At 71.5% G+C, this 108,141-nt stretch carries 95 protein-coding genes, 1 tRNA gene and 3 pseudogenes; 52 read left to right on the plus strand and 47 right to left on the minus strand.

Annotated features, from left to right (window positions below; genetic code table 11):
- From ACXJMZ_RS18560 to ACXJMZ_RS18575, 4 genes are all read left to right on the plus strand, one after another.
- The coding region (locus ACXJMZ_RS18560; protein WP_457031170.1) for a DEAD/DEAH box helicase at nucleotides 1-3,003 on the plus strand (3,003 nt) is incomplete at its 5' end.
- Nucleotides 3,003-3,200 carry a hypothetical protein gene (locus tag ACXJMZ_RS18565; protein WP_457031171.1) on the plus strand — a complete coding sequence of 66 codons (198 nt, stop codon included), beginning with the start codon at nucleotides 3,003-3,005 and terminating at the stop codon, nucleotides 3,198-3,200. The genes ACXJMZ_RS18560 and ACXJMZ_RS18565, both read left to right, overlap by 1 nt.
- Before the next feature lie 169 nt (nucleotides 3,201-3,369).
- The gene (locus ACXJMZ_RS18570) at nucleotides 3,370-4,137 is read left to right on the plus strand and encodes a putative protein N(5)-glutamine methyltransferase (RefSeq protein WP_457031172.1); all 768 of its coding nucleotides are present in this window, start codon (nucleotides 3,370-3,372) and stop codon (nucleotides 4,135-4,137) included.
- Between the two features lie 96 nt (nucleotides 4,138-4,233).
- Nucleotides 4,234-4,932, plus strand: coding sequence for a hypothetical protein (locus ACXJMZ_RS18575; protein WP_457031173.1), 699 nt, complete (start codon nucleotides 4,234-4,236; stop codon nucleotides 4,930-4,932).
- A gap of 11 nt (nucleotides 4,933-4,943) precedes the next feature.
- On the opposite strand, the gene ACXJMZ_RS18580 is transcribed toward ACXJMZ_RS18575, so the two are convergent.
- On the minus strand, nucleotides 4,944-5,768 hold the full coding sequence (locus ACXJMZ_RS18580; RefSeq protein WP_457031174.1) for an alpha/beta fold hydrolase: 825 nt from the start codon (nucleotides 5,766-5,768) through the stop codon (nucleotides 4,944-4,946).
- 98 nt (nucleotides 5,769-5,866) lie between these two features.
- Between ACXJMZ_RS18580 and ACXJMZ_RS18585 the strand changes: the two genes are divergently transcribed.
- On the plus strand, nucleotides 5,867-6,325 hold the full coding sequence (locus tag ACXJMZ_RS18585; protein ID WP_457031175.1) for a MarR family winged helix-turn-helix transcriptional regulator: 459 nt from the start codon (nucleotides 5,867-5,869) through the stop codon (nucleotides 6,323-6,325).
- A 33-nt stretch (nucleotides 6,326-6,358) separates the two neighbouring features.
- Here ACXJMZ_RS18585 and ACXJMZ_RS18590 read toward each other — a convergent pair whose 3' ends face one another.
- Nucleotides 6,359-7,282 carry an RNA polymerase sigma-70 factor gene (locus tag ACXJMZ_RS18590; protein ID WP_457031176.1) on the minus strand — a complete coding sequence of 308 codons (924 nt, stop codon included), beginning with the start codon at nucleotides 7,280-7,282 and terminating at the stop codon, nucleotides 6,359-6,361.
- Nucleotides 7,283-7,406: 124 nt separating this feature from the next.
- Nucleotides 7,407-7,880 carry a carboxymuconolactone decarboxylase family protein gene (locus ACXJMZ_RS18595; protein ID WP_457031177.1) on the minus strand — a complete coding sequence of 158 codons (474 nt, stop codon included), beginning with the start codon at nucleotides 7,878-7,880 and terminating at the stop codon, nucleotides 7,407-7,409.
- A 121-nt stretch (nucleotides 7,881-8,001) separates the two neighbouring features.
- On the opposite strand from ACXJMZ_RS18595, the gene ACXJMZ_RS18600 reads away from it, so the two are divergent.
- From ACXJMZ_RS18600 to ACXJMZ_RS18615, 4 genes are all read left to right on the plus strand, one after another.
- Nucleotides 8,002-8,511, plus strand: a complete 510-nt coding sequence (locus ACXJMZ_RS18600) for a mycothiol transferase (RefSeq protein ID WP_457031178.1) — start codon at nucleotides 8,002-8,004, stop codon at nucleotides 8,509-8,511.
- Between the two features lie 70 nt (nucleotides 8,512-8,581).
- Nucleotides 8,582-8,989, plus strand: a complete 408-nt coding sequence (locus ACXJMZ_RS18605; protein WP_457031179.1) for a helix-turn-helix domain-containing protein — start codon at nucleotides 8,582-8,584, stop codon at nucleotides 8,987-8,989.
- Between the two features lie 14 nt (nucleotides 8,990-9,003).
- Entirely contained in the window at nucleotides 9,004-9,558 is a 555-nt protein-coding gene (locus ACXJMZ_RS18610; protein WP_457031180.1) for a hypothetical protein, read from the plus strand.
- Between the two features lie 147 nt (nucleotides 9,559-9,705).
- Nucleotides 9,706-10,035: a DUF2516 family protein gene (locus tag ACXJMZ_RS18615; RefSeq protein WP_457031246.1), complete on the plus strand. Its 330-nt coding sequence runs from the start codon at nucleotides 9,706-9,708 to the stop codon at nucleotides 10,033-10,035.
- Here the strand turns inward: ACXJMZ_RS18615 and ACXJMZ_RS18620 are convergent.
- Nucleotides 9,942-11,348: a PP2C family protein-serine/threonine phosphatase gene (locus tag ACXJMZ_RS18620; RefSeq protein ID WP_457031181.1), complete on the minus strand. Its 1,407-nt coding sequence runs from the start codon at nucleotides 11,346-11,348 to the stop codon at nucleotides 9,942-9,944. The genes ACXJMZ_RS18615 and ACXJMZ_RS18620 overlap by 94 nt on opposite strands.
- A gap of 229 nt (nucleotides 11,349-11,577) precedes the next feature.
- On the opposite strand from ACXJMZ_RS18620, the gene ACXJMZ_RS18625 reads away from it, so the two are divergent.
- Nucleotides 11,578-12,120: an O-acetyl-ADP-ribose deacetylase gene (locus ACXJMZ_RS18625; RefSeq protein ID WP_457031182.1), complete on the plus strand. Its 543-nt coding sequence runs from the start codon at nucleotides 11,578-11,580 to the stop codon at nucleotides 12,118-12,120.
- 173 nt (nucleotides 12,121-12,293) lie between these two features.
- Here ACXJMZ_RS18625 and ACXJMZ_RS18630 read toward each other — a convergent pair whose 3' ends face one another.
- Nucleotides 12,294-13,124, minus strand: coding sequence for a class I SAM-dependent methyltransferase (locus ACXJMZ_RS18630; RefSeq protein WP_457031183.1), 831 nt, complete (start codon nucleotides 13,122-13,124; stop codon nucleotides 12,294-12,296).
- Between the two features lie 143 nt (nucleotides 13,125-13,267).
- On the opposite strand from ACXJMZ_RS18630, the gene mshA reads away from it, so the two are divergent.
- Together mshA and ACXJMZ_RS18640 are read left to right on the plus strand one after the other, a co-directional pair.
- The gene (gene mshA / locus ACXJMZ_RS18635; protein WP_457031184.1) at nucleotides 13,268-14,626 is read left to right on the plus strand and encodes a D-inositol-3-phosphate glycosyltransferase; all 1,359 of its coding nucleotides are present in this window, start codon (nucleotides 13,268-13,270) and stop codon (nucleotides 14,624-14,626) included.
- Nucleotides 14,627-14,709: 83 nt separating this feature from the next.
- Nucleotides 14,710-15,237 (plus strand): YbjN domain-containing protein, encoded by a 528-nt coding sequence (locus tag ACXJMZ_RS18640; RefSeq protein WP_457031185.1) that lies wholly within the window; start codon nucleotides 14,710-14,712, stop codon nucleotides 15,235-15,237.
- A gap of 3 nt (nucleotides 15,238-15,240) precedes the next feature.
- On the opposite strand, the gene ACXJMZ_RS18645 is transcribed toward ACXJMZ_RS18640, so the two are convergent.
- Nucleotides 15,241-16,488 carry an MDR family MFS transporter gene (locus ACXJMZ_RS18645; protein WP_457031186.1) on the minus strand — a complete coding sequence of 416 codons (1,248 nt, stop codon included), beginning with the start codon at nucleotides 16,486-16,488 and terminating at the stop codon, nucleotides 15,241-15,243.
- A 157-nt stretch (nucleotides 16,489-16,645) separates the two neighbouring features.
- On the opposite strand from ACXJMZ_RS18645, the gene ACXJMZ_RS18650 reads away from it, so the two are divergent.
- The 3 genes from ACXJMZ_RS18650 to ACXJMZ_RS18660 all read left to right on the plus strand — a co-directional run bounded on the left by ACXJMZ_RS18650 (nucleotide 16,646) and on the right by ACXJMZ_RS18660 (nucleotide 18,867).
- A complete protein-coding gene (locus tag ACXJMZ_RS18650) occupies nucleotides 16,646-17,404 on the plus strand; it encodes a phosphoglyceromutase (RefSeq protein WP_457031187.1) in 759 nt (252 codons plus the stop codon).
- A 47-nt stretch (nucleotides 17,405-17,451) separates the two neighbouring features.
- On the plus strand, nucleotides 17,452-18,060 hold the full coding sequence (locus ACXJMZ_RS18655; protein WP_457031188.1) for a TOPRIM nucleotidyl transferase/hydrolase domain-containing protein: 609 nt from the start codon (nucleotides 17,452-17,454) through the stop codon (nucleotides 18,058-18,060).
- A gap of 219 nt (nucleotides 18,061-18,279) precedes the next feature.
- Nucleotides 18,280-18,867: a lytic polysaccharide monooxygenase auxiliary activity family 9 protein gene (locus tag ACXJMZ_RS18660; RefSeq protein ID WP_457031189.1), complete on the plus strand. Its 588-nt coding sequence runs from the start codon at nucleotides 18,280-18,282 to the stop codon at nucleotides 18,865-18,867.
- Nucleotides 18,868-18,954: 87 nt separating this feature from the next.
- Here the strand turns inward: ACXJMZ_RS18660 and ACXJMZ_RS18665 are convergent, their stop codons facing one another.
- Both ACXJMZ_RS18665 and phoU read right to left on the minus strand, forming a co-directional pair.
- Nucleotides 18,955-19,134, minus strand: coding sequence for a hypothetical protein (locus tag ACXJMZ_RS18665; RefSeq protein ID WP_057231852.1), 180 nt, complete (start codon nucleotides 19,132-19,134; stop codon nucleotides 18,955-18,957).
- Between the two features lie 182 nt (nucleotides 19,135-19,316).
- Nucleotides 19,317-19,991, minus strand: coding sequence for a phosphate signaling complex protein PhoU (phoU, locus tag ACXJMZ_RS18670; protein WP_184917955.1), 675 nt, complete (start codon nucleotides 19,989-19,991; stop codon nucleotides 19,317-19,319).
- Between the two features lie 280 nt (nucleotides 19,992-20,271).
- On the opposite strand from phoU, the gene ACXJMZ_RS18675 reads away from it, so the two are divergent.
- Nucleotides 20,272-21,537 carry a sensor histidine kinase gene (locus ACXJMZ_RS18675; RefSeq protein ID WP_457031190.1) on the plus strand — a complete coding sequence of 422 codons (1,266 nt, stop codon included), beginning with the start codon at nucleotides 20,272-20,274 and terminating at the stop codon, nucleotides 21,535-21,537.
- On the plus strand, nucleotides 21,534-22,229 hold the full coding sequence (locus ACXJMZ_RS18680) for a response regulator transcription factor (protein ID WP_057231846.1): 696 nt from the start codon (nucleotides 21,534-21,536) through the stop codon (nucleotides 22,227-22,229). The genes ACXJMZ_RS18675 and ACXJMZ_RS18680 overlap by 4 nt, the downstream gene beginning before the upstream one ends.
- Before the next feature lie 58 nt (nucleotides 22,230-22,287).
- Here the strand turns inward: ACXJMZ_RS18680 and ACXJMZ_RS18685 are convergent, their stop codons facing one another.
- The gene (locus tag ACXJMZ_RS18685; RefSeq protein ID WP_457031191.1) at nucleotides 22,288-22,950 is read right to left on the minus strand and encodes a DUF461 domain-containing protein; all 663 of its coding nucleotides are present in this window, start codon (nucleotides 22,948-22,950) and stop codon (nucleotides 22,288-22,290) included.
- A 372-nt stretch (nucleotides 22,951-23,322) separates the two neighbouring features.
- Between ACXJMZ_RS18685 and ACXJMZ_RS18690 the strand changes: the two genes are divergently transcribed.
- The 6 genes from ACXJMZ_RS18690 (at nucleotide 23,323) to ACXJMZ_RS18715 (ending at nucleotide 29,590) form a co-directional block, all read left to right on the plus strand.
- The gene (locus ACXJMZ_RS18690; protein ID WP_030244332.1) at nucleotides 23,323-23,805 is read left to right on the plus strand and encodes a CarD family transcriptional regulator; all 483 of its coding nucleotides are present in this window, start codon (nucleotides 23,323-23,325) and stop codon (nucleotides 23,803-23,805) included.
- A 218-nt stretch (nucleotides 23,806-24,023) separates the two neighbouring features.
- Complete coding sequence (gene ispD / locus ACXJMZ_RS18695) at nucleotides 24,024-24,797, plus strand: 2-C-methyl-D-erythritol 4-phosphate cytidylyltransferase (protein WP_457031192.1); 774 nt, start codon at nucleotides 24,024-24,026, stop codon at nucleotides 24,795-24,797.
- Nucleotides 24,787-25,278 (plus strand): 2-C-methyl-D-erythritol 2,4-cyclodiphosphate synthase, encoded by a 492-nt coding sequence (ispF, locus tag ACXJMZ_RS18700; protein ID WP_457031193.1) that lies wholly within the window; start codon nucleotides 24,787-24,789, stop codon nucleotides 25,276-25,278. The genes ispD and ispF overlap by 11 nt, the downstream gene beginning before the upstream one ends.
- Before the next feature lie 114 nt (nucleotides 25,279-25,392).
- Complete coding sequence (cysS, locus tag ACXJMZ_RS18705; RefSeq protein ID WP_457031194.1) at nucleotides 25,393-26,787, plus strand: cysteine--tRNA ligase; 1,395 nt, start codon at nucleotides 25,393-25,395, stop codon at nucleotides 26,785-26,787.
- Nucleotides 26,788-26,906: 119 nt separating this feature from the next.
- Nucleotides 26,907-27,902, plus strand: coding sequence for a 23S rRNA (guanosine(2251)-2'-O)-methyltransferase RlmB (rlmB, locus tag ACXJMZ_RS18710; RefSeq protein ID WP_457031195.1), 996 nt, complete (start codon nucleotides 26,907-26,909; stop codon nucleotides 27,900-27,902).
- A gap of 182 nt (nucleotides 27,903-28,084) precedes the next feature.
- The gene (locus ACXJMZ_RS18715; RefSeq protein WP_457031196.1) at nucleotides 28,085-29,590 is read left to right on the plus strand and encodes a DoxX family protein; all 1,506 of its coding nucleotides are present in this window, start codon (nucleotides 28,085-28,087) and stop codon (nucleotides 29,588-29,590) included.
- Between the two features lie 44 nt (nucleotides 29,591-29,634).
- Here ACXJMZ_RS18715 and ACXJMZ_RS18720 read toward each other — a convergent pair.
- From ACXJMZ_RS18720 to ACXJMZ_RS18730, 3 genes and pseudogenes are all read right to left on the minus strand, one after another.
- A pseudogene (locus tag ACXJMZ_RS18720) lies at nucleotides 29,635-30,330 on the minus strand (nucleotidyltransferase family protein); the annotation flags it as partial.
- Between the two features lie 71 nt (nucleotides 30,331-30,401).
- Nucleotides 30,402-30,839 carry a hypothetical protein gene (locus ACXJMZ_RS18725; protein ID WP_457031197.1) on the minus strand — a complete coding sequence of 146 codons (438 nt, stop codon included), beginning with the start codon at nucleotides 30,837-30,839 and terminating at the stop codon, nucleotides 30,402-30,404.
- Between the two features lie 194 nt (nucleotides 30,840-31,033).
- Nucleotides 31,034-32,125 (minus strand): ABC transporter ATP-binding protein, encoded by a 1,092-nt coding sequence (locus tag ACXJMZ_RS18730; RefSeq protein WP_457031198.1) that lies wholly within the window; start codon nucleotides 32,123-32,125, stop codon nucleotides 31,034-31,036.
- Between the two features lie 281 nt (nucleotides 32,126-32,406).
- Between ACXJMZ_RS18730 and ACXJMZ_RS18735 the strand changes: the two genes are divergently transcribed.
- Nucleotides 32,407-32,480, plus strand: a tRNA-Thr gene (locus tag ACXJMZ_RS18735).
- A 109-nt stretch (nucleotides 32,481-32,589) separates the two neighbouring features.
- On the opposite strand, the gene ACXJMZ_RS18740 is transcribed toward ACXJMZ_RS18735, so the two are convergent.
- Both ACXJMZ_RS18740 and ACXJMZ_RS18745 read right to left on the minus strand, forming a co-directional pair.
- Nucleotides 32,590-33,474, minus strand: a complete 885-nt coding sequence (locus ACXJMZ_RS18740) for a hypothetical protein (RefSeq protein ID WP_457031199.1) — start codon at nucleotides 33,472-33,474, stop codon at nucleotides 32,590-32,592.
- Between the two features lie 210 nt (nucleotides 33,475-33,684).
- Nucleotides 33,685-35,358, minus strand: a complete 1,674-nt coding sequence (locus ACXJMZ_RS18745; RefSeq protein ID WP_457031200.1) for a pyridoxal-dependent decarboxylase — start codon at nucleotides 35,356-35,358, stop codon at nucleotides 33,685-33,687.
- A 112-nt stretch (nucleotides 35,359-35,470) separates the two neighbouring features.
- On the opposite strand from ACXJMZ_RS18745, the gene ACXJMZ_RS18750 reads away from it, so the two are divergent.
- Nucleotides 35,471-35,962, plus strand: coding sequence for an Lrp/AsnC family transcriptional regulator (locus ACXJMZ_RS18750; protein WP_235502494.1), 492 nt, complete (start codon nucleotides 35,471-35,473; stop codon nucleotides 35,960-35,962).
- A gap of 17 nt (nucleotides 35,963-35,979) precedes the next feature.
- Here the strand turns inward: ACXJMZ_RS18750 and ACXJMZ_RS18755 are convergent, their stop codons facing one another.
- The gene (locus ACXJMZ_RS18755; RefSeq protein WP_457031201.1) at nucleotides 35,980-36,759 is read right to left on the minus strand and encodes a hypothetical protein; all 780 of its coding nucleotides are present in this window, start codon (nucleotides 36,757-36,759) and stop codon (nucleotides 35,980-35,982) included.
- The gene (locus ACXJMZ_RS18760) at nucleotides 36,756-37,265 is read right to left on the minus strand and encodes a SigE family RNA polymerase sigma factor (protein WP_457031202.1); all 510 of its coding nucleotides are present in this window, start codon (nucleotides 37,263-37,265) and stop codon (nucleotides 36,756-36,758) included. The genes ACXJMZ_RS18755 and ACXJMZ_RS18760 overlap by 4 nt, the downstream gene beginning before the upstream one ends.
- A 181-nt stretch (nucleotides 37,266-37,446) precedes the next feature.
- On the opposite strand from ACXJMZ_RS18760, the gene ACXJMZ_RS18765 reads away from it, so the two are divergent.
- The 6 genes and pseudogenes from ACXJMZ_RS18765 to ACXJMZ_RS18790 all read left to right on the plus strand — a co-directional run bounded on the left by ACXJMZ_RS18765 (nucleotide 37,447) and on the right by ACXJMZ_RS18790 (nucleotide 47,735).
- A complete protein-coding gene (locus tag ACXJMZ_RS18765) occupies nucleotides 37,447-38,808 on the plus strand; it encodes an extracellular solute-binding protein (RefSeq protein WP_457031203.1) in 1,362 nt (453 codons plus the stop codon).
- A 34-nt stretch (nucleotides 38,809-38,842) separates the two neighbouring features.
- Nucleotides 38,843-39,763: a carbohydrate ABC transporter permease gene (locus tag ACXJMZ_RS18770; RefSeq protein WP_457031247.1), complete on the plus strand. Its 921-nt coding sequence runs from the start codon at nucleotides 38,843-38,845 to the stop codon at nucleotides 39,761-39,763.
- A gap of 3 nt (nucleotides 39,764-39,766) precedes the next feature.
- Nucleotides 39,767-40,651 (plus strand): carbohydrate ABC transporter permease, encoded by an 885-nt coding sequence (locus ACXJMZ_RS18775; protein ID WP_457031204.1) that lies wholly within the window; start codon nucleotides 39,767-39,769, stop codon nucleotides 40,649-40,651.
- Nucleotides 40,652-40,708: 57 nt separating this feature from the next.
- Nucleotides 40,709-42,258 (plus strand): annotated as a pseudogene (locus tag ACXJMZ_RS18780) (glycoside hydrolase family 13 protein).
- Nucleotides 42,259-42,426: 168 nt separating this feature from the next.
- Nucleotides 42,427-46,644, plus strand: coding sequence for a galactose-binding domain-containing protein (locus ACXJMZ_RS18785; protein ID WP_457031248.1), 4,218 nt, complete (start codon nucleotides 42,427-42,429; stop codon nucleotides 46,642-46,644).
- A gap of 77 nt (nucleotides 46,645-46,721) precedes the next feature.
- On the plus strand, nucleotides 46,722-47,735 hold the full coding sequence (locus ACXJMZ_RS18790) for a LacI family DNA-binding transcriptional regulator (protein ID WP_057231812.1): 1,014 nt from the start codon (nucleotides 46,722-46,724) through the stop codon (nucleotides 47,733-47,735).
- A gap of 60 nt (nucleotides 47,736-47,795) precedes the next feature.
- Here the strand turns inward: ACXJMZ_RS18790 and ACXJMZ_RS18795 are convergent, their stop codons facing one another.
- From ACXJMZ_RS18795 to ACXJMZ_RS18815, 5 genes and pseudogenes are all read right to left on the minus strand, one after another.
- Nucleotides 47,796-48,260, minus strand: a complete 465-nt coding sequence (locus ACXJMZ_RS18795) for a discoidin domain-containing protein (RefSeq protein WP_457031249.1) — start codon at nucleotides 48,258-48,260, stop codon at nucleotides 47,796-47,798.
- Nucleotides 48,252-50,627, minus strand: a pseudogene (locus ACXJMZ_RS18800) (discoidin domain-containing protein); the annotation flags it as partial. The pseudogene ACXJMZ_RS18800 and the gene ACXJMZ_RS18795, both read right to left, overlap by 9 nt.
- 190 nt (nucleotides 50,628-50,817) lie before the next feature.
- A complete protein-coding gene (locus ACXJMZ_RS18805) occupies nucleotides 50,818-51,936 on the minus strand; it encodes a carboxylate-amine ligase (protein WP_457031205.1) in 1,119 nt (372 codons plus the stop codon).
- 104 nt (nucleotides 51,937-52,040) lie between these two features.
- Complete coding sequence (locus ACXJMZ_RS18810) at nucleotides 52,041-52,232, minus strand: DUF6126 family protein (protein ID WP_457031206.1); 192 nt, start codon at nucleotides 52,230-52,232, stop codon at nucleotides 52,041-52,043.
- Between the two features lie 30 nt (nucleotides 52,233-52,262).
- Nucleotides 52,263-52,796: a DUF6197 family protein gene (locus tag ACXJMZ_RS18815; protein ID WP_457031207.1), complete on the minus strand. Its 534-nt coding sequence runs from the start codon at nucleotides 52,794-52,796 to the stop codon at nucleotides 52,263-52,265.
- A 116-nt stretch (nucleotides 52,797-52,912) separates the two neighbouring features.
- Between ACXJMZ_RS18815 and ACXJMZ_RS18820 the strand changes: the two genes are divergently transcribed.
- Nucleotides 52,913-53,470: a methylated-DNA--[protein]-cysteine S-methyltransferase gene (locus ACXJMZ_RS18820; protein WP_457031208.1), complete on the plus strand. Its 558-nt coding sequence runs from the start codon at nucleotides 52,913-52,915 to the stop codon at nucleotides 53,468-53,470.
- A gap of 39 nt (nucleotides 53,471-53,509) precedes the next feature.
- Here ACXJMZ_RS18820 and ACXJMZ_RS18825 read toward each other — a convergent pair whose 3' ends face one another.
- Entirely contained in the window at nucleotides 53,510-54,628 is a 1,119-nt protein-coding gene (locus tag ACXJMZ_RS18825) for an ATP-grasp domain-containing protein (protein ID WP_457031209.1), read from the minus strand.
- Nucleotides 54,629-55,057: 429 nt separating this feature from the next.
- Between ACXJMZ_RS18825 and ACXJMZ_RS18830 the strand changes: the two genes are divergently transcribed.
- Together ACXJMZ_RS18830 and ACXJMZ_RS18835 are read left to right on the plus strand one after the other, a co-directional pair.
- Entirely contained in the window at nucleotides 55,058-56,491 is a 1,434-nt protein-coding gene (locus ACXJMZ_RS18830; protein ID WP_457031210.1) for a family 2B encapsulin nanocompartment shell protein, read from the plus strand.
- Between the two features lie 71 nt (nucleotides 56,492-56,562).
- Entirely contained in the window at nucleotides 56,563-57,615 is a 1,053-nt protein-coding gene (locus tag ACXJMZ_RS18835; protein ID WP_457031211.1) for a family 2 encapsulin nanocompartment cargo protein polyprenyl transferase, read from the plus strand.
- A gap of 54 nt (nucleotides 57,616-57,669) precedes the next feature.
- Here ACXJMZ_RS18835 and ACXJMZ_RS18840 read toward each other — a convergent pair whose 3' ends face one another.
- Nucleotides 57,670-58,689, minus strand: coding sequence for an NAD-dependent epimerase/dehydratase family protein (locus tag ACXJMZ_RS18840; RefSeq protein WP_457031212.1), 1,020 nt, complete (start codon nucleotides 58,687-58,689; stop codon nucleotides 57,670-57,672).
- Nucleotides 58,690-58,858: 169 nt separating this feature from the next.
- On the opposite strand from ACXJMZ_RS18840, the gene ACXJMZ_RS18845 reads away from it, so the two are divergent.
- The 4 genes from ACXJMZ_RS18845 (at nucleotide 58,859) to ACXJMZ_RS18860 (ending at nucleotide 63,470) form a co-directional block, all read left to right on the plus strand.
- The gene (locus ACXJMZ_RS18845) at nucleotides 58,859-60,214 is read left to right on the plus strand and encodes a DUF1254 domain-containing protein (protein ID WP_457031213.1); all 1,356 of its coding nucleotides are present in this window, start codon (nucleotides 58,859-58,861) and stop codon (nucleotides 60,212-60,214) included.
- On the plus strand, nucleotides 60,211-61,545 hold the full coding sequence (locus ACXJMZ_RS18850; protein ID WP_457031214.1) for a DUF1254 domain-containing protein: 1,335 nt from the start codon (nucleotides 60,211-60,213) through the stop codon (nucleotides 61,543-61,545). Before ACXJMZ_RS18845 ends, ACXJMZ_RS18850 begins: the two co-directional genes overlap by 4 nt.
- A 109-nt stretch (nucleotides 61,546-61,654) precedes the next feature.
- Nucleotides 61,655-62,194: a SigE family RNA polymerase sigma factor gene (locus ACXJMZ_RS18855; protein ID WP_457031215.1), complete on the plus strand. Its 540-nt coding sequence runs from the start codon at nucleotides 61,655-61,657 to the stop codon at nucleotides 62,192-62,194.
- Nucleotides 62,195-62,258: 64 nt separating this feature from the next.
- A complete protein-coding gene (locus tag ACXJMZ_RS18860; protein ID WP_457031216.1) occupies nucleotides 62,259-63,470 on the plus strand; it encodes a hypothetical protein in 1,212 nt (403 codons plus the stop codon).
- A gap of 5 nt (nucleotides 63,471-63,475) precedes the next feature.
- Here ACXJMZ_RS18860 and ACXJMZ_RS18865 read toward each other — a convergent pair whose 3' ends face one another.
- Nucleotides 63,476-65,083 (minus strand): BACON domain-containing protein, encoded by a 1,608-nt coding sequence (locus tag ACXJMZ_RS18865; protein ID WP_457031217.1) that lies wholly within the window; start codon nucleotides 65,081-65,083, stop codon nucleotides 63,476-63,478.
- A 170-nt stretch (nucleotides 65,084-65,253) separates the two neighbouring features.
- Here ACXJMZ_RS18865 and radA point away from each other — a divergent pair, with 170 nt between their 5' ends.
- Complete coding sequence (gene radA / locus ACXJMZ_RS18870) at nucleotides 65,254-66,765, plus strand: DNA repair protein RadA (protein ID WP_457031218.1); 1,512 nt, start codon at nucleotides 65,254-65,256, stop codon at nucleotides 66,763-66,765.
- A 169-nt stretch (nucleotides 66,766-66,934) separates the two neighbouring features.
- Nucleotides 66,935-67,993 (plus strand): DNA integrity scanning diadenylate cyclase DisA, encoded by a 1,059-nt coding sequence (gene disA / locus ACXJMZ_RS18875; RefSeq protein WP_457031250.1) that lies wholly within the window; start codon nucleotides 66,935-66,937, stop codon nucleotides 67,991-67,993.
- A 41-nt stretch (nucleotides 67,994-68,034) separates the two neighbouring features.
- On the opposite strand, the gene ACXJMZ_RS18880 is transcribed toward disA, so the two are convergent.
- Complete coding sequence (locus tag ACXJMZ_RS18880) at nucleotides 68,035-68,652, minus strand: helix-turn-helix domain-containing protein (RefSeq protein ID WP_457031219.1); 618 nt, start codon at nucleotides 68,650-68,652, stop codon at nucleotides 68,035-68,037.
- Nucleotides 68,653-68,772: 120 nt separating this feature from the next.
- Here ACXJMZ_RS18880 and ACXJMZ_RS18885 point away from each other — a divergent pair, with 120 nt between their 5' ends.
- Nucleotides 68,773-70,050, plus strand: a complete 1,278-nt coding sequence (locus ACXJMZ_RS18885; protein WP_457031220.1) for an MFS transporter — start codon at nucleotides 68,773-68,775, stop codon at nucleotides 70,048-70,050.
- A gap of 28 nt (nucleotides 70,051-70,078) precedes the next feature.
- Here ACXJMZ_RS18885 and ACXJMZ_RS18890 read toward each other — a convergent pair whose 3' ends face one another.
- On the minus strand, nucleotides 70,079-70,930 hold the full coding sequence (locus ACXJMZ_RS18890; RefSeq protein WP_457031221.1) for a hypothetical protein: 852 nt from the start codon (nucleotides 70,928-70,930) through the stop codon (nucleotides 70,079-70,081).
- A 290-nt stretch (nucleotides 70,931-71,220) separates the two neighbouring features.
- Between ACXJMZ_RS18890 and ACXJMZ_RS18895 the strand changes: the two genes are divergently transcribed.
- Nucleotides 71,221-72,114, plus strand: coding sequence for an A/G-specific adenine glycosylase (locus ACXJMZ_RS18895; protein WP_457031222.1), 894 nt, complete (start codon nucleotides 71,221-71,223; stop codon nucleotides 72,112-72,114).
- Nucleotides 72,115-72,181: 67 nt separating this feature from the next.
- On the opposite strand, the gene ACXJMZ_RS18900 is transcribed toward ACXJMZ_RS18895, so the two are convergent.
- Nucleotides 72,182-73,753, minus strand: coding sequence for an MDR family MFS transporter (locus ACXJMZ_RS18900; RefSeq protein ID WP_457031223.1), 1,572 nt, complete (start codon nucleotides 73,751-73,753; stop codon nucleotides 72,182-72,184).
- 207 nt (nucleotides 73,754-73,960) lie between these two features.
- On the opposite strand from ACXJMZ_RS18900, the gene ACXJMZ_RS18905 reads away from it, so the two are divergent.
- Entirely contained in the window at nucleotides 73,961-74,572 is a 612-nt protein-coding gene (locus tag ACXJMZ_RS18905) for a TetR/AcrR family transcriptional regulator (RefSeq protein ID WP_457031224.1), read from the plus strand.
- A gap of 55 nt (nucleotides 74,573-74,627) precedes the next feature.
- Here ACXJMZ_RS18905 and ACXJMZ_RS18910 read toward each other — a convergent pair whose 3' ends face one another.
- Together ACXJMZ_RS18910 and ACXJMZ_RS18915 are read right to left on the minus strand one after the other, a co-directional pair.
- Nucleotides 74,628-75,089, minus strand: coding sequence for a hypothetical protein (locus ACXJMZ_RS18910; RefSeq protein ID WP_457031225.1), 462 nt, complete (start codon nucleotides 75,087-75,089; stop codon nucleotides 74,628-74,630).
- Nucleotides 75,090-75,234: 145 nt separating this feature from the next.
- Nucleotides 75,235-76,023 carry a M23 family metallopeptidase gene (locus ACXJMZ_RS18915; RefSeq protein ID WP_457031226.1) on the minus strand — a complete coding sequence of 263 codons (789 nt, stop codon included), beginning with the start codon at nucleotides 76,021-76,023 and terminating at the stop codon, nucleotides 75,235-75,237.
- Nucleotides 76,024-76,458: 435 nt separating this feature from the next.
- Here ACXJMZ_RS18915 and ACXJMZ_RS18920 point away from each other — a divergent pair, with 435 nt between their 5' ends.
- The 4 genes from ACXJMZ_RS18920 to ACXJMZ_RS18935 are packed head-to-tail and all read left to right on the plus strand — an operon-like array spanning nucleotide 76,459 to nucleotide 82,516.
- The gene (locus ACXJMZ_RS18920; protein WP_457031227.1) at nucleotides 76,459-78,009 is read left to right on the plus strand and encodes an aldehyde dehydrogenase family protein; all 1,551 of its coding nucleotides are present in this window, start codon (nucleotides 76,459-76,461) and stop codon (nucleotides 78,007-78,009) included.
- 40 nt (nucleotides 78,010-78,049) lie between these two features.
- The gene (locus ACXJMZ_RS18925; protein ID WP_457031228.1) at nucleotides 78,050-79,165 is read left to right on the plus strand and encodes a threonine aldolase family protein; all 1,116 of its coding nucleotides are present in this window, start codon (nucleotides 78,050-78,052) and stop codon (nucleotides 79,163-79,165) included.
- Between the two features lie 52 nt (nucleotides 79,166-79,217).
- Nucleotides 79,218-79,526, plus strand: coding sequence for a trypco2 family protein (locus ACXJMZ_RS18930; RefSeq protein ID WP_457031229.1), 309 nt, complete (start codon nucleotides 79,218-79,220; stop codon nucleotides 79,524-79,526).
- Nucleotides 79,527-79,540: 14 nt separating this feature from the next.
- Nucleotides 79,541-82,516 carry an NACHT domain-containing protein gene (locus ACXJMZ_RS18935; RefSeq protein ID WP_457031230.1) on the plus strand — a complete coding sequence of 992 codons (2,976 nt, stop codon included), beginning with the start codon at nucleotides 79,541-79,543 and terminating at the stop codon, nucleotides 82,514-82,516.
- A gap of 74 nt (nucleotides 82,517-82,590) precedes the next feature.
- Here the strand turns inward: ACXJMZ_RS18935 and ACXJMZ_RS18940 are convergent, their stop codons facing one another.
- Nucleotides 82,591-84,876 carry an immune inhibitor A domain-containing protein gene (locus ACXJMZ_RS18940; RefSeq protein WP_457031251.1) on the minus strand — a complete coding sequence of 762 codons (2,286 nt, stop codon included), beginning with the start codon at nucleotides 84,874-84,876 and terminating at the stop codon, nucleotides 82,591-82,593.
- A 427-nt stretch (nucleotides 84,877-85,303) separates the two neighbouring features.
- On the minus strand, nucleotides 85,304-87,820 hold the full coding sequence (locus tag ACXJMZ_RS18945; protein ID WP_457031231.1) for an ATP-dependent Clp protease ATP-binding subunit: 2,517 nt from the start codon (nucleotides 87,818-87,820) through the stop codon (nucleotides 85,304-85,306).
- Nucleotides 87,821-88,271: 451 nt separating this feature from the next.
- Here ACXJMZ_RS18945 and ACXJMZ_RS18950 point away from each other — a divergent pair, with 451 nt between their 5' ends.
- On the plus strand, nucleotides 88,272-88,745 hold the full coding sequence (locus tag ACXJMZ_RS18950; protein ID WP_457031232.1) for a hypothetical protein: 474 nt from the start codon (nucleotides 88,272-88,274) through the stop codon (nucleotides 88,743-88,745).
- Between the two features lie 7 nt (nucleotides 88,746-88,752).
- On the opposite strand, the gene ACXJMZ_RS18955 is transcribed toward ACXJMZ_RS18950, so the two are convergent.
- From ACXJMZ_RS18955 to ACXJMZ_RS19025, 15 genes are all read right to left on the minus strand, one after another.
- Complete coding sequence (locus ACXJMZ_RS18955) at nucleotides 88,753-89,103, minus strand: histone-like nucleoid-structuring protein Lsr2 (protein WP_457031233.1); 351 nt, start codon at nucleotides 89,101-89,103, stop codon at nucleotides 88,753-88,755.
- Between the two features lie 114 nt (nucleotides 89,104-89,217).
- Nucleotides 89,218-89,745, minus strand: coding sequence for an amino-acid N-acetyltransferase (locus ACXJMZ_RS18960; RefSeq protein WP_403040972.1), 528 nt, complete (start codon nucleotides 89,743-89,745; stop codon nucleotides 89,218-89,220).
- Between the two features lie 18 nt (nucleotides 89,746-89,763).
- On the minus strand, nucleotides 89,764-90,168 hold the full coding sequence (locus ACXJMZ_RS18965; protein ID WP_057231720.1) for a BlaI/MecI/CopY family transcriptional regulator: 405 nt from the start codon (nucleotides 90,166-90,168) through the stop codon (nucleotides 89,764-89,766).
- Between the two features lie 102 nt (nucleotides 90,169-90,270).
- Entirely contained in the window at nucleotides 90,271-90,420 is a 150-nt protein-coding gene (locus ACXJMZ_RS18970; RefSeq protein WP_403040970.1) for a hypothetical protein, read from the minus strand.
- A 4-nt stretch (nucleotides 90,421-90,424) separates the two neighbouring features.
- The gene (gene lysX / locus ACXJMZ_RS18975; RefSeq protein ID WP_457031234.1) at nucleotides 90,425-91,984 is read right to left on the minus strand and encodes a bifunctional lysylphosphatidylglycerol synthetase/lysine--tRNA ligase LysX; all 1,560 of its coding nucleotides are present in this window, start codon (nucleotides 91,982-91,984) and stop codon (nucleotides 90,425-90,427) included.
- A complete protein-coding gene (locus ACXJMZ_RS18980) occupies nucleotides 91,981-93,717 on the minus strand; it encodes a hypothetical protein (RefSeq protein WP_457031235.1) in 1,737 nt (578 codons plus the stop codon). The genes lysX and ACXJMZ_RS18980 overlap by 4 nt, the downstream gene beginning before the upstream one ends.
- A gap of 188 nt (nucleotides 93,718-93,905) precedes the next feature.
- Nucleotides 93,906-94,598 carry a hypothetical protein gene (locus ACXJMZ_RS18985; protein ID WP_082598297.1) on the minus strand — a complete coding sequence of 231 codons (693 nt, stop codon included), beginning with the start codon at nucleotides 94,596-94,598 and terminating at the stop codon, nucleotides 93,906-93,908.
- A 167-nt stretch (nucleotides 94,599-94,765) separates the two neighbouring features.
- Nucleotides 94,766-95,560 carry a type III pantothenate kinase gene (locus ACXJMZ_RS18990; protein ID WP_403040966.1) on the minus strand — a complete coding sequence of 265 codons (795 nt, stop codon included), beginning with the start codon at nucleotides 95,558-95,560 and terminating at the stop codon, nucleotides 94,766-94,768.
- A 24-nt stretch (nucleotides 95,561-95,584) separates the two neighbouring features.
- Entirely contained in the window at nucleotides 95,585-96,559 is a 975-nt protein-coding gene (gene nadC, locus ACXJMZ_RS18995; RefSeq protein WP_457031236.1) for a carboxylating nicotinate-nucleotide diphosphorylase, read from the minus strand.
- 63 nt (nucleotides 96,560-96,622) lie between these two features.
- On the minus strand, nucleotides 96,623-98,305 hold the full coding sequence (locus tag ACXJMZ_RS19000; protein ID WP_457031237.1) for an L-aspartate oxidase: 1,683 nt from the start codon (nucleotides 98,303-98,305) through the stop codon (nucleotides 96,623-96,625).
- A gap of 13 nt (nucleotides 98,306-98,318) precedes the next feature.
- Nucleotides 98,319-98,768, minus strand: coding sequence for an aspartate 1-decarboxylase (gene panD, locus ACXJMZ_RS19005; protein ID WP_057231713.1), 450 nt, complete (start codon nucleotides 98,766-98,768; stop codon nucleotides 98,319-98,321).
- A 55-nt stretch (nucleotides 98,769-98,823) separates the two neighbouring features.
- Nucleotides 98,824-99,723 carry a pantoate--beta-alanine ligase gene (gene panC, locus ACXJMZ_RS19010; RefSeq protein WP_457031238.1) on the minus strand — a complete coding sequence of 300 codons (900 nt, stop codon included), beginning with the start codon at nucleotides 99,721-99,723 and terminating at the stop codon, nucleotides 98,824-98,826.
- Nucleotides 99,723-100,670, minus strand: coding sequence for a Rossmann-like and DUF2520 domain-containing protein (locus tag ACXJMZ_RS19015; protein WP_457031239.1), 948 nt, complete (start codon nucleotides 100,668-100,670; stop codon nucleotides 99,723-99,725). The genes panC and ACXJMZ_RS19015 overlap by 1 nt, the downstream gene beginning before the upstream one ends.
- 84 nt (nucleotides 100,671-100,754) lie before the next feature.
- A complete protein-coding gene (locus ACXJMZ_RS19020; protein WP_457031240.1) occupies nucleotides 100,755-101,444 on the minus strand; it encodes a response regulator in 690 nt (229 codons plus the stop codon).
- A 10-nt stretch (nucleotides 101,445-101,454) separates the two neighbouring features.
- Nucleotides 101,455-102,651 carry a sensor histidine kinase gene (locus ACXJMZ_RS19025; RefSeq protein WP_457031241.1) on the minus strand — a complete coding sequence of 399 codons (1,197 nt, stop codon included), beginning with the start codon at nucleotides 102,649-102,651 and terminating at the stop codon, nucleotides 101,455-101,457.
- Between the two features lie 105 nt (nucleotides 102,652-102,756).
- On the opposite strand from ACXJMZ_RS19025, the gene ACXJMZ_RS19030 reads away from it, so the two are divergent.
- Nucleotides 102,757-103,758, plus strand: coding sequence for an SAM-dependent methyltransferase (locus ACXJMZ_RS19030; RefSeq protein WP_457031242.1), 1,002 nt, complete (start codon nucleotides 102,757-102,759; stop codon nucleotides 103,756-103,758).
- Nucleotides 103,755-104,918: an NADH-quinone oxidoreductase subunit D gene (locus ACXJMZ_RS19035; protein ID WP_457031243.1), complete on the plus strand. Its 1,164-nt coding sequence runs from the start codon at nucleotides 103,755-103,757 to the stop codon at nucleotides 104,916-104,918. The genes ACXJMZ_RS19030 and ACXJMZ_RS19035 overlap by 4 nt, the downstream gene beginning before the upstream one ends.
- A gap of 1 nt (nucleotide 104,919) precedes the next feature.
- Here ACXJMZ_RS19035 and ACXJMZ_RS19040 read toward each other — a convergent pair whose 3' ends face one another.
- Nucleotides 104,920-105,702, minus strand: a complete 783-nt coding sequence (locus ACXJMZ_RS19040; RefSeq protein WP_369824199.1) for a hypothetical protein — start codon at nucleotides 105,700-105,702, stop codon at nucleotides 104,920-104,922.
- Between the two features lie 230 nt (nucleotides 105,703-105,932).
- Here ACXJMZ_RS19040 and ACXJMZ_RS19045 point away from each other — a divergent pair, with 230 nt between their 5' ends.
- Both ACXJMZ_RS19045 and ACXJMZ_RS19050 read left to right on the plus strand, forming a co-directional pair.
- Nucleotides 105,933-106,280 carry a hypothetical protein gene (locus ACXJMZ_RS19045; protein ID WP_457031244.1) on the plus strand — a complete coding sequence of 116 codons (348 nt, stop codon included), beginning with the start codon at nucleotides 105,933-105,935 and terminating at the stop codon, nucleotides 106,278-106,280.
- Between the two features lie 91 nt (nucleotides 106,281-106,371).
- Nucleotides 106,372-108,141: WXG100-like domain-containing protein (locus ACXJMZ_RS19050; protein ID WP_457031245.1), on the plus strand; the 1,770-nt coding region annotated here is incomplete at its 3' end.

A 108,141-nucleotide genomic window follows, 5' to 3' on the forward strand; every position in this document is an offset into this window, starting at 1 on the left:
CGCCTGCACCGCCCGGCCACCGCGCCGGTGGCCGCCACCGCGCACCCGTTCGCGGCTCCGGCCGCCGAGGTGGCCCGGCTGCTCGCCGCCCTCGGCCCCGGCCCCGGCTGGCTCGCCGAACAGGCCCCCGAACGGTGGAGCACCCTGCGGCTGCCCAGCCTGAGCGGCGCCCCCMCCCCCTCCCCGCAGCTGCCGATCGGCGCCACCGGCCGGGGCGTCTCGCTGACCGCCTGGCGGGTGCCGGTGCTGCTCTTCCCGCAGCCCGAGGCGGCCCAGCTGCTCGGCGAGCTATTCGACCCGTACTGGTCCGGCGCCAGCCTCGAACTCCCGGGCGTCGAGGGGTCGGTGGAGCTCGCGTACGGTGCCTCGCTGCGCTGGCTGACGGCTGTCCACGACCTCGCCTGGCGACTGGCGGGCCGAGGCAGGGCGCTGCCGGTGGTGCGCGAGCGGGACGGCGCCCCGTACGCCCACTGGCAGCCGGCCCCGGAGCGGGCCGACCGGCGGGAGGCGGACGCGCTGGTCCGGGGCTGCCCGCCGGCCGTGCTGGCGGAGGGCCGGACCGTCGCGGCGGAGCTGGTCGCCGAACTGCTCGACCGCTTCGTCGACCACGAGATCAGGACCGCGCTGGACGAGGCGGCGGTGCCCGCTGCCGACGGTGCGTCAGCCGCCTGGTGGGCCGCGCTGCACCGTGCCGACGGGCGGTTCGAGGCGCCCGCTGACGAAATCGCCGAGCTGCGCGAACAGTTGGCGGTCTGGCTGGCGGGCTCGCCCCCGGCGGACAGCCCGGTCCGGCTCTGCTTCCGGCTCTCCGAACCGCTCGGGCCCGCCGACGACAGCCCCGAAGGGCGGCCGTCCGACGACGACTGGCAGCTCGACTTCCTGATCCAGGTGGTCGAGCAGCCCTCGCTGCTGATCCCGGCCGCCGAACTCCTGGACGGCGGACCGGCGTTCGCCGCCCTGGCCCGACAGCTCGCCGACCCGGTGGAGAGCTACCTGGCCGAACTGGACCGGGCCGCCCTCCGCCGGCCCGAACTGCGCCCTGGCCGCCGTCCGACCGGTCTGAAACTCGATCGGGCGGGGGCACTCGACTTCCTGCGCCACGCCGCACCCGCGCTCACCGAGGCGGGCTTCGGCGTCCTGCTGCCCGCCTGGTGGCAGCGCAGGCCCGCCCTCGGCCTCGCCCTGACCGCCACCAGGACCGCACCGCCCGGCACGGTGGAGCGGGCCGCCCAGGTCGACCGGGACGCCGTGGTGGACTTCCGCTGGCAGGCGGCGATCGGTGAAGTCAGGCTCACCCAGCAGGAGTTGACCGACCTCGGGGCCGCCCAGCAGGGCCTGGTCCGGCTGCGCGGCCGCTGGGTCGAGGTGGATGCCGGGCAGATCGCCGCCGCCGTCGGCTTCCTGGCTCGGCACGGCTCCGGCTCGCTGCCGACCGCCGAGCTGCTCCGGCTCGCCCTCGACCCGGCGGCCACCGTCGCCGGCCTCCCGGTCACCGAGGTCACCGCCACCGGACCGCTCGGCGAACTGCTGGCAGGCCGGACCCAGGACACCGCTGCCCCCGCCCTGCCGCCGGACTTCGGCGCCACCCTCCGCCCGTACCAGGAACGGGGGTTGGCCTGGCTGCACGCGCTCGCCCGGCTGGGCCTGGGCGGCGTGCTGGCCGACGACATGGGCCTCGGCAAGACCGTCCAGACGCTGGCCCTGTTGGCCGCCGAGCAGCACGCGGGCACCGCGACCGGCCCCACCCTGCTGGTCTGCCCGATGTCACTGGTCGGCAACTGGCAGCGCGAGGCGGCCCGGTTCGCACCGATGCTCCGGGTGCACGTCCACCACGGCAGCGAGCGCGGCTCGTCGATTCCCGCCGCCGACCTGGTGATCACCACGTACGGGGTGCTCCAGCGGGACGCCCGGGAGCTGGCCGGGACCAGCTGGCGGCGGGTGGTCGCGGACGAGGCGCAGTACGTCAAGAACTCCGCCACCGCCCAGTCCAGGGCGCTGCGTTCGCTGCCGGTGACGGTGCACCGGATCGCACTCACCGGCACGCCGGTGGAGAACCGGCTGTCCGAGCTGCACGCCCTGCTGGACTTCGCGAATCCGGGCCTGTTCGGCAGCACGGAGTCGTTCCGGGAGCGGTTCGCCGTGCCGGTCGAGCAGCACGGCAGCGCGGATGTCGGTTCCCAACTGCGGCGGCTCAGCGGCCCGTTCGTGCTCCGGCGACTGAAGACCGACCCGCTGATCGCCGCCGAACTGCCCGCGAAGCAGGAGATCACCGTCTGGTGCAACCTCACCGCCGAACAGGCCGGCCTCTACCAGGCGGTGGTCGCCGACGTGCTGCACCGGGAGCAGGGCATCCGGGGCGTCGAGCGCAAGGCCACCGTGCTGGCCGCGATCGGCAAGCTCAAGCAGGTCTGCAACCACCCGGCCCAACTGCTGCACGACCGCTCGCCGTTGGGGGACCGCTCGGGCAAGGTCGCCCGGCTGGAGGAGCTGCTCACCGAGGCGCTGGCCGAGGGTGACCGGGTGCTGGTCTTCACCCAGTACGCCGAGTTCGGCCGGCTGCTCCAGCCGCACCTGGCCGAGCGGCTCGGCGAGGAGGTGCTCTACCTGCACGGCGGCGTCCCCAAGCACCGGCGGGAGGAGCTGGTGGCGCGCTTCCAGACCCCCGGCGGCCCCCGGGTCTTCCTGCTCTCGCTCCGGGCCGGCGGCACCGGGCTCAACCTCACCGCCGCCAACCAGGTCATCCACCTGGACCGCTGGTGGAATCCGGCGGTCGAGGACCAGGCCACCGACCGGGCCTTCCGGATCGGCCAGCGTCGCGACGTCCAGGTCCGCCGCCTGGTCTGCGTGGGCACCGTCGAGGAGCGGATCGCCGACCTGATCGAGGCCAAACGCGCCCTGGCGGAGGCCGCCGTCTCCACCGAGGAGCAGTGGCTCACCGGCCTGGACCCCAGCACCCTGCGGGAGTTGGTCACCCTCTCCGCCGACGCGATCGGAACCGACTGATGGAACCCGACCCGCTCGCCCGCTTCTGGGACGGCGAGTTCACCCTGCACGCCGCCCCGCCCGCCCCGGCCCCGGTCGAGGGCTTCCCGACCGAGGGCCTCGGCCCGGCCGGCATCCGGATCGGCGGCCGGGACCTGGGCGTCCTGCTGGCCGAGACCTACCGCTGGCTGTCCGAGCAGGACGGGAGCAGCGCCTGACACCGGCTCAGCCCTGTGCTTGGTAGGGTGCGGTCTCGGCAGTACACGACTCGACCCCGGAGGTGACACCCATGACCGCTCGACCCGTACGGGTGCTCTCCTCCGTCGCCCCGCCGCACTGACCGGCAGGCCACGAGGGCGCCCTTCGTCCGCTCGAAAGGCCGCTGTCATGTCGTACGCCACCATCGTCACCACCCTCCGCGCCGCCGGCTGCGTCTTCGCCGAGGACGAGGCGGACCTCCTGCTCGCCACCGCCACCACCCCCCAGCAGCTCGCCGCCATGGTCGACCGCAGGGTGGAGGGCCACCCGCTCGAACACGTCCTCGGCTGGGCCGAGTTCTGCGGCCTGAAGCTCGCCGTCACGGCCGGGGTCTTCGTGCCGCGCCGACGCACCGAGTTCCTGGCCGTCACGGCCGCCGCCCTGCTCCGCCCGGACGGCGTCGCCCTCGACCTCTGCTGCGGCGCGGGCGCCGTGGCCGCCGTGCTGGCCGCCACCGTGCCCTCGGCGGAACTCCACGCCGCCGACCTCGACCCGGCCGCCGCCGCCTGTGCCCGCAGCAACCTCCCGGCCACCGCCACGGTCTACCAGGGCGACCTCTACGCCCCGCTGCCCGCCGCCCTGCGGGGCAGGATCACCGTCCTGGTCGCCAACGCCCCGTACGTCCCCACCGACGCGATCCCCTTCCTCCCCGCCGAGGCCCGCGACCACGAACCGCACTTCACCCTCGACGGCGGCCCCGACGGCCTGGCCGTCCAACGCCGTGTCATCGCCGAAGCCCCCCAGTGGCTCGCCCCCGGCGGCCACCTGCTGATCGAGACCAGCACCCACCAAGCCCCCGGCACCGCCGCCGCCATGACCACCCACGGCCTGACCCCCACCACCCACACCTCCGAGGACCACGACGCCACGGTGGTGACCGGCACCCTCCGGGCCTGACCGTTGCCGCCGTCCCCCGGGCACCTGTACCGGGGGACGTCCTGGTAGCGTCGCGCTCTTCGCCGGTCGCCCGGACGGAGTCCCCGGCAGGCAGCCATGACGGACCTTCAGCAACGTTTGACCCTGGCTCTCGACGACCTCGCCATCGTCCTCGGGCCCGACCGGCCAGTCCCTGTCGTGGGGTGCCTGCACTGCTACAGCGAGGACGACCTCCGGCTGCTCTCCGGACCGGTCGATCAGCTGCCGGAGCGGCTGTTCAGCTCCGTGGCGGCCAAGAATCCCGACCACTGGGACGACTTTCCGGCCCTGTACCGCCGCCTGCTGCCACGGATCCTCCGGACCTTCTCCCGAGGCGAACTCCACCTGGACTCCGGGTTGGTGGCGACCCGGATGTGCCAGGCCGGCTGGCAGGCGTGGCCGCTACTCGAACGGGCGGCCGTGGCCGAAGTGTGGCGGACGCTGCTGGAGCGGACCCTGCACCAGTACCCGAGCCCGATGCCGGTCGCCGAGGTGCTGGAACTAATGGCGGTGAGCACCGGGGCTCTGCAACCCTGGCTCGACTCCTGTGCCGACACGCGCACACCGTCTGCCGACCGGCATCTGGCGGACCTGCTCGACACCTGGGTGGTCCACGACCATCCGGCCGGTCTGAAACTGGGCTTCTACGGCGAACTGCCCGCCGCCGCCGAACTGCTGCCCTGGCTGCGACGTCTGGACCCGGCCCGGCTGACCGAGACCCAGCGCTACCTGCGCGTCCTGCACCTGGCCGAGTGGGACGCGCTGCCGCCGAGGTGACCGTTGCCGAGTCAGCCCAGCTCGGCCAGGAGATCGCGCAGGCGGCGGGCGTAGGCGCGCGGGTGGGAGAGGTTGCCGTTGTGGCCGCCGGGGAACTCCCGGACCTGTTCGCCGACCAACTCGGCCAGGGCGTCCGCACACTGGCGGTCGAAGACGTTCCGGGGCGTGCTGCGCCCGGCGGCCGGGATGATCCGGGTGGGGGTGGTGCGCAGGGTGTCGGGCTCCAGGGTGTCGTGCACGATCGCGCTGAAGTCGTGCCGGATGAAGTGGTCGAAGTTGGCGATCCGGCGGGCGTCCATCGGGTGCGGCGTCAGGTCCTGCTCCGTCACCGCCTTGAGGTCGATGCCCAGCACCCGGGCCATCTCGGGCAGGGTCGGGCCGAGGCCGTGCTGCCGGTAGTGGTGCTGCAGTTCCTGCAACTCCCCTTCGTGCTTGGCGCGTTCGGCGGACGCCAGCAGGAGTGGGGTAACGGGCTCGTGGGCGATCAGCGCGCTCAGCTGCTCCGGGTGGCGGGCGGCGACGTGCAGCCCGATCGCGGCGCCGAGGCTGCACCCGAGCATCAGCGCGGGCGCATCGGTGACGGTCGCCAGCAGCCGGTGCACGTCCTCGGCGTGCTCGGCCAGGCTCGCGCCGCGCTCCGGCTCGTCCAGCCGGCTGCGGGACAGGCCCCGCCGGTCGTAGGTGACCACGGTGTACGCATCGGTGAGCCCCGCCACCAGGTCGGTGCTGCGGTCGGCGTCACCCTCGCCGCTCTGCGAGACGAGCAGGACCGGGCCGGTGCCGCGCACCTCGTAGTGCAGGGTCGCGCCGGGGACGGTGAGGCTGGCGGTGGACATGGTGGTTTCCCCCTCTGGGCGCTGACGGTCCGTCCGTTGCGCTTGCTCCCACCGTAGTGCATCCAAATAGATGCATCAATATGGATGGATCAATCTGGATGTACCGTGTCCTCATGAACGGCGTCGAACTCTTCCTGCTGGGCCGAACCCTGATGAAGATCGGCGAGAGTGCCATCCCGGAGCCCCTGGGCGGCACCGACGGTCAGCCCGGCAGTACCCGCGCGGTCCTGATCGTCGCCACCGACATCGCCGCCCATCCGGGCACCACTGCCAGCGAGATCGTGGCCCGCACCGGCTTTCCGCAGAGCCAGGTCTCCACCGCCGTCGCGCGCCTCCGGGAGGCCGGCTCGATCAGCACCGCCGCCGATCCCGCCGACGGCCGCCGGACCCTGATCCACCCCGCCGCCGAACCGTCCTCCCGGGTCGCCGAGATCCGGGCGACCACCGTCGACGACGCCCTCGCCGCCACCCTCGGCGGTAGTGACCCGGCCCGGTTGCGCGAGGTCGCCGACGCTCTGGCCGTCCTGGCCCGGCATCTGACGCCCGGTCGGCGTTGAACGGAGCGGCGGGGCGGCGAGGCGGCGGGCTGGTCACTCCGCGGAACGGCGGGCCTCCCGTACCGCGCGGTGGATCGCCCAGGCGTCCGCCACCGGGCCCAGGTGTCCGAGCTTGTCGGGGTTGAGCACCAGGCGGATCGCCTGGATCTGTCCGTCGAGGACGTCGAGCACCAGGGCCTGGAGCACCTTGCCGTCCCGGTCGCGGAAGATCGCGCCCGGCTGTCCGTTGACCTCGTGCGGCTCGAAGGTCACGTCGATCCGGGCCAGCAGGGGGAAGACGGCAGCGAGCAGTCGGGCCACGTTCTCGGTGCCCATCACGGCCCTGGCCAGCTGGGGGGTCTTGCCGCCGCCGTCGCCGACCATCGAGACGTCGGCGGCGAGCAGCTCCTGCAGGCCGAGCACGTCGCCCTCGCGAAGGGCGTCGAAGAACCGGCTCGCCAGCTCCTGCCGCTCCAGACGGTCCGCCTCGAACCGGGGTCGCCCGGCCGCCATGTGCCGCCGCGCCCGTACCACCAGCTGCCGGCAGGCCGCTTCCGACCGCTCCACCGTGGTGGCGATCTCGTCGTAGCCGAAGCCGAACACCTCCCGCAACAGGAAGACCGCCCGCTCCAACGGGCTGAGCCGCTCCAGCAGCAACAGCGCCGCCATCGACACCGAGTCGGCCAACTCCGCCGAACGCGCCGGGTCCTGGTACGGATCGCTCAGCAGCGGCTCGGGGAACCACGGCCCGACGTACGCCTCCCGCCGCACCCGCGCGGAACGCAGCACGTCGATCGAGATCCGGGTCGCCGCAGCCGACAGGAAGGCCTTGGTCGAGGCCGGGACAGTTGTCGAACCGTCAAAACGCAGCCAGGTCTCCTGCACCGCATCCTCGGCCTCGCTCACGCTGCCCAGAATCCGGTAGGCAATCGAGAACAGCAGCGGCCGCAGTTCCTCGAACTCCTCGATCTTGCTCACGCCGAATCCCCCTGAAGCAGGTGTCTTCCGATGATCATCCGGATCACCCGCGGGCCAGCGTAAACGCCCCGGGTTCGGGGCTCGGAGCCCGCTGTCGGGCTCCGAGCCGGTTACTGAGGTCCGATCAGTGGAACTGCCCGACCTGGTAGTTGCCCGCCGGCTGCCGGGTGGTGATGTTCACCCGGTTGGCCATGTTCATGAAGCAGATGTGGATCACCAGGGCGCCGAGCTGCTCCTCGTCGTAGTGCTTGGCGGCGTTCGCCCACACCTCGTCGCTGACCCCGCCGGCCGCGTCCGCGACCCGGGTCGCCTCCTCCGCCAGCTCCAGCGCGGCCCGCTCGGCCTCGGTGAAGACCGTGGCCTCCCGCCAGGCCGCTACCAGGTGCAGCCGCACCTGGCTCTCGCCGGCGGCGGTGGCGTCCTTGGTGTGCATGTCGATGCAGACGGCACAGCCGTTGATCTGGCTCACGCGCAGCGCCACCAGCTCCTGGGTGGCGGTCGGCAGCGGCGAGTCCTTGATCACCTTGCCCGCCGCCATGACGTGCTTGAGGACCTTGCCCGCGGTCGGGTTGGCGAAGAAGTTCAGTCGCGCGTCCATGGGGTGCTCCCTCGTGGTGGTCGGTGCCTGTGCAACCTGAGACGAGACGGCCCGCTCCGCTGTGACACGGCCGGATGTGACCTGCGTCTCGCGGCGTCCGGTGTCTGGAAGGATCGCCCTCATGAACTGCGCCGCGCTGCTCGTCGATGCGTTCGGCCGGGTCCGTGAGGCCGTCCACGGGGCGGTGGCCGGGCTCGGGCCCGACGAGTTGGCGGAACGCCTGAACGCGAAGGCCAACTCGGTCGCCTGGCTGGTCTGGCACCTGACGCGGATCCAGGACGACCATGTGGCCGACGTCGCGGGCACCGAACAGCTCTGGACCGCCCGGGGGTGGCACGACCGCTTCGGCCTGCCCTTCCCGGTGGCCGCCACCGGCTACGGGCACACCACCCGCGAGGTCGCGGCGGTCCGGGTCGACTCCGCCCGACTGCTCACCGGCTACTACGACGCCGTGCACGAGCACACGCTGTCGTACGTACGCGGGCTCAGTGGTTCGGCCCTCGACCGGATCGTGGACGAGAGCTGGACTCCGCCGGTGACGCTGGGCGTCCGGCTGGTCAGCGTCGTCTCCGACAGCCTCCAGCACGCGGGTCAGGCGGCCTTCGTCCGTGGCGTACTCCGGCGACGCTAGTCGTGCCCGGGTGATTGCTGGTGCTAGCACTGTGCTTGCAATTGCAAGCAGGGTGGGGCAGAGTGCTGGCATGGCTTCACTGAAGGTCGGCTCGCTCGGGGAGTACATCCGGGAGCAGCGGCGGAACGCGCAGTACTCGTTGCGCCAGCTGGCGGAGGTGGCGGGGGTTTCGAACCCGTACCTGAGCCAGATCGAGCGCGGGCTGCGGAAGCCGAGCGCGGAGATCCTGCAGCAGATCGCCAAGGCGCTGCGGATCTCGGCCGAGACGCTGTACGTGCAGGCCGGAATGCTGGAGGAGCGGCAGGGGGAGGGGCTCGAACTGCGGGCCGCGATCCTGGCCGATCCGTTGATCAGTGAGCGGCAGAAGCAGGCGCTGCTCGCGGTCTACGACGCCTTCCTGAAAGAGAATCAGGACAGCGTCGGGGAGCCCGGAAAAACAGGAGAGGGACAGGCCGACCGCCGGACTGTCGAGGGATAGCAGGAGGACCGGTCATGCCGATCACCGACGAGATCAAGAAGACACTGAGCGACCCGACCCCGCTGTACGCGATCGCGGGCGCCGGGGACCTGGCGTACGAGAAGCTGCGCGAGGTGCCGGCCAAGGTCGAGGCACTCGCGGCCGACCGCAAGGGCGCCCAGGAGAAGGCCACGGCCCGGCTCCAGGAGGCGCAGACCCGGCTGGTCGAGGCGCAGGCGAAGGTGACCGAGACGGTCTCCCTGCTGCCGGGTGACCTGAAGGGGCTGCAGGAGAAGGCGCAGGGCTTCGCGCTCCAGCAGGTCGGGCTGGCGCTGGAGTTGGCCGTGAAGGCCAAGGAGGCGTACGAGGAGCTGGCGGTTCGGGGCAAGGCCGTGGTGGAGGGCCAGCAGGCTCCCCAGGCGGAGCAGCCGGCCGCCGAGGTCGAGGTGGACGGCGAGGTCGTGGTCGAGGCCGTGGTGGTGGACCTGGAGCCGGACGTGGAGTCGGACCTGGACTCGGAGCCCGCCGCCAAGCCGGCGCCGAAGCGGGCGCCCCGGGCGCGGAAGAGCACCGGCGACGCCGAGAAGTAGCCCAAGAAGTAGCCCAGGAGGAAGCCTGGAAATCAGGCGGGGCACAACCGGGCGTACCGGTTCGTTGTCCCGGGTACGGTCGTCCGGCCGTGCCAGGATGGGTGGCGGTGTCGCCGGAGCCGCAGTGAGGAGTCCGCAGTGTCCGAGATCCTGCAGTTGGATTACCTGGATCCGTTCTGGTGGCTGGCCGTGGCGATCGTGGGCTTCAAGCTGTTCGCCTTCGTGGACGCGGTGACGCGTCGGGAGGATGCCTTCCGGGCGGCGGACAAGAAGACCAAGCCGTTCTGGCTGATCATTCTCGGGCTGGCGCTCGGGCTGGACCTGCTGCTCGGCGCGGCGGTGTTCAGCATCCTGACCCTGGTCGGGCTGGCCGCCGCGATCGTCTACATGGTCGATGTCCGGCCCGCGATCAAGCAGCTGACGGACGGTCGGGGCAACGACAGCAAGCGGAACATGGGGCCGTACGGGCCCTGGTGACGAAGTGTCACCGTCGATGGGGAGCAGCCGCCCGGCTGCTCCCCCTGGTGGTCGCCGATCAGCTCGACCAGCCCGTCCTGGCCCAGTCGGCGGGAGCCGGCGCCGACCCGGCCCTCGACCAGGCCGTCGGTGTAGAGCAGCAGGCTCCAGCCCGGATCGAGGGTCAGCTCCTCGGCGGGCCAGGCGGCTCCGGGGTCGTCGCAGTGCAGCAGCCCGAGGGCCGGGCCCGCCTGGTCGGCGGAGAGCAGGGTGGGTGTGCCGCCGGGGCCGAGCAGCAGCGGCGAGGGGTGCCCGGCGAGGTAGAGCCTGGCCTGGTCCCGGCCGGTCAGGGCCGCAGGGGTGCCGGTCTCTGCCGGGGAGAGCACCATCATGCAGAGCGTCGCGAAGATCTCGTCGCTGCGCCGCTCGTGCTCCAGCACGTGCTGGAGGGTGGTGAGCAGAGCCTGTCCGGTCAGCCCGGCGAAGACCAGCGAGCGCCAGGCGATCCGGAGCGCGACCCCGAGGGCGGCCTCGTCCGGCCCGTGGCCGCAGACGTCGCCGATCACCACGTGGACCATGCCGTCGTCCGTCCGGACGGCGTCGTAGAAGTCGCCGCCGAGCAGCGCCCGGCTGCGGCCGGGGCGGTAGCGGCGGGTGAAGGAGAGCCCGGCGCCGTCCAGCAGCGGGGTGGGCAGCAGGTGGCGCTGGAGGCGGGCGTTCTCCTGGCCGCGCAGCTCGGCCTCGACCAGGCGGCGCTGGGACTCGTCGGCCCGCTTGCGCTCCACCGCGTACCGCAGTGCGCGGGCCAGCAGGGGCCCGTCGGTCTCGTGCCGGATCAGGAAGTCCTGGGCTCCGGCCGCCACGGCGGCGGCGCCCAGCTCGGCCCCGGCCGCGTCGGTGAGCACCACGACGGCGGTCTGCGGGGCGTGCCGGAGCAGCTCGCGGAGCCCCTCCAGCCCCTGCAGCGGGCCTCGTTGGTCGGCCGGGTCGGCGAGGTCCAGCAGGACGCAGCCGAACTCGGCCTCGCGCACCCGGCCTCGCCGGGAGCCGGGCCGGGGCAGCCGGGTGGTGGCGGAGGCCACGCCCTGGGCCCAGTGCAGCTCGATCGCCGAGCCGCTGTCGGCGACCAACTGCTCCAGGAAGGCCGCGTCGGTGAAGTCGTTCTCGATCACCAGCAGCCGGAACGGGGCGTCCGGTGTGCCGGCGGTGGCCCGGGGGTGCGGTATCGGACTGTGCCCAGCCTCCACCGCCTCCGCGCGCGTGCTGCGCGTTTCGGTGAGGGCGCCCGGCCGGTGCGCGGCACGTGGTGCCCGCCCGTCTCCCGTTGCGGGCATTGGTCGGTCCTCCCTTTCCCCGACTGGGCAACGGCTGAGGTCCGCGCGCAGTGCCCGCATGGCACTGTGTGTCGGGGAGCTTCCCGCGACCATAACGTGATCTCCGGAGTTTTCTCCGGCCGACCGGCGACTCTGTGGCTATTGCCACGCCGCGGTGGCCGAGCGTTCGGCTGACGGCGGGCACCGCGACTGCGGTGCTCGACAGGGAATGTGACGGAAGGTCGGTACGGTGACGCGGATCACTCTGGTCGAGGGTGACATCACGGAGCAGCGGGTGGACGTGGTGGTGAACGCCGCCAACTCCTCACTGCTGGGCGGCGGCGGGGTGGACGGCGCGATCCACCGCAAGGGCGGTCCGGAGATCCTGGCCGACTGCCGCAGGCTGCGCGCCTCGCACTACGGCAAGGGCCTGCCGACCGGCCGGGCCGTGGCCACCACGGCGGGCCGGCTACCGGCCCGCTGGGTGGTGCACACGGTGGGGCCCGTCCACCTGCCGGAGGAGTACGAGGAGCGGGCCGGGCTGCTGGCGTCCTGCTATCGGGAGTCCCTTCGGGTCGCGACGGAGCTGGGTGCGCGGACGGTGGCCTTCCCGGCGATCTCGACCGGGGTGTACCGGTGGCCGTTGGAGGACGCGGCGCGGATCGCCCTCGCGGCGGTGGCGGAGTTCACGGACGGTGGGTCGGAGCTGACGGAACTGACGGAGGTGCGGTTCGTGCTGTTCGGCCGGGAGGCGTACGAGGCATTCGAGCGCGCTGCGGAGCAGAGGAGCTGACCGGGGCTGGGACAGCCACCGGCCGCTCGTGCGGTGTCCCTATGGTGGCGTGACGAGGCGTCAGCACACCAGAGGTATTCGATAACTCGTTCGAGTGAATCATGACGGGTCGTCGAACGGATGACCGATCTGGTGACCGATCTGGTGACCGATCTGACGGCCGAGCGGACGGTCTACGGGGCCAGCGCACTCCACGGCACCGTGACCTCGCCCTGCCGCCACCGCCCGCGCGCGTCGACCAGCGGCCAGCTCCCGCCCAGCGCCCCGCACGCGGCCACCCAGCGCTGCCTGGCCCCGAACGCCCCGTACGGCGCCGCCGCCGACCAGGCCCGGTCGAAGTCGGCGAGGAAGGTGTGCACCGGACGTCCTGGCACGTTGTGGTGGATCAGCGCCTTCGGCAGCCGTTCGGCCAGGTCGGACGGCCGCTCCAGGCTGCCCAGCCGGGCCGCGAAGGTGACCGTCCGGGGGCCCTCGGGGCCGAGCGCGACCCAGACGTGCCGCCGCCCGATCTCGTCGCAGGTGCCCTCGACCAGCAGCCCGCCGGGCGCCAGCCGTCCGCACAGCCGCTCCCAGACCGCCGCCACCGCCGACTCCTCGTACTGCCGCAGTACGTTGGCGGCCCGGATCAGCAGGGCCCGCTCCCCGCCGTCCAACGGCACCTCGAAGCCGCCCCGGCGGAAGGTCAGCAGCGGCGGATCGGCGTACGGCAGCGCCGCCGCGACCCGCTCGGGCTCGATCTCGATGCCGACCGTCCGGACGTCGGCCCGTACGGCGCGCAGTCGGCCGGCCAGCTCGACGGCCGTCCACGGCGCGGCGCCGTAGCCGAGGTCCACGGCGACCGGCGGCCGGTCGGCGGAGCGCAGGGCGGGCCCCAGGGCGTGGGCGATCCAGCGGTCCATCCGCCGCAGCCGGTTGGTGTTGGTGGTGCCCCGGGTGACCGTTCCGACCGGTCGGTCCCGCCGCCCGCGGGCGGCGGAACTGGTGGGATCGAACGTGGCGGCCATGCCGAGCAGCCTACGGCGGGGCCGTCCGACGGTCCCACCAGGTGGTCGGGAATGCCGTCCGCACCTTCGGCGGTTGTCACACTGGACGAATGCCCACATGCCCGTGGGCGGCGCACGGGGAGCAACCAAGGAGGCCTCCGCAGGTGACCCAGCATCCTGCTCGAACGGCTCGCCGTGCCCAGCTTCTGCCCCCCGCGCGGGGGCGGTTGCAGGCTCTGGTGGGTGGCCGCTCCCGTCGGCCGCGCCGGATCGCGATGCTGAGCGTGCACACCTCCCCGCTGCACCAGCCGGGCACCGGCGACGCGGGTGGCATGAACGTCTACATCGTCGAGCTGGCCAAGCGGCTGGCCCAGCTCGACATCGAGGTCGAGGTCTTCACCCGGGCGATCAGCTCCGACGACGCGCCGACCGTCGAGCTGGCGCCGGGGGTGCTGGTCCGGCACGTCACGGCCGGCCCGTTCGAGGGCCTGGTCAAGGAGGACCTGCCCGCCCAGCTGTGCGCCTTCACGCACGCGGTGCTGCGCACCGAGGCGGGCCACCGGCCCGGCCACTACGACCTGGTGCACTCGCACTACTGGCTCTCCGGCCAGGTCGGCTGGCTGGCCGCCCAGCGCTGGGGCGTCCCGCTGGTGCACACCATGCACACCATGGCCCGGGTGAAGAACGCCGCGCTGGCCGAGGGCGACACCCCCGAGCCGGCCGCCCGGGTGATCGGCGAGAGCCAGGTGGTCGAGGCCGCCGACCGGCTGATCGCCAACACCGCCGAGGAGGCCGCCGAGCTGGCCTTCCACTACGCGGCCCGGCCGGATCAGCTGGCCGTGGTGCACCCCGGGGTCAACCTCGAGGTGTTCCGCCCCGGCGACCGGCAGGCCGCCCGGGCCCGGCTCGGCCTGCCGCAGGACGCTGCCGTGCTGCTCTTCGCGGGCCGGATACAGCCGCTCAAGGCGCCGGACGTCCTGCTCCGGGCGGTCGCGGTGCTGCTGGAGCGCGAGCCCGGGCTGCGCGGTCGGCTGGTCGTGCCGGTGGTCGGCGGCCCGTCCGGCAGTGGCCTGGCCAAGCCGGAGAGCCTGCAGAAGCTGGCGGCCGAGCTCGGCATCTGTGACGTGGTCAGGTTCCACCCGCCGGTCGGCCAGGCCGAGCTGGCCGAGTGGTACCGGGCGGCCACGGCCCTGGTGATGCCCTCGTACAGCGAGTCCTTCGGGCTGGTCGCGCTGGAGGCGCAGGCCTGCGGTACCCCGGTGGTGGCGGCCGCCGKCGGCGGGCTTCCGGTCGCGGTCCGGGACGGCCGGACGGGTGCCCTGGTGAGCGGCCACGACCCGGGCGACTGGGCCGGGGCGCTGCGTCCGTACGTGACCGACACCGAGCTGGTGCACCGTCAGGGGGCGGCCGCAGCCGCCCACGCGGCCGCGTTCGGCTGGGAGACCGCCGCGGCGAGTACCGCCGAGGTGTACACCTCGGCGATGCACCGGTCGGGGCTGCGCGGCGGCCTTCGGCTGGCCTGAGGCCGGCCTGAGGTCCCCGGCCCGGGCCGGCCTGACGGGGAGTCATCACGCCGGCCGCGGTACCGCCGAGTAACGTCTCCCCCATGGCAATCCGTACCAAGGACGACGCCCTCGCGCTGCTCCGGACCGCGCTGGACGAGGCGGGCGTGGCCTGGGAGCCCGCCGCGACCGATCCGTACACGTTGGTCGCGACGCTGCCCGGGACGCGCAAGCTGGCAACTCCGTGCGCCCTGCGGGTCGGTGACCACACCCTCTCGGTGAACGCTTTCGTGGTCCGGCGGCCGGACGAGAACCACGAGGCGGTCTACCGCTGGCTGCTGGAGCGCAACACCAAGCTGTTCGGTGTCGCGTACGCGATCGACGCGCTCGGCGACGTCTACCTGGCGGGCCGGCTGCCACTGGAGGGGCTGACCACCGAGGTGGTGGACCGGCTGCTCGGCACCGTGCTGCAGGGGGCCGACGAGCCCTTCAACACCCTGCTGGAGCTCGGGTTCGCGACCGCGATCCGGCGCGAGTGGGCGTGGCGCACCAAGCGCGGCGAGTCCACTCGCAACCTGGAGGCCTTCACCCACCTGGCCGGTCCCACCGGGGAACGGCCGGAGACCGACTGACCGTCAGACGACGGCGGGCCGGCGCTCCGGCTCGGCGGCCGGGACCGGGACGGCGGGGCGGCGGCCGACCAGCAGGAACCCGAGCGCGGCGGCGGTGCCCAGACCCGCGCAGGTGCCCCAGACCGCGACTCCGCCGCCGTGTTCGAGCAGCAGCCCGCCGCCCACCGGGCCGAGGAACGCGGCCAGCGACCAGGAGAGCGAGAACACGCCCTGGTAGCGCCCCCGGGCCAGGGCCGGGGAGCGCTCGGCGATCAGCGCCATCATGGTCGGGGTGTTCATCATCTCGCCGACCGTCCAGACCACCACGGTGAGCGCGAAGAGCACCGCCGAGGAGCCGGCGAACATGGTCAGCCCGAAGCCCCAGCCGGTCAGCAGCACGCTGGCGACCAGCATCGCGGTGCGGTTCCGGCCGGTCATCAGCCGGGTCAGCGGGAGCTGGAGCAGGACGATCAGCAGCCCGTTCAGGCCGATCACCAGCCCGTACTGCGAGGCCGGGACTCCGGCCCGGCGCATGTCGAGGGCGAGCGTGCTGTTGCTCTGCTGGACGATCAGGGCGAGCAGCAGGTTGATGCCGACGATCGCCATGAACCGGCCGTCCCGGAACACCGTGCCCAGGCCGACGGTGGGCGCCGAGCGCTCCACGGCGGTGACGGCGGGCTTGGTCTCGGGAATCCGGACGAAGATCACCACCGCGCAGGCCAGCGTGCTGGCCGCGTCCAGCAGAAAGAGCGTCAGATACCCGTGTCCGGCGAGCAGCCCGGCCGCCGCCGCAGCGACGCTGAAGCCCAGGTTGATCGCCCAGAAGTTCAGCGAGTACGCCCTGACCTGATGCTCGGCGGGCACCAGGTCGGCGATGATCGCCGACACGGCCGGGCGGGAGGCGTTGCTGGTCAGGCCGACCAGGAAGGCCACCACCGCGATCGCGACCTGGCCGTCGGTGAAGCCGAGCACCGCCATGCTGACGGCGGTGGACAGCTGGGCCGCGAGCAGCGTCGGCCGCCGCCCGATCCGGTCGGTCAGCACCCCGCCGCCGACCGCCGCGATCGCCGAGCCGAGCCCGAAGAGCGAGGCGACCAGGCCCGCGTAGGTGGTCGAGTAGCCGCGTTCGGAGGTCAGGTAGAGGGCGAGAAACGGCACCACGAAGCCGCCGATGCGGTTCACCAGTGTGCTGACCCAGAGCCACCAGAACGCCCGGGGGAGTCCACCAGCCGTCTCTGATAGTGAGACGCGCAGGCGTTGCAGAGCGGGCATGTGGGGGCTCCCGGGTGGCACGGAGTCCCGCTGAGCGGTTCGGGGCAGGGCAGGGCGGCCGCTCAGCGCGACGGTAAGTGGCTAAATTCCGAAGCGAACATTACTGCTGGACCTCCGTCCCGACCAGCGGTTATCCGCCTCTATTAAGCTGACCCCCATGGCTGACACGACCTACCGACTGATCCTGCTCCGTCACGGCGAGAGCCAGTGGAACCAGAAGAACCTCTTCACCGGCTGGGTCGACGTCGACCTCAACGAGAAGGGCGAGAAGGAGGCCGCACGCGGCGGCGAGCTGCTCGCCGCCGAGGGCTACCTCCCCGACGTGCTGCACACCTCCCTGCTGCGCCGCGCGATCCGCACCTCGCAGATCGCCCTGGACAAGGCCGACCGGCACTGGATCCCGGTCAGCCGCAGCTGGCGGCTGAACGAGCGCCACTACGGCGCCCTCCAGGGCAAGGACAAGGCCCAGACCCTGGCCGAGTTCGGCGAGGAGCAGTTCCAGCTCTGGCGCCGTTCGTACGACACCCCGCCGCCCGCGCTCGAGGACGGCACCGAGTACTCGCAGTCCGGCGACGCCCGCTACGGCGACATCCCGAGCGAGCTGCGTCCGCGCACCGAGTGCCTCAAGGACGTCGTCGACCGGATGCTCCCGTACTGGTACGACGCGATCGTCCCCGACCTGGCGGCCGGCAAGACCGTCCTGGTCACCGCGCACGGCAACAGCCTGCGCGCGCTGGTGAAGCACCTCGACGGCATCTCCGACGAGGCCATCGCCGGCCTGAACATCCCCACCGGCATCCCGCTCGTCTACGAGCTCGACGCCGACTTCAAGCCGGTCACCAAGGGTGGCCGCTACCTGGACGCGGACGCTGCCGCTGCCGCCATCGAGGCGGTCAAGAACCAGGGCAAGAAGTAAGCCCGAAGTACTGACGGCCCCTCACCTGCGCGGATCGCGCCGGGGACATGCGAGCGTTCCGGGACGCGGTCACCGGTTGGGCGGCGGGCGGTCCCGGTGGGCCGGCGGGTGAGCTGGCCGCGCGGCTGGGGGTGCGGACCGCGGTGCTGCTGGAGGGGCCGAGCGACCTGGCGGCCGTGGAGGCGCTGGCTGCGCGCCAGGGCCGGGACCTGGCGGCCGAAGGGGTGGGCGTCATGTCGATGGGCGGAGCGATGAGCGTCGGCCGCTACGCCGGCCTGCTCGGGCCGGCAGGGCTGGGGCTGCGGCTCGCCGGACTGTGCGACGAGGGCGAGCTGGGGTTCTACGACCGCGCCTTCGAGAGCGCTCGCGCGCCGCGCCACGGGTTCTTCGTCTGCGTGGCGGACCTGGAGGAGGAACTCATCCGCGCGCTGGGCGTGGTGCGGGTCGAGGAGATCCTCCGGGCCGAGGGTGACTTCGTGGCCTGGCAGATCTTCGGGCGCCAACCCGCACAGCAGGGCCGGCTCCCGGAGCGGCAGTTGCGGCGCTTCCTCGGTACGAAGAAGGGCCGCAAGATCCGCTACGGCAGCCTGCTGGTCGAGGCCCTCGACGCCGAGCGGGTGCCTGCTCCGCTGCGCGATCTGCTCGCGAGCCTGTGACCTGAGCCCGGGCGGGGGCGGCTCAAGGTCGACGTCAACTGGCCGCTGTGGGGCGGTGGTTCAGACCATTGACGGGTCAGCTGTGCGCTCCTACGGTATGCACCAGCGCTGGCGCGAGCACGCCAAGATCCCCCACCGGCGGCCGTTCGCCAGTCATGCACTCCATCCACCCCCACAGCTCGCTCCGGCCTGCCCGGAGACGAGTCCGGAAGGAGCACCATGCGTAAGCGCCACCTGTTCGCGGCCCTCGTCGGGGCCTTGGCCGTACCGGTCGCCACCGCGATCCCGGCCTTCTCGCACGGCTACATCAGCGGCCCGCCGAGCCGGGCCGCGTACTGCGCCGCGGGCACCGTCACCGGCTGCGGCGACATCCAGTGGGAGCCGCAGAGCGTCGAGGGGCCGAAGGGCTTCCCGAGCGGCGGTCCGGCCGACGGCAAGCTCTGCGCGGGCGGCAACAGCCGGTTCGCCCAGCTGGACAACCCGCGGAACGGGGCCTGGCCGACCACCAAGGTGACGGCGGGTCAGAAGCAGAACTTCACCTGGAAGTTCACCGCCAGGCACGCCACCGCCCAGTACCGGTACTTCCTCACCAAGCCGGGCTACAACGCGGCCTCGATGTTGAGCCGGAGCAACCTCAACCTCACCCCGCTGCTGACCGTCCCCGGTAACAACGCCCAGCCGCCCAGCACCCTCACCCACAGCGTGCCGCTGCCGGCCGGGCTGACCGGGCACCACGTACTGCTCGCGGTGTGGGACGTCGCCGACACCACGAACGCCTTCTACTCCTGCGTCGACCTGCAGTTCTGAGAGGGCGTCAACCTCTGAGACCGGAGCCGCAGACCTGCACCGGCCGGGCATACGTCGGCCGGGCGCCCCGCTCAGGACAGGGGAGGGTCAGTGGCCGCTGCAGCAGCCACCGGTGACGCCGCCGCATTGGCAGGGCGCCCCCGACTGGCAGCCGCAGCCGCAGCCGCCACCACAGCCGCACCCGGCGGCGAGGATCGGCAGCAGGGCGGGGGTGGTCGGCTCGACGACGCTCGACGGTGAACTGGTCGGAGCGGTGGTTGCCTTCATCGCGCTGGGCCCTCCTTGGCACTGGCACACTGCGGCGCACACGGAGGTGTGCCCACCTCCGAGTGAAGCCCCGCCGGTGACGGGGCGTCAACGGGCGCGCAGGGGCGGTTCAGGACCGCCCCGTGCGCCCCCGCGCCGTTGCCGGTCGGACTGCCGGGCTGGACTGCCGGGTCGGGCTGCCGCTACTCCGCGGACTCGGCGTTGGCGACGAAGTCGGCCACGTGCTCGCCGGTCACCAGGAAGACCACGCGCTTGGCCACCGAGACCGCGTGGTCGGCGAAGCGCTCGTAGTACCGGCCGACCAGGGTGACATCCACCGCGGTCTCGATGCCGTGCTGCCAGCGGTCGTCCAGCAGGTGCGAGAACAGCTCGCGGTGCAGTGCGTCGATCGCGTCGTCGTCCTGCTCCAGCTCGAGCGCCTTCTCGACGTCCTTGGTGGCGATCACCTGGCCGGCCTTGGCGACCAGCCGCTGGGCGAGCTGCCCCATCTCCAGCACGATCGGGTGCAGGTCGTTCGGGACCGCGGTCTCCGGGAAGCGCAGCCGGGCCACCTTGGCCACGTGCCGGGCCAGGTCGCCGCAGCGCTCCAGGTCGGAGCTCATCCGCAGCGAGGTGACCACGATCCGCAGATCGGTGGCGACCGGCTGCTGACGGGCCAGCAGGTCGATGGCCCGGTTCTCCAGGTCGTGGTGCAGGGCGTTGACCTTGTCGTCGGCGGCTATCACGCTCTCCGCCAGCGCCAGGTCGGCGTCGAGCAGCGCGGTGGTGGCCCGCCCCATGGCCGAGCCGACCAGCCGGGCCATCTCGACCAGGCCGTCGCTGATCGAGTCGAGTTCCTCGTGGTACGCGTCGCGCATTGCTGCTCTCCTCAGTAGCTCTGTCGGTGGCGGTGCCGACCGGCCATCTCACATGACGAACGAGCCCGTCTGACGATCGGGACGGCCGCTGCTGGTGGCGGCATCGTAGTGCCGTCACCGCCCGAACGGGCTGCGCAACCCACCCTGGGCTGTTTGGGCGACCACGCACGGCCGGTGTAGTGAACCAGTGGCAGCGTGAAGGTGAATTCTCGGCAACGCGCGGCCGATGCCTTGATCTCACCCCGGGGGTGGGCCGCCATCATGCGCTTACGCTGGCCACATGGACGTGAACGTGGCTCTCGCCGCAGCCTGCGCCATAGCCGGGCTCGGTGTCGGTCTCACGGCCGCGATCGCCTTCCGCTGGAGTGAGCGGGAGCAGGCCAGGGCAGGTAGCGGAGGCAAGGGCGGAAAGACAGGCGTAAGCACGCCGATGCAGGAACCGCCGCTCCCGCCGGGGGTGGACACCGTGCTCTCGGTGCTGCGCTCGTGCGCAATCGTGCTCGGCGAGGGTGACGAGGTGGTCAAGGCCAGCTCCGCCGCCTATGCGATGGGCCTGGTCAGGGGAGGGGCGATGGCCGTGGAGCAGATGCTCTCGCTGGCCCGCGCCACTCGCCGGGACGGCGAGATCCGCCAGGTCGAGCTGGAGGTGCCCAAGCCCGGTGCGGCCCGCGCCACCGACCCGCTGGCGGTCTCCGTCCGGGTCGCCCCGCTCGGCTCCCGGCTGGTCCTGGTGCTGGTCGAGGACTTGACCGAGCGCCGCCGGATCGAGGCGGTCCGGCGGGACTTCGTGGCCAACGTCTCGCACGAGCTGAAGACCCCGGTCGGCGCGCTCTCACTGCTCTCCGAGGCGGTCGCGGACGCGTCCGACGATCCGGAGGCGGTGCAGCGCTTCGCCGGCCGGATGCAGATCGAGGCGACCAGGCTGGCCAGCCTGGTGCAGGAGATCATCGACCTGTCCCGGGTCCAGGACGACCAGTTGATGGTCGACCCGGAGCCGGTCCCGGTGGACACCCTGATCGCCGAGGCGATCGACCGCTGCCGTCAGCCCGCCGCCGCCAAGCAGATCCACATCGCGGCGGGCGGCATCGGCGGCCTCTACCTGCACGGCAACCGCGGCCAGCTGGCCGCCGCGCTGGGCAACCTGGTGGAGAACGCGGTCAACTACAGTCCGCCCCGTACCCGGGTGGCGATCGCCMCCCGGCGGATCTCCAGCGCCGCCGCCCTCGGTGAGGCGGACGGCGAGCTGATCGAGATCTCGGTGACCGACCAGGGCATCGGCATCTCCGAGAAGGACCGCGAGCGGATCTTCGAACGCTTCTACCGCGTCGACCCGGCCCGCTCCCGGGCCACCGGCGGAACCGGCCTCGGCCTCTCCATCGTCAAGCACGTGGCGGCCTCCCACGGCGGCACCGTGTCGGTGTGGAGCGTCGAGGGCCAGGGTTCCACCTTCACCGTCCGACTCCCCGCCGGTCAGGCTCCGGCGGCGAGCCAGCAGAGCCCCATCATCCTCCCCAACCCCCATCCTGCCCCGGAGGCCCGATCGTGACCCGAGTACTGGTGGTCGAGGACGAGGAGTCGTTCAGCGACGCCCTGTCGTACATGCTCCGCAAGGAGGGCTTCGAGGTGGCCATCGCCGCCACCGGCCCCGACGCGCTGGAGCAGTTCGAACGCAATGGCGCCGACCTGGTGCTGCTCGACCTGATGCTCCCCGGCCTGCCCGGTACGGAGGTCTGCCGTCAGCTCCGGGTCCGCTCCAACGTCCCGGTGATCATGGTCACCGCCAAGGACAGCGAGATCGACAAGGTGGTCGGCCTGGAGATAGGTGCCGACGACTACGTCACCAAGCCCTACTCCACCCGCGAGCTGGTCGCCCGGATCCGCGCGGTGCTCCGCCGCCGCGGTGAGGACGGCGGCCCCGGCGAGAACGGTGGCGGCCCCGGTGCACTGGAGGCCGGTCCGGTCCGGATGGACGTCGACCGGCACGTGGTGACGGTGGACGGCGCCAAGGTCGACCTGCCGCTCAAGGAGTTCGACCTGCTGGAGATGCTGCTCCGCAACGCGGGCCGGGTGCTCACCCGGATGCAGCTGATCGACCGGGTCTGGGGCGCCGACTACGTCGGTGACACCAAGACCCTGGACGTCCACGTGAAGCGCCTGCGGGCCAAGATCGAGCCGGACCCGGGGGCCCCGCGCTTCCTGGTGACGGTCCGTGGCCTGGGCTACAAGTTCGAGCCGTAAACCGACGTACCGAAGGCCCTCGCTCGTACCGAGCGGGGGCCTTCGGCATGACGTGCGGTCAGTGCGAGGCTGCCACGGTGGTCGACGCCGACGGCGAGGTCGACGCGCCGGCGGACGGCGACGCGGAGCCGGAGGCACCGGCCGAAGCGGACGCCGAAGCCGACGGTGACGGCGACGCGGAGGCGGACGGCGATGCCACGTGGTCGGTGGCCGGGCCGTAGCCCTCGTACACGCCGATGGCGGGGTGCACCTGGGCGGCGACGCCGACCTTGCCGGCCTTGGCGAACGAGAACGAGGTGGGCGCGAAGCCGCCGACCTCCAGCTTGGCCGAGACGATCTTGGCGGCCGGCTGGCCCTCGCTGCCGATCGCCACGGCACCGCCGGCCGGAATGACGATCTCGGACAGCGTGGCGCCCTTGGCGTCCGTGAAGGCCGCGGTGACGCCCTCGCCGACGGTGACCGACTGCAGGATCTCGGCGGTCGGGCCGGTGTTGCTGATGTTCACCGCGAGCTGGGCCGGGCCGGCGTGCTCGGAGCTGGAGCCGGCCGCGGTCACCACCACGATGTTGTTGAGCTTGAGGTTGTCCCCGATCGACGTCGCGGCGTTGTCCGGCTTGATCTGCAGGGTCTCCGGGGTGTTCCCGGCGGCACAGGCGGACAGCGGGAGGATCGCGGCGAGGGCGATCACGGCGATCGCGCCGCGTCGAAGGCTGCGGCTCACGGCGGCGGCATCTCCTTGGTATCTCGGGTCGGTGGTCAGGGTCAGGTTACCGACCGCAGTTATCCGGTTCTCACGGGGTGGCCCCGTGTCGCGGGTGGAGTCCGGGGAAGGGGCCCGCAGCGGCCCGCCGGGGGCCGCGTCCGCGTATACGGCAAAAACCCATGATCCAATCATGGTTTCGGGAGTGTTGCCAGAGGTTTCGTCAGGTGTGTATACCGCCTCCGACCTGCGGTAAGGCCCCGTCGAACACCGGTCGCAGCACGCCGAAGGGGCCCTTGTCAAGCCCCGAGACCGGCTCTGACCTGCGAAAACGCCCTTCGGGTGGGCTGGGAACCGTGTTATTCTGGTAAGCCACGGAAGGGGCCCTGTCACATGACGTTCAAGGTTGGCGACACGGTGGTCTACCCCCATCACGGGGCTGCGCTGATCGAGGCCATTGAGATTCGCCAGATCAAAGGTGTGGACAAGACCTACCTGGTGCTGAAGGTGCAGCAGGGAGACTTGACGCTGCGCGTGCCCGCGGAGAATGCGGAGTTCGTCGGTGTGCGCGACGTAGTTGGCCAGGAAGGCCTCGACCGGGTGTTCGAGGTCCTGCGTGCGCCTTACACGGAAGAGCCGACCAACTGGTCGCGCCGGTACAAGGCGAACCTCGAGAAGCTCGCCTCCGGCGATGTGATCAAGGTGGCCGAGGTCGTCCGCGACCTGTGGCGTCGCGAGCGTGAGCGCGGTCTCTCGGCCGGAGAGAAGCGGATGCTCGCCAAGGCGCGCCAGATCCTGGTCAGCGAGCTCGCGCTCGCGGAGAACACCAATGAGGACAAGGCGGAGACGCTGCTCGACGAGGTCCTGGCTTCGTAGTTCAGCCCCCGCAGGTCGAAGCGCCCGATGCCGGTGCGTCACCATGGTCACGTACGTGATCCAGGTGGTCACCCGGCACCTCGGGCGCTTCGGCGTACCCGGGCACTGGTCGAACGGTCTGACGGAGACCCGGTGCTTTCGGAAGGGGCCGGGGCACCGTCGGGCGTTCGCCTGGGCCATACCCATCGCGCCGAAGGCGCGAAACCTGACCGCGAAACTTGGAAGAACCGGCACAGCGCCGAAGGAGCGAAACCCTGAACGGCACAGCAGCAGTCGCAGCAGCCGTGGTCCCCGCCGCAGGGCGGGGCGAGCGGCTCGGCCCCGGTGCCCCGAAGGCGCTGCGTGAGCTAGGCGGGGTTCCCCTGCTGGTGCACGCGGTCCGGGCACTGGCGCGCAGCCGGGCGGTCGGCCTGGTGGTGGTGGCGGCCCCGCCGGAGGGGGTGGCCGAGGTGATCGCCCTGCTGGACAGTCACGGGCTGGACGGCAAGGACATCCGGGTGGTGGCCGGCGGTGCCACCAGGCAGGAGTCGGTCCGGCTCGGTCTGGCCGCGATCCCGGCCGAGGTCGGCATCGTGCTGGTGCACGACGCGGCCCGGCCGCTGGTCCCGGTCGAGGTGGTGGACGCGGTCGCCGCGGCCGTCCGGGCCGGGGCCGAGGCGGTGGTGCCCGCGGTGCCGCTGGCCGACACCGTGAAGCTGGTCGAGCCGCAGAGCGGCGGCCGCCCCGAGCCGGTGCTGGACACGCCCGACCGTTCGACGCTCCGCGCGGTGCAGACGCCGCAGGGCTTCCGCCGGGACGTCCTGGCCGCGGCGCACGAGCGGGCACTCACCGAGCCGGTGGCGGTCACCGACGACGCCGGGCTGGTGGAGCAGTTCGGCGGCAAGGTGGTGGTGGTGCCGGGCCACGAGGAGGCGTTCAAGGTGACGCGGCCGCTGGACCTGGTGCTGGCCGAGGCTGTTCTCGCCCGGAGGAGGGCTTCCGATGGCTTCTGACACTCCTCTGATTCCGCTGGTGGGGATCGGCACCGACGTGCACGCCTTCGAGGCCGGCCGCCCGCTCTGGGTGGCCGGGCTCGAGTGGCCGGAGGCCGAGTTCGGGCTGGCCGGGCACTCGGACGCGGACGTGGCGGCGCACGCCGCCTGCGACGCGCTGTTCTCGGCCGCCGGGGTGGGCGACCTGGGTGCGCACTTCGGCACCGACCGCCCCGAGTGGTCCGGTGCCTCAGGCGTCGCGCTGCTCACCGAGGCGGCCCGGATCGTCCGGGCGGCGGGCTTCGAGATCGGCAACGTCGCGGTCCAGGTGATCGGCGTCCGGCCGAAGGTCGGCAAGCGCCGGGCCGAGGCACAGGCCGCGCTCTCGGCGGCGGTGGGCGCACCGGTCTCGGTCTCCGGCACCACCACCGACGGTCTCGGCCTGACCGGCCGGGCCGAGGGTCTGGCCGCGATCGCCACGGCGCTGGTCTACCGGATGTAGGTGGTCCGGCTGTCGCCCCGCAAGGCGGTCGACAGCGCCTGAACCCGGCGCAGTTGACGTCCCCGTGGGCGAAAGGTGGCGGGGCACCCCCTGTAGCCCACTACGCTTGACGCTGTGAGCCTTCGCCTGTACGACACCAGCACCCGCCAGGTACGCGACTTCGTCCCGCTTGTACCGGGCTGCGTCTCCATGTACCTGTGCGGCGCGACCGTCCAGGCGCCCCCGCACATCGGACATATCCGGTCCAACCTCAACTTCGACGTGATGCGCCGGTGGTTCGGCTACCGCGGCTACCAGGTCACCTTCGTCCGGAACGTCACGGACATCGACGACAAGGTGATCGCCAAGGAGCGCGAACTCGGCACCCCGTGGTGGCAGATCGCGTACACCAACGAGCGTGCCTTCAACGAGGGTTACGCGGCCCTGGGCTGCTTGCCGCCCTCGGCGGAGCCGCGGGCCACCGGCCATGTGCCCGAGATGATCGAGATGATGCAGACGCTCATCGCGAAGGGGCACGCCTACGAGTCCGAGGGCAACGTCTACTTCGCGGTGACCACGTACCCCGAGTACCTGGCGCTCTCCAACCAGGAGCTGGACAACCTCCGGCAGCCGGAGAGCACCGGCGAGACCGGCAAGCGGGACGCGCGTGACTTCGCGATGTGGAAGCGCTCCAAGGAGGGTGAGCCCAGCTGGGAGACCCCGTGGGGCCGCGGCCGTCCGGGCTGGCACCTGGAGTGCTCGGCGATGGCGCACAAGTACCTCGGGACGTCCTTCGACATCCACGGCGGCGGGCTCGACCTGATCTTCCCGCACCACGAGAACGAGATCGCCCAGTCGAAGGCGTTCGGCGACGACTTCGCCAACTTCTGGGTGCACAACGCCTGGGTCACCATGAGCGGCGAGAAGATGTCGAAGTCGCTCGGCAACTCGGTGCTGATCTCCGAGATGGTCCAGCGCTGGCGCCCGATCGTGCTCCGGTACTACCTGGCCGGGCCGCACTACCGCTCGATGATCGAGTACAGCGAGGAGTCGGTGCGCGAGGCGGAGACCGCGTTCGCCCGGATCGAGGGCTTCATCCAGCGGGTGACCGAGCTCTGCGGTCCGGTGGACGCGGCCCCCGAGGTGCCGCTGGCCTTCGCCGAGGCGATGGACGACGACCTCGGGGTGCCGCAGGCGTTGGCCGTCGTGCACACCGCCGTCCGCCAGGGCAACAGCGCCCTGACCGCGGACGACAAGGAGAACGCGGTGGCGCGGCTGGCCGAGGTCCGTGCGATGCTCGGTGTACTGGGTCTCGACCCGCTCGACGACCACTGGGCCGGCGCCGAACGTGGCGACGACCTGCACGGGGTGGTCGACTCGCTGGTCCAGCTGGTGCTGGAGCAGCGGCAGGCCGCCCGGGGCCGCAAGGACTTCGCGACCGCGGACGCGATCCGCGACCAGCTCGTGCTGGCGGGCCTGTCCATCGAGGACGGCCCGACCGGCTCACGCTGGACGCTCAACAACCAGTAACCCCGCTTTCCGGGGTGAGGGTGGGCCGTACCGGACCGGTACGGCCCATCCGCATGACGCAGAGCATGCCGTCGGCGGTCGCCGCCGGGGCGTGCGAGACAGACAAGGGAAGTACAGCCATGGCCGGCAACAGCCAGCGCAGGAACCGACGCAACCCCGACTCGAAGAAGGGCGCGAGTGTCGGCACCGGCGGGCACAGCCGGAAGGCGCTCCAAGGCAAGGGCCCGACCCCGCCCGCCTCGGCTCGCAAGGGGCACATCAAGCAGCGGCAGGCCAACGCCGCCGTGAAGCGGGAGATGGACGCCAAGTCGCGGGCCGGTATGCGCCGGGCCGGGGCCGGTGGCCGTGGCGGCCGCGGCGGATCGGGCTCGGCCGAGCTGGTCTTCGGCCGTAACTCGGTGGTCGAGGCGCTGCGCGGTGGCGTGCCCGCCACCGCGCTCTACGTGCTCCAGTTCATCGACACCGACGACCGGGTGCGGGAGGCCCTCCAGGCCGCCACCGAGCGCGGTGTGCCGCTGATGGAGGCGCCGCGCGTCCAGCTCGACAACATGACCGGTCAGATGAACCACCAGGGCATGGTGCTCCAGGTCCCGCCGTACGAGTACGCGCACCCGGAGGACCTGCTGGCCTCCGCCGCCGACAACGGCGAGGACGCGCTGGTGATCGCGCTGGACGGGGTCACCGACTCCCGCAACCTCGGCGCCGTGGTCCGTTCCGCCGCCGCCTTCGGGGCGCACGGCGTGGTGATCCCGGAGCGCCGGGCCGCCGGTATGACCGCCGGGGCGTGGAAGACCTCCTCGGGCGCCGCGGCGCGACTGCCCGTCGCGCGCGCCACCAACATGACCCGCGCGCTGGAGGCGTACCAGAAGGCCGGTCTGCTCGTGGTCGGCCTGGCGGCCGACGGCGAGGCGGAGATCGGCGATCTGGCGGCGCTCACCGGACCGGTGGTGATCGTGGCCGGCAGCGAGGGCAAGGGCCTCTCCCGGCTGGTCTCGGAGACCTGTGACATCCGGGTGCGGATCCCGATGCCGGGGGCGACCGAGTCGCTGAACGCCGGTGTCGCGGCGGGCATCGTGCTCTACGAGGCCGCCCGGCTGCGGGCCAAGGGCGTCTGAACCACCGGAGCTTGACGCTCATTTGTCGCAGTGAACCGATCGGGCCTGGTCAGGCCCGGTCGGTTTACTCATGATCACTTCAATCTGCGTCAGGAATCCACCCGGGAGAGTGTCCTAACCGGCCGTCACCCGGTTAGACGGGTGTGGACACCAGAACACCTCGGCGCCCCGCCCCGGGCGGCATGGCGGGAATAGATGCCGGCCCTGGCCTCAACACGGTCAAGGTGCCGTCCGACCCGGCTCGGCTCAGTAGTACCCAGGCCAGCTTCCGGGTCCGGCTGGCCGCCCCGGTGGCCCCGCTGATCGACACCCCGGCGGGCGCGGCCTTCGGCGATCCGTACGCAATGGCGGGCTTCACCCCACGCCCGATGGTCACCCCCCAGGTCGTGGTCGGTGGCCTCCAGGTCCCGGCGCTGGCCGGTGCGGGCGGCGCGGTGGTGGCTGGTGCCACCCCGATCCGGCGCAAGGGGCGGGTCACCGCCGTCACCTGGAGCGGCCAGGCGGCCCCCGGCGACATGGCGGCCACCCAGCTGCTGGAGGCGGTCCGCCTCAACACCGTGCCGGCCCCGGCCGGGCCGGTCGGCGGCGACGACACCGAGCAGCTCCGGGCGTACCGGCAGAGCCCGGCCCGTCCGGCGCTGCCCGAGCCGGTGGAGAGCTGGGCCCCCGCGGGCGAGCTGCCGGAGGTCTCGGCGACCGGCCCCGACTCCAGACACGCCTGGTACCCCGGCCGCAAGGTCGACCTCGGCCTGGTGCTGCTGCCGCTGCGGATCGTGCTCGGCTCGCTCTCGGTCTACGCCGGGTTCAGCAAGCTCTGCGACCCGGTGTACTTCGACGGCGGCGACCGCGGCTCGATGATGCGCTGGCTGGCCTCGCTGCACCCGTGGGGGGTGGCGCAGCCGCTGCTGGACTTCGCGATGGCCCACCCGGTGGGCTCCGGGCTCGCGGTCGCGTTCATCCAGATCGTGGTCGGCGTGCTGTCGATCCTCGGCCTGTGGCAGCGGGCCGCGGCCGGGATGGCGATGGCCCTGTCGGCCGCGCTGCTGTTCACGGTCAGCTGGCGGGCGGTGCCGGTCTACGACACCCCCGACCTGATCTTCCTGGCGGCCTGGAGCCCCCTGCTGATCGCCGGGGCGCCGTTCGGCTCGCTGGACGGCCGGATCGCGCTGGAGGCCTGGCGCAGGCACGGCTCCTCGGCCCCGGCCGCGCTGCGGCGGCGGATCCTGCGCCGCAGCGGCGTGGTGACCGCCGTGGTGGTCGGGCTGACCCTGCTGCTCGGTTCCATGCTCGGCGCGGCGGTCCGTACCGGCGGCCGGCCCGGCCCGGCTCCGGTCAAGCCCCCGACCGACTTCGGTTCGCCGATGTGGCCCGGCAACGGCCCCTCGCCGACCCCGGCCCCGGTCACCCCGGCACCGAAGACGCCCGCCCCGACCCCGACTCCCGCGCCCAGCAAGAGCGGGAGCGGCAAGCCCCGTTCGACCAAGTCGGAGTCCGGCTCGGTCGCCCCGGCCGCCACCCCGGGCAAGGGCAGCTCGGCCGGCTCCACCAGCTCCGGCACCGGCACGGGCGGCACCGCGCCCAAGCCGGCCTCCAGCAGCAGTTCGGGCGGGCTGCTGGGCGGGGTGCTCGGCGCTCCGCTGCTGGTGGGGATGGGCTCGGGGGCCGGTCCCAGCGGGGTGGACGCCTGAGCGGCGGCCTCTCCGGAAGCGGTTGAAGCGCGGTGGACCTCCCAGGTCCCGATCGCCCGCCAGTAGCACCCCTGCGGCAGCTGGTAGCCCGCCAGCCGCCTGCTACGGGCGAGTTGGGGGAAGGTGGTGCGCTCGTGGTCGCCGACGTCCGGCAGCAGCTCCTGGAAGCCGGGACCGAAGACGTACAGCCCGGCGTTGATCAGGAAGGGCGAGGGCGGCGCCTCGATGAAGTCCAGCACATTGCCGAACTGGTCGGTCTCCACCGCGCCCCAGGGGATCCGCGGCCGGGCCAGCGCGAGCGTCGCGAGGGCGTCCCGCTCGTGGTGGAAGGCGGCCATGTCGCGCAGGCTGAACCTGGTCCAGATGTCGCCGTTGGTGGCGTACCAGGGCTCGGCGGGGCGGGGGAGCGCCTTGGCCGCGTACTTCAGGCCGCCGCCCCGGCCGAGCGGAACGGTCTCCACCACCGTGCTGACGGCGAGCGGCAGGTCGGCCTGGTCGAGCCACTCCTGGAGCACCTCGGCGAGGTGCCCGCAGGAGATCACCACGTCGGTCACCCCCTCGGCGGCGAGCCAGCCGAGCTGGTGCCCGAGGATGGGCATCCCGGTACCCGGGATCTCGACCAGCGGCTTGGGCCGGTCGTCGGTGTACGGGCGCAGCCGCGAGCCCTGTCCGCCCGCCAGGATGACGGCCTGGGTCACGGCGGGGGAGTGCGGGTGCGATGCGGTCGAGTCAGCGGTCATGACAGCACTCTAGGGCTGCCGGGGTGACCGTACGGGGCGCGTGGGTTCCGCGCCCCGCGGGTGGATGCTCGCTAGCCGACCACGCCCGACGCGAACGAGCCGTCGCAGACCGGGCGGGCGAACGAGCGGGCCCGCTGCGCGTCACCCTGGTACTTGCGCACGGCGGCCTTGCCGAGGTCGGCGGCCAGCGTGCTGCAGTACGGGGTGAGCGTGGGCTTCTCCCGCATGGTGCGCTCCAGCAGGTCGAGTGCGGTACCCGGGTTGTGGGTGCGCAGCTCGTCCATCAGGTCGACCCGGAGGGCATCCTGCGGGGCCATGCCCTGCGTGTTGGTGGCGGCCGCGCTGCGGCCGATGGTGCCGTCACCACTGGAGGCGGCCACCACCTGCTGGTCGAGGCCGGTCGGTGGCGCCCAGGGGACGCGGGTGACGGCAAGCGTGCCGGTGGTCACCAGGATCACGGGCAGGGTCAGGGCAACGGTCTGGCCGATGCGGCGCACGAGCTGCTTCACGGTCAGGAGCGTAGCGGTGTGTGGGGTCGAGGTCGCCCTCCGTTACCCCAATGAGTGACGCGTGTCCTGTTTCGTCCTGCCATCCGGTTGACGTACGGCGCACGGACGACCGAACCCCCGACCGGATCGACTCCGGTCGGGGGTTCGTGATGTCGACAAGTCGTCAGACGCCCCTGGTGGGCGCCGACGGGCCGTCAGGCGCTCAGGCGGGCACCGGTGGTGGTGTTGAAGACGTGGGTCTCGCTGCCGTTCGGGACCACGTGGATGGTCTCGCCCTTCTGCGGGATCTGGCGGCCGTGCACGCGCACGACGATGTCCTTGTCGTCGCCACCGATCTTGGTGGTGCCGTAGACGAAGCCGTCCGCGCCGAGCTCCTCGACCACGTTCACGGTCACCGCGACGCCCTCGATGCCGCCCGCAGGGACGATGTCGAAGTGCTCCGGACGGATGCCGACGGTCACGCTCTTGTCGGTGCCGGCGCCGGCCAGCTCCTCACGGGAGATGTTGATGACCGAGCCGCCGAACTTCACGCCGCCGTCCACCAGCGGGACGTCGACCAGGTTCATCGCGGGCGAGCCGATGAAGCCGGCCACGAAGAGGTTGCCCGGGCGGTCGTACATGTTGCGCGGGGTGTCGACCTGCTGCAGCAGACCGTCCTTGAGCACCGCGACGCGGTCGCCCATGGTCATGGCCTCGACCTGGTCGTGCGTCACGTAGACGGTGGTGATGCCCAGGCGGCGCTGGAGCGACGCGATCTGGGTACGGGTCGAGACGCGGAGCTTGGCGTCCAGGTTGGAGAGCGGCTCGTCCATCAGGAAGACCTGCGGCTCACGGACGATCGCGCGGCCCATCGCGACACGCTGACGCTGGCCACCGGAGAGCGCCTTCGGCTTGCGGTCCAGGTAGTCGGTCAGGTCGAGGATCTTGGCGGCCTCTTCGACCTTGGCGCGGATCTCGGCCTTGTTCACGCCGGCGATCTTGAGCGCGAAGCCCATGTTGTCCGCGACGGTCATGTGCGGGTAGAGCGCGTAGTTCTGGAACACCATCGCGATGTCCCGGTCCTTCGGCGGCAGGTGGGTGACGTCCCGGTCGCCGATGCGGATCGCACCGCCGTTGACGTCCTCGAGGCCCGCGAGCATCCGGAGGCTGGTGGACTTGCCACAGCCGGAGGGGCCGACCAGGACGAGGAACTCGCCGTCCTCGACGTGCAGCTCCAGGGCGTCCACGGCGGGCTTGGTGCCGCCGGGGTACAGCCGGGTCGCCTTGTCGAACGTGACAGAAGCCATGACTTTTACACTCCTTCACCGGCAGGAACGTGCCGGACGATCCGAGTAAAGGTGGGGTTGTCGTCCGCCGCCCCTGCCAGTGGTCTGAACCACTGCCGCGACGGCTTCCCGCGACGCTACCTGGCGGATCGTCGGATTGTCAGCCCCCAGGGCGACCGATTCAGGCATCAGTCCGATCACGACCGGGTCGCCCGGCTCCCGATATCCCTCTCCACCACGGCATGCCCGCCCGGTACACTGCCCACTGGTGCCGCCGTGGCCTTGCCGCGGACGGTTGCCGTGCCCCCTTAGCTCAGTTGGCCAGAGCACCGCTCTTGTAAAGCGAAGGTCGTCGGTTCGAATCCGACAGGGGGCTCAGTGCTTGCAGCGTCCACGGGATGCACTGGGACGCACTGAGGGCCGGCTCGCCAGGGGTTTCCCGGGGAGTCGGCCCTTCGTCGTCGAGTGGCTCCGAGAGGTCTCTGTCATTCGCGCGGCACCGTCCCGAACTCCCGCATGGAGCCTCTCGCATTGTCGAGGACCCGGTTTCCCTGCTGATCGATCATGCGGGTGATGGACTCCTGGGCGATGCCGAAGAATATCGCCCAGGCTGCGATCTGGCCGCTGTTGTCCAGATACGTGAGACCCGGCACGAACTCGCCTCGGATGAGAATTATCCCCAACAGGGCGGAAAGGGCCCCGAGCGGCAGTCGCAGCAGCATGAGCACCATCGGCACCATGTACGGCGTCGCGGTGCCCTGTATGTGGCGCAGGGAAATCGCGCCGGCCACGGCCGCTGCACACATTCCGATGAACTCCACGAGCATCAGATCGACACCCGATGGCGGGCCGTCTCCGACCGGGCACTGTCGTACGCCGCCGGGGTAGAAGCAGGTCTTCTCCGCCAGTGCCCCCGGGGCGGCGAATCCCCAGATCACCGACAGGCAGGCGAGCACCGTCAGCGCCAGGATCGAGCTCAGCAGGAAATTGCGAAACGTCCTGACCTGGGCCCGCTCGGAGTCCGCCGCGTCATTGGCGGCGTGCAGCGTACGGACTGCCAAGTCCCGGAAGTTCTCGTCGAGTTGGTGGCTGTTGTCGCTCAGGTGGCTTTCCAGCAGTTTCCGCTGGGGATCCTTGATCCCCAGATGCTGCTCCGCTTTGGCGAGGACGGTCGCTCCGCACCATCTGAGGTCGCCGGTGGGGGATATCCTGAGAATTGCCTCTTCGGTCTTGTGAAGATTCGGCCAGGCCCGGTCAACTGCCGATCCCGACCAGATCGAGCGCAGTCCCCCTGGTGTGGTGACGGCCTGGCGGGCAGCCTCCAGATGCCTGTCCGCCATTTCGGCGATGCTTCGGTTCTCGGGTGTCACGGAGGGGCGTAATCTGTCGACCTGGGATTGCAGGTCGGCAATGTACGATGCACATCTCTGCCGCCATGACGACTTGCCGATGCCGGTAACATCCGAGTGCCTTGTCTCGGTCGTAGGTCTTACCGCCATGGATCCTCCATGGGGCTGCGCAGTAATTGAGTGTTCGGAATATGATGCACGATCTCTCGGTTCAAGCCTCGACCCGGGTGATCAGCTGTGCAAGTGCGGTCCGATGTCGGTGGGAGCGGTGCCGAGGATGACCGGGTCGTGGGCGAGGTCGTGGAGGAGGGCGTCGAGCTTGGTGCGGTCGACCGAGGACATCAGGAAGACGTGGGCGTAGCTGCGGCGGGTGGATTCGTCGCCGGGGGTGAGGAGGACGTCCTGGGAGGAGAGGGACCACTTCTCGACCAGGGCGGGACCGGGTCTGCGGAAGCGGACGGTGATGGCGCCCGGGGTACGGGTGGGCCAGAGGGAGATGCTGTGCGACCGCTCCAGCATGCGGAGCTGCTCTTTGAGGTAGGCGGCCAGCTGCTGGGCGCGGCGGATCCGGTCGACCTGGTCCTGGTAGGAGTGGCGGGAGAGGTGGTCCCAGAGGATCAGGGGCGAGAAGCCGTTGCGTGAGCCCGCGAAGGTGGTGTCGGGGGCGCCGGTGTAGTCGGGTTGGGACGGCGGGGATATCTGGTACTTGACCTTGGTCATGTAGATGCCGCAGGGCCAGGGTGCGCCGGGCCACTTGTGGCCGCTCATGGCGATCGAGGAGACCATGTCGAGGTCGCCGAACTCCCGGGTGGGGAGGGTGAGTCCGAAGTCGAACTCGGGGAGGTCGGTGTCGGGGGTCCAGCCGAAGGCCGGGTCCGCGGCGGCCATCCGGACGAACGGCGCGTAGCCGGCGCCGAGGGCGCCGTCCACGTGGATCCAGAAGCGTCGGCGCAGGTCCGTCAGGGGTTCGCCGGTCTGCGGGTCCCGGCCGTGGGTGACCTGACCCTGGATCAGGCCGTGGCGTTCGAAGATCGGGAGCAGGCGTTCGCAGGCCGCTCGGACGTCGTCGTGGGCGCCCTTGAAGGTGCTGCCGAGGTTGAGGCTGACGAAGATCGGGTGGCCCTTGGCGGCGAAGAACTCGACCAGCGCGGCCAGGGCGTCGATGTCGATCTCGCCGGTGCCGTCCCAGGAGTGGCCCGAGGGGCCGGGGCGGGAGGGCACCTCCGTGGGCCACCCGTGCTGGAGGGGGCTCTCGTCGGGGTACTGCTCGGTGCCCACGGCGTGGAAGGTGTCGACGCCCAGGACACGGACCGCCTTGGCGAAGGAGTAGTGGGTGTCCTCGGAGTAGAACGCCACGGGGCGGCGGGAGTTGGGGTTGGCGGGGGTGGGCGCGAGGGAGCCGCTGGAGGGCTGGATGAGTTGCTTGCCGGTCAGGTAGTCGCGGGCGTTCCAGAGCGCGTACATGTTGCCCTCGGTCGAGCCCATGGAGAGCACGTAGCCCCAGTACGACTCCGGGTCGGCCGGGTCGTGCGGCCCGTTCGCGTGCCACAGGGCGGCGTAGTAGTCGAGCACCGCGCGCTCGACGACCTTGGTGTTCGGCTTGTAGCCGCCGCTCTGGAAGGGGTCACCGAGGTTGTTGATGTTGTGCTGCATGAACCGGCCGAGGTCGAAGGCGCAGCCGCCCATCTCCTGGGTGGCCTGGTAGCCGAGCAGGTTGCGGCGCTTCCTGGTCAGGTAGCCGTCCAGCCGGTCGAGGGCGCGCAGGCGCTGCTCGTTGCCCAGGCCGGCGGCCGGGATTTCGAAGTCGGCGGAGTCCGGCTCGTCGGCTGAGGTCGGGGCCGGAGCCGGGGCCGGGGCCTGCGGGCGGAGGAGGGCGGGTCCGTCGAGAAGGTCGGTTCGGCTCATGGGAGCTCAGGATGGAACCTGTGACGGCGGGGAGGGAAGCACTCCGCAGAAGATTCGGAATCAGCTGCCAGAACCTTGTGGATCGTCGGAACGGTGGGCGAACCTGTGCGCTGTGCCGAACTATTCTCACGCCCACCGGGCGCCCCTCGACGACGTGGACCGGGCCATCCTGCGGATCCTGGTCGACAACGCCCGTACGCCGAACAACGCACTCGCCGAGGCGGTGGGGATAGCCCCGTCGACCTGTCTGGCCCGGGTGCGGGCGCTGCGTGAGCGCGGGGTGATCCGTGCGTTCCGGGCCGAGATCGCGCCCGCCGCGATCGGGCTGCCGTTGCAGGCGATGATCTCGGTCCGGCTCCGGGCGCACACCCGGGAGCAGAACGAGAGCTTCCGCGACACGGCTCCCGACATGCCCGGTGTGGTGGCGGTGTTCCACATGGCCGGCTCCGACGACTACCTGCTGCACGTCGCGCTCGCGCACCCCGACGCCCTGCGCGACTTCGTAGTCGACCACCTGACCACCCATCCGGCGGTGGCCCAGACCCGGACCAACCTGATCTTCGAGCAGATCGCGGGCCGTCGGCACCTGACTCCGGAGTTGTGAGATGGACGAGGCGTAGGTCAGGGGGCGGGCAGGGCTGCGGCCGCCTGGTGCCAGGCCGGGTCGAGGGCGAGGGCGGACAGCTGCGCCCCGGTCAGCAGCGGCGGATTCGGGTAGGGCTCCCGCCGGTCGGAGCCCGGGCCCGGGATGTTGCCGGCACCGGCCAGCACCGTGGTTCCGTCGGGCCGTTGCAGGGTGGCCCGCCAGTCCTGTTCGCCGCCGACGGCTCGGGGGGGCAGATAGAGCGTCAGGACGCTGCCGTCGGGCTGGGCGGTGACGGTGCAGCCCGGGATGCTGCAGTCCTGGGGGCGCACCTTCCCGTTCGGTGACGGGGTCGTGCGGCTGACGTCGATCCTGAGGGTGCCGGTGCCGGTGCTGTTCGAGATGGTGTAGGCGGCGGCCTGCTGTTTGCTGGGGAAGCCCGAAGTGCGGTCCAGCTTCAACGGGTTGCTCAGCTGTAGGCCGGTGGGCAGCTTCGACCTGAGCAGCTCCAGGAGTCGGTCGGCCCCGGTCGATACGGGGGGTGTGACGGCGGGCGATGTGGCGGGCGTGGCCGGTGTGCTCCGGGCGGCGGAGAGCGGTGGGGGCGCCTGGGCCGTGGTGCCGGGGACCAGGGCCAGGGTCACCGTGCAGACCAGGGCGAGGCCGCCCGCTCCGGCGGCGGTGCCGGTGAGGGTACGCAGCCGTCGGGCGCGCCGGCCGCGGTGCAGCAGTTCCGCCAACGGTACGGGCCCGGTGGGTACTTGGCGGATCGTCAGCTCTTGCAGCGCGCGCGAGATCCGTTCGTCGTCCTCGGTCACGGTGTGGTCTCCTGGTTCGCTAGCAGGGTGGTGCGCAGCCGGGCCATCGCCCGGGCGTTCTGGCTCTTCACGGTGCCGACCGAGCAGCCGAGGGCGGCGGCGGTGGCCTTCTCCGACAGGTCTTCGACATGGCGCAGCACGACCACGGCGCGCTGGCGTTCGGGGAGTGCGCGCAGGGCGAGGTGGAGCTCGTCCAGCGCGTCGATCCGGTCGCCGAGCGGGTCCATGGACTGGTCGGCGCTCTCGGGCAGGTCGGCGGTGAGCAGTTCGCGCCGCCGACGGCGCCACCAGCTGACGTGGTTGTTGACCAGCATCCGCCGCAGGTAGGCGTGCGGATCGTCGGTGGCGGCCCGGCGCCAGCGGACGAAGAGCTTGACCAGGCAGTCCTGGAGCAGTTCTTCGGCGCGGTGCCGGTCGCCGGTCAGCAGGGTTGCGGTGCGCAGGTGCCGGTGCCAGGCGGCCTCCACGAAGTCCGCGTAGGCGGCGTCCTCGGTTTCTCGACTCACGACGGACAGACGCGGGAGGGGCGGTGAAAGGTTGTCAGGACTACGACTGTCTAGTTTTTGCGAAATCCTGTCGACATCTTGTGGCCATCTGTCGAGCGGTGGTTAAGTGGCGGAGCCGCCGGAAGAACACTCAGCGCTGCGGCACCCAACCCACCCATGCCCGCAGAAGGGTTCCTCCGTCATGAGCAGAACTGGGCTCGTCCGTAGATCCGTCGTTGTCGCCGTGGCCGCAGGAATGAGCATGTCCCTTGCTGCCTGCGGCAGTTCGGGTGACACGGGCGGAGGTGACGGGGCGTCGAAGGTGACCGTCAGCGTGGACTGCCAGCCGCCGGTGACCAAGGCGGCGGAGCGCAAGCAGTGGGACGAGGACGTCGCGGCGTTCGGCAAGCTGTACCCGAACGTGACGATCAAGAGCAAGGACGCCTCGCCCTGCGAGGAGCCCGCTCCGTTCACCGCCCAGCTCAAGGGCAAGACGCAGACCGACGTCTTCTACACCTACTTCACCGACCTCGACCAGGTGCTGGACGCGGACGGTGCCGAGGACATCAGCGCGTACGTCAACGAGACCACCGTCCCGGCGCTGAAGGACATCGACCCCTCGGTGCTGGCCACCCTCAAGGACGGCGGCAAGCTCTACGGCCTGCCGACCTCGAACTACAAGATGGGCCTGCTCTACAACCGCAAGCTGTTCAAGCAGGCGGGTCTCGACCCGGAGAAGCCGCCGGCCAGCTGGGCGGAGATCCGGGAGGCGGCGAAGAAGATCGCGGCGCTCGGCAACGGTGTGAACGGGTACGGCGAGTACAGCGCGACCAACCAGGGCGGCTGGCACTACACGGCCGAACTCTACGGCCTGGGCGGCACGATGGTGAGCGAGGACGGCAAGAAGGCCGCGTTCAACACCGCCGAGGGCAGGCAGGTCCTGCAGAACCTGTACGACATGCGCTGGACCGACAACACCATGGGCGCCGCGCAGAGCCTCAAGTGGCCCGATCTGATGACCCAGATGGCGGCCGACAAGCTCGGCATGTACGTCGGGGCGCCGGACGACATCACGTACATGGTGCAGACCCTCAAGGGCGACTACGAGGCGTACGGGATGGGGCCGATGCCCGGGGCGAAGGCGGCGCTGCTGGGCGGCAACGACTACATGTTCAAGAAGGGCTCCAGCCCCGAGAAGATCAAGGCGGGCATCGCCTGGATCAACTTCAAGTACCTGACCCTCGGCAAGGGCCAGTTCGACTACGCCAGGACCAAGGCCGACGGCCTGCCGGTCGGCCTGCCGCAGCCGTTCTTCTTCACCGGCGCCGGTCTGGCGGCGGACAACAAGGCGAAGGCCGCCAGCGCCACCGTGCCGGTGCAGAACTACGCGCCGTACCTGGCCGCCTCGGTGCCCGGCAGGACCGAGCCCGCCCACGCGCAGCAGATCTACAAAGTGCTGGACAACGCGGTCTCGGCGGTGCTGACCGACAAGAACGCCGACATCGCCAAGGTGCTGGCCGACGCGGAGACCCAGGTCAACCAGGTGCTGGCCAGCCTCCAGTAGCGGGCCCTGGGGGCCGGCCGTCGGGGCCGGCCCGATCAGTGTCGCCGGGAAGGCGGCCAGACCCACCACCCACGAGGGCCGGGACCGACGGTGGCGGACGGTCCGTCAGAACCTCACCGCGCACGGCTTCCTGCTCGGCGCACTGCTCTGCTTCGGCTTCTTCACCTGGTACCCGATGGTCCGTGAGGTGGTGATGAGCTTCCAGAGGACCAAGCGGGGGAGGACCAGCTGGGTCGGGCTGGACAACATCGACCAGCTGCTCCAGGACCCGGCGTTCTGGCAGGCCTGGCGCAACACCCTGCTGTTCACGCTGCTGGCGCTGGTGTTCGGCTTCGCGGTGCCGTTCTTCGTCGCGGTGCTGCTGAACGAGCTCCGGCACGCCAAGTCGTACCTGCGGATCCTGGTGTACCTGCCGGTGATGATGCCGCCGGTCGCCTCGGTGCTGCTCTTCAAGTACTTCTACGACCCGGACTTCGGGCTGTTCAACAGCATCCTGCACACCCTGCACCTGCCGACCTCGGCCTGGCTCAACTCGCCGGACACCGCGATGGTCTCGGTGGTGATCGCGTCCACCTGGATGAACATGGGCGGCGCCACGCTGATCTACCTGGCGGCGCTGCAGGGCATCCCCGGGGAGCTGTACGAGGCCGCCGAGCTGGACGGGGCCGGGCTGTGGCGCCGGGTCTGGCACGTGACGATCCCGCAGACCCGGCTGATCCTCTCGCTGCTGTTGCTGCTCCAAGTGGTCGCCACCATGCAGGTGTTCGTCGAACCCTTCCTGCTCACCGGCGGGAACGGGCCGCAGGGGTCCACCACCACGGTGGTCTACCTCGTCTACCAGTACGCCTTCAACTTCAACAACTACGGCGCCGCCTCGGCGCTCGGTCTGATCATGCTGATCGTGCTCGCCGGATTCTCCGCCCTGTACGTACGCCTGTCCCGGAAGGCTGACTAGACCATGGACGAGCCGCTGACCCGGACGCTGATCTCGCAGACCCAACTCAACCGTCCGCTCGGCAGGTTGCTGTACCGGAGCGTGCTGGCGCTGACCGTCGTCGGCTTCACCGTGGTCTTCCTCGGGCCGCTGTACTGGCTGGTGACCGGTGGGCTGAAGTCCACCGCCGAGGTGATCCAGAACCCGCCGACGCTGTTCCCGGCCGAGCTGCACCCGGAGACGTACGCCACCGCGTGGCGCCAACTCGGTATGAGCCGACTGCTGTTCAACACGCTGTACTACGCGTTCGGGGCGCTCGCGTTCCAGCTGGTGTTCGACGTGGCGGCGGCGTACGCGCTGTCCAAGCTGCGGCCGGTGCTGGGGAACCTGATCCTCGGCATGATGCTGGCCACCCTGATGATCCCGGCGGCGGTGCTGATCGTGCCGCAGTACCTGACCGTGCTGGACCTGCCGCTGCTGCACGTCAACCTGGTCAACACGCCCTGGGCGATCTGGCTGCCGACGGTGGCGAACGCCTTCAACATCTTCCTGCTGAAGCGGTTCTTCGACTCCATCCCGGAGGACCTGATGGCGGCGGCGGCGATCGACGGGGCCACCCCGTTCCGGGCGCTGCGCTCGATCGTGCTGCCGATGTCGCGGCCGATCCTCGGGGTGGTGTCGATCTTCGCGGTGGTGAACGTCTGGAAGGACTTCCTCTGGCCGATGCTGGTCCAGCCGGACCCGGCCAACCAGACGCTCAACATCGGCATCAAGTCGCTGTCGATGGGCGTGCCGCAGAACGTGATCATCGCGGCGCTGGCGATCGCCTCGGTGCCGACCGTGGTGTTCTTCCTGATCTTCCAACGCAACATCATGTCCGGGCTCACCTCCGGCGGACTGAAGGGCTGAGGCCCGCAGGGCCCGACCGGAGCCGAGCACGGGCCCCGACCCGAAAGGACCCCCACCGTGGGACAGCAATCCCGGCTCCCCTCCGAACACCCGGACTGGTGGCGCGACGCGGCGATCTACCAGGTGTACCCGCGCAGCTTCGCCGACGGTGACGGTGACGGCACCGGGGACCTGTCCGGGGTCCGGGCCCGACTGCCCTATCTGGCCGAACTCGGCATCGACGCCGTCTGGTTCAACCCCTGGTACCCCTCGCCGATGGCGGACGGCGGCTACGACGTGTCGGACTACCGGGGCGTCGACCCGCTGTTCGGCACCCTGGACGAGGCCGAGAAGCTGATCGCCGAGGCGCTCGGCCTGGGCATCCGCACCGTGGTGGACATCGTCCCCAACCATGTCTCCGACCAACACCCCTGGTTCCAGCAGGCGTTGGCGGCGGCGCCGGGCAGCCCTGAACGCGAGTTGTTCCACTTCAGGCCCGGCCGGGGGGAGACCGGCGAGCTACCGCCGAACGACTGGGTGTCGGAGTTCGGCGGCTGCCCGTGGACCAGGCTGCCGGACGGCGAGTGGTACCTGCACCTGTTCGCCACCCAGCAGCCCGACCTCAACTGGGCGCACCCGCTGGTGCGTTCGGAGCACGAGGAGATCCTCCGGTTCTGGTTCGACCGGGGCGCGGCGGGGGTGCGGATCGACTCGGCCGCGCTGCTCGCGAAGGACCCGGCGCTGCCGGACTTCGTCAAGGGCCGCGACCCGCACCCGTTCACCGACCGGGAGGAGCTGCACGGCATCTACCGCTCCTGGCGGGCGATCGCGGACGAGTACCCGGGCGAGCGGATCCTGGTCGGCGAGGTCTGGCTGCCGGACGCCGAACGGTTCGCCCGCTACCTGCGCCCGGACGAGCTGCACACCGCGTTCAACTTCGACTTCCTGGCCCGCCCCTGGGAGGCCCGCGCCCTGCGCGGGTCGATCGACGGCACGCTCGCCCTGCACGCCCCGGTCGGCGCTCCGGCCACCTGGGTGCTGTGCAACCACGACGTGACCCGGACGGTGACCAGGTACGGCCGCCGGGACACCCGGTTCGACTTCGCCAGCAAGACCTTCGGCACCCCCACCGACCTGCGGCTCGGCCGACGTCGGGCCAGGGCGGCCGCCCTGCTCTCACTGGCCCTGCCCGGTGCGGTCTACCTCTACCAGGGCGAGGAGCTGGGCCTGCCCGAGGTCGAGGACCTGCCGCTGGCCCGGCTGCAGGACCCGATGCACCTGCGCTCGGGCGGCACCGACCCCGGCCGGGACGGCTGCCGGGTGCCGCTCCCCTGGTCGGGCGACCGACCCCCGTACGGGTTCAGCCAGGCTCCGGCCGAGCCCTGGCTCCCGCAGCCGGCCGACTGGGCCGACCTCACGGTCGAGGCCGCGGCGACACGTTCGAGTGGCTGGACAGCTCGGCGGAGGTGCTCGCGTTCCGGCGCGGGGCCGACTTCCGCTGCCTGGTCAACTTCGGGCCCGAGCCGTTGCCGCTGCCCCCGGAGCGGCAGGTCCTGCTGGCCAGCGGACCGCTCACCGAGGACGGACTGCTCCCCACCGACACCGCTGTCTGGCTGCGCGCCGGCTGAGGAGACTGCTGATGGCCCGGTCGCCACCCCGCTCGCCAAGGTTCCCAACTCCTCACCCCCACCCATCGTTCGGACGACGAGACAGAGGAAACCGTGAGAACCCGAGCACCGATCCCCCGACTGGTGGCCACCGCGGCCACCATCAGCCTGCTCGCCCTGGCAGGTCCGATGCTGCCCACCGCCGCCTCGGCGGCCGGCGGCCCCAACCTGGCGGCCGGAAAGACGGTCGCGGCCAGCAGCTCCACCGGCGGTCAGGCCGTCGGCAACATCAACGACGGCAACCAGTCCACCTACTGGGAGAGCAGCAACGGCAGCCTCCCGCAGTGGGTGCAGGTCGACCTCGGCGCGGCGGCCAGCGTGGACGAGGTGGTGCTCAAGCTGCCGGCCGCCTGGGGCAGCCGCACCGAGACGCTGGCCGTGCAGGGCAGCGCCGACGGCACCAGCTTCAGCACCCTGACCAACTCGGCGGGTTACAGCTTCGACCCGGGCGCCGCGAACACCGTGAAGATCGGCTTCCCGGCCGCCACCACCCGGTTCGTCCGGCTGGCGATCAGCGCCAACACCGGCTGGCCCGCCGCCCAGATCTCCGAGCTGGAGGTGCACGGCGCGACCGGCACCAGCGCCAACCTGGCCCAGGGCCGCAACCTCACCGCGAGCAGCTACAGCCAGACCTACACCGCGAACAACGCCAACGACGGCTCCCAGTCGAGCTACTGGGAGAGTGCCAACAACGCGCTGCCGCAGTGGATCCAGCTCGACCTGGGCGCCTCGGTCGCGGTGAACAAGCTGGTGCTCAAGCTTCCGGCGGGCTGGGAGAAGCGGACCCAGACGCTCGCCGTCCAGAGCAGCTCCAACGGCACCGACTTCACCGACCTGGCCGCCTCCACCGGCTACGTCTTCGACCCGGCCACCGGCAACGCCGTGACGGTCGACTTCGGCACCGCGACCACCCGGTACATCCGGCTTAACGTCACCGCCAACACGGCCTGGCCGGCCGCCCAGCTGGCCGAGCTGGAGGCGTACGGGCCGACCACGGGGGACACCCAGGCGCCGTCCGCGCCCGCCAACCTGGCGTATACCCAGCCGAGTTCGGGTCAGATCAGGCTGACCTGGGGCGCCGCGACCGACAACGTGGGCGTGACCGGCTACGACATCTTCGCCGACGGTGAGCTGCTGACCAGCGTCGGCGGCGGGGCGCTGACGTACACCGACACCCGGCCCGACAGTGCGACCGTGTCGTACTTCGTCCGGGCCAAGGACGCGGCCGGGAACCAGTCCGGGAACAGCAACACCGTCACCCGTACCGGCGCCACCGGGGACACCCAGGCGCCGTCCGCACCGGCCAACCTGGCGTATACCCAGCCGAGTTCGGGTCAGATCAGGCTGACCTGGGGCGCCGCGACCGACAACGTGGGCGTGACCGGCTACGACGTGTACGCCAACGGCGCGCTCCGCAGCAGCGTCGCGGGCAACGTGCTGACCTACACCGACAGCCAGCCGGACAGTGCCACGGTCTCGTACTACGTGAAGGCGAAGGACGCGGCGGGCAACCAGTCGGCGAGCAGCAACACCGTGCTCCGCAGCGGCAGCACCGGCGGCACCAACCTGGCGGTGGGCAAGGCGATCACCGCCTCGTCCTCGATCTTCACCTTCGTCGCGGCCAACGCCAACGACAACGACGTCACCACCTACTGGGAGGGGAACTCCAACAGCTACCCCAACACCCTGACGGTGCCGCTCGGTTCGAACGCCGCCGTCGACTCCGTGGTGGTCAAGCTCAACCCGGCCTCGGCCTGGGGCCCCCGGACCCAGACCATCGAGGTGCTCGGCCGGGAGCAGAGCGCGAGTGGGCTCGCCAGCCTGGTGGCCGCGAAGAGCTACGCCTTCGACCCGGCCTCCGGCAACACGGTGACCATCCCGGTCGGGGCCACGGTGGCCGACGTCCAGCTGAGGATCACCGCCAACTCCGGGTCCAGCGGCGGCCAGGCGGCCGAGTTCCAGGTGATCGGCACCCCGGCGCCGAACCCGGACCTCACCGTCACCGGCACCACCGCGACCCCGGCCAACCCGGTGGAGACCGACGCCGTCACGCTGGCCGCCACCGTCAAGAACGTCGGCACGCTGCCCTCGGCCGCCACCGCCGTGGACCTGTTCCTCGGGTCCACCAAGGTCGGCACCGCGCAGGTCGGCGCACTGGCTGCCGGTGCGAGCGCCACCGTCTCGGTCAACGCCGGGGCGCAGAACGCCGGCAGCTACCAGGTAAGCGCCAAGGTCGACCCGGCCAACACGGTGGTCGAGCGGGACGAGAGCAACAACGGCTGGACCGCCCCGGCCGCCCTGGTGGTCAGTCAGGTCGCCAGCTCGGATCTGCTGGCCGCCCCGGTCAGCTGGTCGCCGGGCAACCCGGCCACCGGCAACGCCGTCACCTTCTCGGTGGCGCTGAAGAACCAGGGCACGGTGGCCTCGGCCGCCGGTGCGCACGGCATCACGCTGACCGTGGCCGACCAGAGCGGCGCGGTGGTCAGGACGCTGACCGGCTCCTACGCCGGCGCGATCGCCGCCGGTGCCACCACCGCCCCGGTCAGCCTGGGCAGTTGGACGGCGGGCAACGGCAAGTACACCGTCACGACGGTGATCGCCAACGACGCCAACGAGCTGCCGGTCAAGCAGGCCAACAACACCAGCAGCCAGTCGCTGTTCGTCGGCCGCGGCGCCAACATGCCGTACGACATGTACGAGGCCGAGGACGGCGTGCTGGCGGGCGGTGCCTCGCTGGTCGGCCCGAACCGGACCGTCGGTGACCTGGCCGGCGAGGCCAGCGGCCGGCGGGCGGTGACGCTCAACTCCACCGGCGCCTCGGTCGAGTTCACCACCAAGGCGCCGACCAACTCCCTGGTCACCCGGTTCTCCATCCCGGACGCGGCGGGCGGCGACGGGATCAACTCGACGCTGAGCGTCTACGTCAACGGCAGCTTCCTGAAGACCATCGACCTGACCTCCAAGTACGCCTGGCTGTACGGCAGCGAGACCGGCCCGGGCAACTCGCCCGGCGCGGGCGGGCAACGGCACATCTACGACGAGGCGAACCTGCTGCTCGGCACCACCGTGCCGGCGGGCAGCAAGATCAAGCTGCAGAAGGACGCGGGCAACACCTCGCAGTACGCGATCGACTTCGTGAGCCTGGAGCAGGCCACCGCGACCCCGAATCCGGACCCGGCGCACTACACGGTGCCGGCCGGCTTCACCCACCAGGACGTGCAGAACGCCCTGGACAAGGTCCGGATGGACACCACCGGCACCCTGGTCGGCGTCTACCTGCCGACCGGTGACTACCAGACCGCCAGCAAGTTCCAGGTCTACGGCAAGTCGGTCAAGGTGATCGGTGCGGGCCCCTGGTTCACCCGGTTCTACGCTCCGACCACCCAGTCCAACACCGACGTCGGCTTCCGCGCCGAGGCCACGGCCAACGGGTCGACCTTCGCGGGCTTCGCCTACTTCGGCAACTACACCTCGCGGATCGACGGCCCCGGCAAGGTCTTCGACTTCTCCAACGTGGCCAACACGGTGATCGACAACATCTGGGTCGAGCACATGGTCTGCCTCTACTGGGGCGCCAACACCGATTCGATGGTGATCAAGAACTCCCGGATCCGTGACACCTTCGCCGACGGCATCAACATGACCAACGGCAGCACCGACAACCTGATCAGCAACAACGAGGCCCGGGCCACCGGCGACGACTCCTTCGCGCTGTTCTCCGCGATCGACGCGGGCGGTGCGGACGAGAAGAACAACGTCTTCGAGAACCTGACCTCGATCCTCACCTGGCGGGCCGCCGGTGTCGCGGTCTACGGCGGGTACGCCAACACCTTCCGCAACATCCACATCGCGGACACCCTGGTCTACTCGGGCATCACCATCAGCTCGCTGGACTTCGGCTACCCGATGAACGGCTTCGGGACCGACCCGACCAACCTGCAGAACATCTCCATCGTCCGGGCAGGCGGCCACTTCTGGGGCTCGCAGACCTTCCCCGGCATCTGGGTCTTCTCGGCCTCGAAGGTGTTCCAGGGCATCCGGGTGAGCGACGTGGACATCGTCGACCCGACCTACCACGGCATCATGTTCCAGACGAACTACGTGGGCGGTCAGCCGCAGTTCCCGGTCAAGGACACCGTGTTCACCAACGTCTCGATCAGCGGGGCGCAGAAGAGCGGTGACGCGTACGACGCCAAGTCGGGCTTCGGGATCTGGGTCAACGAGGCGGCCGAGGCCGGTCAGGGCCCGGCGGTCGGCAGCGCGGTCTTCAACAACCTGCGGTTGAGCGGCAACTTCCAGAACATCAGGAACACCACCTCCACCTTCACCCTGACCGTGAACCCGTAACACCCACCGAGAACGGTGCCGCCCGGGGTGCGGGCCACCCCGCAAAAAACTTGCGCGGGAAGACGTACACTCGCGGCATGACACGACGACTTGCCCAGGTGGCGCAGAAGGTCGGGGTCAGCGAGGCCACGGTCAGCCGGGTGCTGAACGAGAAGCCCGGCGTCTCCGACGCGACCAGGGCGGCGGTGCTGACGGCGCTGGACGTGCTCGGCTACGAGCGGCCCACCCAACTCCGCGGTGAGCGGGCCCGGTTGGTCGGCATGGTGATGCCGGAGCTGCAGAACCCGATCTTCCCGGCCTTCGCCGAGGTGGTCGGCGGCGCGCTGGCCGGCCAGGGCTTCACCCCGGTGCTCTGCACGCAGACCGCCGGCGGCGTCTCCGAGGCCGACTACGTGGACCTGCTGCTCTCCCAGCAGGTCTCCGGGGTGGTCTTCTTCGGCGGCCTCTACGCCCAGGCGGACGCGGCCCACGAGCACTACGAACGGCTGGCCGAACGCAGCCTGCCCACCGTGCTGCTGAACGCGGCGATCGACGGCCTGGACTTCGCCCGGGTCTCCTGCGACGACGCGGTGGCGGTGGAGCAGTCCATCGGCCACCTGCGGCAGTTGGGGCACCGGAAGATCGGCCTGGTGCTCGGCCCGAGCGACCACGTGCCCTCCCAGCGCAAGCTGGCGGCGGCCCGGGTGGCGGCGGCGAAGGCCGGCCTCGAGCTGCCCGACCTGCACGTGGAGCGCGCGCTGTTCACCCTGGAGGGGGGCCAGGCGGCCACCACCAGGCTGCTCCGGCAGGAGGTCACCGGCATCATCTGCGCGAGCGACCCGCTGGCTCTGGGGGCGGTGCGGGCGGTCCGCCGGGCCGGGCTCTCGGTGCCGGACGACGTCTCGGTGATCGGCTACGACGACTCGGCCTTCATGAACTGCACCGACCCGCCGCTGACCACCGTCCGACAGCCGATCGAGGCGATGGGCCGGGCCGCCGTGGACCTGCTGGCGGGGGAGATCGGCGGCGCCAAGATCACCCACGACGAGCTGCTGTTCGAGCCCGAGCTGGTGGTGCGCGGCTCGACCGCGCCGCCGCGCTCGCGCGGCTGACCGCGCACGCCGGAAGGCCCTGACACCCGATGAGGTGTCAGGGCCTTCGCATGGGCCGGGTCAGGAGGCGTACGCCTGGATGTCGGAGAGCTGGGCGGCCGGCCAGCCGGTGTTGCCGGTGAAGGTCACCCGCAGGTGGCGGGCGGCGGCGCCGGGGAAGCTGACCGTGACGGTGTTGCCGGTGGCCGGGTCGAAGCCGTAGCCCGCAGAGGCCTTCGTGGTGGTCCAGCTGCTGCCGTCGGTGCTGGTGAGTACCGAGAGCGTCTCGGTCCGCGCGCCCCAGCCGGCCGGCAGCCTGAGCACCAGGCGGGACACCGTGGCCTGGGTGCCGAGGTCGGCGCTCAGCGACTGCGGGAACGCGTTGTTGGCGCTCTCCCAGTAGCTGTTCGGGTCACCGTCGTTGGCCCGGGAGACGGCGTAGACGTCCGCGTGGCTGGTCTCGGTGAGGGTCCGGCCCGCGAGCAGGTTCGGGTTGGCAGGTGGGGTGGTTGTGGGGGTGGTCGTGGGGGTGCTGCCGGTGAGCACGGTCAGCTCCGCGAGCTGGGCGGCGGGCCAGCCGGTGTTGCCGGTGATCGTGATCCGTAGCCAACGGGCCTTGGTGGCAGGGAAGCTGACGGTCACGGTGTTCCCGGTGGCCGGGTCGAGCAGTACCCCGCGCGAGGCTGCCAGCTCGATGAACGAACTGCCGTCGGTGGAGCCGGAGACGGCGAGCGTCTCGGTGCGGGCCTCCCAGTTCGGCGGCAGCTTCAGCTGGACACCGGTCACGTCGGTGGCGGTGCAGCGGTCGACCGTCAGCGACTGCGGGAAGGCGTTGTTGGTGCTCTCCCAGTAGCTGGTGGCGTTGCCGTCGATGGCGTTGGCCGCGCTGTAGCTCTGGTTGCTGCTGGTCGCGGTCGCGTTGACGGTGCAGACCGGCGGCGTGGACGGAGACGGAGACGGGGAAGGGCTGGACGACTGCGACGGCGACGGTGAGGGCGAGGGCTGGGTGCCGTTGGACGGCCGACCGCCGTAGGTGAACCTCGGGTCGGGCCAGACGCCCGTGCAAGTGGAGCCCGACCAGCCGGAGTTGCCGCCGCCGTCGGTGATCACGAAGCCGGTGCCGACGCAGTTGTGGGTCGGGGTGGCCGCCTGCGCGATGTTAATCGCCGTCACGTTGGTGAACTTCATGCTCGCGTTGGCCTGTGCCTGTATCGCGTAGGTGCCCGCGCCGTCGATGTTCACGTTGGTGAAGTTGACGCCGTTGACCGCGCCTTCGATGGTCTGGATCGCCTCGTACGAGCTGTCCAGGATGTCGCTGTCGGTGATGTTGACGGTCGCGCCGCTGATCGCCTCGTTGAGGCCGCTGAACCAGACCGCGCCGACCCCGAAGTTCCAGTTGAAGTCGCTGTTGCCGGTCCGGATCAGGGTGTTCCGGGCGGCGGTGATGGTGCCCGCGACGGCGGTGCCGTTGCCCGAACTGACGCCCGGGTAGCGGTTGGCGATGTGCAGGCCGCCGCCGTTGCTGATGGTGTCGGCCATCACGTTGTCCGAGATGGTGAAGTCCTTGCCGCCGTACGTGACGATGTTGTTCGCCAGGATCGGCAGCACGACCGTGTTGTGGGTGAAGCTGTCGCGCACGTTCGGTACCCGCTCCGGCCAGGAGGCCAGGCCGTCGTCACCGGTGTTGCGGACGAAGGTGTTGGTGACGGCCGAGTCGGTGACCCCGGTGTGGAAGTTCACGCCGTCGGCGGTCTGGTCCAGGATCCGGCTGTTGCGGATGGTGAAGTGGTCCATCGGGCCGTCCATCCAGGCGGCCACCTTGGTGTGCTGGATCCACAGGTTGTCGACCACCGAGTTGCTCATCGCGCCGCCGAGGGCGTTCACCTGGTCGTCGTCGACCCGCTCCTGGATGTCGCCGATCAGGGCGAAGTCCTTGAGCGTGACGTTCCGGCTCGGGCCGCCTCCCTCGTGCGGCCGGACCGCGCCGCCGTAGCCGCCGCCGGACACGTACTTGCCGTAGATGCCGGCCGCCCGGTTCCGGTTCACCGGGTCGCGGCCGCCGAGCACGCTGTACCAGGGCCCGGCCCCGGCCAGCGTGACGCCGTCCACCACCACGTGGTCGTACAGGGTGAAGTTCCCCTGCGGGATGAAGACCGTCTTGCCCTGCGCCTGACCGGCGTTGACCGCCGCCTGGAACTTCGCGGTCGAGTCGGTGGCCCCGCTCGGGTCGGCGCCGAAGTCCGCCACCACGTCAAGTGCCCCGGCGGGCTTGGCGATCGGCGCGCCGACCTGCTCGAAGTCGGCCAGGTCGATGGTGAAGCTGGGCGACTGCGCGGTGGAGGAGACCTGCAGCCGGATCTTCGCTCCGGCGGGCAGGGTGGAGCCGAACATGGTCCGGGTCTCGTCGTAGAAGTGGTGCGGGTTGGTGTCGCCGGGGTTGTTGTTGAACGGGTAACCCCCGTAGTACCAGCCGTACTTGGAGGTGACCGGCAGGTCCTTCAGCTTCGACCCGTTGACCAGCAGGTCGATCGAGGCGGTCCGCCCCCGGCCGTCGGCGGTGTCCGGCAGGCTGTACCGGAAGCTCATCGCGTCGGCGGGCGCGGCCAGGGTGAACTCCACGTACTGGCCGGTGGAGTTGAGCGTGACGGCCTGGCGTCCCGACGCCTCCGAGGGCAGGGTGCCGTAGCGCCGCTCGGGGCCGATCACGGTGCCGTTGGTGGCCGCGTACTCGGCCTCCTGCTCCTTGAACGGGACGGTGGCACCCCGGCCGGAGACGTCCAGCGGGGACAGGGTCGGTACGGCGGCGGCGTGCGCGGACTGGGCGGTCAGGCCGAGCAGGGCGGCGGAGCTCAGTGCGGCGGCCGTGAGCACGGCGAGCGGGGCGCGCAGGCGGCGAAGTGGGGGTGGCTGCATGGGGGATGCACTTCCTTGCTGGTCGCGTGGGTGGGAACGGCCGAGCGTTGGAGAGACTAGGCGCGACGGTGCATGAAGTCCATGTAAATGTGCAAAATTTCGACAGAGATCGCGCAAGTACGTCGGATCGACGGACCGGTCCGGCGGCACGGCGACCGGAACGGGAGCAAGCTGCCGTCGTCCGTCCGGGCTACTGCTCCGGCAGCGTGACCGCGTCGACCACGTCCCGCAGGTCGTACCGGCGGCGGTGGGCCGTGCGCTGCCGCTCGGCGCCGCCGCCGTGGCGGCGCAGCTCTGTCCACAGGCTGTGGACGGTCGCAGTGTCCCCGGCGGCGGCCAGGCCGGGGGCGATCCGGCGGAGCAGGCGTTCGACCAGCTCGACGGCGGGGGCCGGGCCGCCGGTGGTCAGGTCGACCCCGGCGCCGGTCAGGCCGTCCCGGGCGGCCCGCCAGTGCGCGGCCCGGAGCAGCGGATCGGGCACCTGGGGCGGCCGGACGCCCCGGGCGGCCTCGGCCAGCAGTACGGCGGCCAGCGCGCGGGCCAGCCCGGCCAGCAGGACGACCACTCCGGAGTCGGCGTTCACGTCGCAGACCCGGATCTCCACGGTCGGGAAGCGCTCGGAGGGCCGGGCGTGCCAGTAGACCATCCGCCGGTCGAGCAGCAGCCCGGTCTCCACCAGCCGGTCCAGCAGCGCGTCGTACTCGGCGGCATCGGCGAGCAACGGAGTCGGTCCGGCGCCCGGGAACTGGGCCCAGCGCAGTGTGCGCCAGCCCGCGTAGCCGGTGTCCCGGCCGTCGTGGAAGGGCGAGTTGGCGGCGATCGCCTGCAGTGTCGGCAGCCAGGGCCGGAGGTGGTTGGCCAGCTGGACGGCGCTCTCCCGGTCCGGCACGCCGAGGTGGATGTGACACCCGGCCACGCCCGCGCCCTGGTCGCCGTGCACCAGCGGCCCGTACTCGGCGGCCATCCGCCGGTACCGGTCCTGGTTGCTGACGTCGAGTCGGGTGACGGCGGGGATCACCATGGTGCCGGAGGCCACCGCCCGGCAGTCCGCCTGCTCGGCCGCGGCGGCGATGCCCGCGCGCAGCCGGCGCAGTTCACCGTGCAGCTGGTCCAGGGTGTGCACCGGTACGGTCCGGGTCTCCACCATGGTCGGGAACAGCTCGCAGCCGACCTGGTCGCCGAGCAGTTCGGTGGCGGTCTTCAGGACGGTCGGCGCGGCCCCGACGGCGGCCCGGCTGTACCGGTCGGCGAGCAGGAACTCTTCCTCCACCCCGATGGTCGGCACCTGGCCCGGATCGGATTCCGACATCGCCCACCGCCCGTTCCCGGGCTTCCGCCCGTCGCTGGGCAGTCTGCCCGGCTGTCAGTGGGCGAACCAAGGGACACGCCTGCCCGATCGGGTGGAGCCGGAGCTCAGTGGCGGTTGCCCAGCGCGAACAGCAGGATCACGAACCCGGCGAAGACGTGCGTGCCGGCGATGTAGATGGAGGCCCGGACCAGCATCTGGCGGCGCCTGCTCTTCTCGTCCCGGACTGCGCCGCTGGGGACGGGCCCGCCCTGGACGACATCACCCTGGACGACGTCGCTGCGAACGGCCTCGCTCATCGTCGGGCTCCTTCGGGTCGCGGCCAGGTCTCAGATCCCGAGTGTACGGGCGCGGGCGGCGGCCCGGTCGAGCAGCCGGTGGACGTCCGCCTGCCGGGTGGCCGGGTCGTCGTTGTACTCGTCGGGGGAGCTGACGGGGTGTCCGCTCGCGTGCAGCACCTCCATCACCTGGATCCGGGCCCGGCGGGCGTCCCCGGGCGAGCCGAAGCCGTGGGCCAGGACGGCGGCCTGTGCGCCGAGCAGGCAGACCCGGCCCTCGGCGTCCCACATGGTGCCCTGCACCCAGCCGGCCGCGGCCAGGTACCGGGAGGTCAGCGACAGGTGCCCGGCGATGCCCACCGCGGTCGGTGCCGGGGGTCTGCGGAGCAGGCGGTCCAGCAGGGTCGGGACCGGCAGGCGGTGCTCCGCGTACCAGGGCTGCCGGATGCTGCCGAGCGGGCAGACGTACGGCAGGTCGGGGCGGGCGGGGAACGAGGCGAGGTAGCCCTCGATCTCGGCGACCAGGCCGGAGCTGTCGACGGTGAGCAGGGGCGGAAGAATTAATGGCTTATCGGGTGATTTCACCCTTTCTTGATACCTGACGCTCCCGCCCCGCGCAGCGGGCGACGCGCGGGGCGTCCCCGGCGGCGGAATCGGGAATCCGGCCGTTCGCCGTGGGTGGGCGCGGGTAGCGTGCTGGTATGTCGATCTCCTGGGTGACCGTGCCGACGCCGCTGCCGAGCGGGCCGCTGCGGCTGGCCGTCACCGAGCAGGGAGTGGCGGCGGTCTCGTACCACGGCGACGCGATCGGGGGCGTACCCGGCCGGGTGGGGATACCGGAGTGTGCGGACGAGAGCCGGGCCGGGCTGGTGCGGGCCCGGCTGGCGGAGTACTTCGACGGTCGGCGGACGGAGCTGGAGCTGCCGATCGACTGGCGGTTCACCACCGGTCCGCACCGCACCGTGCTGCAGACCCTGACCGCCCAGGCCGGCTACGGGCAGACCCTCACCTATGGCGAACTCGGCGCCCGCAGCGGGGTGTTCGAGGACTTCACGGACGGTGGATGGACGGCGGCCCGGACGGTGGGCAAGATGATGGGCGCCAATCCGCTCTGCCTGCTGGTGCCCTGCCACCGGGTGGTCGCCTCGGACGGTATCGGTGGCTTCGGCGGCGGGCCGCGCGGCCTGGAGATCAAGCGCTGGCTGCTCACCCTGGAGGGCGTGCTGCCGCCGACCCTGGACTGGAACGGCCCCGGCTGACCCGGGGCCCCAGGCGTCAGGCCGGCCCGGCCCCCGGCGTCAGACCAGTGCGGCCACCGGCTTCGGCTGGTGCACGGCCGCCACCGGCGGGTGCGGGAGCTCGGGCTCGGGCAGGGTCTCCGGCTGGCGCGGCGCTGCACTGAGCGACGGCAGGATCGGCTGGATGGCGGCCACCAACGCGTAGTCCTCGCCCAGCAGTTCGTCGGTGGGCGGCAGGGCCGGCAGCCGGCCGAGCGCCAGTTGGACGGCGGCCAGCGGCAGGTTGAGCCCGCACAGCCGTAGCTGGTGCAGACCCCCCGAGGGCCGGGTGTTGATGTCCAGCAGCACCGGCACGCCCCGGTGGTGGCGGAACTGCACGTTGGAGAGGTAGGCCATCCCGAAGGTCTCGATCAGCCGCCGGGTCGGCTCCAGGTACACCGGGTCGACGGTGAAGCTCCGGCGGCGGCTGCGCTTGCTGCGGCCGACGGCGGCCAGCAGCCGGCCGTCCGGGTCGGCGAGGCAGTCCACCGAGACCTCGGGGCCCTCCAGGTAGGGCATCACCAGTAGGTCGACCGGCTCGGGGGCGGCGGCGATCGCGTCGGCCAGCTGGTCGAGCTGCACGCTGCCGCTGGGCCAGCCGGCCAGCTGCCCCAGCTGGAACGGCTCCCGGGTGATGGTGCGGAAGCCCTCGCCACCCGCGCCACTGGCCGGCTTGAGGCAGGCCTGATCCCCGGCGTACTCCAACTCCTCCACCGCGCGCAGCAGTTCGTCGGCGGTCCGGACGTGGTGCCAGCTCGGTACCGGCAGCCCGGCGGCCGCCATCGCGACGTAGCCGTCCACCTTGCTCTCGAAGGTGGCGATCGCCTGGGCGGGCGGGCAGATCAGTTCGGTGCCCCGGGCGGTGAACTCGGCGCGGCGCCGCGCGATCGCGAGCTGGTGCAGCCGGGGGAGGAAGACGTCGATCCGGTGCCGGTCGCAGAAGTCCAGGGCGAACTCGACGTACGCCTCGGCGGACAGGCCGTCCGGCTCCAGCAGACCGTGGTCGGCGGCCGCCAGGACGGGGGAGTCGGCGTCCACGTGGGTGGCGTAGACCTCCACCGGCGCCGCCCGCAGCAGGTCTATGAAGAAGACGTTCTCGGCGTAGGTGCGGTTCAGCCAGACGCGGGTGGGGGCGATCAACAGAGGTCTCCCTGGAAAAGGGCAGCAAGAAGAGTGGGAGGGCGTCCGGCAGAGGGTGGCCGATCGGCCTTGACTGCGCCCTTGAAGTGGCACCTTAGCGCTCTCGGCCGAACGGATGAACGGGGGGTGGCGGCCGATCCGGGGCGCCAGCCGGGGGAATCGCCGGGCTTCCGTCAACTCGCCTGAATCGAGGGCTAGTTGGCCTGGTGGTCGACAGGTTTCCGGGATGTGAATTCTTCGACGGCTCGAGTGCGACGGCGTACGCGATGCACAGAAACGGCGCAGTCGGAGCGAGAACGTTCGAACAATCACTGATTCGGGTGAGCCCAGTGGCATTTGTCGATCAGCTGAGCCTGGCCGGCCGCCACTATGAACCACGCAACGCGATCCGTCCATCATGCCCGCATCGTGCTCGCGGAGAGGCCTTCGATGTCCATCGAAACCAATGTCGGTATCCCCCAACAGGGCGGGGAGTCACCGGCCGCGGCCGGTGTGCGCCCGCAGAGCCTCGGGACCGAGGCAGCCCGACAACTGGCGACCACCACCAAGTCCGCCCCGCAGATGCAGGAGATCAGCGACCGCTGGCTGCTCAGGATGCTGCCCTGGGTCGAGGTCGCGGGCGGCGCCTACCGGGTGAACCGGCGGCTGAGCCACGCCGTCGGCCAGGGCCGGGTGGCCTTCGAGCAGACCGGCTCCGAGGTCCGGGTGGTGCCGCCGACGCTGCGGGAGATCCCGCTGCTCCGCGACTTCCCGGACGACCGGCTGCTGGTCGAGCTGGCGGGCCGGTGCACCGCCCGTACGGTCGCCCCCGGTGAGCTGCTGGCGGAGGCCGGGCAGCCGGTCGACGAGGTCTTCCTGATCGCGCACGGCAAGCTCGACCGGTTGGGCGTCGGCAGGTACGGCGAGACCACGGTGCTCGGGATGGCGGCCGACGGCGACCAGCTGGGGGACGAGGCCCTCGGGCAGTCCGACCCGCTCTGGCCGTACGCCGTCCGGGCCGTCACGGCGGGCACCGTGCTGGCGCTGCCCCGGGCGGCCTTCCAGGAGCTGGCCGGGCGTTCCCCCGCGCTGCGCGAGCAGCTCGAGCGGTATGCGGCGGGCGCCCGACAGGCCGTCAACAAGTACGGCGAGGCGCAGATCGAGCTGTCGGCCGGCCACCGGGGCGAGGTCGAACTGCCGAGCACCTTCGTGGACTACGAGCTGCGGCCGCGCGAGTACGAGCTGAGCCTGGCTCAGACCGTGCTCCGGGTGCACACCCGGGTCGCCGACCTCTACAACGAGCCGATGAACCAGACCGAGCAGCAGCTCCGGCTGACCATCGAGGCGCTGCGCGAGCGCCAGGAGTACGAGTTGGTCAACAACCCCGAGTTCGGCCTGCTGGCGACCGCCGCGTACGAGCAGCGGATCTCCACCCACTCGGGGCCGCCGACCCCGGACGACATGGACGACCTGCTCAGCCGTCGCCGGAGCACCCGGTTCTACCTGGCGCACCCGAGGGCGATCGCGGCGATCGGCCGGGAGGCCAGTAAGCGCGGCCTGTACCCGGAGGCGGTCGAGCTGGACGGGCAGCGGGTGACCGCCTGGCGCGGGGTGCCGATCCTGCCCTGCAACAAGATCCCGATCAGCAAGGGGCAGACCACCTCGATCCTGGCGATGCGCACCGGGGAGCACAGCGAGGGGGTGATCGGGCTGCGGCAGACCGGTCTGCCGGACGAGTACGAGCCCGGTCTCTCGGTGCGGTTCATGGGGATCGACGAGAAGGCGATCACCTCCTACCTGGTGAGCACCTACTACTCCGCCGCGGTGCTGGTGCCCAACGCGGTCGGTGTGCTGGAGAACGTCGACATCGCGCACCGGGGCTGACCGCACCGGAGCCGGCGTACCGAGGCTGCGGGCGGTCCGCGCGCAGCCACTTCATCTGGGGGAGGACGTACATGGGCATCTTCACGATCGAGCGGGACAGCCGCGAGGGGGCCGAGGCCATCGAGGTGCTGGCCCGCTCCCGGGCGGTGGTGGACCCGGTGCTGCGGGCGGCCGTCGAGTCGCTGCCCGCCTCGATGCGGCGGGTCTCGGGGTACCACTTCGGCTGGTGGGAGGCGGACGGTGTGCCGTCGACCGCCGGTTCGGGCAAGGCGATCCGGCCGGCCCTGGTGCTGGCCGCGGCCCAGGCGGTCGGTGCCGCCGGGCCCGCGGTGGCGGTCCGGGCGGCGGCCGCCGTCGAGCTGGTGCACAACTTCACCCTGTTGCACGACGACGTCATCGACCGGGACGACACCCGGCGCCACCGCCCCACCGCCTGGCGGGTGTTCGGCGTCACCGAGGCGATCCTGGCGGGCGACGCGATGCACTCGCTGGCCCTGCGGGTGCTCGCGGAGGACGAGCACCCGGCCGCCGCGACGGCGGTCCGGCGGCTGGCCGACTGTGTGGTCGAGCTCTGCGAGGGCCAGCAGGCGGACTGCGCCTTCGAGCAGCGCGACGACGTCACCCTGGCCGAGTGCCTGGCCATGGCCGAGGCCAAGACCGGCGCCCTGCTCGGCAGTGCCTGCGCGATCGGTGCGCTCTACGGTGGCGCGGGGGAGCAGGCGGCGGCCGCGCTGGACGCGTTCGGCCGGGAGATCGGGCTGGCCTTCCAGCTGATCGACGACCTGATCGGCATCTGGGGCGACCCGGCGGTCACCGGCAAGCCGGTCGGCGCCGACCTGGCCGCCCGGAAGAAGTCCCTGCCGGTGGTCTTCGCGCTCGCCTCCGGCCACCCGGGCGGTGCCCGGCTGGCCGAACTCTACGCACTGGAACGCCCGTTGACCGCCGTCGAGCTGCGCGAGGCGGCCGCTTCGGTGGACCAGGCGGGCGGCCGGGCCTGGGCCCAGAGTGAGTCCTGCGAGCGGATGGCGGCCGCGATCGCCCACCTCGCGGACGCCGTCCCCGACCCGTCGGCGGCCGACGACCTGCTGGCGCTGGCGGAGCTGGTCACCCGACGGGCGTACTGAGCTCCTGCGTACGGGCGGCACCGCTCCGGTCGGGGCGGTGCCGCCCGCCGCCGTTCAGCCCTCGGACCGGCCCAGTGCGGTCAGCAGCTGCTGCTCCTTCGCCCGGTCGATCCCGAGCGCGGTGCTGCCCTGCCGGTACGGGGCGTCGGCGGGGCCGCGCTGCTGGATCCAGGCCCAGGTGTCGGCGACCGTGTCGGCCAGCGGGCGGGTACGCAGTCCGGCCTTCGCGGCCTTCGCGGAGTCGGCGGTCCAGATGCCCGACCAGTCGGGCGCGGCCGGGCTCCAGAGCGGCAGCTCGGTCCACGGCGACACCGCCGCCTCGGTGAGCAACTCGTCCGGCGCCCAGACCAGTTCGGCCCCGCTGCCGGTGACGGTCACACAGGCTTCGAGCATCCCGCGCATGGTGCTGCTGCCGGGCAGCGCGGTGGTGACGTACCGTCCGGCGTCGCCCCGCTCCAGCAGGTCGAGCCCGAAGGCGGCGAAGTCCCGGGCGTCGATCAGCTGGAGCTCGCGCTCCGGGTCGCCGCCCGCGAGCACCCTGCCGCCCTCGGCGATCCGCTCCAGCCACCAGGGCAGCCGCCCCACGTTCTCGTACGGGCCGATCAGCAGGCCGCAGTTCAGGATCAGCGACCGCTCGGGCCCGAACACCTCCAGTACCGCCCGCTCGCAGCCGGCCTTGAGGTGGTTGCCGGGCGGCTGGTCGGCCGGGGTGTCGGCGGGGCAGGGCTGGGTGGCGGAGCTCTCGTCGACCGGCAGTGCGGGCCAGTCGGTGAAGGCATGTACGGAGGAGACGAAGGTGTAGTGCTCGGTATGGTCGCGCAGCGCCCGGGCGGCCAGCGCGACCGCGTACGGCTGCTGCCCGGCGCTGTCCACCACGGCGTCCCAGCGGCGGCCGTCGACCAGCCGGGCCAGGTCCTCGGGGGAGTTGCGGTCGCCCCGGACGGCTTCGACGCCGGGCTGGTCGGGGCCGGAGAGGCCGCGGTTGAAGGTGGTGACCCGGTGGCCACGTTGCAGGGCTTCGGACACATAGGCGCGGCCGAGGAAGGACGAGCCGCCGATCACGAGGAGGTTCATGCCCTTCAGCCTGCGCCGGTCGGGCCGCCGCCGGAAGCGAGGTTCGCCCTGGGCAAAGCGGGTTCGCCGAGAGCTGACGCTCCGTCCGACATGCCGGTCGGCCATGGGCGGCATAGCATCCGTTCCGTATGGTCTGTGACGGTATGTCCGATCTGGGGAGTGCGGCAGCATGGGAAACCCGGTACTGGTGGATCCGGCGACGGTGCGCAGGACGGCGGCGGAGGGCTGGATCTGGGGATTCAGCCTGCTGGAGAACTACCGCACCCTCTACCCGCAGGCCGTCGACCAGGCGGATCCGCGGTACGTCGGCGGCTTCGGTGTGTTCCGGCACTACCCGCAGCCCTCCACCCCGGCCAACACCGACGTGGTCACCCCGAACAACGACACCCCGTACTCCTGGGCCTGGCTCGACCTGCGGGCCGAGCCGTGGGTGATCGAGGTCCCGGCCGTGGACCGCTACTACGTGATCCCGTTGCACGACCTGGACACCCCGTACGTCGGCTTCGTCGGCACCCGCACCACCGGCGGGTCGGCCGGTCGCTACCTGGTCACCGGGCCCGGGCACCGGGACGTCCCGGCGGACGGCTTCGACGGGGTGCTGCGCGCGGACACCGAACTGGTCGGCATCGTCGGCCGCACCTACCTGGCCGGCCCGGAGGACGTCCCCGAGCTGGAGCGGATCCAGCAGCGGTACGCCCTTCGGCCGCTCAGCGCGCACCGGGGCGCCGAGCCGCCGCCCGCCGCTCCCGAGCCGGTCTGGCCGGTCTGGCGGGAGGAGATCCGGGACACCCTGGAGTTCTTCGTCCTGCTGGACTTCCTGCTCGGCTTCTTCCCGGCCCGGCCGGCCGGCACCGCCCTCCCCGCCGAGCTGGACCTGCGCCGCCGACTGGCCGAACTCGGCATCGGCGGCGGGGACTTCGAGCCCGCCACGCTGACCGCCGAGCTGCGCGAGTCGATCACCCAGGGCATCGCGGACGGCCGGGCGGAGCTGGAGCGGGCCGCCGCCGGGACGGTCGGCAACACCGGCCTGTTCGGCACCCGGGCCGAGCTGGGCGAGGACTTCCTGAAGCGTGCGGTCGGCGGCTACAAGGGCCTGTACGGCCTGCCGCCCGCCGAGGCCTGGTACGGCGGCTGGGTCGCCGACAGCGAGGGCAACCGCCCGCCGAACGCCTCGGACCGCGACTACGTGCTGCACTTCCCGCCCGGGCAGCTGCCCCCGGCCCGGTTCTTCTGGTCCGCCACCATGTACGGCCTGCCCGGCCGGTTGCTGGTGGACAACCCGCTGCAGCGGTACTCGATCGGCGACCGCACCCCGGGCCTGGTGTACGACCCGGACGGCGGTCTGACCCTGCACGTCCGGCACAAGCGCCCGGCCAACGCCGAGCACAGCGCCAACTGGCTGCCCGCCCCGGACGGCCCGTTCAGCATCGTCATCCGGCTCTACGGCCCCGACCAGCCTGTCCTGGACGGAAGTTGGAGCATCCCGCCGCTCACCCCGCGCGAGCCGGAGGTGGTCGGGGCATGACCGAGGCCAGGATCGAAGCGCTGGCGGCCGACGCCTACGTCTACGGCTACCCGATGGTCTTCGACCTCACGATGGTCGACCGGTGCCGACGGCAGGGCATGGGCAGCCTGCCCGCCACCGACTTCAACCGCTTCGGCCACGCCGAGCAACTCGCCAGGGCCGACACGGAGTTCGTCTCGGTGAACAACGACACCGTCTACTCGATCGCCCAACTCAACCTCTCCGGAGGACCGTTGGTGCTGGACGTGCCGGACACCGACGGCGCCTACCTGGTGCTCCAGTTCGTCGACGCCTGGACCAACAACTTCGCCTACCTGGGCCGCCGGGCCACCGGCACCGGTGCGCTGCGCCGCCTGCTGGTGCCCCCGCACTGGCACGGCACGCCCGAGCCCGGGCTCGAGGTGATCGAGTGCCCGACCACGGTCGCCACCGTGGTGGGCCGCAACGCCTGCGAGGGGCCGGCCGACCTGCCCCGGGTGCGCGAGCTCCAGCGTCGGCTGACCCTGACCCCGCTGGAGCCGGGCGGGGTGTACGCGGGCCTGCCCGAGCCCGATCCCGAGGTGCCGGAGCAGCTCCGCTTCCTGGAGCAACTCCGGCTCTGGATGGCACAGTTCCCGCCTGCTGCGCCCGATCTCGAGTACCAGCAGCGGTTCGCCCCGCTCGGTCTGCTGGACGCCGGTGCGTCGCCCTACCGCAACCCCGCCCCCGGCTGGGCCGCCGCGCTGGCCGCCGGCCTGGCCGAGGGCCGTCGCCGGGTCGAGGAGGCAGGCCGCCCCGACCCCGACCAGCCGGGCGGCGAGTGGGTGCTGAACCTGCACCTCTTCGACTACAACCTGGATCACCTCGGCCCCGGCACCCTGGACGACCCGCAGTGGCGGATCCCCGACCGCCGGGCCGCCTACCTGACCCGCGCGGTCGCCGCCCGGACCGGGCTCTGGGGCAACCACGCCTACGAGGCGGCGTACGCGATGACGTTCCAGGACGCCGAGGGCAGGCCGCTCACCGGTGCCCGCTCGTACACCCTGCGCTTCGACAGCCCGCCGCCGGTGGACGCCTTCTGGTCGCTCACCATGTACGACGCCACCGACTACTACCTGGTGGCCAACCCGATCGACCGCTATTCGATCGGCGACCGCACGCCGGGCCTGGTGTACGCACCGGACGGCTCGCTCACCCTGGTGCTCCAGCACCGGCGGCCGGACGACCCGGCCGGGGCGGCCAACTGGCTGCCCGCCCCCGAAGGGGAGTTCCGCCCGGTGATCCGGCTGTACCAGCCGGGCGCCGCCGTCCTGGACGGTACGTACCGGCTGCCGCCGCTGCAGCCGCGCTGACCGGTCGGCCCCGGCGGAGCCCGTACCCTTCGCCTCGCTGTAACACCCCGCAGCCCTCACCGCGTCAGACAGGTGTGAGCAGGTGGCAGCAGGCGGGGGAGTGGTGAGGGTGGGAAACCGGAGCGGGCGCGACCGGGACGAGCGGTACCTGGAGTTCGCGGCGGCAGGCGCGGGCCAGCTCTACCGCTCGGCCTGTCTGCTGACCGGCGGGGACACCCACCTCGCCGAGGACCTGGTGCAGGAGACCCTCGGCCGGATGTACGCGCTCTGGCGCCGCTCCGGCTGGCTGCTCGGCGGCCGGTCGATCGACAACCCGGCCGGGTACGCCCAGCGGGTCCTGTTCCGCACCTACCTGAGCCACCAGCGACGGCGCAGCAGTACCGAGCGCCCGACCGGCGAACTCCCCGACCGGGCCGGGCCGGACGGCGACGACGGCACCCTGCGGCTGACCCTGCTCGAAGCGCTCGCCCAACTCTCCGCCCAGGACCGGGCGGTGCTGGTGCTGCGCTACTGGGAGGACGTCAGCATCGAGCAGACCGCCGAGATCCTGCACTCCAACTCCGGTGCCGTACGTACCCGGAGCTCCCGCGCGCTGGTCCGGCTCCGCACCCTGCTCGGCGACTCGCTGGCCGAGCTGGCCGGGCACTGAGCGACTGTTCCGACTGCCGGGCCGTCAGGGCCGGTCCGATCCTTCCGAGAGACGGTGATCCGTGATGTCCGAAAACTCCGACTTCGAGGGCGAGTTGACCCGGGCCCTGCGCCGGGCCGGTACGGCCTTCGAACCCGACCAGCACGGCCTCACCCTCGGCGGAGCCGTCCGGGGGCGCCGGATGCGCCGCCGGTCGTTCACCGTGACGGGTGGCGCGGCGGCCGTGCTGCTGCTGGCGGCCGGCACGGCGGCCGTCGCGGGACTGCCCGGCGGCGCCGCCCGCCCGGTGCCCCCGGCGTCCAGTGCCTCACTGCCCGCACCGTCCGCACCCGGTCTGACGGGCCCGCAGCTGGTCGCTGCGCTGACCCCGCACCTGACCGGTCTTCAGGTGGTCGACTCCGAGGCGATCGACACCGCCGAGTCCCTGCGCACCGGGCACCTGCCCATGCTGTCGGTCACCGTGGACGACGGCCGGGGCCGGGCCCTGGTGACGGTCACCGTGAACCGGCTGCTGCCGCAGGAGGGCCACCGGTCCAAGGTCGAGTGCCCGGCCGAGCCGTCCGCGACCGAGATCTGCGAACAGAGCCGGACGGCGGACGGCGGCACGCTGACGCTCCGCCGCGACCAGCCGCCGGGCGGGGACCCGAAGCGGATGTGGTCGGCCACGCTGATCACTCCCGACGGGGAGTGGGTGGACGTCAGCTCGTTCAACTTCGCCAGCATGGTCGACCAGAACATCACCCGGGCGGAGCCTCCGCTGACGGTGGCGCAACTCGGGGTGATCGCCACCGACCCGGTCTGGCACCCCGCCTTCGAGGCGATCCCGGCGAGTGGGCTGACCCAGGTCGTCCCGCCGCCGGTGCTCGCCGGGGAGCGGATCGCGGCCGTCGTCCAACCGCTGCTCCCCGCCGGGGCGGTGGTCGACCAGATCAGGCCGACCGCCGACAACCTGCACCTGCGGGTGAACACGGGCGGGGTGGACGTCCACTTGCGGGACTGGCGGAAGCCGCCGATGGGCACGCCGGCCGACGAGTTCGCCGGGGCCGAACGGCTGCCGGACGGCACCCTGCTGCTCGCCGGCACCGAACCGTTCGGCGGACCGAGCTACCGCAACGTGGTCGTACTGCTCCGTCCGGACCGGCTGCGGGTCACGGTCTCGGCGCTCAACCCGCCGGTCGTCGAGGGCCGGACGCCCGTCTCCACGCCGGTGCTGACGCTCGACCAGGTCCGCGCCCTGGCCCTCGCGGTGGTGGCGGAGGCGGCCCCGCTGCCGTAACCCGGTCACGGGGACTCCGGGGCGGCGGGGGAGGCCGGGGCCGAGGCGGACGGCGAACCGGTTGGAGTCGGGGTGGGGGTGGAGGTCGGGCTCGGGCCGGGATCGGGCGAGCCGGTCGGGGTGCTGCTGGGCGACGGGCTCGGGGAGCTGCTGGGCGTCGGCGACGGGCTGTCGCTCGCCCCGGGGGTGGGGGACTGGGACGGGATGCCCCGGTCCGAAGGGCCGCCCTCCAGGGTGACCACGGCCTGGGACGGCGGCAGGGCGATCCGGGCCCGCCACTGGTGGTCCGGGGCCCTGGACTGATCGACCGTCACGGTGACGGTGATCCGCTGGGCCGGGGCCAGGGTGCCGGAGTCGCGGCTCAGCCGCAGCCAGTCGGCGTCCACCTCCGCGTGCCAGTGGATCGTGGTGCCACCGGAGTTGACCAGGGTGATCACCGTCCGCTCGCCGAACTCCTGGGCCTCGACGGTCAACTGGCCGGGAGCCGCAGGCACCACCGCGGCCGGGGCCTCCGGCCGGGGGGTGGTGTTGCCCAGCCGGGTGGCACCGTGCCCCGGCACCTGGACGGCCGGGCCCAGCACGGACGGCAGCAACGTTTCTGCGCCCGTGGTGACCGAACCGGCCAGCTCAAGGCCGTGCTCCGGGCCGACCGGCGGCATCTCCCGGACCGACGGCCCGGCGGACGGCTTCGCAGGCGTCTCCACCCGCACCGAGGAGACCGCCGCCGCCCCCGACACACCGTCATCGCTGCGGTGCGCGCCCCAGAGCGCCACCACCGGAGCCGTCAGCACCGCCGCCAGCACACCTGTGGTCACCACCCGCTGACGCACCGCCAGACCACCGAGCCGACTCGGCGCCCGGTGCCGGGGGAAGCCCCGCTGGTCGAACCGGAGCGCACCCTCCTCGGGCCCGACCGGCCGCCGGGACACCATCCGGGCCCGCAGCTCCTCCGGCGCGGGCAGCAACGGCAGCCCGGGCAGCGCCGCGAGGCCCCGGCCCAGCTCGCCGGAGACCCGCTCCGCCGTACCCCGGCAGGTCGGGCAGTCCACCACGTGGCGGACCAGCTCACGGCGCAGCGCCGGGCCGAGCACCCACTCCCGCCAGCTCTCCGCCCCGGCCCCGCCCAGCTCGGCCAGCACCGGGCAGCTGCCCACGCCGAGCACCAGCAGCGCGACCCGGGTCCGCCACACCTCCGCCTCGGCGGCGGCCAGCAGCTCGTCACCCGCCATCCTGGACAGCCCCAGCACGGCGGCCACCTCGTCCGGCCCGAGCCGGTGGCGCACCGCCAGCTCCAGCGCCTCGCGCTGCTCCGGCGGCGTGCCGGCCGCCTCCGGCCAGGCCAGTGAAGCCAGCTCCCGCCGCTGCTCCGGCCCAGGGGCGACCTGGCCCTGGGCCAGCCGCTGCAGACAGCAGTGCCGCGCCAGTGAGTACAGCCAGGCCCGGCGCAACGCCGGATCAGCCAGCCGTTCGCCGTGCCGGAGCGCGAGGTCGCGCACCTCGCGGACCGCCGCAACGGTGGCGCCGTGCTCGCAGAGAACGGAGAGACAGTACGTGAACAGCCCGTCGGCGTACTGGTCGTAGGCCGCCGCCGTGGACGTGGGGGAAGTCGTCACCCGTCCGACGCTAGGCATCGGGCCGAACGACGGGGCCGATTCGGGCCCCTTGTACTTCTTTCGGGTAACAAGACCACCCGACCGAGAACCTTTGGGAGGTACCCCGCTTGGTAGGTACCCCGCTCCGAGCCCCGAAGTACTTGTCGGTGCCAGCCGCTACGGTGTGCCCCATGGCTGCCCGCACCAAGACCACCGCCAAAGCTCGCCCGGCATACCGCTGCACCGAGTGCGGCAACCAACTGCCCAAGTGGGTCGGCCGCTGCCCCGAGTGCAACGCCTGGGGCACCGTGGAGGAGTACGGCGCGGTCCCGATCCGGACCACCGCCGCCGGCCCGGTCAGCACCCCCGCGATGCCGATCGGCCAGATCGACGGCAAGGTCGCGACCGCCCGTACCACCGGCGTCCCCGAGCTCGACCGGGTGCTCGGCGGTGGCCTGGTGCCCGGCGCGGTGGTGCTGCTGGCGGGCGAGCCCGGTGTCGGCAAGTCGACCCTGCTGCTGGACGTGGCGGCCAAGGCGGCCAGCGACCAGCACCGCACCCTCTACGTGACCGGCGAGGAGTCGGCCAGCCAGGTCCGGCTGCGCGCCGACCGGATCAACGCGCTCTCCGACCACCTCTACCTGGCCGCCGAGTCCGACCTCGGTGCGGTGCTCGGCCACATCGACGCGGTCAACCCCGGCCTGCTGGTCCTGGACTCGGTGCAGACCATCGCCTCCGCCGAGCTGGACGGCGCGCCCGGCGGTCCGGCCCAGGTCCGCGAGGTGGCGGGTGCGCTGATCCGGGCTTCCAAGGACCGCGGGATGGCGACGCTGCTGGTCGGCCACGTCACCAAGGACGGTTCGATCGCCGGCCCCCGGCTGCTGGAGCACCTGGTCGACGTGGTGCTGAGCTTCGAGGGCGACCGGCACGCCCGGCTGCGGATCATCCGCGGCATCAAGAACCGCTACGGCGCCACCGACGAGGTCGGCTGCTTCGAGCTGCACGACGAGGGCATCATCGGCCTGGCCGACCCGTCCGGGCTGTTCCTGACCCGGCGTGACAAGCCGGTCCCCGGCACCTGTCTGACCGTCACCCTGGAGGGCCGCCGGCCGCTGGTGGCCGAGGTGCAGGCGCTGATGGTCGACTCGCAGATCCCGTCCCCGCGCCGGACCACCTCAGGCCTGGAGTCGCCCCGGATCGCGATGATCCTGGCGGTGGTCGAGCGGCACGGCGGCGTCAAGCTCGGCAAGCAGGACATCTACACCGCGACGGTCGGCGGTGTGAAGCTCACCGAGCCGTCCGCCGACCTGGCGATCGCGCTCGCGGTGGCCAGCTCCTCCTCCGACACCCCGCTGCCGAACGGCCTGGTGGCGATCGGCGAGGTCGGCCTGGCGGGCGAGGTCCGCCGGGTGACGGGTGTTCAGCGGCGGCTCGCCGAGGCGCACCGGCTGGGCTTCACGCACGCCCTGGTCCCGCCGGATCCGGGAAAGGTTCCGCGCGGGATGAAGGTGGTCGAGGTGGCCGACATCGGTGAGGCCCTGCAGGCCATCCCGGGCCGCCGCAAGGCCGCCGCGAAGCCCCGTGCCGAGGCCGCCGGGGGACCGCCCGCCCCGCGCCCGGCACCGGTCGCCGCACCGGTCGTGGCCTACCCGGAGGAGCTCATGCAGGGCTGGGAACCGGTCGACTCGGACGAACTCAACTGACCCGGACCTCCTTATTGCCGAACGCCGTTAGACTTTCCCCTGTTTAATCGGCATGAAGTGCAGTAATGAGACAGACCGTCGGGCACCACGCCACGCGGTCCGGGTCGACCGGAGGAGTCACGTGGCAGCCAGCGACCGGGCGGACAAGTCCCCCCGCGAGGAGGCCCTGCTGCGGGCTTCCCTCACAGCCATCGCGCCGGGGACGGGTCTGCGCGACGGTCTGGAGCGGGTGCTCCGGGCCAACACCGGCGGGCTGATCGTGCTCGGCTTCGACAAGACGGTGGACTCCATCTCCACCGGCGGCTTCGTGCTGGACGTCGAGTTCACCGCCACCCGGCTGCGCGAACTGTGCAAGCTGGACGGCGCGGTGGTCCTGGACAAGGACATCACCAAGATCCTCCGGGCCGGCGTGCACCTGATGCCCGACTCGACCATCCCCACCGACGAGACCGGCACCCGGCACCGCACCGCCGAGCGGGTCAACAGGCAGACCGGCTTCCCGGTGGTCGCGGTCTCGCACTCGATGCGGCTGATCGCGATGTACGTGAACGGGACCCGCCGGGTGCTGGAGGACTCCACCACCGTGCTCTCCCGGGCCAACCAGGCGCTGGCCACCCTGGAGCGCTACAAGCTCCGCCTCGACGAGGTGGCCGGCACCCTCTCCGCGCTGGAGATCGAGGACCTGGTCACCGTCCGGGACGTCACCGCGGTCGCCCAGCGGCTGGAGATGGTCCGGCTGATCGCGGCCGAGATCGCGGGCTACGTGCTCGAACTCGGCACCGACGGCCGGCTGCTCTCGCTCCAGCTGGACGAGCTGATCGCGGGCGTCGAGCCCGAACGCGAACTGGTCGCCCGGGACTACTTCCCCGAGCGGGCCGCCAAGCGCGGCAAGACCGTCTCCGAGGTGCTCGCCGACCTGGAGGCGCTCACTCACGCGGAGCTGCTCGACCTGCAGACCGTCGCCAAGGCCTTCGGCTACCCCGGCACGCCGGAGTCGCTGGACTCGGCGGTCTCGCCGCGCGGCTACCGCCTGCTGGCCAAGGTGCCCCGGCTGCCCAACACCGTCATCGAGCGGCTGGTCGAGCACTTCGGCGGCCTGCAGAAGCTGCTGGCCGCCAGCATCGACGACCTGCAGACGGTCGAGGGCGTCGGCGAGACCCGGGCCCGCTCGGTCCGCGAGGGGCTGTCGCGGCTCGCAGAATCGTCCATTCTGGAGCGCTACGTCTGACCGGCGCCGCGGTCTGACCTGCGCCCGGCGCTGACTCGGGGTCAGGTCTCCGTCGGGTCGGCCGGCTTCACCGCGTAGAGCAGGCTGAGCAGCGTGACGTCCACGGCCTCCGGGTCGGTACTGTCGCCCTCGGCGGCCAGTTCATCGAAGATGCCGCCGAGCTGCTTGCGCAGCCGGACCGCCCGCTCGGGACGCAGCCGCAGACTGAAGTGGTTGAACATGGCGGGTGAGGCGGGCAGATCCGGGGCGATGTTCGGCAGGTCGAGCCGGTCCGCCAGGTAGTGGCCACGGAAGTCGGCGCGGACCAGCTCGAGTGCGGCGAGCATCGGGCCGATCGCTTCCTCGCGGGCGATGCTGCCGTCGGAGAAGACCTGGCCGGAGAGGCGCAGTGACTTCTGGGCCGGCCGGTAGCGGCTCTCGGTGATGCCGGATACCACCCGGGTCCCGGCCACCATGATCAACGCGGTCTGTTCGAGCTGCTTGATGTGCCGGTAGAGCTTGGTCGGCGGCTCGTCGAGCGCGACGGCGATCTCCTTGACCGTCAGCGGCTGCGGGTCCCGTTGCATCAGCGCGTTCAGGATCGCCAGCCGCATGGGGTCGGCCAGTGCCTTCAGCGTTGCCAGGTCGCCGACTTCACGCTCACTCAGTTGCTCATCCACCGGTTCATTAACCCATGAACGTCAACGCTTGTGCAAACAATCACCCTTCTGCAACCATTCACTCAAGCGTGAATGGTTGCAGAAGGGTGACCGTGCACGCTCGGGTGAACGGGGTGGGGCATGACCACGCAGCAGCAGCTGGACGAGGTCGGGGAGCACGGGGCCGACCGGAGCGCAGCAGTACCCCTGCGCCGCAACTGGCGCTACCAGGCGATGTGGAGCGGCGCCGCCGCCTCGATGCTCGGCACCATGGTCGCCGACACCGCCTACCCGCTCCTGCTGCTGGCGATGACCGGTTCCCCGCTTCTCGCCGGAGCCTTCGGCGCGGTCCAGTTCACGGCCTCGCTGCTGTTCGGCCTGCACGGTGGTGCCCTCGCCGACCGCCGTGACCGCCGCCGGATCCTGGTCGTCGCCGACGCCGTCCGGGTGCTGGCCACCCTCTCCGTCCCGGCCGCGCTCTGGCTGGACCGCTTCACCGTCCGGCACGCCCTGCTGGTCGCCGCCGTGATCGGTGCCACCATCGCCTATGCGGGCCCGGTCCGGACGCTGGCGGTCCGTTCGCTGGTGCCGCCCTCGCAGCTTCGGCAGGCGCTCACCCAGGACGAGGTGCGGGTCAACGGCGCGGTTCTGCTCGGTCCGCCGCTGGCCGGACTGCTGCTCGGCCTCGGCCGGGCCGTTCCCTTCCTCGCCACCGCCCTCACCTCGCTCTACTCCCTCGCGACCGCCTGCCTGGTCCGGTTCGACAGCCGCCCGGCCGGGCAGAGCCCCGCCGCGAAGGAGGACGGCGGCAGGAAGAACGACGGCACTCTGGCGGGCCTTCGCCAGCTCTGGGGCGACCCGGTGATGCGCGCGGTGGTCGGCGTGGTCGGCGCGATCAACCTGATCGGCGCCGCGATGCTGCTGCCGCTGATGGTCCTGCTCCGGGACGGCGGCACCTCGACCACCGGTACCGGCCTGGTGCTGGCGGGTGAGGCGGTCGGCGGCCTGCTCGGTGCCCTGCTGGTCCGCCCGCTGCACCAGCGCCTGCGCCCCGGGCGGCTGTTGCTGACGGTCGCCTGGGCCGTGGTCCCGCTGCTGCTGGCCCCGGCCCTGGTCAGTGGCCCGGTCGCGCTCTTCCTGATGCTGCTGGTGGTGTCGCTCGGGGTCCCGGCCCTGCGGGTGATGGTCGACCTGCTGATCTTCCAGCAGGTCCCGGACGCCCTCCGTGGCCGGGTGATCGCCGCGACCATGACGCTGTTCATGCTCGGAGTGCCGCTGGGCAGCTTCGCCAGCGGGCTGCTGCTCGGCCACCTCGGGCCGGTCGTCGTCCTCCAGCTGCTCGCCGCCGTGCTGGCCGCCGCCCTGCTGCCCGCCGGCTTCAACCGTCCCCTGAGGCAGGCCCTCTGGCCCACCCGGTAGCGGTACCCGTGGCCGAAGCGGGCCGGGGTCAGTCCTCCAGGCGGATCGACGTACGGGCCGAGACCGGGCCGCCCGCCGGGCCGTTGAGGGTGGCCTGGACGAGGTAGCGGCCGACCGGGGCCGGGGTGGTGTCCGGGGTGGCGCACTGGGGCTTGCTGCGGCCGCGCTCCCAGGTGAACGTCTCGGTCAGGCCGGCGCCCGCGCCGAGCTGGACCCAGGTGTCCTGACGCTCCGTCGGGCAGTCGCCGGAGGACCAGATCCGTTCGTTGGACTCGGCCAGGGTGACGACCACCGTGGAGGCGGTCCGGCCGAGGTTGACCCGGCAGGTGCCCGTGGACGTGTTCCGTACGGTGAGCGAGAGCCGGGGCTTGTCCTTGGCCTTGTAGGCGTCCTGACTGCCCGCCAGCTCCAGCGAGACCTGGGAGGCGGTGCAGACCGGGAGGGCCATCACCTCGGCGGTGTTCACCGGAGGGGGAGTGCTGCTGCCCCCCGAGGTGCCACCCGCGCCGCCGCCTGACGCCGTGCCGGACGTGCCGGACGTGCCAGAGGTGCCCGCGGTGCCCGAAGTCCCGGTGCCGCCCGTGGTCAGGCTGACCTCGCCGCCGCCGGAGCCCGAGACCCCGCCGGTGGCGGTCGAGCCGCCGCTGCCGCCCGGCCGGGTGGTGATCGCCGGTCCGGTGGGGTCGGCGCCCGGGGTGATCGACTGGGCCGGGGCGGGGTGGGCCGCCTTGCCCTGGCTGGATTTCCCGTCGCCGTCGGGGCGCGTGACCAGCCAGAGGACCAGCGCGAGGAGGGCTGTCAGGGCCACGAGCACGACGATGCGCCGTCGCCAGTAGATCGAGGCCGGCAGCGGTCCCACGGGTTGACGCAGAGAAGGCACGCGCAAACTCTACGAGACCCGGCACACCCGATGGTGCATCAACACCGCTGCTGGGCCGGTTCCTTCACATCATCCGTGTTTTGCTCCGGACGGGGGACGGGTCGACCGGTGCCGCGAGCCGTTCCTCGGCGGACGAAGTTCTCGAAGTCGCGGTGACCGATCTCCCGCTCGTCGCCGGGCGCGGAATCTCGGAAGAGCCACCCGGGCGGCGCTCCGCCCCGGCGGACGGTCGTCGGCGGGCTGTTCCCCCGGACGGAGCAGAGCGGCCCGCATGGCAGGATGGACGCGCCATGGCTGCCACTTCCGCGACCCCCGCCCCGCTGCTGCACTCGACCGTGCTCGACTGGTACGAGGCCAACGCCCGCGACCTTCCCTGGCGCACCCCGGAGGCTTCGCCCTGGGCCGTGATGGTCAGTGAGTTCATGCTCCAGCAGACCCCGGTGAAGCGGGTGCTGCCCGCGTACGCCGCCTGGTTGGAGCGCTGGCCCACCCCGGCCGACCTGGCTGCGGACGCGCCGGGTGAGGCGGTCCGGATGTGGGGCAGGCTCGGTTATCCGCGCCGGGCGCTGCGGCTGCACGCCGCCGCCGTCGCGATCACCGCCGAGCACGGTGGCCGGGTTCCCGACGACCACGCCGCGCTGCTCGCGCTGCCGGGTGTCGGTGAGTACACCGCCGCGGCGGTCGCCTCGTTCGCCTTCCGGCAGCGCCATGTGGTGCTGGACACCAACGTCCGCCGGGTGTTCGCCCGCGCGGTCGAAGGGGTGGAGTACCCGGCGCAGGCCACCACGGCCGCCGAGCGACGGACCGCGACCGGCCTGCTGCCCGCCGACACCGGTACCGCCGCCGCCTGGGCGGTCGGCGTGATGGAACTCGGCGCGCTGGTCTGCACCGCACGCAGCCCCGGCTGCGACGGCTGCCCGCTGCGCCGGCACTGCGCCTGGCAGGCGGCGGGCTGCCCGCCGTACCAGGGCCCGCCCCGCCGGGGGCAGACGTACGAGGGGACGGACCGTCAGGTCCGGGGCAAGCTGCTCGCCGTCCTGCGGGACGCGCACGGCGAGGTCCCGCAGGCCCGGCTCGACGCGGTCTGGCCGGACCAGGTCCAGCGGGCCCGGGCGCTCGACGGCCTGGTCGCCGACGGGCTGGTCGAGCCGGTCGCCCAGGGCGTGTACCGGCTCCCGCAGTAGTCCGGCCGAGAGAACGACGGATGCCCGGGCCACCCCACACGGGGCGGCCCGGGCATCCGTCGTCGCGTCAGACCGCAGCGGCCTCGAGCGACTTCTCGGCGGGCTCGTCGCCCGCACCGCGCAGCGGCGTCTCGCGCATGAAGAGTGCGGCCGCCACGGCGACCAGGCTGATCACCGCGCCCCAGAGGAAGACGGTGTGGATGCCGTTGGAGACGGCGTGGTGGTACGCGTCCTGGAACTTCGCGGGCAGGGCGCGCAGCGCGTCCGGGCCGAGCTGGCCGTGGCCGCCGGGGACCTGCGCGCCGGAGGAGGCCATGGTCGAGGTGACCTGGTTGTTGAACAGGGCGCCGAACAGCGCCACCCCGAACGAGCCGCCGATGGTGCGGAACAGGGTGGCGGTGGAGCTGGCCACGCCCATGTCCTTGAGCTCGACGCTGTTCTGCGCGACCAGCATGGTGATCTGCATCAGGAAGCCCATGCCGGCGCCGAGCACCACCATGTAGCAGGCCGAGGTGAACTGGCTGGTGTCGGTGCCGAGGGTGGAGAGCAGCAGCGAGCCGCCGGCCATCACGGTGGTACCGATGATCGGGAAGACCCGGTACTTGCCGGTCTTGGTGACGATCCCGCCGACCACCAGCGAGATGACCAGCATGCCGAACATCATCGGCATCAGCAGCAGCCCGGAGTTGGTCGCCGAGGCGCCCTGCACGGTCTGCTGGTAGAGCGGCAGGAAGGTGACGGCGCCGAACATCGCGAAGCCGACGATGAAGCCGATCACCGAGACCAGCGCGAAGTTCCGGTTGCGGAACAGGCCGAGCGGCAGCATCGGCTCCTCGGCCCGCTGCTCGACGTAGCAGAAGCCGATCAGCGAGGCGGCGGCGAGCGCGGCCAGGCCGAGGATCTGCTTGGAGCCCCAGGCGTACTCCTGGCCGCCCCAGGTGGTGATCAGGACCAGCGAGGTGATGCCGGCGGTGAGCAGGATCGCGCCGAGGTAGTCGATCTTCGCGGTGGAGCGGACCTTGGGCAGCTTGAGCGTCACCACGATGAAGGCGAGCGCGACGATGCCGAGCGGCAGGTTGATGTAGAAGGTCCAGTGCCAGCTCAGGTGGTCGGTGATGAAACCGCCGACCAGCGGGCCCCCGATGGTGGCCAGCGCCATCACGGCTGCGAACATGCCCTGGTACTTGCCGCGGTCGCGCGGCAGCACCAGCGCGCCCATGATCGACATCACGCCGACCATCAGGCCGCCCGCGCCCAGGCCCTGGATCGCGCGGAAGGCGATCAGCTGGGTCATGGTCTGCGAGAGTCCGGAGAGCGCCGAGCCGAGCAGGAAGATCCCGATCGAGATCAGGAAGGTGCCCTTGCGGCCGTACAGGTCGCCGAGCTTGCCCCAGATCGGGGTGGAGGCCGCGGTGGCCAGGGTGTACGAGGTGACCACCCAGGAGAGGTGCTCGGCGCCGCCGAGGTCTCCGACAATGGTGGGCATCGCGGTGCCCACGATCAGGTTGTCCAGCATCGCCAGGAGCATGGCGACCACCAGACCGATCATCACCAGCCGGATCTCGCGCGGGCTGCGCGGCGTGGGATCGGCCTCCGGCACCTCGGCCGCCGCCGAGGTTTCGACCTGCTGTTTCGGCATGCTTCTGTCTCCTGCTGCGGCATCCGGCGGCTAACTTACTTGCCGACCGGCTAGTGAATGGACCAGTGGCACGGTAGGTTGTCCGTATGCTGGGCGTCAAGCCGATTACTCGCGTACGAGCCCGGCCGCAGGGAGAATGCAAGCCCAGAGACCCGGGACACCGTCGTCTCGCCCTCCGATCGCAGTCCTGAGGCAGGCCGCCAACCCATGAGCACCACGCAGAGCCCCCGGACCGACACCAGGGCGCGGATCATCGACGTGGCGCTGGCGCTGTTCGCCGAGCAGGGGTACGAGAAGACCTCGCTGCGCGAGATCGCCGATCGGCTCGGGGTCACCAAGGCCGCGCTGTACTACCACTTCAAGACCAAGGACGACATCGTCCACGGCATCGTGGAGAGCATGGCCGCGCCGATCGACGAGGCGATCGCCTGGGGTGAGGGCCGGCCCTGGTCGCCGGAGCTGCGGGACGAGCTGGTCCGCCGGTTCGCCGCCGGAATGACCGAGCGGGCACCGCTGCTGCGGTTCTTCCACGAGAACCAGCCGTCGCTGCGGGAGTCCGCGGCGGGGCTGAAGTTCAAGGCCCGGATGTTCGCGATGATTCGGCTGGTGCACGGTCCTGACGCGAGTTTCCAGAACCGGCTGCGCGCCGCGATGGCACTGTTCTCGATCAACACCGCGCTGTTCCTGCTCAAGCAGGACCAGGAGGGCGGGCCCGACCCGGCCTGTGCGGGGCACGGGCCCGGCGCCACCCTGGCGGAGGCGTCCGACGCGGCGCTGGAGGTCGCGCTGGAGATCGCGGGCCTGATCGACCCCGCCTGACCGCCTTCCCCTGCCGCCGGCCCGTCGAGGTCCCGGCCCGCGTGGAGCGATGACGTCAGGTCGCCCCGGCCCGGGCGCCCACCGACGCCGCTCCCGTCGGACCTCCGGCCGGGCCGCCGCCCGGTGCCCCGCCGGGCTTCCCGCGCAGCGGGACCTCCTTGACGGCGAGCGCCGCGAAGAACGCTCCGGCGCAGATGACGGCGGCGACCAGGAAGATGTTCCGGGTGCCCTCGGCGACCGCGCCCAGGTAGGCGTCCCGGGCGCCCGCCGGAAGGCCGGCCAGGGCGGAGGCGCTGAGCTCCAGGTCGGAGCCCCCTGTGCCGGAGCCGGGCAGGTGGTTCTCCAGGGCCCGGGTGAACTGCATCAGGAAGCCCAGCCCGACGCCGACCAGGACCATGTAGAGGCTGGTCGGGAGGCGGGAGGTGTCCGTGTCCATGGTCGACAGCAGGAACAGGCCGACGGAGAGACAGGCCGACCCCACGATCGGGAAGATCTTGTACTTGCCGGTGCGGGACATCACCTTGCCGGGTACTTGACGCCCCGTCGACTGTGGGACCGTGACGTCATGAGGGCGCGCAGCCGACGTGCCGTCGCCCGCCGCCGACTCCGCACACGACGAGGGCCCCGTCCAGCCGGACGGGGCCCTCGTCGTGTCGTACGGGTCAGAAGTCGGTGACGCCGCGCGCCGAGAGGAAGGCGATCGGGTCGATCACGGCGCCGTACTTGTTCGCGCTGCGGATCTCGAAGTGCAGGTGCGGACCGGTGGAGTTGCCGGTGGTGCCGGCCTTACCGATCTGCTGACCCGCCGTCACGGTCTGCCCGGCGTGCACCGAGAGCGAGGACAGGTGCGCGTACTCGGCGAAGTGACCGTCGGAGAGCCGCAGCACCACCTCGTTGCCGTACGCACCGTCGTACCCGGCCGAGACCACGGTGGCGTCGCCGACCGCGAGCAGCGGGGTGCCGACGGCCACCGCGAAGTCCACGCCGGTGTGATAACCGGCGGCGTAGTCGGGGTTCTTCACGCCGTACGGGTTGCTGATCGGCTTGCCGGGGGTGGGCGCGGACCAGGCCGGGGCGGGCGCGGGGGCCGGGGTGGCTGCGGGCGCGGGCTCCGGGGCGGCTGCGGGCACAGGAGCGGGATCGGGCGCCGGGGCGGCGGCCAGGTTGTCCGCGACCGTCACCGTGTCCTGCGAGGAGGCGGAGCCGGGCAGCTCGTACGGGCTGGGCGCGGCGACCTGCACCAGGGCGGCCTGCTGCGGGCCGCCGTGGGCGGCGGAGCCGAACGCGGCGGAGGTGAAGGCCGAGTTGCCGGGGGTGGTCGGCAGCACGGTCTGCGCGGAGGCGGTCGCGGGCATCAGCAGTGCGCCGCCGGCCAGCGTCAGGGCACCGCTCCAGGCCACTACCGTCCGGCGTTCCCGCACCCAGGCGGTGACACGGTGAAGGGAAGACATCGGGTGACGACACCTCGTGGGTCGGGAACGGGGGGACCAGTCAGATGTAAACGGTCACCGCGGGTGTCCCAAAATGGTGTGACCTACTACGGCGTGTAGTCAGTAAGGGTGCGGAACTTCCAGCGACTGGAGTAATGATCTTCTGATCGGATCGCACAATCGGGCGAACCGGGCATTTTGCCTCACCGGCCCCGGTCTACTACCCAGCCTCGTATCAGCCGCCGAGGGTGTGATGAGCCCCACCGGAGGCCCTGGTCTACCCGCGCCGATCGGGCCGCAATCGTGAGCCGGGTCACAGCGTCGCGGGCACCCCTATCCGGGCCGGTATCCGGGTCGGATTCGCTGTCCAGTTCGTGCGCCCCCGTGTCAGGCTGATCAGCGTCCGCAGCACGCCCAGCCCCGAGCCACCCCGTCCCCCCTACCGGAGGAACTCCGATGGCGGCACCACAGCTCAAGCCCGGCACGTCCTGGACCGAGACCTACGCCCGCTGCGTCCAGGCCGCGCCCGAAGCCTTCACCCCCGACCGGCTGCTCAACCTGGTGCGCGGTGAGTGGCGCGCCGTCGGCACGCCGGGCGAGCACACCACCCCGCTGGACGGCACCGCGATCCCGGGCCCGCCCCGGATCGGTGTCGAGGAGGCCGAGGCCGCCGTCGCGTTCGCGATCGAGCAGCACGCCACCTGGTCCCGGGTGCCGCTGGACGAGCGGAAGGCCCGGGTGGCCGCCGCCGTCGAGGGTCTGGCCGAGCAGCGCGACCTGCTCGCCCTGCTGCTGGTCTGGGAGATCGGCAAGCCCTGGCGGCTGGCCTGCGCGGACGTGGACCGGGCGCTCGACGGGGTGCGCTGGTACCTGGAGCAGATCGACCGTCAGCTGGCCGGCCGCACCCCGCTGCCCGGACCGGTCTCCAACATCGCCAGCTGGAACTACCCGATGAGCGTGCAGGTGCACGCCGAGCTGGTGCAGCTGCTGGCGGGCAACGCGGTGGTCGCCAAAACCCCCTCCCAGGGTGGTTTCCACTGCCTCACCCTCGCGCACGCGGTGATGCACCGGGCCGGACTGCCGGTCACCCTGCTCTCCGGCATGGGCGGGCAGATCGGCGACGCGCTGATCCGCTCGGCCGGCCTGGGCGCGCTGGCCTTCGTCGGCGGCCGGGCCAACGGCCGCAAGGCTGCCACCACGCTGGCCGACCTGAACCGCCGTCACTTCCTGGAGCAGGAGGGCCTGAACGCCTGGGGCATCTGGGACTACAGCGACTGGCCGGCGCTCGGCGCGCACCTGAAGAAGGGCTTCGAGTACGCCAAGCAGCGCTGCACCGCGTACCCGCGCTACGTGGTGCAGCGCTCGCTGTTCCCGGCCTTCCTGGAGACCTACCTCGGCGTGCTGGACGAGCTGCGGTTCGGCCACCCGCTGGCCGTCGCCGACCCGGCCGACCCGCTGCCCGACCTCGACTTCGGCCCGGTCATCCACGCCGCCAAGGCGGCCGAGCTGCGCGGCCACTTCGACGCCGCGGTGGCGGCCAGGGCGGTCCCGCTGCGCCGGGGCAGCCKGGCCGACGGCCTGTTCCTGCCCGGCCAGTCGCTGGACGCCTACCTCGCCCCGGCGGCCGTGCTCGACCCGCCGGCCAGCTGGGCGCTGCACCACTCCGAGCCGTTCGGCCCGCTGGACTCGATCGTGCTGGTCGACACCGAGGCCGAGCTGCTGGCCGCGATGAACGCGGGCAACGGCTCGCTGGTCGCCTCGCTGGCCACCGACGACCCCGCCTTCGCCGACCGGGTCGGGCCCGATCTGCTGGCCTTCAAGGTCGGCATCAACAAGCCGCGCAGCCGGGGCGACCGGGACGAGGTGTTCGGCGGGCTCGGCGCGTCCTGGAAGGGTGCCTTCGTCGGCGGTGACCTGCTGGTCCAGGCCGTGACCTACGGGGCGGATGGGGCGGACGAGAAGCTGTACGGCAACTTCCCGTCGTACTCGCTCTACCCGCCGCGCTAATCACTGGAGGGGCCGCCGGGGGTGAGGCAGGATCGGTCACATGACCGAACCTGAGCTCACCACACGCGAGCGACGCTTCCACGCTTTCCACCGCTGCGGCCGACTGCTCTCGGGCACTCGGCCGCAGTCGGTCCGTGACCGGCTGGCCACCCTGACCGCCGACGCGGACCTCTCCGGGTACGACCTGGACCGGTCGCAGGACCTCTACGGGGACGGTGTGATCCGGGCCCTGGAGGAGCAGGTGGCCGATCTGCTCGGCAAGCCGGACGCCGCCTTCTTCCCCACCGGCACGATGGCCCAGCAGGTCGCCCTCAGATACTGGGCCGACCGCAGCGGCAACCGCACGGTGGCGATGCACCCGCTGTCGCACCCCGAGCTGTGGGAGCACCGGGCGTACCAGCGCCTCGGCGGGCTGACCTCGGTCTGGCCGACCGAGGAGCCCCGGGTGCCCACGCCGGACGAACTGCGGGACTGCGAGGAGAAGTTCGGCACCCTGATGCTCGAACTCCCGCTCCGGGACGCCGGGTTCATCCTGCCCAGCTGGGACGAGCTGGTCGCGGCGGTCGGTGCGGTGGAGGGGGTGCACGTCCACCTGGACGGGGCCAGGATCTGGGAGTCGGTCTACCACCTGGGCAAGTCGCTGCCGGAGATCGCCGCCCTCGGCGACTCGATCTACGTCTCGTTCTACAAGACCCTGGAGGGCATCAGCGGGGCCGCCCTGGCCGGCTCGGCCGACTTCGTCCGGGAGGCCAAGGTCTGGCGGCACCGGTACGGCGGCTCGCTCTACCAGCAGTGGCCGGTCGCGCTCAGCGCGCTGGCCGGCCTGGAGCGCACGCTGCCCAAGCTGGAGTCGTACGTCGCGCAGGCCAAGGTGGTCGCCGACACGCTGCGGAAGATCCCCGGCGCCCGGTTGGTCCCCGAGGTGCCGCACACCCACCAGTTCCAGCTCTGGCTCCCGTACGGCGCCGGGGAGTTGACCGAGGCCACGCTCCGGCTGGCCGAGGAGCAGGGCGTCGGCCTGTTCGGTTGGTGGGACGAACCGGGGCCGGTGCCCGGCCACTCGGTGACCGAGATGACGATCGCGTCCGCCGCCCTGGAGTGGACGCCGGAGGAGATCGAGGAGGCGGTGGCGGCCTTCCTGGAGCTGCTGCGCTGACCTGAGCGCGCGGCCTAGGCTCCGGTGAACCGACATCTCTTCAGGAGGCGCTGTGGACACCGGAATTGAGCTGGCCGACGCGATCGAGGTGGTCCGCGAGCAGCTGGCGGAGGCCGTGGCGCGGGGCGAGGGTGAGGCGATCCGGTTCGGGGTCGACTCGGTGGTGGTGGAGTTCGGCGTGGAGCTCAAGCTGGACGCCAAGGTCAAGGGCGGCGTGAAGGCCTGGGTCTTCACCGCCGACGCCGAGACGGGCATCGCCCGCCAACGCACCCACCGGATCACCGTCACGCTCACCCCGAAGGGCCCTGGCGGCTCCCTGGACGTCGGTAACGACGACCTCGGCAGCCGGGCCGGGTTCTGACCGTGCCGGGCCGGGTGGCGGCCGTCCGCGGCCTCACACAGGGCACTGGCTACCTGCTCGGCAGGCGGCTGGTGCTGACGGCGGATCACGTGGTGCGGGACTGTCCGGCCGAGGCGGCCGTGCCGGGCGGAGCGGGCTGGGTCGGCTGCCAGGTGCTCTGGCGGAACCAGGAGCTGGACGCGACCCTGCTGCTCGCCGAATCCGACCTGGTCCACGGCGAGTTGGAGCCGGTCCGGTGGGGGCGGGTGGACCGGCGCGAGCCGGTGGCCGGCTGCCACGTGACCGGCTTCCCGGCCGCCGAACGGGACGACCGGGGACAGTTGGAGAGCACCCAGGTGCTCGGCTCGCTGCTGCCGGACGCCGGGTTGCTCAAGGGGAGCCAGGTGTTCGTCGCCCAGCAGGTCCCGCCGGTGGCCACCGTGGGTTCCCCATGGGCCGGGATGTCCGGCGCCGTGGTGCTGTCCCGGGGCCGGCTGCTCGCGCTGGTGCTCCGTGACCACAACCCCGCCGCCTGGGGCAGCACGCAGCTGGACGTGCTGCCGGTCGCCGCGCTGCTGGCCGCACCCGGGTTCGCCTTCAACCTGACCGACCAACTCGGCGGCCAGCCGAAGCTGGAGGGCATCTCGGCCCAGGAGATCGCCGATGCCGACTTCGAACGCGAGTACGCCGAGTCGATCCAGGCGGACTACGGCCGGATCCGGATCTTCGGCCTGAGCAAGGCCCACGGCCAGGGCCGCCGGGGCTGGGGCCTGGACGCGGGGTACCTGACCCTGCAGGCCACGGAGCTGTCCGAGCGCGCGAAGCGCCGTCCGACCGGACCACCCGAGCACGACGCCCGGTACGTCCGTCCCGGGCCGCAGCAGGTGCCGGAGATGCTGCGCGGCAAGCGACGGGTCCTGCTGCGCGGGCAGGCCGGATCCGGCAAGACCACCCTGGTCCAGTGGCTGGCCACCGGGGCGGTTGCGGGCACCCTGGGCGAGGAACTGGCCGAGCTCAATCACCGGGTACCGCTGGTCCTGCAGCTGCGCAAGCTGGCTCGGCAGGGCAACTTCACCCCCCGACCGGACGAGCTGCTCGCACTGGACGGGCGGTTGTGCGCCGACCAGCAGCCGAGCGGTTGGGCGCACCGGGTGCTGGACAGCGGCCGGGCGATGCTGTTGGTGGACGGTCTGGACGAGGTGCCGGAGTCACAGCGCCAGGAGACCCTGGGCTGGTTGGAGCGACTGCTCGACCGCTACCCGAAGGTCTGGACGCTGGCGACGGTCCGCCCCTCGGCGGTCGAGCCCGACTGGCTGGCCCATCTGGACTTCGAGGAGCTGGCACTCAGCCCGATGGGGGAGGAGCACCGGCGTCACTTCATCGGACGCTGGCACGGGGCGATCCTCGCCGAGCTCACCTCGGTCGCCCACTCGCCGCAGGAACGAGCCCGCTGGCAGCAGGAGTTGGCCGACCTCGAGCGCGGGCTGCTGCGCACCTTGGAGCAGTCGGACGACCTGGCGCAGATCACCGACAGTCCGCTGCTGTGCGCGATGGTCTGCGCGCTCAACCGGGATTCCGACGGCGCGCTGCCGAGCCACCGGATGGAGATCTACCGGGATGCGCTGTCGATGCTGCTGGTCAAGCGAGACGACGCCAAACAGGTCGGCGTAGCCGAGAAGTTGAAACCCTCGGAGTCGGAGCAGCTGGCCCTGCTGCGGCGGATCGCCCACTGGCTGGTGCGCAACAACCAGGTCGAGGGCGAGCGTGCCACCGCGATCAAGCAGATCGGTGCCGCGCTGACCAGCCTCCCGGCACTGGCCCGGCAGGGTGATGCCGAGCAGGTGTACACCCACCTGCTGAACCGCAGCGGCCTGCTGGCCGAGACCAGCACCGACACCTTCCAGTTCATCCACCGCACCTTCCAGGACTACCTGGCGGCCCTGGAGTTTCGGGAACAGGGCGACTTCGGCCTGCTCACGGCGATGGCGAACGAGGAAGCCTGGCAGGACGTGCTCCGGATGACGGTGGGTCACTCCGGTGCGCGGGATCGGGCGGAGCTGCTGCGCAGGCTGATCGAGGCAGGTGACCGAGCCGGTGGAAGGGACAGGCTGGGGCTCCATCTGGCAGCTGGGGCTTGCCTGCCCTATGCCCAGGAACTCGGCGCCGAGACCCGCGCGGCTGTGTTGGACCGTTTGCACGGCCACCTGGTCCGCGATCCGAGCCTGCTGGAACTCGGGGGATGGGTGTTGGTCGGTGAAGACCTGGTCGAGGTGTTGCGGGCGATGCTGGCTGAAGGAGTAGCCCTGGACGCGGTGGATGTGGCCCACACCGTCGGGCCGCTGGGGAGCCATGACGCCCTCGCCTTGCTGGGCGAACTGGCCACTGGCGGGAGCTGGAAGAGTGCCAATGCGGTCCTGGCCCAGTGGTCGAACTTCGAGGCTGCTGATTTCGCGAGCTCGGTGTTCGATCACATCGATTTGACAGTTCACGCACCGCCGGTCAGTACGTCCGCCCAGCTGGTGGTGGCTGCCGATCGGCGACTGACCCAGATCGCTGTGAAGGCGGAGGGAGTTGATCTCTCGCCGATCGCCCGGTGGCCAGAGCTGATATCGCTCCAAGTGAACGCTCAGGCCTACGACCTGAGCGTGATCACAGGCACCTCGATCCGCTCCCTGTCCTGCTACGACGTGGGGGAGTTCACCCCGGATACCTGGCGGGCCCTTGGTGAGATCATCCGTCTGGTCGTCGGAGCGGAGGTGCTGGCTTCTGCTCCTACCGGGCTGGTACTCCCGCAGGTGCGACGGCTGGCGCTGTTCGTAGGCGAGGAGCAGTCGATCGACGTCGAACTGTTCCCCGGCCTGAGCGAGCTGATGATCTATCCGGACGGCGAGCAGCTGGATCTCAGCGGAATCCGGCACCGAACCAACCTGTCCGTGGTGGTCCGGGCCGAGGAGAACCTGGAGATCCTGGGCCGCGAGCACTTCGAGCCGGACCGGCTCACCGTCAGATGAACGCACCTCGGCCCCGCCGGGACGAATCCCAGCGGGGCCGAAGTCACCTGTTTACCACGTCAGTTGAGCGGAGCTCACTTGCCGGGGCTGACCAGGACCAGGGTCTCGAGCTTGTTCCAGCTCTCGTAGAGGACCGAGATCGCGGTGTTGGTGTTGGGGACCTGGACGCTGCTGTACTGGTTCTCAGCGGACCAGTACTTGTTCTTCGCGTCGTTGAACGAGCTGACGCCCCGCGAGGACGGGATGGTGGTCAGCACGTCGGCCTTGGGGAGCTTCAGGCCGTCGGTGCGCTCGAACCCGAAGGTCGAGTCGTAGCCCTGGATGCGCGGGCGCATCGCGGTGCCGTCGGCCCACTTGAGGGTCTCGGGGTGCGAGTCGACCGGCAGGATCAGGCCCTGGCCCGGGTGGTTGGTGACGTTGTTGTCGCTCTGCGACTTGTCCCACAGCCAGATCAGCAGGCCGTTCTGGTTCGCGTAGTGCGTGACCCAGTCGGGCTTGGCGGCCGAACCGAAGGAGTACGGGCCGGTCTTGAGGGTCTCGTCGTACGAGATGTACTGACGGTTCTCGACCAGGTAGTGCTGCTCGTAGTCCTTCGAGAAGCTGCCGTTGATCCGCGAGAAGCCGACCGCGGTCCAGCCGTTGTCGCCGTTCTCCACCGTGTCGGTGAAGACCGGGGCACCGTTCGCGCTGACGACGATGTTGTCGAGCGCGAGGCCCTTGAGGTGCACGCCACCGTCGGTGGTGTAGTGGAACCGGACCTTGACGGCCTTGCCGGCGTAGGCGTCCAGCGAGTAGGACAGGTCGCCCCACTTGCCGGCCGAGTCACCGGTCAGACCGGCGTTGCCGGCCGGGTCGGCCGGGATGGCCGTTCCGTTGAACGTGCCGTTGACGGCAGTCCACTTGGTGCCACCGTCGGTCGAGACCTCGGCGTAGGCGTAGTCGTAGTCCTGCTCGATGTCGTACCAGGCCTTGGCCGACAGGCTGGCCGAGGTCTTGCCGGTCAGGTCGACATCACGGGCCACCGAGACGTTCAGGTCGTCGGCGCTGCCGCTCCACCACTCGCCGGCACCCTCGAACGGGGTGTTGATGACGGTGGTGACGGTCTTCTTCGGCAGGTCGACAACCAGCGCCTGCGGGCGCTTGCTGTTGTACTCCGCCGGGCCGAGCAGGTGCGCGGAGTACTTGCCCGCGGCACCCTTCTCGAACTTGAGCCAGCCGAGCTGCAGCTTGCTCCAGACGTCCAGGTCGGCCGGCTTGTCACCGATGGCGTTCTTGCCGGTGCCGAGCCAGGAACCCGAGGACATCAGCGACCAGAAGCCGACCGAGTTGTCGATCCCGCTGCCCGAGGTGTCGTACAGGTCCGGCAGACCGAGGTCGTGGCCGTACTCGTGCGCGAACACACCGAGGCCACCGTTCTCGGCCTGCATGGTGTAGTCACCGGCCCAGATGCCGGTGCCGCCGACCGGGGTGCCACCCAGCTTGTTGTAGTCCGGGCCGGTCTGGCCCTGCTGGGTGCCGTAGGCGTAGGAGCGGTGGGCCCAGAGCGCGTCGGTGCCCTGGACGCCGCCACCGGCGGACTGGTCCTCACCGGCGTGCACGATCTGGAAGTGGTCGATGTAACCGTCGGGCTCGTTGAAGTTGCCGTCGTGGTCGTAGTCGTACCGGTCCCACTGGTCGTACTGGGCGATCTGCGCCTTGATCTGCTCGTCCGTCTGGCCCTTGGCCTTCTGGTCGGCGACCCAGGCGTTGATGCCGTCGCGGATCAGGTCCTGCGCGTTGTTGCAGACGTGCTGACCGCAGTAGTCCGAGCCGTAACGGGCCTCGTTCCACGGCACCTTGACCCAGTCGGTGACCTGGCCGTCGACCGAGTAACGGCCGGAGGACTGACGCTCGTAGTAGGTCTTGAGCGAGTCCTTGGTGGTGCTGAAGTACATGTCCTGGTAGTGCTCGCGGTTGTAATCCGCGCGCCAGTCCGTGGAGTTGTCCTTCGTGCGGTCCGGCTCCGCGATCATGTTGCGCTGCGGGCCGGGCTGGCCACCGTACTTGACGTTGCCGTTGGGCAGCTTGGTGGTGTTGTCCACCTGGTCGCTGAACTCGACCAGGACGGTGAAAATCTTGTCGGTGCGCTCGCGGGCGAGCTCGACGAACTTGTCGCGGCCCAGCTTGACGCTGGTGCTGCCGCCGTGGGTCTCGACCTTGGCGGTGCCGTTCACCAGCTGCTCGACGGCGGCCTTCTGCTCGGCCTCCATCTTGGCGGTGAGCGGACCGGCAAGGTTGTGGTCCACGTGTGCAGTCTGCACAGCGTCGGCCGGGTCATTCGCGACCGTGACCGGCGCGGCGGTAGCCGTAGCCGGCAGCATTCCCGCGCCGAGCGCGGCGATTACCGCCACGGCTGCGGTCGCCGCAGCGGCCTTCTTGGATATCTTCAACGTGGTGACGTCCTCCCCATACCGGCCGAGCTCATGGCCCCGCCGGTGAACCAATGAAAGACAGGTGGACGACATTTGATCCAAGGGTGAGCAAAAAAGAAAGACCTTGACCATGACATGGCCACGGCGCTATGCTCCGCCGCTTCTATCACCTGATCATCTGTCAAATGCCGGAGCAGAACCGCCCGCTGGGCGCATCCATCGCATCCGAACCGTCCTGGCTATCCGTCGAACGGCGGGGAGTACCGTGCGGTTCATCACAAGAATTGTGACCTGGGGATGAACGGGGCGGGCATGGCAAAAGGGCCCCTGCCCTGGCGCTATGGCCAGTGCAGGGGCCCTTTCGGGGCCGGTGCTGTTACTTGGTCAGATCAGGACCGGCCGAGGCGACCGCCGCGGGAGAGTCCGCCACCGGCGACTTCTCCTCGCCGCGGAAGGTGAACTTGGCTTCCTTGCCCTCACCCTCGACCCCGACGACCACGATGTGGCCGGCCCGCAGCTCGCCGAAGAGGATCTTCTCGGACAGGTGGTCCTCGATCTCGCGCTGGATGGTGCGCCGCAGCGGACGCGCACCCAGCAGCGGGTCGTAACCACGCTTGGCCAGCAGCTTCTTGGCCTCGACGCTGAGCTCCAGGCCCATGTCGCGGTCCTTGAGCCGGCCGTCCACCTTGTCGATCATCAGGTCGACGATCTGGATGATGTCGTCCTCGGACAGCTGGTGGAAGACCACGATGTCGTCGACACGGTTCAGGAACTCGGGGCGGAAGTGCTGCTTGAGCTCCTCGCTGACCTTCGCCTTCATCCGCTCGTACCCGGTGGCGGCGTCACCCGTGGCCGCGAAGCCGAGGTTGAAGCCCTTGGAGATGTCCCGGGTGCCGAGGTTGGTGGTCATGATGATGACGGTGTTCTTGAAGTCGACAACTCGACCCTGGGAGTCGGTCAGACGACCGTCCTCCAGGATCTGCAGCAGCGAGTTGAAGATGTCCGGGTGGGCCTTCTCGACCTCGTCGAAGAGAACCACCGAGAACGGCTTGCGGCGCACCTTCTCGGTGAGCTGGCCGCCCTCCTCGTACCCGACATAGCCGGGAGGCGAGCCGAACAGCCGCGAGACGGTGTGCTTCTCGCTGAACTCCGACATGTCGAGGGAGATCAGCGCGTCCTCGTCGCCGAACAGGAACTGCGCCAGCGTCTTGGAGAGCTCGGTCTTACCGACACCGGACGGACCGGCGAAGATGAACGAACCGCCGGGACGCTTCGGGTCCTTGAGGCCCGCACGCGTACGCCGGATGGCCTTCGAGAGCGCCTTGATGGCGTCCGTCTGGCCGATGACGCGCTTGTGCAGCTCGTCCTCCATGCGCAGCAGCCGCGAGGACTCCTCCTCGGTGAGCTTGAAGACCGGGATGCCGGTGGCGGTGGCCAGGACCTCCGCGATCAGCTCCTCGTCCACCTCGGCGACGACGTCCATGTCGCCGGCCTTCCACTCCTTCTCCCGCTTCGCCTTCGCGGTGAGGAGCTGCTTCTCGTCGTCGCGCAGCGAGGCGGCCTTCTCGAAGTCCTGCGCATCGATCGCGCTCTCCTTCTCCCGGCGCACGTCGGCGATCTTCTCGTCGAACTCGCGCAGGTCCGGCGGCGCGGTCATCCGGCGGATCCGCATCCGGGAACCGGCCTCGTCGATCAGGTCGATCGCCTTGTCCGGCAGGAAGCGGTCCGAGATGTACCGGTCGGCCAGGGTGGCGGCGGCGACCAGCGCGGCATCGGTGATGGACACCCGGTGGTGCGCCTCGTAGCGGTCCCGCAGACCCTTGAGGATCTCGATGGTGTGCGGCAGCGACGGCTCCGCGACCTGGATCGGCTGGAACCGGCGCTCGAGCGCCGCGTCCTTCTCCAGGTGCTTGCGGTACTCGTCCAGCGTGGTGGCACCGATGGTCTGGAGCTCACCGCGGGCCAGCATCGGCTTGAGGATCGACGCCGCGTCGATCGCACCCTCGGCGGCGCCCGCGCCGACCAGGGTGTGCAGCTCGTCGATGAACAGGATGATGTCGCCGCGGGTGCGGATCTCCTTGAGCACCTTCTTCAGGCGCTCCTCGAAGTCACCGCGGTAGCGGGAGCCCGCGACCAGCGCGCCGAGGTCAAGCGTGTAGAGCTGCTTGTCCTTCAGCGTCTCCGGGACCTCGCCCTTGACGATCGCCTGGGCCAGGCCCTCGACCACGGCGGTCTTGCCGACGCCGGGCTCGCCGATCAGCACGGGGTTGTTCTTGGTGCGGCGGGACAGCACCTGCATGACCCGCTCGATCTCCTTCTCGCGCCCGATAACCGGGTCGAGCTTGGCCTCGCGGGCAGCCTGGGTGAGGTTGCGCCCGAACTGGTCCAGGACCAGCGAGGTGGAGGGGGTGCCCTCGGCGGGGCCGCCGGCCGTGGCCGACTCCTTGCCGGTGCCCTGGTAACCGGAGAGCAGCTGGATGACCTGCTGACGCACCCGGTTGAGGTCGGCACCCAGTTTCACCAGGACCTGGGCGGCGACGCCCTCGCCCTCGCGGATGAGGCCGAGCAGGATGTGCTCGGTGCCGATGTAGTTGTGGCCGAGCTGAAGGGCCTCGCGGAGCGACAGCTCCAGGACCTTCTTCGCCCGAGGTGTGAAGGGAATGTGGCCGGACGGGGCCTGCTGGCCCTGACCGATGATCTCTTCGACCTGCTGGCGGACGGCCTCAAGAGAGATCCCGAGGCTCTCCAGGGCCTTGGCGGCGACACCCTCGCCCTCGTGGATCAGGCCCAGGAGGATGTGCTCGGTGCCGATGTAGTTGTGGTTGAGCATCCGGGCTTCTTCCTGAGCCAGGACGACAACCCGCCGCGCGCGGTCGGTGAACCTCTCGAACATCGTTTATCGCTCCTCAGAGCGGTCGGGCAGTTCGGGGACTGTCCCCGCCCTGTCCTTCCGCATGCTAGTCCCGCTCAGCGGCGCGGCTCACGGATCAACTCCACCCTCGTGGAGCCTTTCATGCTGCGCGACCAGCCGACACCATTCCCAACCTGATGCTGGGAGACGGTGTTCCCACAGCAGGGCCTGATGCACCCGATACCGCTACGCCATCGGCGAACAACGCCCACCGAGGACTCGGACAGCTGGTCTCGCGATCTGCTCGGCCGGGGCCTTCGGCCCCACCCACCTGCATTCATACCCGGTATTCCGGCGAGTTTCGCGCAGTTTCCCCGGTGGCGGTGTTCGCCTGGCGAGAAGTCCACCGTGGCTGACGGTGGATCAGATCGGGCTCGCGGCCGTTCAGGTGGTGGCCGCGTGACCGCTCCGCCCCTCCAGCGTTGCACAGCCCATGACGGTTCCGTCGGTCCTGACCGGGCTCTGCCCCGTCCCGCTCGCCGCACTGCTGGACTCCGACCGGGTCGAGGTGCGCCGGCCGGTCGGGCTGGCGTCGCTCGCCCGGCTGGACCGCCTCGGGCGGCCGTCGGGGCCGGTGGTGGCCCGGGGTGACCGGGTCGCCTTCCTGCTGGCACCGGACACCGCGGAGGCGGTGCCGGAGCTGCTGCACTGGCTGGGCTGGGGAGCCGAGTTGCGGCTCGGCCTCACCGCCCGGGCGGCCGAGCCGGCCAGGGTGCCACGGCCGCGGGGCGCGGAGGAGGCTCCTCCACGCCCCGCGGCACACCCCGACGGCCGACCGGCGGTCTGGCTGCGCCCGGCCGGTCCGGCTGCCGGACTGGACCTGCGCTCGCCCGATCTGCTGCGACTGCTCGACTGCCTGGCCGATGCCTGCGCCCGGGACCTGATGGGGCTGGCACCGGCCTCCTGACCTCAGGTCAGGAGGGGTTCGCCAGCTCGTACGCCTCGCGCACGTTGCTCGGGACACGGCCGCGGTCGTTGACCTCGAAGCCGTTCTCCTTGGCCCACGCGCGGATCTTCGCGGTGTCCGGCGCACCCGCCGCCGGGCGGCCCGCGCCGCGAGCGGTGCCCCGACGCGCCCCGGCCAGTCGGCCGCTCTGCTTGCGGCCCTTGTCGACATACGGGGCCAGCAGCCCGCGCAGCTTGTCCGCGTTCGCGCTCTTCAGGTCGATCTCGTAGGCCACGCCGTCCAGGGCGAACGTCACGGTCTCGTCCGCCGAGCCGCCGTCGAGATCGTCTTCAAGAATGACCTGCACCCTCTGTGCCACGGGCTTCCCTTTCCGCTAAACGACCTATTGCCTAGAGAAAGGAAAGCGTCTTTTCCGTGAAAACACAAACCCCTGGGTGGTCCGAAGGTGTCGGCCGAGCTGTTCCGCAGGTCTTCAGAGCCGCAGCAGCATCCTTGAGTTGCCCAGCGTGTTGGGCTTCACCCGCTCCAGATCGAGGAACTCCGCGACTCCTTCGTCGTACGAACGTAGAAGCTCCTCATAGACATCCGTAGCGATCGCCGCCGGGTCTGACGTATCATCATCGGTTTCGCCGATCTCGACGAAACCGTGTTTCGCGAAGAAGGAGACCTCGAACGTCAGGCAGAAAATCCGACGGACACCCAGCCAGCGGGCGGTGTGCACCAGCTTCTCCAGCAGCAGATGGCCGACCCCCAGGCCCTTGCAGGACGGATCGACCGCCAGGGTGCGGACCTCGGCCAGGTCCTCCCACATCACGTGCAGTGCGCCGCAGGCGACCACCAGGCCGGTGTCGTCGCGCTCGGCGACCCAGAACTCCTGTACGGACTCGAACAGCGTCACGGTCGGCTTGTCGAGCAGAATGCCGTCCCGTGAGTAGCCGTCGATGAGCCGCCGCACTGCTCGCACGTCGCTGGTCCGCGCCCGGCGGATGGTGACCTCCATGGCGGGACGCTATCGTGCTCAGGCGCTTCCGGTCTCCCCGGTATCGACTTCGCTATCGGCAGGTGCCGGCGCGGTGACCCGGAGTGCGTCCCGGAGTGCCTCGCGCTGCTCGGGCGACATCAGCCCGAAGAAGTGAACCAGTGCCGCGGCCGGATTGTCACTGGTGGCCCAGGCGTCGTTCATGAGTGCCGCGGTGTATGCCTCGCGGGACGAGACCGGCTCATATACATAGGCGCGACCGACCTGCTCGCGCCGGAGCCAGCCCTTTCTGAAGAGCTTGTCGAGCACCGTCATGACGGTGGTGTACGCGATTTCGCGTTCCGACCGCAGATCCTGCAGAACCTCGCGAACCGTGACCGGGCGGTTCCACTGCCAGACCCTGGTCATGATGTCGTTCTCGAGTTCTCCGAGTTGGCGCACCATAGTCCGGCCAGGATAGGGAGTGATCCGGACAAAGTTTGCTGATTCGGCGCAAACCGGCGCGCCGTCACCCCCAAGGAGTGACGGCGCGTCAGCGGTGTTGCGTTATTCGGCGTTCCGGGCCGCCAGCAGATCGGCGGCGGCGTCCTCCTTGGCGCGCTGGGCGCCGCCCTGCGAGCGGATGATCGCCCGCACCAGGAAGCCGAAGCCGATCGCCATCACCAGCGGGGGAACGATCGCACTGACGTAGTCCACCAGGTCACTCCTCTTCAGAGTCGGAATCCGCCTCGGCCTTGGTGGCCTTGACGGTCGGCTTCACGATCGGGAAGAGCACCGTCTCGCGGATGTTCTTGCCGGTCAGCAGCATGATCAGGCGGTCCACCCCGAGACCGAGACCACCGGTCGGCGGCATCGCGTACTCGAGCGCGCGCAGGAAGTCCTCGTCCACCTGCATCGCCTCGACGTCGCCGCCGGCCGCCAGCAGCGACTGGGCGGTGAGGCGGGCCCGCTGCTCGACCGGGTCGACCAGCTCGGAGTAGGCGGTGCCGATCTCGGTGCCGAAGATGACCAGGTCCCACTTCTCGGCCACACCCGGGATCGAGCGGTGCTGACGGGTCAGCGGCGAGACCTCGGTCGGGTAGTCCTTGATGAAGGTCGGCTTGATCGCGTGGTGCTCGAGCAGCCGCTCGACCATCTCCAGCACGATCTGGCCGTGGCCCCACTCCTTCTCGTACGGGATGCCGGCCTTGTCGGCCAGCTCGCGCAGCTCGGCCACGCCGGTCTCCGGGGTCACCTCGGTGCCCAGGTGCCCGGAGATGCCGGGGTAGACGCTGACCTCGGCCCACGGCTCGGCCAGGTCGATCTCGTGCTCCGCGCCGTCCGGGCCGATGCCGCGCACCACGGTGGTGCCGAGCGCGTCCCGGGCCGCGTTCACGATGGTGGCCCGGATCAGCTCGGCCTGGGTGTCGTAGTCGCCGTACGCCTCGTACGACTCCAGCGAGGTGAACTCGGGGTTGTGGGTCGAGTCCGCGCCCTCGTTGCGGAAGTTGCGGTTGATCTCGAAGACCTTCTCGGCGCCGCCGACCACCAGGCGCTTGAGGTACAGCTCCGGGGCGATCCGCAGGAAGAGGTCGATGTCGTACGCGTTGATGTGGGTGGTGAACGGCCGGGCGTTGGCGCCGCCGTGCACCGGCTGCAGCATCGGGGTCTCCACCTCGATGTAGCCGCGCTCCTCGTAGGTGCGGCGGATCGAGCGGACCACCTTGCTGCGCAGGTAGAGGATCTCCCGGGCCTCCGGGTTCACGATCAGGTCCACGTAGCGCTGGCGGACCCGGGCCTCCGGGTCGGTCAGGCCCTTGTGCTTGTCCGGCAGCGGCCGCAGGCACTTGGCGGTCAGCTCCCAGCGGTCCACCAGCACGGACAGCTCACCGCGCTTGGAGGTGATCACCTCGCCCTCGACACCCACCTGGTCGCCGAGGTCGATGTCGGCCTTCCAGGCCGCCAGCCGCTCCGGGCCCAGCTTGTCCAGGGAGAACATCACCTGGAGGTCGCCCGAGCCGTCCCGCAGGGTGGCGAAGCAGAGCTTGCCGCCGGTCCTGGCCAGCACCACGCGCCCGGTCACACCGGCCCGCTCGCCGGTGGTGACGTCCGGCTCCAGGTCGGGGTGCTTGGCGCGCAGGTCGGCGATGGTGGTGGTGCGCGGGAAGCCGACCGGGTACGGGTCGACGCCGGCCGCCCGGAGCCGGTCCAGCTTCTCGCGCCGGACGCGCATCTGCTCGGGAAGGTCGTCGGTCGCGGGGATGCTGTTCTGATCGCTCACCCCACCAGGGTATCGACCGCAACGGGGGTGACCGCCACGGGATATCGCCGCGACACGGCGGCGGCCCCGGAGAGGTCGTCAGAACCTCTCCGGGGCGGGCCGGCGTTCGAGCCACCGCCGGTGGAGGCGAGCGGTCCGGTGGAGGTGCTCGGCGCGGCGGAGGACTTCTGCCCGACCGGGACGGCGGACGCGGACCGGGTGCCGGTCGGCTGGACGGCCGGCGGGGCCTTGGTGGGCGCCTTGGTCGGGGCCGTGGTGGCGGACTTGGTGGGCGTGGCGGTCGGCAGGTTGCCGCTCGCCTGCTCACCCAGCTGGATCGAGCCGAGGTCGTTGGCGGGGTTCTTGTCCCAGTACATCACCGCGGACGGGTGGCCCGGCTCGTAGGAGCTCTGGCTGTTCTGCAGGGAGAACGGGACGGTGGAGTTCACGGCCTCGGCGGTGAGCTCCAGGGTGAAGTCGAAGGTGTACTGGACGCCGTTGAGGGCCCAGGAGGTGTCGTAGCACCTGTAGTAGCCCTGGTCCTTGACGTACTCGCCGTTGACGTAGCCGCCCGGGTGGCACTTCTCCGGGACCGTGGTGGCCTTGACACCCTTGGGCAGCACGAGCTGGACACTGGGCATGGACTCGCCGCCACTGCGGTCGAAGACGCTGCCGGGGCCGCTGTTCAGCAGTCCGACGGTGAGCTTGCCGGTCCGGCCGGCGGCCGTCGGGGCCCACTGGGCGATGGCCGCGAAGTCCGCGCTGTTGTCCGCGTGGACCTCCAGCTCGGCGACGTTGTGGATGCGACCGCCGTAGTTCTCGTCGATGTTCGGACCGCCCACGGTGGCGACCGGCGCCTCGGGCTTGCCGACAAAGGTGAGCCGGGGGCCGGAGCCGGGCTTCAAGCCGTAGGTCTCCCGCATCCAGCGCGTGCTGGTCTCCAGGTTGGCGAGCATCTGGAAGTTCGCGTAGGTGTAGAGGGCGGTGGAGGAGACGCCGAACTGGATCGGGTCCAGCTTCACGGTCTCACCGGGCGCGACCGCGGTGTTGATGGTGCAGATCATCCCGGCCGAGTCGCCCCAGGGGTTCCCCTTGTCGACTCCGTACTCGCAGTTGCCGAACCGCTGCTTGAACTCCAGCCCGTCGGTGGCGTACATCGCGACGATGACCCGGTTGGCGGGCAGCGAGCCCTTGTTGGTGATCTCGAGCGGGGTGCTGACGGTGCTGCCGACCTTGACGTGCTGCTGGGCCGGAATCTCCTTCAGCTCCAGCTTCGGGCCGCCGACGAAGACCTCGACGTCCTGGACCGCCTCCTTGGCGTTGGAGCTGGTCGCCTTGATGTGAAGGACGCCCTTGGCGCCGATCTTGGCGTCCTTGGCCCCGGTCAGCGTCGCATTCTCCGTGAGGTTGATGCGGTCGTACTCCAGCGGCGTCCACTGCTTGCAGGTGTACACGGTGCCGGAGAGGGTGCACTGGCCGCTCAGGGTGAGCTCGGCGACGCCGGTCAGGTCGCGGGTGTCGTAGCTGACCACGACGTCCTTGGCCGCCTCCTTGCCCACGCGGCCGATGTAGAGGGAGAGGTTCCCGCCCGAGTGCGGATCCGGCTTGGCCGTCGGGTCGATCGACATCGCCGCCGGACCCTCCAGCATCAGGCTGAGGTCCGAGGCTGCCGAAGCCGGGAGGGCGGTTCCGGCCAGGGCGAGGATGAGGGCGGTGGCGATGCCGAACGGGCGCGCCAGGCGTATGAGTGGCACTGCTGTCCTTTGGTCACGGGGTCTTCACCTCGCACCCTAGGTTCTCCAAATGTCTGGACAGCGACATGATCTGACGGACGATTCGACCAAGGAGCATCAAGGCGGGGCATCCTGGGCGGGCGCTTTGTCAGATCGTTACGGGACGGCACGCTTGAGGGGAGGCCGAGGCGGCCTCCCCTGAGCGTCCGTCAGCCGGTGGCGAGTTCCAGGTCCTCCTGGGACGGGGCCGGGCTGCCGGGCTCGGCGTGCGTACGGCGGCCGAAGAGTTCGGCGGGGGTGGGCATCCGGCGGGGCGTCGGGCGGGCGTCGGCGGGGTGCTTCGGGGCCACGGCGGGGTCTGTCATCGGGAACCGTCCTCCAGCTGGATCGAAGGGGCCGCCGCTGGGGGGAGCGGCGGGGCTTGGTACGGCCGTCAGGTGCCGTTGGCCGGTGCTGAGGGCGAGGCGTTCGCGGACGTCGGCCTCGGCGATGGCGTGACAGCGGCCCGCCAGCCGGGACCTGCGGGAGCGTTCGCCGCTCCCGCAGGGCAGCCGGGTCAGGGCGCGGAGGGCGGTGAGGTCCTCGGCGTTCGGGAGGTAGCCGTCGGTGATGGCCTCCTCCAGGCGTTCCAGATAACCGGAGACGCTGCCGGGCAGTGCGGCGCGGTAGCGGGAGAGGTCGGCGAGCAGGAACGAGCGCAGTCGCCCGCCCTCCTGGACGGCCTCGTCCACCGCTTCGGCGAGGCGCAGGGCCTCCTGGACGTCCTCGGCCCACAGCTCGCCCGTAGGAGTCGGGTACGGCATGTGGACCGGGTACAGCGCTTGGGCGAGGGCACGGCGCAACACGCGGACTTCGTCGGCGCTGAAGGCCATGCCGCCGCGCGATCCGTGTGGCGTCGGCATGCCACGACAGTACGTGGCGTACGTCCGATTTATGGCGATTGGCGCCGCACTTCTCCCGATTGGCGTATCTGCGGGTGAAATGACGACTCGTCGGCGGCTGCCGGGCCGCAGGGCCGCCGCCTCCGGCCCGGAACGATCAATTCCGCTGCGCCGGAGGCGGGTTGGGGTCAGGCGGTGGCGGGCTTGTTGCGCTCGTAGACCAGCCGGAGGCCGATCAGGGTGAGCCACGGCTCGTGGACGTCGATGGCGCCGGCCTCGCCGAGGACCAGCGGGGCCAGGCCGCCGGTGGCGATCACCTGGACGTCGTCCGGGTCCTTGGCGAGCTCCTTGGCCATCCGCTCGACCAGCCCGTCGACCTGCCCGGCGAAGCCGTACAGGATGCCGGACTGCATGCCCTCGACGGTGTTCTTGCCGATCACGTTCCGGGGCCGGGCCAGCTCGATCTTGCGCAGCTGGGCACCCCGGACGCCGAGCGCCTCGACCGAGATCTCGATGCCCGGGGCGATCGCGCCGCCCACGTAGTCGCCGCGCTCGTTGATCGCGTCGAAGGTGGTCGCGGTGCCGAAGTCGACCACGATGCACGGGCCGCCGTAGAGGTGGTTGGCGGCCAGCGCGTTGACGATCCGGTCGGCGCCGACCTCCTTGGGGTTGTCCATCAGGACGTGCACCCCGGTCTTCACCCCCGGCTCCACGATCACCGCGGGCACGTCGCCGTAGTACCGGCGGGTCACCTCGCGGAGCTCGTGGAGCACGGCGGGTACGGAGGAGCAGATCGCCAGGCCCTCGATCCGGTCCTCGGCCGAGACGATCGGGTGAGAGCCCATCAGGCCCTGCATCAGCACCGCCAGTTCGTCGGCGGTGCGGCGCGGGTCGGTGGAGATCCGCCAGTGCTCCACGATCTCCTCGCCGTCGAACAGGCCGAGCGTGGTCTGGGTGTTGCCGACGTCGATGGTGAGGAGCACGGGGAGGGCCTTCTGCTAGGTGAGTCAGGAAGAGCGGAGATCCAGGCCGATGTCCAGGATCGGCGAGGAGTGGGTCAGGGCGCCGACGGCCAGGTAGTCCACCCCAGTCTGGGCGACCTCGTGCGCGGTGGCCAGGGTCAGCCCGCCCGAAGCCTCCAGCTTGGCCCGGCCGTTGACCAGTTCGACGGCCTGCTTGAGCTCGGCGACGGTGAAGTTGTCGAGCAGGATCAGGTCGGCGCCCGCCTCCAGCACCGGCGGGATCTGGTCGAGGCGGTCCACCTCGATCTCCACCGGTAGCTCCGGGTACGCGGCCCGGACGGCGTTGAACGCCTCGGCGACGCCGCCCGCCGCGATCACGTGGTTGTCCTTCACCAGCGCGGCGTCCGAGAGCGACATCCGGTGGTTGCTGCCGCCGCCCGCGCGGACCGCGAACTTCTCCAGCGAGCGCAGGCCCGGCGTGGTCTTCCGGGTGTCCCTGACCTGCGCCTTGGTGCCCTCCAGGGCATCCGCCCAGGCGCGGGTCGCGGTGGCGATGCCGGACAGCCGGCAGAGCAGGTTCAGCGCGCTGCGCTCGGCGGTGAGCAGGTCGCGGGTGCGGCTGCGGACCGAGAGCAGCACCTGGCCGGCCGCCACCCGGTCGCCGTCCTCGACGTGCCGCTCGACCTCGAACTCCTCCTCGCAGACCAGCGAGACCACGGCCTCGGCGATCCGCAGCCCGGCCACCACGCCGGCCTGACGGGCCGTGAAGTCCGCGGTGGCCACCGCGTCGGCGGGGACGGTCGCGACCGAGGTGACGTCCTCGCCGCCGGCCAGGTCCTCGGCCAGCGCGAGGGTCGCGATGTCCTCCACCTCGACCGGGTCCAGGCCGGCCGCCTCCAGCATCTCCGCGAGCGCCGGGTCCAGGCCGGTCTCGTACGCCTCGCCGTCGCCGCAACCGCAGCCGTCGCCGCAGCCGTCGACCTGGTCGGCGAGCGGGAGTTCCTCGTGGGTGTGGGACATCGAACTGCTCCTAGCTGAGAGTGAGTTGCAGAGTGCGGGTCAAAGGCGAACGTGCCTGACCATTTACCTGGGTGTGACGCCCCCGAGGCCGGCGTCGCCGTTCCCCGAGCCCCTGGAGAGTGCAACTGAGCCGTCTGCGGAAACAAGGATGTGCCGCTGCCAGTTGGCGTCGTCGCGGTCCGGGAAGTCCTCGCGCCAGTGGCAGCCGCGGGTCTCCTCGCGCTGGGCGGCGGCGGCCACCAGCGCGGTGGCGACCAGGTGGAGGTTGGTGGCCTCCCAGCTTTCGACGGCCGGGTCGGCGGACTTCTCGTCGGCGGCGAGCCGGGCCAGGCCGGTGGCGGTGGTGGCCATCGAGCCGGCCGAGCGGAGCACGCCCGCCCCGGTGGACATCAGGTGCTGGATGTCCGCACGGGCCTCGGGGGCGAGCAGCGGGACCGGCCGGGCGGCCCGGGCGCCGGCCACGTCCACCGAGCGCTCGGGGAGTTCGCCGGTGCGGTGACGGGCGGTCAGGTCGGCGGCGATCCGTTCGGCGAAGACCAGGCCTTCCAGGAGGGAGTTGGAGGCCAGCCGGTTGGCGCCGTGCACGCCGGTGCAGGCCACCTCGCCGCAGGCGTACAGGCCGGGCACGGTGGTGCGGCCGAGCAGGTCGGTGCGGATCCCGCCGGAGGCGTAGTGCGCGGCGGGGGCGACCGGGATCAGTTCGGTGACCGGGTCGATGCCGTGCGAGCGGCAGGAGGCCAGGATGGTGGGGAAGCGCTCGGCCCACATCGCGGCGCCGAAGTGCCGTCCGTCCAGGTACATGTGCTCGGTGCCGAGCTCCTGCATCCGGCGGGTGATCGCCTTGGCGACGATGTCCCGGGGGGCCAGCTCGGCCAGCTCGTGCTGCCCGACCATGAAGCGCACCCCGTCGGCGTCCACCAGGTGGGCGCCCTCGCCGCGGACCGCCTCGGAGACCAGCGGCTGCTGGCCCTCGGCCTCGGCCCCGAGCCAGAGCACGGTCGGGTGGAACTGGACGAACTCCAGGTCGGTCACCTCGGCCCCGGCACGCAGGGCGAGCGCCACGCCGTCGCCGGTGGAGACCGCCGGGTTGGTGGTGGCCGAGAAGATCTGGCCCATGCCGCCGGTGGCCAGCACCACGGCGCGGGCCCGGATCGCGCCGACACCGTCCCGCTGGCCCTCGCCCATCACGTGCAGGGTGAGCCCGGCGGCGTGGCCGTCGGCGTCGGTGAGCAGGTCCAACACCAGGGCGTGCTCGATGAGTTCGAGGCCGGGGTCGCTGCGGACGGCGGAGACCAGGGCTCGCGATATCTCCGCCCCGGTGGCGTCGCCGCCGGCGTGCGCGATCCGGCGGCGGTGGTGGCCGCCCTCCCGGGTGAGCAGGATCTCGCCCTCGGCGTCCAGGTCGAAGGCGGCGCCGGTGGCGATCAAGTGCCGTACGGCGTCCGGTCCTTCGGTGACCAGGGTGCGGACGGCCTCTTCGTCGCAGAGCCCGGCCCCGGCCACCAGGGTGTCGGCCAGGTGCTGTTCAGGGGTGTCGCCTTCGCCCAGGGCGGCGGCGATGCCGCCCKGGGCCCAGCGGGTCGAACCGTCGTCGAGCATCGCCTTGGTGACCACCATGGCCCGCAGGCCGGCCTTGCGGACGTTGAGGGCGACGGTGAGTCCGGCCACCCCGGAGCCGACCACGACCACGTCCGTGGTGCTGGTCCAGCCCGGTGCCGGGGCGGTGAGGCGGTGCGAGACGGTCATGTCCTGTTGCTCCTTAGCGCGCGGCCGACGGCGCCGCGTTGTGCCCGTCACCGTACGCCCGGTCCCCGCGCAGCAGCCCGCTGCCCTCGGGGGCGTCGGCGGCGTCGGTGCCGTAGCCGGTGATCCGGTTCTCGCCGTCCACGAAGACCACCCGGGGCACGTACCCCTTGGCCTCGGCGGTCTCCATCTGCCCGTAGGCGATCAGGATGACCAGGTCGCCGGGGTGGACCAGGCGGGCGGCGGCGCCGTTGATGCCGATCACGCCGGAGCCGCGCGGGCCGGCGATCGTGTACGTCTCCAACCGGGCGCCGTTGTTGATGTCGACTATGTGGACCAGCTCCCCGGGGAGCAGGTCGGCGGCGTCGAGCAGGTCCTCGTCCACCGTGACCGAGCCGACGTAGTGCAGGTCGGCCTGGGTCACGGTGGCCCGGTGGATCTTGGACTTGAGCATGGTGCGGAGCATTGGGTCACGCCTCCTGTGAGTGCATGCCTAGGGAACTGCTTACCGGTTACCTGTATTACCGAACGATGATGCGAACGTTGTCGATCAGGCGGGTCGGACCCACCTTCGCGGCGACGGCCAGCACCGCCTCACCCTGGAAGTCCTCGGCGGCTTCGGTGAAGTCGTCCGGGTCGATCAGGGCGAGGTAGTCAAGGGTGACACCCTCGGCGCCGTCCAGGACGGCCGAGGCGGCCGCGAGGACGGCCTTCGGGCCCTGCGCGGCCACGTCGCGGCCGGCCAGCAGCGCCTTGGAGAGGGCGAGTGCCTGCTCCCGCTCGGTCTCCGAGAGGAAGCGGTTGCGAGAGGAGAGCGCCAGGCCGTCGGCCTCGCGGACGGTCGGGACGCCGATCACCTCGACGTCGAAGTCCAGGTCGGCGACCATCCGCTGGATGACCGCGAGCTGCTGGGCGTCCTTCTCGCCGAAGAACGCGAAGTCCGGGTCGGTGATGTGCAGCAGCTTGGCCACCACGGTCAGCACCCCGTCGAAGTGGCCGGGGCGGGAGGCGCCCTCGAACCGCTCGCCCATCGGGCCGCCGGAGATCCGCACCTGCGGGGTCCCGTTCGGGTAGACCTCCTCGGGCAGCGGTGCGAACACCACGTCCGCGCCGTTCTCCTCGGCCAGCCGGACGTCGGCGGCCAGGGTGCGCGGGTAGCGGTCCAGGTCCTCGCCGGCGCCGAACTGAAGGGGGTTCACGAAGATCGTGACGGCCACCCGGCCGTCCTGGCCGACCTGCTTGCGGGCGGCCCGGATCAGCGCGGCGTGGCCCTCGTGCAGCGCGCCCATGGTCATCACCACCGCGTTGTCCACCGGCTGCTCGTCCGGCCAGAAGGCGGGCTCGAAGTCGGCAATCGTGTGGGTCAGCTCGGCCTTGTGCACCTTGGGTGCCTTGCTCGGCTGCTGCTTGCCACGGGCCATCAGATGTTCTCCTCGTTGAGTACGTCCAGCAGCGCAGCCGCCGACTCTTCGTCGAGCGATCCGGAGCGGACCGCCCGCTGCGCCGTGGCGCGGGCCATCGCGCGGTACGCCTGCCCGATGTCCGGGGATACCGTACCGAGCTGGTGCAGGTGGCGCCGGAGCGTCCCGGCGTCGCCCCGGGCGACCGGTCCGGTGAGGGCCGCGTCGCCGGAGCGCAGGCTGTTGTCCAGGGCCGCGCCGAGCAGCGGGCCGAGCAGGCGGCCCGGCTCGGCCACACCCGCGGTCCGGAGCAGTTCGGTGGCCTGGGCGACCAGGGTGACCAGGTGGTTCGCGCCGTGCGCGAGGGCCGTGTGGTAGAGCGGCCGCACCTCCTCGGGCACCCATTCGGGCTCGCCGCCCATCTCCACCACCAGGGCCTCGGCGACCGGCCGCAGCTCCTGAGGGGCCGTCACCCCGAAGGGACAGCCGGCCAGTCGGGCCAGGTCGACGGAGCTGCCGGTGAAGGTCATCGCCGGGTGCAGCGCCAGTGGCAGTGCCCCGGCCCTGGTCGCGGGCTCCAGCACCGCCACGCCGTGCGCCCCCGAGGTGTGCACGATGATCTGCCCCGGCCGGACCGCACCGGTGCTCGCAAGCCCGGTCACCAGGTCGGCCAGCGCGTCGTCCGGGACGGTGAGCAGCACCAGGTCGGCCGCCGCCAGCACCTGCGGCGGGCTGACCAGCCGCACCCCGGGCAGCAGCGCCTCGGCCCGTCGCCGGGAGGTCGCCGACACCCCGGACGCGGCCACCACCCGGTGCCCGGCCAGCTGCAGCGCGGCCCCCAGCGCAGGGCCGACCCGGCCCGTGCCGACCACGCCGACCGCCAGCCGCGCGGGCCGGTTGCCGGGGTCGGCGGGATCACCGAACGGATCGGCCAGTGCCCCGAACTCGGCCTCGTCGAAGGTGCTCACGGCTCGCCGTCGTCCTCACTTCCGTTCCAGTCCTCTGCAGGTACCGGACGTACCGCGCCATTCTACGGCCGCAGGGTGCGGCGGCTACTCCCCGGCGCCCGCGCGGACCAGGCCGGCCTCGTAGGCGAGGACCACGGCCTGGACCCGGTCGCGGAGGTTGAGCTTGGCGAGGATCCGGCCGACGTGGGTTTTGACGGTGGCTTCGGACAGGGTGAGCTTGCTGGCGATCTCGCCGTTCGAGAGGCCCTGGGCGACCAGCAGGAAGACCTCGCGTTCGCGTTCGGTGAGCGGGGCCAGCACGGGGGAGCCGGGGGTGGAGCGGGGGACCGGGAGGACCTCGGCGAAGCGGTCGATCATCCGGCGGGTGGTGGTGGGGGCGACCACGGCGTCGCCGGCGTGCACGGAGCGGATCGCGGCGACCAGCTCGACCGGCGGGACGTCCTTGAGCAGGAAGCCGCTGGCGCCCGCCTTGAGGGCGGCGAAGGCGTACTCGTCCAGGTCGAAGGTGGTCAGGATGAGCACGTGCGGGGCGTCCGGGCGCGGGGCGCCGTCCTCGGTCAGGCAGATCCGGCGGGTGGCCTGGACGCCGTCGAGCCGGGGCATCCGGACGTCCATCAGGATCACGTCGACCTCGGTGTGCTCCAGCACCTGGAGGGCCTGCTGGCCGTCCCCGGCCTCGGCGGCGATCTCGATGTCGCCCTGGGACTGGAGGATCATCCGGAAGCCGGTGCGGAGCAGCTCCTGGTCGTCGACGAGCATCACCCTGATGGTCACGGAGCAGTCCTTACTTGATGGTCTTGAGGGGAAGTACCGCGCGGATCCGGAAGCCCCCGCCGGGCCGGGGCCCGATGTCGAGGCTCCCGCTGACCATGCCGACCCGCTCCCGCATGCCGATCAGACCATGCCCGGGGCCGTCGTCACCACTGACCGTCAGCTGGTCGTCGGTGGAGCCCCGGCCGTCGTCCTCGATCAGCACCTCCAGCTCGCGGTCGCGGAAGTCCACCGCGACCCGGGCCCGGACGTCCGGGCCGCCGTGCTTGCGGACGTTGGTGAGCGCCTCCTGGACGATCCGGTACACCGTCAGTTCGACGCCGCGGGGCAGCTCCTGGGGCTCCCCTGCGCTGTCGAAGTCGACCGGCAGGCCGGCCGTACGGACCTGGTCGAGCAGCTCGGGCAGCTCGGCCACCCCGGGCTGCGGGACGTACTCCTCGGTGGTGTCGGTGGTGCGCAGCACGCCGAGCAGCCGGCGCATCTCGACCAGCGCCTGACGGCCCGTCGAGGCGATGGTGGAGAGCGCCTCCTTGGCCTGCTGCGGGGAGTTGTCCAGCACGTAGGCGGCGCCGTCGGCCTGAACGATCATCACCGAGACGTTGTGCGCCACCACGTCGTGCAGCTCGCGGGCGATCCGGGCCCGCTCCGCCGCGACCGCGATCTTGGCCTGGGCACCGCGCTCGCGCTCCAGCCGGGCGGCCCGGTCCTCCAGCTCGGTCAGGTACGCCCGGCGGACCCGGGTGAGCCGGCCCCAGGCCCAGCAGAGCACGAAGGGGGTGGACATCAGCACGGCGAAGAAGGCCGCCTGCGGGGCACCGGTGATCGAGCTGGAGTTCCGGTCGAAGAACCGCGCCACCGTCAGCGGCCCGGCCGCCAGGCCGGCCCCGAGGGCCAGCCGGGACGTCCACACCGACCCGTAGGCCGCGCCGGTGTACGCGAACACCAGGTAGGCGATGCTCTCCGCGCCCGGGTCGACGCCGACCGCCACCTGGCCGAGGCCGAGGACCACCGCGGCGACCGTGGTCGCGTTCGGGTGCCTCCGCCGGAAGATCATCATCCCGGCGACCAGACCGCCCAGCACGTAGGCGGCGTCCTCCTGCCAGCCGGTCTGGTTGCCGGTGGTGAGCAGGGCGAAACAGGCAAGCAGCAGCGCCCAGGCGGAGTCGACCACCATGGGGTGACGGCGGAACCAGGCGTTGAGTCGGTGCACAGCTCAAGCCTAGGCACCTCGGAGCAGTGGAAAGGTCCGCCGGGAGAGCGATCCGTCCTACTCCGCAGGGTGGAGAGCCGACGTGACGCCGGTAACGTCCGGGGCATGAGTTGGATGCGGTGGCGGACCGCCATGGAGCAGGCGCTGTACGGGGCGGACGGCGGGTTCTACCGCAGGCCGGAGGGCCCGGCGGGGCATTTCAGGACCTCGGTGCACGCCTCGCCGAGGTACGCCGGAGCGGTCACCCGCCTCCTGACGGAGGTGGATGCCGCGCTCGGCCACCCCGAGGAGCTGGCCCTGGTGGACGTCGGGGCCGGCCGGGGCGAGCTGCTGGCCGGTGTGCTGGCGGCGGTCGGCCCCGAGCTGGCCGGGCGGCTGCGCCCGTACGCGGTGGAGCTGGCCGACCGGCCGGCCGGGCTGCCGGAGTCGGTGGTGTGGACGGACCGGCTGCCTGACGGGGTGTCGGGTCTGCTGTTCGCCAACGAGTGGCTGGACAACGTGCCGCTGGACAGCGCGGAGCGGGACGAACAGGGCCTGCGGTACGTGGAGGTGGCGCCGGACGGGACCGAACGGCTCGGCGACGCGGTCGACCGGGCGGATGCCGACTGGGCCGCGCGGTGGTGGCCCGAGGGGCCTCGGGTGGAGCTGGGCGGCCCCCGGGACGCGGCCTGGGCGGCGGCGGTCGGGGCGCTGGAGCGCGGGCTCGCGGTGGCGGTGGACTACGCCCACACCCGGGCCGACCGGCCGCTGTTCGAGACCCTGACGGGGTTTCGGGAGGGACGGGAGGTCCGCCCGGTTCCTGACGGTTCGTGTGATCTCACCGCGCACGTGGCGCTGGACGCGGTGGCCGCCCCCGGCGTCCACAGCCTGTGGACAACCCAGTGCGAGGCGCTCCGGGCGCTCGGGGTGGACGGCGCACGGCCGCCGCTTGCGCTCGCCTCCAGCGACCCGGTGGCGTACCTGCGCGCGCTCGGCGGTGCAGGTGAGGGGGCGGAGCTGACCGACCCCGCCGGGCTCGGCGGTTTCGGCTGGCTGGCCCAGGCTGTCCGGATGCCGGTACCGGAGAGCCTGGCGGGGCTGTCGGGATGGCAGACTCTCACCCCATGAGGGAGACCACGGTCGGCGTCGGCGCGGGTGCGGAGAATCTTGTCGGGGAGCTGGGCACCAGTGACATGGTGCTCAACATCGGCCCGCAGCACCCTTCCACGCACGGTGTGCTGCGGCTGAAGCTGGTGCTGGACGGCGAGCGGATCGTGGCGGCCGAGCCGGTGATCGGCTATATGCACCGGGGCGCCGAGAAGCTCTTCGAGGCCCGCGACTACCGCCAGATCATCATGCTGGCCAACCGGCACGACTGGCTGTCCGCCTTCTCCAACGAGCTGGGCGTGGTGCTCGCGGTCGAGCGGATGCTCGGCATGGAGGTGCCCGAGCGGGCGGTCTGGATCCGCACCATGCTGGCCGAGTTGAACCGGGTGCTCAACCACCTGATGTTCCTCGGCTCGTACCCGCTGGAGCTCGGCGGGATCACCCCGGTCTTCCACGCCTTCCACGGCCGCGAGGAGCTCCAGCACGTGCTGGAGGAGGCCAGCGGCGGCCGGATGCACTACATGTTCAACCGGGTCGGCGGCCTGAAGGAGGACCTGCCGGCCGGCTGGCTGGGCCGGGTCAGGGCGGCGGTCGCCTCGGTCCGCTCGCAGCTGCCGGTCTTCGAGGACCTGGTGCTCGGCAACGAGATCTTCCGGGCCAGGACCGCCGACGTCGGGGTGCTCTCCGCCGAGCACGTGAAGGCGTACGGCGCGAGCGGCCCGATCGCCCGGGCCAGCGGCGTCGACTTCGACCTCCGCCGGGACGAGCCCTACCTGGCGTACGGCGAGCTGCAGGACGTGCTCCGGGTGGTCACCCGGCAGGAGGGCGACTGCCTGGCCCGGTTCGAGTGCCTGCTCGAACAGGCCGTCAACTCGCTCGAGCTGGCCGACGCCTGCCTCGACCGGCTGGCCGAGCTGCCGCCCGGGCCGGTCAACCTGCGGCTGCCCAAGGTGCTCAAGGCCCCCGAGGGCGCCACCTACGCCTGGACCGAGAACCCCCTCGGCATCAACGGCTACTACCTGGTCTCGCGCGGCGACAAGACCCCGTGGCGGCTCAAGCTGCGCTCGGCGTCCTACAACAACATCCAGGCGCTGACCGAGCTGCTGCCCGGGACGCTGGTCGCGGACATGGTGGCGATCCTGGGCTCGATGTTCTTCGTGGTCGGCGACATCGACAAGTAGCTCAGCTGGGGTCGGCCGGGTGCGGGGCCACCGTGATGCCGCCCTTGATCCGCTGCTCGCAGAGCTCGGCGAGCACCGCGTAGCCCTCGGGGCCCATCAGCTCGGTGAGTTCGGGGCGGTAGCTGACGTAGACCGGGTCGGGGCCCTCGTGGGCGTCCGGGCTGCCGGTGCACCACCAGTTCAGGTCGTGGCCGCCGGGGCCCCAGCCGCGGCGGTCGTACTCGCCGATGGTGACCTGCAGGTAGCGGGTGTCGTCGGGGCGGTCGATCCAGTCGTAGGTCCGGCGGACCGGGAGCTGCCAGCAGACGTCCGGCTTGGTCTCCAGCGGCTCCTTGCCCTCCTTGAGGGCGAGGGTGTGCAGCGAGCAGCCCGCGCCGCCGGGGAAGCCGGGGCTGTTCAGGAACAGGCAGGCGCCGTTCACCCGGCGGGTCTGCCGGTCGCCGTCCTCGTCGAGCATGGTGATGCCGCCGTCGACCTTGATCCGGCCCTTGGCGTCGGTGCCGTGCGCGTGGTTCTCCCAGATCTCCGGGGTCAGCCGGGCGGCGTGGCCGATCACCCGCTGCTCGTCGTCCTCGTCGGAGTAGTGCGCGCCGAGCGTGCAGCAGCCGTCCGACTCGCCCCGGCCGGGGCGGATGCCCTGGCAGCCGCGGCCGAAGATGCAGTTCCAGCGCGAGGTGAGCCAGGTCAGGTCGCAGCGGAACACCTGCTCCTCGTCGCCGGGGTCGGCGAACTCCACCCAGGCCCGGGCGAAGTCGAGCGGGACCTCGGGCCGCATGGTCGGCATCGCGAGGTCGATCGTGCCGTTCTTCTTGTCCTTGGACTTCTTGGTACTGGTCTTCTTGCTGTCTGCTGCCACCGGTCAAGGGTATGGCCTGGCGCCGGTGTCCTCCGGTGACGGCCCCGGCGGCCGGTGAAGTTGCGGTGAGAAACCCGGACGGGCCCTGCGACGGTGGCGTTCGCTGCCTCTAGGATGGCGGCCAGGTATCTGCACGGGGGCTCTGGGGGAGTGGGCGGATGGGTAACGGTGGCGCGGGCGAGTTCCTGATCAAGCCATGGGAAGTACGCGGTGAGGGGCGGGAGTTCGAGAAGATCTCGAACGATTTCGCCCGGGCCGCGCAGGCCCTGGACCAAGGCCTGGCCGGACTCGGGACGCCCTGGGGCGGCGACCAGCCCGGCAGTGGGTTCGGCACGGCGTACACCGAGGCACAGGGCATGTTGCTGGCCGGGTTGAACGGGTTGGCCGACCGTCTCGGCGGGATCGGCGCCGGGCTGCACACGATGGCCGAGTCGGTCGACCGGGCCGACGGCGAGGTGAGCGCCGATCTGGCGAAGGTGGACGCGGGCAGACCCCCGGTGATCTGACGCCCCGTCGGGAACCACGGCGGCCCGTCCGTACGTGTTGCTGTCCGTCGCCTTGCTGTCCGTCCCCGCAGAACCCGGAAGGAGGGGCCTGGTGTCCCGAAGCGTGCCCGAGGAACTCGTCCCCGTACTGGCCAGGTTGGGCCATGAGTGGCCGCAGGCCGACGAAGAGGGCCTGCGCCGCGCGGCCGGTGTGTGGCGGGAGTTCGGCGCCGAGGCGGAGCAGCTCAGCCGCCGGGGCGGGGACTCGGCGCAGCGCGTCACCGGCGAGAACTCCGGGAGTTCGGTGGAGGCGTTCGCCGCGCACTGGCGCGGCTTCGCGGGCGGTGGCCGGGGCAGCCTGGACGACGCGCAGACCGCGGCCGAGCTGGTCGGCGCCGCCTTCGAGCGGGCCGCCGGTGCGGTGGACTCGTGCAAGGCGGAGATCATCTCGGCGCTGACCGAGCTGGCCGAGGAGATCAAGCTCGCCCAGAAGGTGGAGGCGGTGGCGCACACCGCGCTCGGCGCGATCGGCGGGGCGGTGGCCGACCTGGTGGTCGGAGCCGGTGAGCTGGTCGCGGTGGAGCTGGCCAAGCACAAGGTCGGCCATCTGCTGGAGGAGCTCGGCCGGGAGATGCAGGAGGGCCTTCAGCAGGCGCTGAAGGAGCCCGCCGTCACCACGCTGGAGCGGATCGCGCAGGCCGACGGGTACGCACCCGCCCGGGCCGCCGGGACGGCCGGTGCGGTCGCCGGTGCGCTGCTCGGCGGGCGGGCGGTGGCCAAGGTCCGGACGCTTTCGGCGGCCGTCGACCGGCACGGCCGCCTGATGACCGATGCCCAGGGCAAGCCGGTGCTGGTCGACGAGCAGGGCAAGCAGGTGCAGGGCGTCGAGGGCGTCACGGTCGCCAGGGACGAGCAGGGTCGGCCGGTGCTCGGCGCGGACGGCAATGCCCTGGTGGTCGGCCAGGACGGCAAGCCGGTGGTCGGCCTGGCGGTCGGCGCGGACGGCAAGCCGCTGCGGGACGGTCACGGCGGGCTGGCGCTGGTCGGGGCCGGCGGCCTGATAGCGGCAGCCGGGGTCTCGGTGGCGCTCGGCCACGACGGCAGGCCGCTGGTCGGCACCGACGGCGAGGTCGTGGTGCTGGACCAGAACGGTGCGCCGGTCCGCGGCACGGACGGCCACGTCGCCAAGGTGGACGCGAACGGTCAGCTGGTCACCGACTCCCACGGGCGGCCGGTGATGGTGGACGACCACGGCGCCACGGTGCACGGTCCGGCCAAGCCGGACACGGGCGTCGGGGTGCACCTCGGCGGGGTCGGGGTCGATCTGCAGGTCGGCCCGGGCGGCGTGGACGCGGACATCGAGCTGAAGGAGCACAGCGCCAACGGCAAGGGCCCGCACGCCCAGGGCCCGCACGCCCAGGTCGAGGTGCAGGCCGGGCCGCTGGCGGCCTCGGTGCAGGCCGCGGCACCGTCGAGCGGCCAGAGCGGTGGCTACGGCGGTGGCGGTCACGGCGGTGGCGGCCACAGCAGCGGGTACGGCAGCAACGACGGCTGGGGTACCAGCAGCCCGTCGCACCGTTCGGAGGCCGCCCCGTCCGGTGGCTACGGGCCGCAGCGCCCGACCGTCTCGGTGGACTACGACTACGACTACGGCTATGAGTCGGCCCCGGCCGCCCCGGTGCACCACGGCCCGGCCTCGGTCCGGACCGACTCGGTGGCGGTCGCACCGTCGCCGGTGACGGCGGGCCCGGTCTTCGGTGACGGTTCGTCGGCTCCGGTGGGCGTCGGCCGTGGGCCCGGCGCCGAGGCGCCGATGCCGGGCGGCGGCGGTCCGTCGTCCGGGCCCGGCCCGGTCGGCGGTGGCGCTCCCGGCGTCCCGGCC

Source organism: Kitasatospora sp. P5_F3, from assembly GCF_054049135.1.

Excerpts from the sequence above, each read along its gene's own strand:
- ACXJMZ_RS18600 (WP_457031178.1), top strand. The coding sequence starts at position 8,002 with ATGAACTGCGCCGCGCTGCTCGTCGATGCGTTCGGCCGGGTCCGTGAG.
- ACXJMZ_RS18910 (WP_457031225.1), bottom strand. The coding sequence starts at position 75,089 with ATGTCCCGCACCGGCAAGTACAAGATCTTCCCGATCGTGGGGTCGGCC.
- ACXJMZ_RS18605 (WP_457031179.1), top strand. The coding sequence starts at position 8,582 with ATGGCTTCACTGAAGGTCGGCTCGCTCGGGGAGTACATCCGGGAGCAG.
- ACXJMZ_RS18900 (WP_457031223.1), bottom strand. The coding sequence starts at position 73,753 with ATGCCGAAACAGCAGGTCGAAACCTCGGCGGCGGCCGAGGTGCCGGAG.
- ACXJMZ_RS18690 (WP_030244332.1), top strand. The coding sequence starts at position 23,323 with ATGACGTTCAAGGTTGGCGACACGGTGGTCTACCCCCATCACGGGGCT.
- ACXJMZ_RS18650 (WP_457031187.1), top strand. The coding sequence starts at position 16,646 with ATGGCTGACACGACCTACCGACTGATCCTGCTCCGTCACGGCGAGAGC.
- ACXJMZ_RS18645 (WP_457031186.1), bottom strand. The coding sequence starts at position 16,488 with ATGCCCGCTCTGCAACGCCTGCGCGTCTCACTATCAGAGACGGCTGGT.
- ACXJMZ_RS19045 (WP_457031244.1), top strand. The coding sequence starts at position 105,933 with ATGGGTAACGGTGGCGCGGGCGAGTTCCTGATCAAGCCATGGGAAGTA.
- ACXJMZ_RS18665 (WP_057231852.1), bottom strand. The coding sequence starts at position 19,134 with ATGAAGGCAACCACCGCTCCGACCAGTTCACCGTCGAGCGTCGTCGAG.
- ACXJMZ_RS18850 (WP_457031214.1), top strand. The coding sequence starts at position 60,211 with ATGACCGAGGCCAGGATCGAAGCGCTGGCGGCCGACGCCTACGTCTAC.
- ACXJMZ_RS18940 (WP_457031251.1), bottom strand. The coding sequence starts at position 84,876 with ATGCTGCCGGCTACGGCTACCGCCGCGCCGGTCACGGTCGCGAATGAC.
- ACXJMZ_RS18985 (WP_082598297.1), bottom strand. The coding sequence starts at position 94,598 with ATGCCGACGCCACACGGATCGCGCGGCGGCATGGCCTTCAGCGCCGAC.
- radA (WP_457031218.1), top strand. The coding sequence starts at position 65,254 with ATGGCTGCCCGCACCAAGACCACCGCCAAAGCTCGCCCGGCATACCGC.
- ACXJMZ_RS18570 (WP_457031172.1), top strand. The coding sequence starts at position 3,370 with ATGTCGTACGCCACCATCGTCACCACCCTCCGCGCCGCCGGCTGCGTC.
- ACXJMZ_RS18925 (WP_457031228.1), top strand. The coding sequence starts at position 78,050 with ATGACCGAACCTGAGCTCACCACACGCGAGCGACGCTTCCACGCTTTC.
- ACXJMZ_RS19035 (WP_457031243.1), top strand. The coding sequence starts at position 103,755 with ATGAGGGAGACCACGGTCGGCGTCGGCGCGGGTGCGGAGAATCTTGTC.
- ACXJMZ_RS19030 (WP_457031242.1), top strand. The coding sequence starts at position 102,757 with ATGAGTTGGATGCGGTGGCGGACCGCCATGGAGCAGGCGCTGTACGGG.
- ACXJMZ_RS19040 (WP_369824199.1), bottom strand. The coding sequence starts at position 105,702 with ATGCCGACCATGCGGCCCGAGGTCCCGCTCGACTTCGCCCGGGCCTGG.
- phoU (WP_184917955.1), bottom strand. The coding sequence starts at position 19,991 with ATGCGCGACGCGTACCACGAGGAACTCGACTCGATCAGCGACGGCCTG.
- ACXJMZ_RS18745 (WP_457031200.1), bottom strand. The coding sequence starts at position 35,358 with ATGAGCCGAACCGACCTTCTCGACGGACCCGCCCTCCTCCGCCCGCAG.
- ACXJMZ_RS18660 (WP_457031189.1), top strand. The coding sequence starts at position 18,280 with ATGCGTAAGCGCCACCTGTTCGCGGCCCTCGTCGGGGCCTTGGCCGTA.
- ACXJMZ_RS18715 (WP_457031196.1), top strand. The coding sequence starts at position 28,085 with ATGGCGGGAATAGATGCCGGCCCTGGCCTCAACACGGTCAAGGTGCCG.
- ACXJMZ_RS18580 (WP_457031174.1), bottom strand. The coding sequence starts at position 5,768 with ATGTCCACCGCCAGCCTCACCGTCCCCGGCGCGACCCTGCACTACGAG.
- ACXJMZ_RS18915 (WP_457031226.1), bottom strand. The coding sequence starts at position 76,023 with ATGTCTTCCCTTCACCGTGTCACCGCCTGGGTGCGGGAACGCCGGACG.
- ACXJMZ_RS18655 (WP_457031188.1), top strand. The coding sequence starts at position 17,452 with ATGCGAGCGTTCCGGGACGCGGTCACCGGTTGGGCGGCGGGCGGTCCC.
- nadC (WP_457031236.1), bottom strand. The coding sequence starts at position 96,559 with ATGTCCCACACCCACGAGGAACTCCCGCTCGCCGACCAGGTCGACGGC.
- ACXJMZ_RS18565 (WP_457031171.1), top strand. The coding sequence starts at position 3,003 with ATGGAACCCGACCCGCTCGCCCGCTTCTGGGACGGCGAGTTCACCCTG.
- ACXJMZ_RS18790 (WP_057231812.1), top strand. The coding sequence starts at position 46,722 with ATGACACGACGACTTGCCCAGGTGGCGCAGAAGGTCGGGGTCAGCGAG.
- ACXJMZ_RS18595 (WP_457031177.1), bottom strand. The coding sequence starts at position 7,880 with ATGGACGCGCGACTGAACTTCTTCGCCAACCCGACCGCGGGCAAGGTC.
- ACXJMZ_RS18765 (WP_457031203.1), top strand. The coding sequence starts at position 37,447 with ATGAGCAGAACTGGGCTCGTCCGTAGATCCGTCGTTGTCGCCGTGGCC.
- ACXJMZ_RS18575 (WP_457031173.1), top strand. The coding sequence starts at position 4,234 with ATGACGGACCTTCAGCAACGTTTGACCCTGGCTCTCGACGACCTCGCC.
- ACXJMZ_RS18840 (WP_457031212.1), bottom strand. The coding sequence starts at position 58,689 with ATGAACCTCCTCGTGATCGGCGGCTCGTCCTTCCTCGGCCGCGCCTAT.
- ispF (WP_457031193.1), top strand. The coding sequence starts at position 24,787 with ATGGCTTCTGACACTCCTCTGATTCCGCTGGTGGGGATCGGCACCGAC.
- ACXJMZ_RS18960 (WP_403040972.1), bottom strand. The coding sequence starts at position 89,745 with ATGGAGGTCACCATCCGCCGGGCGCGGACCAGCGACGTGCGAGCAGTG.
- ACXJMZ_RS18950 (WP_457031232.1), top strand. The coding sequence starts at position 88,272 with ATGACGGTTCCGTCGGTCCTGACCGGGCTCTGCCCCGTCCCGCTCGCC.
- ACXJMZ_RS18805 (WP_457031205.1), bottom strand. The coding sequence starts at position 51,936 with ATGTCGGAATCCGATCCGGGCCAGGTGCCGACCATCGGGGTGGAGGAA.
- ACXJMZ_RS18885 (WP_457031220.1), top strand. The coding sequence starts at position 68,773 with ATGACCACGCAGCAGCAGCTGGACGAGGTCGGGGAGCACGGGGCCGAC.
- ACXJMZ_RS18965 (WP_057231720.1), bottom strand. The coding sequence starts at position 90,168 with ATGGTGCGCCAACTCGGAGAACTCGAGAACGACATCATGACCAGGGTC.
- ACXJMZ_RS18730 (WP_457031198.1), bottom strand. The coding sequence starts at position 32,125 with ATGGCTTCTGTCACGTTCGACAAGGCGACCCGGCTGTACCCCGGCGGC.
- ACXJMZ_RS18610 (WP_457031180.1), top strand. The coding sequence starts at position 9,004 with ATGCCGATCACCGACGAGATCAAGAAGACACTGAGCGACCCGACCCCG.
- ACXJMZ_RS18845 (WP_457031213.1), top strand. The coding sequence starts at position 58,859 with ATGGGAAACCCGGTACTGGTGGATCCGGCGACGGTGCGCAGGACGGCG.
- ACXJMZ_RS18775 (WP_457031204.1), top strand. The coding sequence starts at position 39,767 with ATGGACGAGCCGCTGACCCGGACGCTGATCTCGCAGACCCAACTCAAC.
- rlmB (WP_457031195.1), top strand. The coding sequence starts at position 26,907 with ATGGCCGGCAACAGCCAGCGCAGGAACCGACGCAACCCCGACTCGAAG.
- ACXJMZ_RS18630 (WP_457031183.1), bottom strand. The coding sequence starts at position 13,124 with ATGGCCGCCACGTTCGATCCCACCAGTTCCGCCGCCCGCGGGCGGCGG.
- ACXJMZ_RS18830 (WP_457031210.1), top strand. The coding sequence starts at position 55,058 with ATGTCCATCGAAACCAATGTCGGTATCCCCCAACAGGGCGGGGAGTCA.
- panC (WP_457031238.1), bottom strand. The coding sequence starts at position 99,723 with ATGGCCCGTGGCAAGCAGCAGCCGAGCAAGGCACCCAAGGTGCACAAG.
- ACXJMZ_RS18905 (WP_457031224.1), top strand. The coding sequence starts at position 73,961 with ATGAGCACCACGCAGAGCCCCCGGACCGACACCAGGGCGCGGATCATC.
- ACXJMZ_RS18945 (WP_457031231.1), bottom strand. The coding sequence starts at position 87,820 with ATGTTCGAGAGGTTCACCGACCGCGCGCGGCGGGTTGTCGTCCTGGCT.
- panD (WP_057231713.1), bottom strand. The coding sequence starts at position 98,768 with ATGCTCCGCACCATGCTCAAGTCCAAGATCCACCGGGCCACCGTGACC.
- ACXJMZ_RS18640 (WP_457031185.1), top strand. The coding sequence starts at position 14,710 with ATGGCAATCCGTACCAAGGACGACGCCCTCGCGCTGCTCCGGACCGCG.
- ACXJMZ_RS18835 (WP_457031211.1), top strand. The coding sequence starts at position 56,563 with ATGGGCATCTTCACGATCGAGCGGGACAGCCGCGAGGGGGCCGAGGCC.
- ACXJMZ_RS18895 (WP_457031222.1), top strand. The coding sequence starts at position 71,221 with ATGGCTGCCACTTCCGCGACCCCCGCCCCGCTGCTGCACTCGACCGTG.
- ACXJMZ_RS18820 (WP_457031208.1), top strand. The coding sequence starts at position 52,913 with ATGTCGATCTCCTGGGTGACCGTGCCGACGCCGCTGCCGAGCGGGCCG.
- ACXJMZ_RS18785 (WP_457031248.1), top strand. The coding sequence starts at position 42,427 with ATGCTGCCCACCGCCGCCTCGGCGGCCGGCGGCCCCAACCTGGCGGCC.
- ACXJMZ_RS18585 (WP_457031175.1), top strand. The coding sequence starts at position 5,867 with ATGTACCGTGTCCTCATGAACGGCGTCGAACTCTTCCTGCTGGGCCGA.
- ACXJMZ_RS18860 (WP_457031216.1), top strand. The coding sequence starts at position 62,259 with ATGTCCGAAAACTCCGACTTCGAGGGCGAGTTGACCCGGGCCCTGCGC.
- ACXJMZ_RS18810 (WP_457031206.1), bottom strand. The coding sequence starts at position 52,232 with ATGAGCGAGGCCGTTCGCAGCGACGTCGTCCAGGGTGATGTCGTCCAG.
- ACXJMZ_RS18620 (WP_457031181.1), bottom strand. The coding sequence starts at position 11,348 with ATGCCCGCAACGGGAGACGGGCGGGCACCACGTGCCGCGCACCGGCCG.